Here is a 111118-nt window from a genome sequence, read left to right as displayed (position 1 = left end):
TTACTGCCCATCGAGGCCAGTGTAAGTCCGTCATAAAGGCGGTTGCAGCCTAAGAAGTGGGAAGCCACGCCGTTTACGGCGGGGAGCAGTCACACATACCACTATCCTCTATGTATTCGGTATCTTTTCAGGTGCTGCGCGCAAGGCACGGTCTGACCGACCCGTTCCCCTTACGTGAGCTACTTACTGGTTTACGCCTGCGTGCGGGGATGTGCAATTGTTAGCCACGGTCATTAACTCATAGAATTCAAATAGGTAGCAACGTACATTTACGCAAATAATTCAGAAACGTACTGAAATGGAAAATACCCGGGATAGAAAGATGAGCCATACAGATGTCATTGCTTTTCGCGAGCGCCTGAGCGCGCTTGTTAGCTCGTTACAAATTGCACCACAGGTCGCAGAAAATCAGGTGATTGACCGGATGGCGTTAAACTTTCGGAAACTGCTTAACTTTTTTGCAGAGGATGTTGCACGCACAGAGCAGGCCTTTTTGTTACCACCGCAGGCACAGGAAACGCAGCGATTATTATGTGACCTGATGGCTGAGAATCTGGTAGTCAGTCAGCGAAATAAACTGTTTCGTGAAGATATTTCAGCCGTGCTGATGGCGCAGTGTTTTACCGGCATTCTGGTGCAACTGGCACAGACGCCCGGTGATCCGAAAGTGCATCATGAGAACAGTCTTGCCTGCGCCAAACTGTTCTGTGAAGGCGTCTGGCCCGGAAAGTGTTAGTTCAAAACCTCATAAAGAAAGCATAAATCGTTGGTTCTGTTTGCAGAAAGAAAAGGGTTAACTGAGTTCATTCCAGCAGAAGATACTGTCTGCTACGAGTCTGAAAAGCTTGTTCCAAAAAAGCTTTAAACAGAAAGCCGTGAATAACCGGAGGCCTGTATGTCAACGACTGCACAAAAATCTGAACACCGCTCGTTATGGCAGCGCATTACTCAACGTAATCCGCGCAACCACACTGAAGAAATGGCGCAGGACACATCGCGTCTGCTGGAAAGTTTTCTGGCAACGGGTTGTCTGTACGGTATCGATGTGGGGAACAGTGACCCGGCCTGGTTTCGCCGCTCCTGATCGCTACACACGCTTAATGCGCTTCAGCTACTGGAACGAGCTGTGCGACTAACATTACTTTCTCCTGATAGTGCTTGTTGTACCCTCAATAGCGGGTGTTGTGATTGTGCCTGGCACAGTGTCAGCTTCCGTTATGAAGGTTGTTGTGGAAAGTCTCTCTGACCTCGTCGTAGAAATTTTAGTTCTCTCTCAATTGTTGAGCCCATAACTTTCGCCGGTTATGGGTTTTTTTATGCAAAAAAAAGCCCCGCAGACAGGCGGGGCGAAAAAATTAAAGCCGCTAACAGGGGTCACGGCATGACTCGTGTAAATAAAACCAAGGAAGGGTAAATTGAATTCCGGTGATAATGCCAGGATCCGGAAATTAAATTATCACAATAATTTGTCTCGCGATAAATATAAATTTTATATGTATTTTAATTTGATATTCACGACAGGTATTAAAATACCACACTGAAATAATTAGCAATAAATAATAAACACAAAAAGGATAATTTATCTTCTTAACCACGGAACTATTTAGGTAGTATTAATACGAGTTCGGACCCATTGATAATGTATATATAAAAAATTTAAACATTCAATTAAATGATAAAGGAATGACGTCATGAAATTAAAAGCACTGGCCCTTATTATTCCAGCATTACTGGTAGCAGGCGTTGCTCATTCAGCAGAAGTTTATAACAAAGACGGCAATAAACTGGATCTGTACGGTAAAGTTGATGGCTTACATTATTTTTCTGATGACGCTGGCAAAGATGGCGATCAGACTTATGTCCGTGTTGGCTTCAAAGGTGAAACCCAAATTACTGACCAGCTGACCGGTTACGGTCAATGGGAATACAACGTTCAGGCAAACGGTGCAGAAAACAGCGGTACCAGTGGCAATGCAACTCGTCTGGGCTTTGCAGGTCTGAAATTCGGCGACTACGGTTCATTCGATTACGGTCGTAACTATGGCGTAGTATACGACGTTGAAGCCTGGACCGACATGCTGCCAGAGTTCGGTGGCGACAGCTACACTACTGCTGATAACTTCATGGTTGGCCGAACCAATGGCGTAGCGACTTACCGCAACTCCGACTTCTTCGGTGAAGTGAAAGGTCTGAACTTTGCACTGCAATATCAGGGTGCTAATGACGGTAACGTGAGCGGCGAAGGCACCAATAACAGCGGCACTCACGGTGTTCGTAATCAAAATGGTGACGGTTATGCCTTGTCTACTACTTATGACTTCGGCATGGGCGTTAGCGTAGGGGGTGCCTATGCATCATCCGACCGTACTAATGACCAAATTAATTACACCAACGCAGATGGCGATAAAGCCGACGTCTGGACTCTTGGTGCAAAATATGATGCGAACAATGTCTATTTAGCGACCATGTATTCTGAAACCCGTAATATGACTGCTTACGGTGATGGTTCTAACGTTGCAAATAAAACTCAGAACTTTGAAGTTACCGCACAATACCAGTTCGATTTCGGTCTGCGCCCTGAAGTTTCTTACCTGCAATCTAAAGGTAAGGACCTGAACGAAAACACCAGCCGTGCAGATAATGATCACGATCTGGTTAAATATGTTTCTGTTGGTGCAACCTACAGCTTCAACAAAAATATGTCCACTTACGTTGATTACAAAATCAACCTGCTGGACAACGATGAAGATTTCTACAAAGACAACGGTATTTCTACCGATGACATCGTAGCAGTGGGTCTGGTTTACCAGTTCTAATTACCCGACTTAAAACCGGCAACAACAATATTAAAGCCCATCTCCGGATGGGTTTTTTATATATTTCAAATTAATTGTCGACAGCTTGTTAAGATTATATTGGAAATATTAATCGTTTTTTCCTGCCAGACGAAGTGTCTGACCGAACACGGCAAAGACCACAAGCTTCAAATGGGTACTAACGATCGGTTTTTGCTGATTGATCGTTTTAACCGATCGATGAATGTCATGTTATATTTTGGTTAAGTAATGGATGCTGTTTTCGTTTAAAAACCCTGCAATTCCTTGCCTGATCCTGCTGCGTTTTCTTACAAGCGCTTGAATTTAAAGAGGTGAAAAGGGGATTGGCAGAGGGCTAATATTTAAGCAATTTGTGCTCTACATGATTGAAATCTATTGATAAATCACATGTACAATCTGCAAGGTTTTTGTTATATTATTGACCAGATCACGGACAGGTTAATTCCTCTGTGATACGGTGTTTTACCTAAGACTTGGTTTCTCAGGACAATGACATGTTAGATTATCGCTTTCCGACAGCTATGCAGATGGTGTTTTGTATCGCTCAGTCCCAAAAGGCTGATCAGCGCTGCACCAGTGCGATTTTAGCAACGGGTCTGGAAGCCAACTCCAGTTTTATCCGCAAGCTGATGGTGCCGCTGACGCAACACGGCATTATCGTTTCCACCCTTGGCCGCACCGGCTCGATCACACTTGGTCGTCCCGCAGAAGAAATTTCCCTGCGTGATATTTATTGCGCGGTGATAGAAGACAAGCGCCTGTGGGCCGCTCGTCCTGATGTTCCTGCCCGTTGTGTTGTCAGCGCCAATGCGTGTACGTATTTCAAAAATATCGTCAACGAAGCAGAAGAAGCCTCTTTTCAGGTTCTGGCGCGCCACACGGTCGCAGATGCTTTGGCGGAATTCGAGCGCGGTGGCAAATACAAATGCACCAAGGACTTAGCAGCGGAATACGCAGACAGTTCGCTCTGCTCTAAATAGCGTTCAGCCAGTTTTTATTAGAAATCTCAGAAAAAGCACATAAAAAAGCCGGGATAATCTCCCGGCTTTTTGCATTCTGATTTTCAGATCACACTGTTTGTGTTTCCAGTACCGCTTTCTTACGGGTTACCAGCTTACGCAGCGCCACATAGAATACCGGCGTCAGGAACAGACCGAACAGCGTCACACCCAGCATTCCGGAGAACACGGTGATACCGGTAACGCCTCGCACTTCTGCACCAGCCCCGTGCCCCAGAATAAGCGGAATAGTCCCTGCAATAAACGCAATCGAGGTCATCACGATAGGGCGCAGACGCAGACGACAGGCCTCCAGAGCCGACTCAATAATCCCTTTACCCTGCATTTCCAGCTCACGGGCGAATTCGACAATAAGAATCGCGTTCTTACAGGCCAGTCCCATCAGCACCACCAGTCCGACCTGCACGAAGACGTTGTTATCGCCACCGGTCAGCCACACGCCAAACAGCGCAGACAGCATGGTCATCGGAACAATCAGAATGACCGCCAGCGGCAGTGTCCAGCTTTCATACAAGGCCGCCAGCACCAGGAACGCCAGCAATACCGACATCGGGAATACAATCAGCGCCGCGTTACCCTGCGTGGACTGCTGATAACTCAGATCCGTCCATTCGATGTTCATTCCGTTCGGCAGCAGGTTTTTAGACATCGCGGTCAGCTCCGTCATCGCCTGCGCAGAAGACAACACGCGCGGATCAGCGTCACCAATCAGGTCGGCCGCAGGGTAACCGTTATAGCGGATCACCGGATCAGGCCCGTATGTGGTCGTGATATTCAGCATGCTGCCAATCGGCACCATTTCGCCTTTATCGTTACGCGTACGCAGATTGGCGATATCTTCAACGCTGTCACGGAACTGGCCATCGGCCTGCGCCATCACTTTCCAGGTACGGCCAAAACGGTTGAAGTCATTGATATACGACGAACCGAGATACACCTGCAATGTGCTGAACAGGTCGTCAAGCGACACCCCCTGAGCTTTGGCCTTATCGCGGTCGATATGCGCGTCAAGCTGAGGTACGTTGGCCTGATAAGACGAGATCGGATAACCCATGCCAGGCGTTTGCATAATCGCACCGGACATCGTGTTGATCGCTGTCTGTAATGCACCATAACCCAGACCTGCACGATCCTGCACATACAGGGAATAGCCGGAACCCTGACCCAATCCGAGAATTGGCGGTGGCATAATCGAGAAGGCAAAGCCTTCCTGAATCTGCGAGATCTTGGCGTTGATTTCAGCGTTAATCTCCGCCGCGGTACGGGTACGTTCGCTCAGGGGTTTGAGCGCGAAGAACACCGTGCCGGTATTTGGCGTATTGGTGAACTGCAACGCATTCAGGCCGGGAAACGCAACCGCATCAATCACACCGTCGGTGCTCAGTCCCATCGCGCTGATTTTGCGTATCACCGCATCCGTACGCGACAGCGAAGCCCCTTCAGGCATCTTCACACCGGCGATCAGATACAATTTATCCTGCGTCGGGATAAAACCACCCGGCACCGCTTTGAACATAAACGCCGCCGCACATAACAGCAGAACATAGACACCGAATACGGCACCACGACGCCCCAGCGTTTTCGATACCGCACTCTGATAACGATGTGAGCTGGCATTGAAGAACCGGTTGAACGGACGGAAAACCCAGCCAAACAGACGGTCGATTAAGCGCGATGGCATATCTTTTGGCGCACCATGCGCTTTCAGCAACAGCGCCGCCAGCGCAGGGGAGAGCGTCAGTGAGTTGATGGCAGAAATCACGGTAGAAATCGCGATAGTCACCGCAAACTGCTTGTAGAACTGGCCGGTTACGCCGGAGAGAAACGCCATCGGCACAAACACCGCACACAGCACCAGCGCAATCGCAATGATGGGGCCGGAAACTTCCCGCATCGCCTGATGCGCCGCTTCTCTCGGTGCCAGCCCTTCTTCGATATTTCGCTCGACGTTTTCTACCACCACAATGGCGTCATCGACGACTATCCCTATCGCCAGCACCAATCCGAACAAGCTGAGGGTATTGAGCGAGAATCCGAGCAAATACAGAATACTGAACGTCCCGATAACCGAAATCGGTACCGCCAGCAGCGGGATGATCGACGCACGCCAGGTTTGCAGGAACAAAATAACAACCAGCACCACCAGCACCACGGCTTCAAGCAGCGTATGAACCACGGCACTGATCGAATCACGCACAAACACCGTCGGGTCATACGGCGCACGCCAGGTCATGCCTTCCGGGAAGCGGGTAGCCAGCTCAGTCATCTTGGCGCGCACAGCGTCTGACAAATCAATGGCGTTAGCGCCCGGTGACTGGAAGATACCAATACCCACGGCATCTTTATTGTTCAGCTGTGAACGCAGCGCATAACTGCCGGATCCCATTTCGATACGTGCGACATCCCGCAGACGGACAATTTCGCCATTATCACCGCTTTTCAGGATGATTTTGCCGAACTCGTCTTCGTCTTTCAGACGTCCCTGGGCATTGATGGACAGCAGATAATCGCTGTCTTTTGGCATCGGTTCTGCGCCAAGCTGACCGGCAGAAACCTGCACGTTCTGCTCCTGCATGGCTTTCACCACGTCGGAAGCGGTCAGACCACGAGCCGCAACTTTGTTCGGATCAAGCCAGACGCGCATAGCATATTCGCCAGCACCAAAAATCTGGATCTGCCCGACACCCGGCAAACGCGCCAGCTCGTCTTTCACTTTAAGCGTGGCGTAGTTGCTCAGATACAGCGAATCATACTTGCCGGAAGGGGAAACCAGGTGCACCACCAGCGTTAACGTCGGCGATTGCTTCTGAGTAGTTACCCCCTGACGGCGCACATCTTCCGGAAGACGTGCTTCCGCCTGTGCCACACGGTTTTGCACCTGCACCTGTGCCTGATCCGGATCGGTGCCCGGGCGGAAAGTCACCGTTGTCACCAGCACGCCATCAGAACCGGCGACAGATTTCATGTACACCATATTTTCGACGCCGTTGATGGCTTCTTCCAGCGGCGTCGCCACGGTTTCAGCGATCACTTTCGGGTTGGCACCCGGATATTCGGCGCGTACCTGCACGCTTGGCGGCACGACATTAGGATATTCACTGACCGGCAGCAGCGGGATCGCAATGGCGCCGGTAACCAAAATCAAAATCGACAAAACAGCCGCAAATATAGGCCGGTCGATGAAAAAACGGGAAAAGTCCATGAGTCAGGATTCTCTTTTATTGAACGGCAGCAGGAGAAGGAGCGGCGACATTGGCGGCCATGCTGACGGTTTTGGCATTCACCGGCATTCCCGGCATAAAGACTTTCTGCACGCCATCAATGATCACGCGGTCACCGGCTTCCAGGCCTTTTTGCACAATGCGCAAACCGCCGGACATCCTGCCGACTTCCACATCTCTGCGCTGGGCCTTACCGTCTTTATCGACCACATAAACAAACTTGCGATCCTGATCGGTCAGCACCGCTTTATCATCCACCAGCATGGCACTGAACTGCGCGCTGCCCGGCATCTGAACACGGGCAAATAATCCCGGCGTGAAAGTGCGGTCGCGATTATCGAGCAGGGCGCGCATGCGGATGGTGCCGGTACCGGAATTGAGCTGGTTATCGGTGAAATCCACCACACCCTGATGCGGATAACCGTTTTCGCCGACTAATCCCACGTGAACCGGCAGGCGATTCTGCGGGTTATCATTGAATTTGCCTTCGCGGGCCAGCGCCTGATAACGCAGGAAAGTGCCTTCATCGACGTCGAAATAGACATACACCGTGTCGAGCGAAACCAGCGTCGTCAGCACACTGGCACTGTCACCGGTGGTCACCAGATTTCCTGATGTGATCATCGCACGGCTGGCGCGGCCATCAATCGGCGAAATCACGCGGGTGAAATCAAGATTCAGCTGCGCCATATCCAGCTGTGCCTGAGCGGCCAGTACATCAGACTGCGCCTGAGATGCCGCCGAACGTCGCTGTTCGGCGATTTCTTTCGATACTGCCTGAGTGCCCATCAGTGCTTCGGTACGCCCGGATTCACTTCTCGCCAGGCTGGCCTGATTACGCGCACGAACCAGTTCTGCCTGAGCCTGCTCCTGTGCGGCGCGGTAAGTGCGGTCATCAATGGTGAATAACACCTGACCCTTTTTCACTTCCTGACCTTCCTGATAATTCACCTTATCAATGTAACCGGACACCCGCGGGCGCAGTTGTACACTTTGCACCGCTTCCACACGTCCGTTGAATGCATCCCACTGGCTTATCGATTTAATCAAAACATCTGCGGCACTGACCTGCGGGGCAGGAGGAGCCGAATTTTGTGCAACGCTGTTATCACACCCGGCAAGCAGGGCAACCATCAGCGCGATCCCTGAAAGGCGCAACGTCAAATGCGAGCCACCGGAGCGGCCGCGTGCAACAACCTGTGTTTTTTGCAGGTTCATCATTATTTTTATTTCCAGTGAGTAAGTGCTGTCAGGCAATACACCGGCCTGTCCGCCGGGTAACGTCCTTTGCCTGATCTGACTTTTTTGGGACTTGTGCCGTTCATCAGCACAATTATGTATCAAATACTGATACAATTGATTCGAGGGGATTGTAGGGATGCGCCTACTAAAGTGCAAGAATTACTGTTACACTTTCTGTGCTATTTTACAGAACGTTTACTTCGGGGTGGGAGACTATCCAGTAATGGAAAATTAAATGCAATAGTAAAACTTGCATTTAACCTAAAACTAGGTCAGTTTATAAAAAGACGAGTCGCCCTCGGGGCGCACAAACAAAAAAATAAGCAGGAGATGGCCCATGAGAACCGAGGATTTCATTCACGACCTGATCGACTGGATCGATCACAATCTGGAAGAGCGACTGGATATTAAAACCGTTGCCAAACGTGCAGGCTATTCACGCTGGTATCTTCAGCGGATGTTCAAAGAGCACACCGGTTTACCGATGGGTGAGTACATTCGTGAGAAAAAACTGAAGAAATCTGCGGATATGCTGGCCAGCAGCGGCGAACCGATTGTCAGCGTGGCGATTTCGCTGGGATTTGACTCACAACAGTCTTTCACCCGCAGTTTTAAACGTCAATTTGGTCAGACACCGGGTGACTGGCGCCGCGGCCTGAATATGGCCACAGAATGTCAGGGCTGCCTGCACTAAAAACACTTCCGCTTATCCCGTAAGCGTGTACCGCTGGCCCGGCTTCCTGCCGGGCAGTGAACTCTGTTAAATCCCCGTCCCATATTCTCTCTTTGTCTTTCCCACAACCTTTTCGTTGCGACTTCTTCGGCATTTTCCCCTCATTTTATGACGTGTTTTTCAGGCATCCGCGCAGCGGTATTCCTCAGGACGTGATCAACCCAACAAAAAACAACACCGAAGTTTATATAAATTGAAATGATGTTTCATTTTGTTGAGTTGAACAACGTTTCTCGCTAAACTCCTTCCATGACTCAGGCGCCGGGCAAAGCCCGACAACCAAAAATCCTACGGAAAAGCGCATTCGCCTCCGTTTTATGAAAAGGAAACATCATGATTCTGGATAATTTTTCTCTGAAGGGAAAAGTCGCGGTCGTCACCGGCTGCGATACCGGTTTAGGGCAGGGCATGGCCATTGGTCTGGCTGAAGCAGGCTGTGATATTGTCGGCATCAACATTGTTGAACCCGCTGAAACCATCGAGCGCGTCGGCGCGACAGGACGTCGTTTCCTGAGCCTGACCGCGGATCTCAGCGATACCAAAGTTATCCCCGCGCTGCTCGAACGCGCCGTGGCAGAAATGGGGCATATCGATATTCTGGTCAATAACGCCGGGATCATCCGCCGTGAAGACGCCATTGAGTTCAGCGAAAAGAACTGGGATGACGTCATGAACCTGAACATCAAATCGGTGTTCTTCATGGCTCAGGCGGTGGCAAAACAATTTATCGCGCAGGGCACCGGCGGCAAAATCATTAACATTGCGTCAATGCTTTCTTATCAGGGCGGTATCCGTGTCCCTTCTTACACCGCATCAAAAAGTGCCGTGATGGGCGTCACCCGCCTGCTGGCGAATGAATGGGCGAAACACAATATCAACGTGAACGCCATTGCGCCGGGATACATGGCCACCAACAACACCCAGCAACTTCGTGCCGATGAAGCGCGCAGCGAAGAAATTCTGGGCCGAATCCCTGCCGGTCGCTGGGGCTTGCCATCCGATCTGATGGGGCCGGTTGTGTTCCTGTCTTCTCCGGCATCCGACTATATTAATGGCTACACAATTGCCGTTGACGGCGGCTGGCTGGCGCGTTAATCACGCCAAATTTTGCTGAATAATCACCGACAGCAGCGTGTAAAACCGCTGCCCAAAGAGGAAATCTCATGAAAATTGCATTGATGATGGAAAACAGTCAGGCCGCGAAAAACGCGATTATCCTGAAAGAGTTGAACGCGGTAGCATCTGAGAAAGAATATCCGGTGTACAACGTGGGCATGTCTGATGAGCAGGATCATCACCTGACTTACATCCATCTGGGCATCATGGCCAGCATTCTGCTCAACTCCAAAGCGGTTGATTTTGTTGTCGCAGGCTGCGGCACCGGGCAGGGCGCGCTGATGTCGCTGAATATTCATCCGGGCGTTAACTGCGGTTACTGCATTGATCCGGCGGATGCTTTCCTGTTCGCGCAGATCAACAACGGCAACGCATTATCACTGCCATTCGCCAAAGGTTTCGGCTGGGGCGCAGAACTCAACGTGCGATTCATCTTCGAGAAAGCCTTTACCGGCGAGAAAGGCCAGGGCTATCCGGCAGATCGTAAAGAACCTCAGGTGCGCAATGCCGGTATCCTGAATCAGGTGAAAGCCGCCGTAGTGAAAGAAAACTACCTGGATACGCTGCGTGCTATCGATCCTGAACTGGTGAAAACCGCTGTGACCGGTGAACGTTTCCAGAAATGTTTCTTCGAGAACTGCCAGAACAAAGAAATCGAAAACTTCGTGCGTGAAATCCTCGCGTAAGATTTCGTTTTCAGACGACAAAAAAACCGGTGCTCATGTGGCACCGGTTTTTTTATGGGTTAAAGGAAATCCTGCCGTTGTGGGGTGAAGGTATCCAGCAACACCCCTTTTTCCAGACATACGCAGCCGTGCATGATGTACGGCTTTTTATACAGTGTATCGCCCGCGCTCACTTCGTGAGTTTCCTCACCGATAGTAAATTTAAAGCGACCGGACAGCACATACGTCAGTTGCTCATGCACATGGTTATGCATCGGCCCGACCGCGCCTTCCTCAAAATACACTTCAACAGCCATCATGCTGCCGTCATGCGCCAGAACACGACGGCTTACACCGTCGCCCAAATCCTGTAAGGGGATCTCTTTTTTAAATACAAACATCGGTTAGTCCTTTCTTAACGAGCTGAGCAGCGCATCCGGAATTTCTGCCAGATACAACGCAGGCAGGCCTTCATAATCAGTGGTAAACAACACGTGACGATCGTCGGGTGAGAAAGAAGGGTGCGGATGTGTCACCTGACGGTCGCCATCGAGCACGCGCCATGAGCTGTTATGTGCAGCAAGCGGGGCATGCCGGCGGGTACGGGCATCAAAAATATACAGCCACGGATCGTTTTCAATCGTATGACTGGCGGTATCTTTCACATCTACCGGCGTACCGGAACCGTCGCCGACCAGCAGTGTCCCGTTTTCATTGCTCATCAGATGCGAACACGCGGGCATGGTCATCAGACAAATATCTTCACCGGTTTGCGGATCAAAGCAGCGGATATGTCGGTCATGCTGGCCCTTCAGGTAAGACACATACATCAGCGCGGAGCCGTCCGGCACCCAGAATTCATGCGTGCAGCTTTCACCCGGCGCATGTTCTTTCACCTTGCGCACATCGCTGCCGTCTTCATTCACCAGCCACATGCGCGCATCCACCAGGTCGTGCGGACCTTCATGGCAAAACGCGACGGTATTGTCGTCAAATGGCCGGTAAATCGGGTGTCCGAGCCATTCATTTTTTTCATGTATTACGCGCGATTTGCCGTTGATCAGATCCACGCGCAGCAGGCGGCAGTGCGGATTACTGTGATAAAACTCCTGGAAAATCTTCCAGTCAGATAACGGCGTCCAGTCTTCACGACTGATTTCAATACCCACCAGACTGGTGCATTCGCTGTTCGCCACCCATGTGCCGTATCCGACCCAATCTTCCGGCACCGTATAAACGGTTTTTTCGCTGAAATCAGCCAGTTTTACCCGCTGCAAACTACGCTCATTTTTCACGTAATACAGGAACTGATCGTCCGGAGAAAGGAAGCCGCCGAAGGTGTTGTCACCTTTTCCTTCAGTCAGCTGAACCGCCTTCTGCGTTTTCAGATCCAGCAGATAGTAATTGCGGTTGCCCTCAAATTCACCGGCAAACAACAGCTTAGCGCCGTTGCGGGTAAAACATTTCTGATAGAAATAGTTACGGTGGCAAAGCACATCGGGCGGCGTCAGACGCGTTACGCGTGCGCCGGTTTGTGCGTCCTGAACGGTGTGGAAATTGAATTGAATCTGAGAACCTTTCGCCATGATTCACCTCATAAGTGGCAATAAAATCAGCCGTGTTTAGGCTTTCCTTTCTTAATTGAAATGCAATTTCATTAAATTGAAAACACATTACCACTTACGGATGTTTACTGGCGGCGGCGGCTGCCAAAAATGCAACATTGATCACATTTTTCCCTTCTGTAAAAAACATTCTATAATGTCATAGTTTCGTAAATAACATTTGATACCCAATATTGATTAAGGGTACTGAACAAATACCTCACGCTTTACACAGTGAAGTTATGTAATAAAAGGGATGTACATGATTAGATTGAGAAAGAAACGCGTTAAACCGATGCATATCAACGACATTACTATCATTGACGATTCCAAGCTTAAGAAGGCTATCACCGCCGCTGCGTTAGGTAACGCGATGGAATGGTTCGACTTCGGTGTGTATGGTTTTGTCGCTTTCGCACTGGGTCAGGTGTTCTTCCCAGGCGCTGATCCGGGCATTCAGATGATTGCCGCTCTGGCGACCTTCTCCGTTCCATTCCTCGTCAGGCCTCTGGGCGGCCTGTTCTTTGGCGCGTTGGGCGATAAGTTTGGCCGTCAGAAAGTGTTATCCGTCACCATCATTATTATGTCGGTCAGTACCTTCTGTATCGGTCTGATCCCCGGTTACGCCACCATCGGTATCTGGGCGCCGATTTTGCTGTTACTGGCCAAACTGGCGCAGGGCTTCTCGGTCGGGGGTGAATATACCGGCGCAGCAATTTTCGTCGCGGAATACTCGCCTGACAGAAAACGTGGCTTCCTCGGCAGCTGGCTGGACTTCGGCTCTATCGCCGGTTTTATCCTCGGCGCGGGCGTGGTTGTCCTGATTTCCAGCATTGTCGGTGAGACCAACTTCCTCGAATGGGGCTGGCGTATACCGTTCTTCATCGCCGCACCGCTGGGCCTGATCGGTATCTACCTGCGCCATGCGCTGGAAGAAACCCCGACATTCCAGCAGCACGTCGATAAAATCGACAGCGATTCCCGTAAAGACATTGCCGAGCCGCCGAAAGTCTCTTTCCGTGAAATTCTGACCAAGCAATGGAAACCGCTGATCGTTTGCGTCGGGATGGTCATCGCCACGAACGTCACTTACTACATGTTGCTGACGTACATGCCGAGCTACCTGTCGCACAGCCTGCATTATTCTGAAGACCACGGTGTGCTGATCATCATCGCGATTATGGTCGGTATGCTGTTCGTTCAGCCGTTCATGGGCTTGCTGAGTGACCGCTTTGGTCGTAAACCCTTTGTGATCATCGGCAGTATCGGCCTGTTTATCCTGGCGATCCCGTGCTTCATTCTGATTAACAGCGGAGTGGTCGGGCTTATCTTCGCCGGACTTCTGATCCTCGCGGTACTGCTGAACTGCTTCATCGGCGTCATGGCCTCAACGTTACCGGCAATGTTCCCGACGCATATCCGCTACAGCGCGCTGGCGATTGCGTTTAACATCTCCGTGCTGATCGCCGGTCTGACACCGACTATCGCCGCCTGGCTGGTAGAAGCCACAGGTAACCTGTATATGCCTGCTTACTACCTGATGGTCGTGGCGATCATCGGACTGGTCACCGGTATCTTCATGAAAGAAACCGCCAACCGACCGCTGAAAGGCGCGACACCGGCCGCGTCGGATCGTGCAGAAGCGAAAGAAATTCTTCAGGAACATCACGACAATATCGAACAAAAAATCGAAGATATTGATGCGCAGATTGTTGAACTTGAAGCCAAAAGAAAGAACCTGATTGCGCAGCATCCTGATATCGACTGATCATAATCCCGCGTAATCTCAAGCCGGTCATTTCGCTGACCGGCTTTTTTTTACCTCTTTTTCCACCCGTTACCGCATTTTTCCCGTTCCTGCTCCATACTTCATTTCCCGGTCATCTGAATGGAAATCCTGTATGCAGAATCCTACGTTGTTTCAGTTCTTCCACTGGTATTACCCGGACGGTGGCCAGCTCTGGCCGGAAGTCGCAGAAAAAGCCGAGTGGCTGGCGCAAACCGGTATCACCGCCGCCTGGTTGCCGCCAGCGTATAAAGGGGATTCCGGCGGGTATTCGGTCGGCTATGACACCTATGATTTATTTGATTTAGGTGAGTTTGAACAAAAGGGTAGCCGTGCGACGAAATATGGCGACAAAGAGGGTTTACTCGCCGCCATAGAAGCGCTGAAATCCAACGGACTGGGCGTGATCCTCGACGTAGTGCTCAATCATAAAATGGGCGCGGATGAGAAAGAACGCGTGCAGGTCAATCGCGTCAATATTGATAATCGCGAAGAAATCAGTGACGACATCATTGAGGCCGACGCCTGGACGCGCTTTATCTTCGCCGCCCGCAACGGCCAGTATTCAAAATTCATCTGGGATTATCACTGCTTCAGCGGTGTCGATCACATTGAAAATCCCGATGAACAGGGCATCTTCAAAATCATCAATGATTACACCGGCGGCGGCTGGAACGACCAGGTTGATGACGAATTCGGTAACTACGATTACCTGATGGGCGCCAACGTCGATTTTCGCAACAACGCGGTCAGCGAGGAACTCAAATACTGGGCTCGCTGGCTGCTGGACCAAACCGGCTGCACCGGATTTCGTCTCGATGCCGTCAAACACATTCCTGCATGGTTTTATAAAGACTGGATAGACCATGTCCAGAACGAGGCACAAGACCCGATTTATATCGTGGCGGAATACTGGTCGCACGACGTTCCGACACTGCAAAATTACATCGGGCAGGTCGAAGGTAAAACCATGCTTTTCGATGCGCCATTGCAGCTGAATTTCCATCACGCTTCTAAGCAGGGCGCGGATTACAACCTCAGCCAGATTTTCGACAATACGCTGGTAGCCGCCGATCCGGCCCACGCCGTCACGCTGGTGGCTAACCACGACACCCAGCCGTTACAATCCCTTGAAGCGCCAATTGAACCCTGGTTTAAACCGCTGGCCTATGCGCTGATCTTACTGCGCGAACAGGGCGTGCCGATTGTCTTTTACCCGGACTTGTGCGGTGCGAATTACGAAGATGAGGGCGATGACGGCAACAGTTATACCATCGACATGCCGGTGATCCCCGGACTGGAAACCTTAATTAAAGCGCGGCAAACCCATGCGTGGGGTGCTCAGACTGATTATTTCGATCACCCGAATTGTCTGGCATTCAGCCGCAGCGGAACCGCCGAACATCCGGGTTGCATCGTCGTGATGTCAAACAGCGAAGCCGGAGAAAAAGCTATCGAACTGGGCGATAACTTCGGGCATAAAAAATGGCATGACCTGCTGGGTCACCGCGATGAAATCATTGAAACTGACGAGAAAGGATCGGCAGTATTCTTTTGCGCGCCGGGCAGTGTGAGCGTGTGGGTACTGACGGAGTAACGGGGGGCAGGAAGAAAGCAAAGGCTCGCTGTGACGGGCCTTTGATCCTCTGAACGAACATCCGTTAGATAATAAAAATCTTAAAAGCAAATAGATTTTTTGTGTAAAAGTAGACCCGAAAAAATGTTGAGCACTGACTGTAAGCGAGTAATATTGGTCGCAAGCCTGCAAATGGACAACAGGCGCCATTAATTATCTTAATAAGCTGAAATCCGTCATGTTGAATATTATTTTTGATGACCCGAATATGGCCTATCGGTACGGTATGGAAAATTTTCTTACGCAGATATTTTATCTTGAAAAGAAAATTCCCGTACAGATATCTGATCTGACTGAACAAAACCTACCTGCTGCAAATATTATCGTTAAAAGATTCAGTGCCGGAGAAAGTACGATTTGCCAGCCGTTATTTCAACAGCGTAATAAGCACAGTCTGATTATCGCCGTTTACGACTGCCGGACAGCGCCATTTGTTACTGACCTGCCTCCATGTATTACTAATATTATTTTTATTAACCGCAAAAGTTCGCTGGAGCGCATCAGAAAACGGGTGATCAGCGGCTGGGCAAACCACACCACGGGGGTTCCCGACCAGCTGCCGCGCGATTGCGCTAACTGCAAACAGCCAAAGCTGTCTGCGAAAGAGGCGAGCGTCGCCACGCTGATCCATGCGGGTAATGATGTGCAAGATATCGCCCGGAAATTGCATATGGCAGAAAAATCCGTCAGCGTACATAAAAGAAAAATCATGGCGAAATTCAACCTGATATCGGATTCTGAATTACTCAGCTGCCTGAGATTCATTAAAAATAAAATATTCTGAAACCAAACATTAAAAGCCGGAAGATTTCTTCCGGCCTGTGTTTTCATATTGCCAAAATAAAATCAGGCAATAGTCACTTTTTTATCCAGATAAACATCCTGAACAGCATTTATTAAAGCCACGCCGTCTTTCATGGATTTCTTAAAGGCTTTACGCCCCAGTATCAGTCCCATACCCCCGGCGCGCTTATTAATCACTGCGGTACGCACGGACTCCTGAATATCATTTTCCCCGGCTGCGCCCCCGGAATTAATTAAACCGGCACGCCCCATATAACAGTTTGCCAGCTGATAACGCACCAGATCGACAGGGTGATCGGTTGTCAGTTTGGAGTACACGCGTTCATCGGTATAACCAAACTTCACGGCTTTATAGCCGCCGTTATTCTCCGCCATCTTCTGTTTCACGATATCCGCGCCAATGGTCGCGGCCAGATGGTTGGCTTGTCCGGTGAGATCGGCGCTGGAATGATAATCCTTACCATCTTTAACAAACGCCGGATTGCGCAGATACGCCCACAGAACAGTCACCATTCCCAGTTCATGCGCCCGCTCGAAGGCAGCAGAAATTTCCTCAATCTGGCGGCGTGATTCTTCCGAACCAAAATAAATCGTCGCACCTACGGCCTGCGCGCCAAGATTAAATGCCTGCTCTACGCTGGCATACAACGTCTGGTCATACTGCGTCGGATAACTCAGGGTTTCGTTGTGATTGAGTTTGACCAGGAACGGAATTTTGTGGGCATAACGGCGCGAAACTGACGCCAGAACACCGTAGGTTGATGCCACGCAGTTACAGCCGGCTTCGATCGCCAGTTCGACAATATTTTTAGGATCGAAGTACAGGGGATTCGCAGCAAAAGAAGCGCCAGCAGAGTGCTCAACGCCCTGATCCACCGGCAGAATAGACAGATAACCCGTTTTGCCTAAGCGCCCGGTGTTATACAAATTTTGCATGGCGGCCAGCACGCGGGGAGAACGGTTATTGTCGATCATCACGCGGTCAACGAAATCGCTGCCGGGAAGATAAAGCTGGTCTGCGGTGATAGTGGAACATTGGTGCTGAAGCAGTGAATCGGCTTCTTTGCCTAGTAACTTAGCGATATCAGTCATATGGACTCCTTTTCGGCTCTTTGCGGCGCTTAACGAACGCGCAGAGCAGTGAATGAAATTTCCTGACCCCATACTTATAGTCGCCTTACCGGCATTTTGTGTAACTCAGATTGCTCTTTTGCAGTAACCGGTCACCCATAACGCCCGAAAGAAAAACCGGAACATCAGCGTGATGTTCCGGTTTTTTCATTACTCAGTTTGCCGCTTTCAATGCCTTCAGCAATCGCGCCAGACTGTCGCGTTGTGATGCCGGGATTTCACCGCCCGCGGCGTCCCCCGTATTACGCATGATGCTTTCCTGCAAACCGACCAGCCAGTCGTAGATATAAAACGCGGTGGAATTGGTCGGCGTGGTCGAAAGTTTGGTCAGGCGCTGGGATGACTTCCAGCTCGCGACGCTTTTCTTCGGTTTGGCGAAGATCTTATGGCCTTTATTAATACGACTTTCCGGGCGTTCGGCTTCCGGCTGTTTTTCAAAGCCCAGCCAGGCCACAAAATCACCCAGCACGGTCAGCGCTCGGGAAACCTGCCGGTCAGCATGATGTTCATGTTCCCGCGCACCCGCCGGTAATTCGCTGCCCAGCGACCGCACCAGCGCCTCGCTCATATTGAGACGGAAACTGGCGGTGATCAGTTCTTCCATCAGTAATTCGACCGTCGGTTTCGCCACACCTAACAGCGCGATCAGGGGCTCGTTTTCCGGCAAACTGCGCAGATGGTTTATCCAGTAACGCTGCACCTGACGGGCAAACGTGGTGCCGTCGTCAGGTTTTGACTGCCACACAGGCGCGTCCTGCTGTTCAGCAAAGAGATCAATATCGATGCCGATACCAAAGCTTTCCGCGCCCGTTTCATCCTGAGTGGCGGTTTGCGCAGGCTGTCCGGTATGTTCCAGATAAATACGGTGTAACTCATCGCGGCCCGGCAACAGTTTTTCAAGTAACTCGCCGTGAACGCCGGTACGGGTTTGCAGCGCTTTAATCACCGTTTGTACCGTCCGCTGTTTCTGCTGCGGATCAGCCACTTCGCCTTCCTGATACCAGCGCCCGAGCAGGTTATCCGCCAGTTCGCGATGCAGTTCATCACGCAATTCACTCAGACGGTTCAGCCGCACATCAGGGCGGATTTCTGCCACCAGATAATCCGCCATGCGTTGCAGACCACGCTCGTCCATCGCCAGCAGTGCGCCCCAGGCATCGCCCGGATTGCCCACATGACGCTGAACGGCTTCGTCGAAATGCACTGACTGCGTCATCCGCCGGTCAAACGGCGTCAGCACCCAGACCAGCCCCGGTTTACGGCGGCTGCGCACCTGGGTGTTTTCACCGTGCATTTCTTTGACCCAATGCTCCAGCGTCCGGCCCACGGCAACCACATCGTCACGTTTATCCGCAGCGGTGCAGACCATCAGCATGTTCATCTCATGGCGGTCGGTGTAACGTTCCGGCAGATAAGCAACTTTGGCACGAAACAGCGGGCTGATATCGTCGTCGCTGTCATCATCCTCAGCGGTGCCGCACCCCGGTAAATCCAGTAAATCAAACTGTTCGAATAAGGCTTCACGTGGCGGAGAAAGCAGGGGGATCTGCACTTCAGACGCCAGTAGGGTGAGCTCTTCAAGTGACAACGTCACAGGCGCTATCACCGAACCATCAAATTCCGGGCAGACAGAAATTTCGACATCGAAGGCCGGAGACTGACTGAAAATGCCGTCTGCCGGTTGCATCGCGTCATCGACCAGAACGCTGAGCGGAGCCAGCAGACTCTTTGCCCCGCCCAGATGTTGAAGCGTGTGCGCGTAATGGCGGTACGCCGTGGTCAGCGCGGGCACGTTGCCCCACAGGATGGAGAACAACCGCGCACGATCATCAACGTTCAGATACGGCGCAAGATTTACCGCAACCGGCCAGAAATGCGCATTGAGGTGACGGAACCGGCGAGCATCGAGACGGATCATCGAGTCCCACAAACCCATCATCTGCTCGCTGCTGAAACCTTCAACCGGCTCCGGCTGGCGATGCATCATCAGTTTATTCAGATGCTCAGTGATCTGCTGCGTATCAGGCACGTGATACTGGCTGTCCGGCCCGAAGGCGCGGATAACGATACGGGCCAGATCCGGCTCATTGAGTAACAACACGCGAACGGGGAACGCACGGTCGCGCACATCGGACTGGCGCGTGAAACGGGTTGCCAGTCGCGCAGTGCGGTTGCCAGGATTGATTTGCGTCAGATAATCCAGCGTCACGCCACCCAGACGGGTTTCTAACCGGCCATAATTCCCCGCGGCCAGCGAGCAGATAAGATAGGATTTCCCCGCCTGAGAATGACCGTAAAAGCCCAGCGCAGGAGGCAGTTCGCAGGCCAGCGCCAGACGTTGCGCTTTGTCGCGGCAGCGCTTTAACTGCAAATTCAGCCGGTCGGCTTCGAGATCCAGACGCGGTGCCTGAACGCGGGTTTTCTCCACCCAGTTCAGCGCATCGCCAATAGTATCGGACGCGGCGGCAAACTGACGTTGCAGCACATTCGTGGTCAGTGCCTGCGCCGGAAGGGGTGTTGCTGTTGTGCTGGTTGTCATGAGACGAATACGCTCCCACTGTCGATCCAGTAATGGCTTTCGCCCAGTGTATTTAGCCGCAGACGCAGGTGATGGACCGGCACTTTAGTGCCGTTATCCAGAACCGCGCTGGCAATATCAAAAAATTCCGGCGTCGGGTGATCTTCGCCTTTTTTCACTGCAAGTTTCACCCGCAGCACGCTGTCACCCGCCACTTTCCGCGCAAGTTCGGGCTCTGCAATCGACAAGGTATACAGCGGAGACGCAGGCCAGCGGTCATTTTCCAGCTGACGGAAGCCCAGACAAATAGCACCGCGAATACGGAAACTGGCCCCGCCGTCGAGTTTGTAATCATGGGCATCGAGGTCGATCTCGCTGTAACAGACGTTCTCGCCGGTCAGCGCCTGATTGCCATCGAGCATGCCCAGATAACGCACCGTCGAATACGGCTGGAAATCACCGGCTTTGAAGTAGAAGCCCGGCAGACGCAGATCCAGCGCCAGCAGGCACAGCATCGCGCCGACAGCCGCCGTTGATTTCGGGTTGTCGATGCGTCCGAGTTTGTTAAACGGATACCAGCCGCTGGTGTGATAACCGTCCAGCGATAACATGCGGTTAATCGGCAGCGGTTGCAGATGGCGGAACAGCGCCTGAATGCCAGGGAAGCGCGAAGGGCGGCCGGTCAGCAGCAAAACGTCGCAGTCATGCAGCGACACCACTTCGCACAGTGAACGCAGATTCTGCGTAATGCTCATCCGGTTAGATAAAAACTCGCCGTGCAGTTTGCTGAGTTTGAGTACCAGCGGGGTTTGCAGAATATCAAAGACCGCAGAACCAGCAGGCAGTACGCGCTGAATTTCCGTGTGCAGATAATCGAGCACTTTTTGCGTCGGTGCCTGTTCCAGCAATTCACCAAACGGCGCGTCGATTTCCGCGTGCGTATCAAGGGGATCAAAGCGTTCATACACTTCCAGCACGGCGTGCGCCAGCGGAATGAAAATTTGCAGCGTGCTTTGCTGGCGCAGCGTGGCGTGCCCGTCCATGCGGCCTTCACTGCCGAACAGACGAGTCATCAGTCCGTCGGGATTTGCCAGACCGGCTTTTTTCAGCGCCGCGTGCAGCGCTGGCAGAATGTAGAGCTGAATGACGTCGAGCAGGATATCGTCGCCCGCCACTTTAAAGCCCTCGCGGAACAACAGACGCGGGGTGATTTTGACGTTATTCCCCATCCCGTCGTCAAGCCAGTATTGGGTGATCGCCAGATCGGTGGTTCCGCCGCCGATATCAATCGAGGCGATACGCAACGTTTTACCGACTGGCTCGTCATCCGCCAGTTCGCGGTCAGGACGCGCCATGCTGGCAAAGAATTCACCGGTATGCCCGCCGAAATTCACCTGCGTTTCGTTATACAGATAGACCATTTGTCCGCAGGTCGCTTCGTCCCATTCCATCTGTACATCCGGCACCGGCATCAGGCTTTTCGCCTTGCCAGCCGGATTTTTGAAGCCGTCATCAGACGGATGCCAGCCCATGGATTTCCACACCAGACCAATCGCTTCCTGCATACGGCGACGGAAAATTTCACGCTCCGGTTTCGGCATCGCCGAAGGAAGGGTCAGAATAATATTGCGTAACTGACGCGGGGCGGAAGATCGCAGCATTTTAGTCCGCTGCGCCGGGCTGTTGATTTGCATCAGCGCCTGCGCCAGCAGTTCCGACAACATCAGCGTCATGACGGAACTGCGGCTGTAGTGCGCCGAAAATACCGGCAGACGATCTTCAGCGGGTAAATCAGACAGCGGTTGTCCTTCATCGTTAATCAGAAACGTCAGCGGCATGGCCGCCGCAACCGGCTCAGTCACAGCACCGTGACCGCCCTGACTGAAACGCCAGCCTGGCGCATAACTGTCTTCATCCCACAAATAACGGCGCGGGCTGGAAATACCGGTCGATCCTTCAGTGCCTTCGCGCAGCAATGCCAGACGGCTGGCCTCACGACCGGCACGCAGAATCGACGGCCAGATGAACGCATCATCACGGCCACTTTCTGCGGAGAAGTTAGGTTTACCGAAACGCGCCTGTGCGAATTCCACCCGGCTTTCGAACAGTTCGTTATAGAGAAAATGCGGCTGAGAAAGGTCGCGCAGTTGCAGTTCGCTGGTTTGTTTCAGACCGTCGGTTTCTCCCACGTGATCTTCAACCAGAATGCCACAGGTATGTGAGTTACCGACATCGAGGATCAGATCTACGTTGATCGCCGGTTCCTGCAAGGTGGCACCGCCGATTTTCAGCTCCGGGATGCCCAGCTGGCTGCCGAGCATTTCCAGTAAATTCAGGTAGTGCGCCTGATATTCAAACTCGCGCAGGGCCACTTTGATGTTGCGCGCTTCACGTTGTTCACGAATGGCGGACTGTTCGGTAAAGACTTCACGCAGCCAGCCGTCAACCCAGGTCTGGTCGAGGAAATCCGGCAGTTCGTCGTTATGCCACGCCAGCGCGAAACTGATGCCGTTTTTCACGTCATCGGATGTCGGCGCGAGCTGGGTGTGTTCGTCATCGCCTTCCACCACGCGGGTATCGAAAGCAATCACCACGCGGTGCGTGCTGCCGTCGGCTTCCGGTGTATCGAGCTGACGGATTTGCACCCGTGCCCAGTTATCGGGACCCGCCATGAAAGTGCGCGGTGGATTAAAGCGCAAAAAAGGCAACGGCAGCCAGATTTGATCCAGCAGTTTCAGTGACTGTTCTAGCGGGAAACTGAACTCAGGACGCACCACTTCCGGCGCACCACCGTCGGTTGCCGGTAAAAAATGACGACCATTTTGCGGATTATAATCCAGACGCAACAGCGGGCCGTTGGCACTTTTACGCACAAATTTGGCAGGCAGTTCGAGATCCCAAACCGGCTTCAGCGCGAAGTCGAGAAACTGAATGCCGCTGTCGCGGATCAACGTAATCTTTTGTTTAAAATCAGTAATGGTTGCCAGCATGGTCTTATTTCCCTTCGCGCTTAATCGTCATTGGGTAAACCGTGTCGCCGTTGTAACGGCCCTGACACACGGCAGCGCCAGTTGCGCCCTGGGTACAGCTGATTTCCGGCATCTGATAGCGGGAACCGTCACTGCATTTCGCTTTATAGCGGCTGTTAATGACCAGATTCCCCGACTGCATCAGCCCGGCATTGACCGGCGCGCGACAGGTTACCCCGGCACCATAGGTGATTTTCACCGTGCCCTGACCTTGTTTGAACTGATAACGCAGCACCGGCGGCTTGCCGGTAACCGGATCTTTGATTTCAACGATGCCGCTCCAGTTACCGTTGAGGAATTTTGTTGAGCCGATTTTTACTGCATCCGGCGGCATGACCAGCGCGTTTTTACTGACCGGCGCAGGAGCAGGTTCCGGCACTACCGGCGTTTTCTCGACTTCCGCAACCGGAGCCGGAGAAGGCACCACTACAGCTGCAGGGGCCACCGGTAACGGCGCAGCTTCCGGGGCTTTCACTTCCGGCGCTTTTGGCGGCTCAGCGACCGGCGGCGGGGCGATGGCCACCGGCTCAGCGGCCGGAGCGGGTTTTGGTGTGTCAGTTTTAGCTATTTCCACTTTCGGCGCAGGCGTGCGTGAATACAACCAGCCCGCCGCCGAACCGGCCACTACCAGCGCGGCGACAGGCAGTGCCCAGAGCAGCGGGGATTTTTTGCGGCGCACTGCCGCAACCGGTTCAGGGATTACTGCTTCCTGTTCAGCGGCGCGCGCTTCGATGGTTTTTATCACCCGTACTGGCGGCTCTTGTGCGACTACAGGCTCGGGCGCTTTAACTCTTTCAGCGGCCAGCGAAAGAGTCGGTAAGGGTTCATCTGCTTTGAGCGTATTGCGCAGCGCGGCAAAAGGTTCAGCATTGGCGGTGCTGTCTAAGGTGACAAATCCCCAGAACGTCAGAACAGGCTGACCGCCGACCAGATACACGTGGTTCTGATCCGGAAAACGGAAGGCTTTATCCAGTAACGCACCAAAGAACTGGCTGGCGGATTTTTCGGAGGATTTTGCTGCTTTGCTGATTTGCGACACAACATCGAGGCAGTTTTCCAGCTGGCGCAAGGCCGAAGCGCGGGCCGCGTCAGTCGCTGCCGCCCAGGAAACCACTTTGCCTTCGCGTGGCGAATACCAGTCGAGGCGATCACCGGCCTCATTGAGTTGAGGAATTGCCAGACAATCTGCGATTGCAGGTTGTTTACGCAGGCGTAAGGTTTCCCGTAATTGCAGGGCTGATGCGTAAACCGGCTGCCCGCTTTCGCCCAGCGCAAGGATGTCGTTGAGACTGCCACTGCGTAAAAATGATTTTGCCACGCCTGAATAGCCTTTAGTGGTTTTGCTCCGCGCCAGCGCGCAGGCAGAAAAGGTTCATGATGCTGCCACCTTAAGCGATTTAAGCGAAATCAAACGGGGGAATAAGGGTCAAAAAGGGTGGCTGTTTATGGCGTGGAGGCAGAAGAGAGAAATGACGGCGGGACAGGTGCCCGCCATCGCGTTCAGGCGCGCAAATCCAGTTCATCGAGAACCCGCGCCAGTCGCTGACGTTCATCTCCGGCGACAGACTGAAGCGGCAACGGCAGACAGGGCGCCTGTACCAGGCCGAGAATTTCTGCGGCAGCTGCTACCACGCGCAGGCTGCCGTGCTGGCGGAACAATTCCCAGAGCGGTTCCAGTTGTGCCGATAAATCCTGTGCAGTTTGGATATTTCCGCTTTGCGCCGCACGTGTAATGGCCACCGGAATTTCCGGGAACAATCCGGCAATCACTGAATACCAGACATCCCCGCCTTGCGTCAGAACCGTGGCAGCGGCCAGATCGCCTGCCGCGCCGAGCGTGATATGCGCGGGAACCAGCCGCCGGATTTCAGCCAGACGTTTTTGCGTCGCCGACGGGTCAGCAGACAAACCGGGGATTTTGATGCTCGCAACGTGGGGCAATTGCGCGATACGCCCATAAAGCTCATCGGTGAAATCGAAATGTGTGGTGGCCGGATTATCGTAAACACACAATGGCACGGAAAGATGACGCGTCACCGTTTCATACAGCGTGAAAACTTCGTCACTGGTGAGCTTCTGATAAGACACAGGCGCCAGTAAAACAGCACTCACGCCCGCCCGCTGGGCATCTTCTGCCAGATGCAGCACGTCAGAAGTGCGCACTGACCCGATACTGACCATCACCGGAATGCCATCAGCGTGTTCTACCGCCAGCCGCGCCACGCGGTCGCGCTCACTGTGTTTGAGATAGGCGTAACTGCCCGTCGAACCCAGCGCCCCGATGGAATCCACACCCGCACTGACCAGCCGTTCTATCAGTCTGACAAAGGATTTTTCATCAATGCCTTTTTCAGTCAGCGGTGTAAGAGGAAATGCACTTAATCCTTTGAACATCGGGGGCTCCCAACAGGGTTAATTAACACGACTCATCATAGTGAAGTTATTCATTTTTTGCCCGAAACCGTCGAGCCTGCATCCGGTTTCAGCCGCAACATATCCAGCCAGCCGATCAGCGTCAGAATGGCTATCACGATAAAGGCAATTTTAAAGCTCATGCCCGGCACATCATCCCAGTGGAACAACGTGATCAGCTGTTCTCCGAGCCTTGTTCCCAGGGCGCCTACAGTGATCCCAAGTCCGACTGAAAGCTGTAACACCGTGCTGAACAACGTATTGGCATCGGCCATCTGCTTTTGCGGCACGTCCGAAAACGCCAGCGTGCTGATGCCGGTAAACTGCATTGAACGGCTTAAGCCCCCGAGGAACAGCAGCAACATCACCAGCCAGTCCGGCGTGCCGGGCGTCATAAAGGCGCAAAACAGCAGGGAGAAAACGCTGAGTAATCCGTTAACGACCAGCACCGGACGAAAACCGAAACGGCGGATAAGCGGCGTGGTAGCCGGTTTCATCGCCAGATTACCGGCAAATACCGCCAGCACTAACAAACCGGCATGGAAAGGATCCATCCCAAATCCGACCTGCAACATCAGCGGCAGCAGAAAAGGCACCGCACTGATGGTCACGCGAAACAGCGAACCGCCGCCCATACAGATGCGAAACGTCGGGATCACCATTGAACCCAGATGAACCATCGGCGAAGGGTCGCGGTAAAGATGGCGGACCGCCAGAACCGAAAGTACCACACCGGCCACCAGCAGCAGCGCGGCGGTGGTCCACAGAATATGATCCTGGCTGATCAGCTCAAGCCCCGTCACCAGCGACAGCATCGCCAGTCCGGTGAGCAGAAAGCCCGGTTTATCAAAATGCTTCGGTTCTGTGGGTTTTTCTTGCGGAAACAGCCGCCACGCCAGGATCATGGCAATAATCCCAAGCGGCACGTTGATATAAAATATCCAGTGCCACGATGCGTAATGGGTGATGAATCCGCCGAGCGGTGGCCCGAGGATAGGTGCCACCAGTGCAGGCCAGGTCAGCGTGGCGATGGCTTTGATAAGTTGCGGTTTTGGCGTGGTTTTCAGCACCGTCAGACGCCCGACCGGCACCATCAGCGCACCGCCAATCCCCTGAATAATTCGCAGAATGATAAATTCACTGACGCTGGTCGCCATCGCACAAAACAGCGACGCCAGCGTGAAGACCGCGAGGGCAAAGGTGAACACGTTGCGGGCACCAAAACGTTCTGCCGCCCAGCCGCTGGCCGGGATCAACACTGCCAGCGTCAGCATATAGGCGCTCATCCCCGCATTTAGATCGACCGCCGAAACCCCGAATGAAAGCGCCATTTGCGGCAGTGCGGTGGCAATCACCGTTCCGTCGATAAACTCCATAAAAAATGCAGCAGCAACCAATAAAGCAATAACGGAGATCCCGGAACTGACGGCGGAATCTCCCTGCGGATGTTCTGACGCATCCGATTTACTCTGGCTCATTGTCTTCTGTCCTGGAAAAAACAGCATCGCTGCAAGGCGCAGCAAAAGATAGATGATAAGTATTTAACCTATCACACAACTTTGGCCGGGTTATAGATCCGGCGAGGATCAAAAAGAGCGATTTTCCTTTCAGCGGATCGCAGTAAAAGAGTCGTCCTGCAACTGACAGGCAAAATCACTCACATCTTCCTGCAGACATAACCCGACATCCGATGCAAAACCGCGACGTTTGAGTTCACGCGCCGAGCCGCAATCTGCCAGTTCTGCCAGTGTCAGGTTTTGATAAACGGCGCGGGCCGCGCGGGCTTCTGCCGACAAACGACGGTGCGAAAGACGTGAAACCAGCCCGCCAGCGGCAGCTAAGTCTTCCAGCGCCGGGCGCAGAGCGTTGTCCGGCCACTTTTCACCGGCGGGCACGATCAGAATGTGGCGATATTTTTCACAGACACGGGCGGTCGCCGTCAGATTGCGAAAACAGGCCGTGAAAATCGCCGCCTTGTGCGCTTTGGCCTGGAAGGTCAGAGCCGATCCGTTCGGCGAAGGCAAAACGAGCCGCGTTCCGGCAGTCATGTCCAGCAAAGAGCAGGGGGAAAGGGTAAAACCTGGCCCCTGAAAACGCCGGTCAAACTGCGCGCATACGGCATTATTTTCTGCGGCAAACTGCTGCGCGCTGGCATCTTTCCAGGGATAAGGGAAAATTACGCCGCCGCGTTCATTAGCCACGCTCACGCAGGTGGAAAACGACATCACGTCGATAATCACGATACAGTCCGCTTCTGCGGCCAGATGCTCAATGGCTGGTGCGCCCCATTCCACGCGAACATCAAATTCAGCCTGTGAAAAATCCGTCATGAAAGCGTCCTGTTCAGAATATAAAAGCAAGAAAAAGCAGGTTAATCCGCCAGCGAATTCACTACACTGATTAACACGAATTTAACGTTGATAATAACATTACTAAAACAAGGCAATAGCCAATGTTCAATAGGGGACGTAAATGAAAGCGGGAGATTTTTGCCGTCTGTTACTGCTTGCGGCGATCTGGGGCGGCAGTTTTCTGTTTATGCGGGTGGCGTCTCCGGCTTTCGGAGCCATCAATACGGCGTTTTTACGCGTGTTGTTCGGCTTTATCGGGCTGGTGGTTATTCTGGCCGTAATGCGAACACCGCGTGATTATCAGCAAAAATTCGGCAGCTCATTACTGCTCGGGGTGATCAACTCCGGTTTGCCTTTCCTGATGTATTGCCTGGCGGCTCGCTGGTTACCGGCGGGCTACTCAGCGATCCTCAACGCAACCACGCCGCTGATGGGCGTGGTGATGGGAGGTCTGTTCTTCCACGAAGCCGTGACGCTCAAAAAAGCGCTTGGCGTGCTGGTTGGCCTGTTTGGTATTACCCTGCTGACCACCACAGGCAGTGCGGAATCAGTGCCGCAACTTCTGGCGGGCGTGATTGCGTGTCTGGTGGCGACGGGCTGTTACGCGGTGGCCGGTTTCCTGACCCGCCGCTGGATAACTGAACGCGGCGGATTAGATCCGAAACTGGTCGCCACCGGCAGCCAGCTGGGCGCTACGCTGTTCCTGTTGCCGTTTTTCCTCTACGCCTCAGCAACCGAAGTACCGGTTCACTGGGCGCAGCCGCTGGTCTGGCTTTGCGTGCTGGCGGTCGGCCTTATCTGCACAGCGTGGGCGTATATCCTGTATTTCCGCCTGATTGCCGATATCGGCCCGCTGCGCAGCATGACGGTCACGTTCCTGATCCCGCCTTTCGGTATTCTGTGGGGTTATCTGCTGCTCAATGAAACGCTGTCAGAAGGCTTCTTCGCCGGCGGAATACTGATCTGCGTGGCGGTCTGGCTGGTTCTCAGCCCGGCACAAAAGCGGGCGGGTAAGGCCAAAATGAGCGCACCTGAAAGTAAATAGGTTGAATCAAATGATTTCAGGTGCGGGCAAAACATCAGCCGAGATATTCGATAATCGATAAACCGCCGTTGTAGTCGGTGCTGTAGATAATCCCTTGTGCGTCGACAAACACGTCGCAGGACTGGATCACCTGCGGTCTGCCCGGACGTTTATCCATCATGGTGGCAGGCGCGGCAGGGACCAGCGCTCCGGTTTCTTTCGGCTGATAAGGATTGCTGATGTCGTAGGCGCGCACTCCGGCATTCTGGTACGTGGCGAAAATCAGCGTCGAACTGACAAAGCTTCCGGGCCGGTTTTCGTGCAAATTATGCGGGCCGAAATGCGCGCCTTTGCTGACGTAATCCCGTTCATCCGGCTGCGGGAAAGTCGAAATACTCACCGGATTCGACGGCTCGCGCACATCGAACAGCCAGATCAGTTTCTCGCCATCTTCCTGATTATCCAGCACTGCTTCATCGAGCACGACCAGCAAATCGCGGTCCGGCAGCGGAAGTGCAGTATGCGTACCTCCGCCAAAAGGCGGGCTCCAGTTACGATGCGAAATCAGCTGCGGCGCGCTGCGATCCTTAATATCCAGCAGCGTCAGACCACCATCGCGCCAGCTGGCGTAAGCGGTATCACCGCTGATAATCGCGTGATGCAGTGCATAGCGTTTGCCTTGCGGCCAGTCCGGTGTTTCTCCGCCTGCGGTGTGCATGCCTGGCAACCACCAGCGTCCGGCAACCTGCGGATTGCGCGGGTCAGCCAGATCGATAGTCAGAAAAATGTAATCGCTGTAGCCGTCAATCAGCGCAGAGACGTATGCCCAGCGCCCGCCGACGTACCAGATGCGATGCACGCCGATACCTTCCAGCCCGAGAAAACCGATCTCTTTTGGTTGATCGGGCACCGAAATATCGAAGATACGTACACCGGCGCTCCAGCCGCGCTGCTGCGTGCCTTGGACCGTGTCGCTGACAGAACGGGTGTAATACACTTTTTCATCAGCAAAACGCACGTCGGCGAACAAATCACGCGCGTTGATCACCAGCAGTAAATCGTCGTGCGCCTGTAAATGTACGTTCCATGTGCCCGGCGGCGCAGAGATAAAACCGGCGGCGCGCGGATTTTTCGGGTCACGCACATCCACAATAGAAAAGCCCTGCGACACCATATGGCCGATGTAGGCATAACCACGGTGAACCATCACCTGCACGCCGTCCGGTTTGCCGCCCTGATCGCTGTGGCCGATCAGCCGCATATTGCGGCTGTATTCCGGCGTCGGGAGAGTGTGTGTTGTCATCTTCCGCCCTTATTTTTTGTGTTGTGCTTCAAGGGTGGCGAACCACGGCGCAATAAAATCATCAGATTTGCCCCAGCCTGGAATGACTTTCGCCAGTGATGCGACGTTGACTGCATCCGGATTACTGATCAGCAGCGCCTGTGGAATGGCCGCCGCTTTAAATTCATAGCTGGCAGGCGTTTTCTCACCGGCAATTTTGTTCGCGACAAGACGCAGGTTGATCGCGCCAATCAGTTTCGGATCGACTGCCACGCTGACTTTCCACGGGCTGTTCGCCTCGCGCATCAGGCCGATATCCTGATTTGAAATATCAATGCTGTAGAGTTTGATCTCGGTACGGCCATTCTCCTGCAAGGCTTTGTACGCGCCCTGACTGAACGCGTCCCAGGTTCCCCAGATTGCATCGATTTTGCCTTTCGGGTATTTCGCCAGCAGCGCGCCGACTTTATTGGCGGTATCCCCCTGAACGTCAGAAGAGACCGCCCCGACAGATTCCAGCTCATGAATACCCGGATTGGCGGCTAAGATTTTTTTGTACGCATCCTGACGGCGTTCCATCGGCGGGAAACCGGCGACCCAAAGTTTGACGATATTGGCTTTGCCGTTGAAATCTTTAATCAGCTGCCCGACGGAAAGATCGGTGAGAGACGCGTCGTCCTGCTGGGTCACGGTTACACCGGGAATATCGCCGTTGACCGCGGTATCAAATACCGACACCGCAATGCCGCTGGCGGTGATGCGCTTGAGCAATTCGGTGGAATAAGGGTCACGCCCTTGCGACAAAATGATGCCATCGTATTTCTGGCTGATGGCCTGATTCACGAAGTCCTGGAATTTGGCGTCATCGCCGTTACTGAGAAAGGTATTTACCTGAAAGCCCAGTTTGCGGCCTTCCTGAATGGCACCGGACACAAACTGCGTGGTGTTGTCATCGGAGCCCAGATTGCGGATCACCGCGATACGCACCGGGCCTTTATGTTCACTGATGGCTTTCGGAACCGACGCGGACTCTGCGGCAACGGCGGTGAAAGAGGGAAAAACGGAGAGCAAACTTAACGCCAGTAACGACGAGGAAAACAGTTTCATGGTTATTACCCTGTGTGGTTAATCATCATTTTAACGAGAGGACAATTCATGACAGGCCTTGTTCAGGCTCTTATATTGAGTTAATGAATTGATTGCCCGAGTTTTGATGACCCGCGAATGAATGGCAACGAACGAAAAGGCATAAGTTAATGCCAAAGATTATTAGCCATCCGGATGTCCGGGCGTAGGATGATAACAGCTTCTAAATTAAGGACTTCCCCATGAGTGAGACAGATATCCGCGTGGTAACCGGCCCCGCTAACTATTTTTCGTTCCCCGGCGCCATCGACCGGCTGAGCGACTTCTACACACCGGCGCAGCTGGATAAAGCGCTGTGGATTTATGGCGAGCACGCCTTAGTGGCCGCACAGGATTATCTGCCGGAAGCCTTTACCGCTTCACAGGCAAAGCGGGTTCTGTTTAAAGCGCATTGCAGCGAAACCGAAGTGCAGCGCATTGCCGATATCGGCGGGAACGACCGTCTGGTGGTCATTGGCATCGGCGGTGGTGCTGTGCTGGATACCGCCAAAGTGGTGGCGCGTCGCCTCGGTTTACCGGTTGTGGCGATCCCAACCATTGCCGCGACCTGTGCAGCCTGGACGCCGCTGTCTGTCTGGTACAACGACGAAGGGCAGGCGCTGCGCTATGAAATTTTCAACGACGCCAACCATCTGGTACTGGTCGAGCCGCGCATTATATTGCGTGCGCCGAAAGAATATCTGCTGGCCGGCATCGGCGATACGCTGGCGAAATGGTACGAAGCCGTGGTGCTCAGCCCGCAGCCGGAAAAACTGCCATTAACGGTACAACTCGGCCTGAATACCGCGCTGACTATTCGTGATGTATTGCTTAATGAAAGCGAAGCAGCGTTGCAGGCGCAGGACGATAACCAGCTGACGCAGTCGTTCCTCAACGTGCTGGACGCGATTATTGCGGGTGGCGGTTTAGTCGGTGGGCTGGGCGATCGTTATACGCGTATCGCGGCGGCGCATTCAGTTCACAACGGCCTGACCGCTTTGCCGCAAACCGATGCCTTCCTGCACGGCACAAAAGTGGCGTATGGCATTCTGGTGCAAAGCGCGTTGCTCAATCAGCCTGAAGTCGTACAGCAACTGACCGCATTGTATAAAGTGCTGGACTTGCCGGTCAGTCTGGCGCAATTGCAGGTGGATATTCACGACGGGCAACAGATGTCGCGCCTGATTGAACGCACATTACAAGCCGGAGAATCCATCCATTTGTTGCCGGGAAATCCGAATGCGGAACAGCTGCGTCTGGCATTTGAATTTGTCGAGAATAAATAGTCATCCGCTATTTTATTATATTCATAAACATAACCCGGCATGCGCCGGGTTTTTCTTTATCTTTTGACTTAACGACCGGATTATTTAAAAAGACTGAAGATAATCAATATAGCCTTTAGCACTGCGTTCTAATTCCTCCGGCACAATATCAAACTCTGCACCATAGAAAGCATAGAATGGCAGATAATTGGCCTCAACATATTTAGCGGTCATTTGGAAAGGCAAAAGTATTTCCTGCATGGAATGAAGATAACGTCCTTCAGGGGCACAATCCACTTCCTTAACCCCAGCGCTGACGGCCACTGCAAACTTGCGCCCTCTGAGCTTGTGCCCGCTGGCGGAGCCGTATGCCCAGCCGTAGGTAAATACTTCATCCAGCCATTGTTTCAGCAGCGGTGGACAGTTAAACCAGTACACCGGAAATTGCAGCACAATATTGTCATGCTGCTCAATTAACTGCTGTTCCTTCTGAACATCAATTACGCCGTCAGGATAAGCCTGATAAATCTGATGCACGGTAAATAAGTCAGGGTGTTTTTCTAATTCCTCTACCCACCTTTTATTGGCCACGGAGTTATTGATATTTGGATGCGTAACGATAATGAGCGTTTTCAAGTAAAAGCCTCTCAATTTTTATATGAATCGTAATTTGAATCGTTAAATAAATAAGGTCATGTCCCGTTGATGTTTGCATCATAGGCAGCTTTAATTTAAAGTACAATACTGTCATTTGTGATATGTACTATACAAAAGGATAGTGTCATGAACGAAGAAGTTATAAATGAAACGGTTATAAACGAAACGGTTAATGCCTGCGTACTTCAGGAAGATACGGGATTTGCCTACACGCTTTCGCTGGTCAGCGGAAAATATAAAATGGTCATCCTCTATTCTCTGACCGGCGCCACGCCCGTGGTGCGTTTCAATGAACTCAAACGCCGTCTGGGGAAAATTTCCTTCAGAACACTCAGCCTGACGCTGAAAGAGCTGGAAAGTGACGGCCTGATCATCAGAAATGAATACCCGCAAATTCCGCCCAAGGTGGAGTACAGCCTGTCAGCGCGCGGCCAGTCGCTGATCCCGGTGTTAGATATGATGTGCGAGTGGGGAACTGTTCACAGCAATGATCCTCTGTAACCCCTTACTAAAGATAAGAAAAAAATTTGTGGAGGAATAAAGGAGAAAGCGTAAGCATTGTGTAAACTAAACGGCAGCTAAACGCTCTTCATTTTCCTGCTGAATTGGGTTCTCTTTAAATCCACGTTGTAAAGATGTTTAAAAATCGGGTGATACCGTGATTATTTCAGGCAGCGGAAACCGATCATGGAACACTCACCCCTTAACGAAACCGAATCCCTCAGCGGCACCTTTTCCTCGGGACAAATCGCCGCTGAAGAAACAATCAAAAAAAGCAGCGGATTCAGCTTGTTTATGGATCTGCTGAGCGGCGCACGTGTGCCTGATAACTTGTGGCGCGACCGCATGTTCCGCGTGAAATACGCCGTCCGTACGTTGTTGCATCCGCTCGATACCCTGAAAGTGCTTAACAAAATGGCCAGCGAACCGGTCTGGCATGAAGCATTCAGCGTGCAGACTAAATTGCCGAGCAAAATTCACAAACCTTATCTGTATCTCGGTCTGCCTTCTGCCGGGCGCGCCGACGCGCTGGTCGACCACTACGAGTTTGTGAGGAACCTCGAAAACGTTCAGATGCGTAACACCTTCCTCAGCGAAAAGGGCAACACCGTTACACAGTTCACCGGTAAAGACGGCGAAGCTTTCAGCGTGGTGCTGGGGTCAATCGGTAAATCTGAGCGCGAAGGCGAAGCCAATATGTTCTTGTATATGGAAGATACGTTGCTGGCGGCGCTGACCTTCAGCATTGTGCAACGTCCGGAAGGTCCGACGCTGATCGTTGGAGGATTCCAGGGCGCACACCGCTCAACGCCACATGACGTCATTAAGCAGGCAACAAAATCCTGCTACGGTTTGTTCCCGAAACGCCTGCTGCTGGAAACCCTGCAACGCGTCGCGGCTGAAACCGGCGTTCAGCGCATTCTGGCGGTAAGCGATACCGGCCACGTGTTCCGCAGCCTGCGCTACCGTCACCGTAAGAAAAACGTGTTTGTCGCCAGCTATAACGAATTCTGGGATTCCATCAGCGCCACACCCTATTCCTCTGCACTGTACGACGTGCCGCTGGAGTTGCCGCGCAAACCGATGGAAGAGATTGCCAGTAAGAAACGTTCTGAATATCGAAAGCGTTATACACTGCTCGATGAACTGCATGAAAGCACCGCGACGCTGCTGAAAAGCGGACCGCACGCCACTGCGCAATAAAACGACTCGCTGTAGCAGGCACCAGGGCCAGGGAATGGCCTTATTTGTCTGAATTTGAACGCCATAGCCATAATGGCTCCCGTCAGATGCATGACCTTCACGGAAAATTCCCGTCTAAAACTCTCATCCTGCCTGAACTTAACCCACGGTTTCATAGGCCATAGTTTTCTAATCATTCGGTTTCAAACCAATTCATTCCCAATAGTCGCGCAAATTGTGTATTAATTATGAATGATATTGTTACACGTATCTCAAAACTGACCGTTCATTCGACCACTCCTGTGTCAAATGTGAACTAATTCACATCTATTCATTCGCCCCGCCTATATAAAACGCCATATCCATAAAATCGAAACACCGGTTCAGATTTTTAAAACACTCTCGGGCGGGAATACTATGAACGCAGAAAAACCAATTCTTTTCAGACACCAGTTGGCGTATGGCGGCGGGAACTTACTGGGCAGCGGGGCGCTGGCAATTGCCGGTATTTGGTTGCTCTATTTCTACACCACCTTTTGCGGCCTGACGCTGTTACAGGCATCGGCCATCTTCTCTGTTGCCAGCATCATAGATGCTATCAGTAATCCGCTGATGGGTTATCTTTCTGATAATTTTGGCAAAACGCGCCTCGGCAAACGTTTCGGACGCCGTCGATTCTTTATCCTGCTCGGCGTACCGCTGATGATGTTCTACCCGCTGTTATGGGTCGAAGGCTTCGGATTCTGGTATTACCTTTCCACGTATGTGCTGTTCGAACTGATTTACACCTCGGTGATGGTGCCTTATGAAACACTGGCCACCGAAATGACCACCGATTTTTCGGCCCGTTCCAAACTGACCGGCTACAAAGCGATTTTCGGCAAAGTGGCGAACTTTCTGGCGGCGTTCATTCCTGGTCAGTTCATCCTGATTTACGGCAAAGATTCCGCGCAGCCGTTCTTCTTTACCGCGCTGACCTACGGCGTGATCCTGTGTATCGCCATCGGTCTGTTATATCTTTCTTCCTGGGAACGTCCGGTGGAAGAAACCACGCCGGTGGATGAGAAGAAAATGACGCTGGGTAAAACCATGCTGACGCTGGTGCGCGACATGAAATCTACCTTCCACCTGCGCGTATTCCGTAAACATCTGGGGATGTATCTGTGCGGTTTCGGCGCGGAATGGCTGTTCGCCTCAGTATTCACCTATTTCATTATCTTCGTGCTGCAATATGATCCGACAATGGTCGCCGGGCTGAGCAGTCTGAACTCAATCCTGCAACTGTTCTCTACCGCCATTTTCATCGGAATTTGTGTGAAACACGGCTTCAGCAAGCCTTACATTCTGGCGCTCGGCATCGTCGTATTCTCGGTCGCCTGCTACAGCCTGCTGCACTTGCTGCATCTGCCGCAGCAGTATGCGACCGTCGCCATGCTGACGATCACCGTGGTCTTTGGTATCGGTACCGGCGGCGTCTATTACATTCCGTGGACCGTTTACACCTTCCTGGCGGATATTGATGAAGCCTTTACCGGCCGTCGCCGCGAGGGAATTTACGCGGGTGCAATGACCTTCTCCGGTAAGCTGATGCGCTCGGTGATTGTCTTTGTGATGGGCGCGATTTTAAGCTTCTACGGTTTCCAGTCTAAATCCCATACTCAGCCTGAAAGTGCGGTGACGGCGATTGCGCTGGTGTTCTTCATCGGCGTAATTGCTCTGGCGCTGATGGCGATGGTCTTCAGTCACCAGATGAAACTGAACCGCAAAACGCACTTAGTGGTGCTGGGCGAAGTGGCGCGTATCAAAGCGGGCGGGGCAATCAGCGAGATCCAGCCGGACGTTCGTGCGGTGATGGAAGAACTGATCGGCTATCCGTATGAAGAATGCTGGGGCAACAGCAAAGTCTGCCGCAAAATCTTCGACACTCCCGCTGTGGACGTTGACGCCTCTAAACCGATGGTCAGCGCCACGCAAAAACCGTAACCCCTGATTTAACTCTGCTTTTTATCACTTTACCGACTGGCCGGGACACCGGCCAGCGACCCCTCACGTTTTCAGGATAAGAACGATTATGCGGGCATCAAAATTTGTTATTGCCGCGCTTTCCCTCGGAATGAGCGCACAAAGCATCGCCGCTGCATTGCCCGACGTCAGCAAACTGGTCTGGCACAGCATCACTTTCGGTCAGTCAACCGACGTCAATTTCGCCACCAACGTTTTGCCACAAAAAATCGGTATGAACGAAACCCGGCTCGCAGACGGGAAACCCGTACCTGCAACCGGCACATTGCTCACCACGCCGTTTACGCTGGAAAGCCGTGGCGGCAAGGTCGGTAACAGTCACGATGGCCTGACCTATTTCTATACACGATTACCGGCTGACGTGAATTTCCGCCTTGAGGCTGATTTCACCCTCAACCAGTTCGGGCCGGAAAACGGCGCAAAACCGGCAGGGCAGGAAGGTGCGGGATTACTGGTACGCGACATTCTCGGTACGCCGCGTGAACCGGTAACCAAACCCGGCATTGAAGAGTTACCGGCCGCTTCCAACATGGTGATGAACAGCGTAATAACCACCGGTGATAAGTCGCCAGTGCTGGCGCTGATTGCCCGTCAGGGCGTGCAGCAACCGTGGGGAAATACCGGTATCAGTATCATGCGTGAAAGTTATCAGCCGCTGACCACGCCCGCGCATTTTTCACTGCGCCTGACCCGAACCGACAGCGGTTTTGATGTCGCTTACGCCCCGCAGGGCAGCGACCAGTGGGTCAGCCATTCCGTTCCGGGCGCTGACCGCGTAACGCAGCTGGATAAAACCGGTTACTACATCGGGTTTTTCGCGTCACGCAATGCCAGTATCACCGTGGAAAACGCCAGGCTGACGCTGGATGAGGCGCATACACAGCCTTCAGGGCTTTACGTGACACCGTCACTGAATGCGCGCATTGAAATGATGTCATCGCCGGTGATCACCCGGCGCGACAGCGTGATTCAGTTGCGCACTAACGGCGACGGCCGGTTACAGATTGAGCAGGATGGCAGGCCTTTGCTGCGTCAGATCGCCGTTCGCGGCGGCGAGGTCGTCACCGTGCCATTCCACGCGCAGCATCCGGTCACACCGTTGCAGCTCACCTTTACGCCGGATAACGGAAAACCTGTCATGCAGGAATTCCCGCTGAAAATGGCGCTGGTCAGCAATCCCGATGAATTGCACGTGTCGCCGCAGGGTGAGGCCGGTAACGACGGTTCCGCACAACATCCGCTGGATTTCGCCAGCGCAGTCAATTTGTTAGCGCCGGGCGGTACGTTGTGGCTGGCGGAAGGTGAATATCCGGCAGGCGTGATACCGGCCACCGCCAGCGGCACGGAGAAAAACCCCAAAATGCTGCGCGCGCAGGGCGATAACGTGGTGTTTAACGGGCTGAAACTCGACGCCAGCTTCTGGAATATTCAGGGGATTACCGTCACGCAAAAAAGCTTCCACATTGCCGGCAGCTACAACCATATCGACCGCGTGAAAGCGCATCACGCCGACGATACCGGCATCTGGGTCGCCTCACCGGACGGTATAGGCCGGGCGCTGTGGGCCAGCCATAACCTGATCAGTAATTCAGAATCCTGGGGGAATCAGGATCCGGGGCGCAAAAACGCTGACGGATTCGCGGTAAAAATGCGCGTCGGCGAAGGTAACCGGCTGGTGAATTGCTATTCGCACGACAACATCGACGACGGCTTTGACTTATTCAACAAGATTGAGGACGGTCCGAACGGCAGCGTGACGATTGAAAACAGCCTGTCGGTTCATAACGGCAGCAACGGTTTCAAACTCGGCGGCGAAGGATTACCGGTGGCACACGTCATCCGAGACAGTGTGGCAGTCGAAAACGGCATGGACGGTTTCACCGACAACTTTAACCCTGGCGCGCTCAGCGTTGAAGGTAACCGCGCGGTGGACAACAAACGCTTCAACTTCCTGTTCCGCCCGTCGCCTTACACTACGGCAGACAAGCAAGGCACCTTCAAAGACAATCTTTCCCTGCGCACTTCGCCGGGGAAATATGACGATGCCGTCACCGGCAATGTGGATGACAGTAATTATTTTTATACTAACCACAAAACAGTGAATAAACAGAATATAGAAGTTCAGCCCGGAGATTTTATTTCTTTGCGGCTGCCGGATCCGATAACCCGTCTTTCTGACGGCGGATTTAATTACGCTGACTTTCTGAAGAAAAAATGATTGCAGCGCTGTTAAAAAGAAACACCCATTTAAAATAATATTACTCAATATCTCTGGGATTTATAAAAATGAAAAAGTGCAGACTGATACTCTGCGGCTTACTGCTGGCCAGCGCCAGCAGCCACGCCGTGACGATTGACCTTCGCCATGAATGGCTGGACGACAGTAAACAACATAAAGACCGCGCGATGGTATCGCACCGTTTTGCCAACGGATTTGGTTTCTCGCTGGAAGCCAAATGGAAGTCTGGTGGAGACAATCCTAATAAACCTTTTAATAATCTGGTAGATAATGGTACAGAGAGCACTATAAGCTATCAGTACAAGATTACGCCAAAGGTGTTTGTCCAGCCAGGTTTTACACTGGAATCCAGTTCAGACAGCAGTATCTATAAACCGTTTTTAACCGCGGGATATACATTCGACAGCGGCATCTATTTTAACGCCCGTTACCGTTATGAATATACGCGATATACCAAAGATAATACCGATGACCGTAAGACCAACCGTGGTGAAATATGGTTAGGTTATCGTGTCGCCGACTGGCGGTTTGAATATAACTACATTTATAAGCACAGCGATCAGATTCTTTACGATAATGATAAATGGGATTACGAGCAGGATCTGAAAGTTGCCTACAATATTAATAAACAATGGACTCCTTATGCGCAAATCGGCAATGTGTCGGTCAGAAAAACCACCGATGAAAGACAGACACGCTTCCGCTTAGGGATCCAATATAATTTCTGACAGATAGTTTCTGATCCCTCAGGCTCATAGTATTACTCCACGCCGGTCACATCTTTGGCCGGCGTTTCCCGTTTTGAGAGTTTGCGCCCGTTCAAAATTCTGCTCACTGCGGATGTGGTTTGGACAAGGTTCAGTTAGTCTTTGGCATTCATACAAGTGATGAAATCTTGTACATAATTAACCCCTATGATGAAACGGAATTTATGCCTGCTATCACCTCGCTGAAAAAACACTCTGCGTTACTTTCCTTAGCCTTTCTGCTGCCCGCGATCCTGACGGTCAACACTGTCCGCGCTTCAGATGAAATCGCTTTCTGGAACATGCCACAATTTGGCGGGAATAGCTTTAACCGGCTGCCACCTGACAGCGCTTATTTCACCGCACTCCACGGATATGGCGCAACCTGGGTGCGGCTTTCATATGACAAATGGCAACCCGCCGGGCGGGATTTTCTGCTCGGTGATGCCAGCGATTATCAGGGACTGGTTCCGCAGGATCTGGCCACGCTGAAGGCCGCCCTCGGCCGTGCCCATACCGCAGGTCTGAAAGTGGTGATCACGCCTTTATCGTTACCGGGAATGCGCTGGTCGCAAAATAACAATAATCAGTTCGACGGACGGCTCTGGCAGGACAAAACCTACTGGCAACAGAGCGCGGCATTCTGGCATGATCTGGCTAAAGCACTGAAAGATTCTCCCGGCGTAGCCGCCTATAACCTCATTAATGAGCCTGCGCCGGAGAAGCAGGGCGGGCTGGCGGAACATGCTTCTGCTGCCGACATGCAGCGCTGGTATCAGCAACATCAGGGCACCGCACGTGACCTTCCGGCATTTTATCAGATGCTCATTAAAGCCATCCGCGAAGTGGATCCGCGGACGCCCATAATGCTGGACAGCGGCTGGTATGCCGCCGCAGACAGTTTCGCTTACTGGCCGAAAGCGTCAGAGGATCAACGTGTGCTTTACAGCTTCCACATGTATGAGCCCTACGAAGCCATGGGCGGGCCAAATCTGAAACGCGCGAAACCTTATCAGTATCCGGGAGACGTGCCGTTCGGTGGCAAAAAGGGGATGTGGAACGCTCAGCGGGTAGCAGACTATCTTCAACAGCCTTTTGACTGGGCGAAAAAGCAGGGGATCCCGTCCAACCGGATGGTTGCCGGGGAATTCGGGTGCATCCGTTTACTCAATGGCTGCCGGCAGTATCTCAACGACGTGCTGACTGTGCTGGATAAAAATCAGGCGCATTGGGCGTTTTACAGTTTCCGTGAAGACAGCTGGGATGCCATGGATTACGAACTGGGGAAAAGCAAAGTTCCGTGGTCTTACTGGCAGGCTATTGAACAAAAAAAACCTGACCGGCTCAAACGTCATTCCACACCGGAATTTGAACCTGTCAGTTGCCGCCTTGAGGCAAATAAACCTCACCAGTAAATAACAGGGTATTGAGGTTCGTTTATATTTGGGAATTAACCTCTCTCAAATATAAACGAACGGTTTTAATCTGATTTTGCGGGTTGACAATAATAGGCGCTCTGGGTAAATTGCACGAGCCGGAAGTAGCGGCCTTTATTAACTTTACATAAGAGACTAATGGACACTGTAACCAGTAGCTTGCCGGATGACGCTGAAATAGCGCGCCGGAACAGTAAACATAAAATCGATTGTGATCATTTCATCGTTTGGGTGTGCCTCGCCAGAGCCTGATGCTCTCGTGTAATCCCACCTCAACCTGAATGTCACGGTCCCGAGGTGTGTTATGAAGTTCAAATCTACCCTTTTTTCTGATGTCAAAACAGTGACATCCACTTTGCGTGTCCGCCCGTCCCGCGACCGGACGCTGGCTGCGCGCAAAAAAGACTCTGCATCTGTTTTTTCTTCTAAAATCAACAAACTGAATCACCGCGTCACGACGTGGCGGGTCAGTCCTGTCACCGGTCAGCTGGAACAACGCTGCATCGTTTCTGACAGCGAAGAACCTCAAAGTCGGGTTTCCCTTCACTGATTCAACGCAAGCATTACGCTGCGCTGAACATCGTCTTGACGCATGCCTGATGGCAATTGTCTTTTTATTATTGCCACCCTAAAAAGTGACGTAATAAAAAAACCCGCCGGTTATGCATCATTAAAAGACACACAATCAATTTCACTCTGTTTATTCACTTTTTAATTAAAGGAAAATAAACGGCGGGGAATTCTGCGCAAAAAATAATTAAATACCGATCACTGAAATAACGTAAAGGGATCCTGCTGTCTGAAATTAACAGACTGCGGATTTCACCTGGTCGTTATCCGGTGACAGGAGCATCACCATGACTGCACATAACCAAAACATCGCAGAAAGAAAAAAACAGGCGCTCTCCATGCGCGCCGCTCAGGAAGCCAATAATGGGGTGGAAGTCACCCTCATCAATGTCAGTTCGAGCCGCGAAGGCCTGACGCATCAAAGTGCGGCCCAGCGTCTGGAAAAACAAGGGTACAACGAAGTGGCTCACGACAAGCCGCCTCACATGCTGGTTCAGCTGGTTAAAGCTTTCAATAATCCGTTTATTTATGTGCTCACCGTGCTGGCAATTATCAGCTTCTTTACCGATTACTGGTTGCCGCTGCGTGCGGGGGAAGAAACCGATCTGACGTCGGTTTATATCATCGGCGCGATGGTCGGTCTGAGCGGGCTGGTGCGTTTCTGGCAGGAATATCGCTCTGCCAAATCCGCCGAAGCGCTGAAAGCAATGGTCCGCACGACGGCCACCGTGTTACGTCGTGAACTACCAGGTAAAGAGGGCAAACTGTGTGAGATCCCGATGCGCCAGCTGGTGGTGGGCGACATCGTGCAACTTTATGCCGGGGATATGATCCCGGCGGATGTCCGGCTGCTGGAATCGCGGGATCTGTTTATCAGTCAGGCCGTGCTGACCGGCGAAGCGTTGCCGGTCGAAAAGTACGACACGCTGGGCAACGTCGCCCAAAAATCAGCGGATGAAAGCGGGGCGGAAAACGAGAATCTGCTGGATATCCCGAACATCTGCTTTATGGGCACCAATGTAGTCAGCGGCACGGCATTAGCGGTGGTGGTCGCCACAGGCCCGCGCACCTATTTCGGTTCGCTGGCAAAAGCCATTGTCGGCACCCGCGCGCAGACGGCCTTTGACCGCGGCGTGAACAGCGTCAGCTGGTTGCTGATCCGCTTCATGCTGGTGATGGTGCCGGTCGTGTTCCTGATCAACGGCATCATGAAAGGTGAGTGGTGGGACGCGCTGCTGTTCGCGGTGGCGGTTGCCGTCGGTCTGACGCCTGAAATGCTGCCCATGATCGTCAGCGCCAATCTGGCGAAAGGTGCGATGGCAATGGCGAAGCGCAAGGTGGTGGTGAAACGCCTGAATGCTATCCAGAACCTCGGTGCAATGGACGTGTTATGTACCGATAAAACCGGCACGCTGACGCAGGATAAAATCATCCTTGAGCACCATATCAACACGCACGGCAAGAAAGACGCCTCGGTGCTGGAACTGGCGTGGCTGAACAGCTACCACCAGAGCGGCATCAAAAATCTGATGGATCAGGCGGTTATCTGGTTTTCTGATAACACGCCAGGCTTTGTGAAACCACAGGGTTACAGCAAGGTCGATGAAATGCCGTTCGATTTCGTGCGCCGTCGTTTGTCCGTGGTCGTTAAAGACCGCAACGCAAACCATCTGCTGGTGTGTAAAGGCGCGGTGGAAGAAATGCTGAGCATTTCCACGCATATCAGCGAAAACGACAATGTGGTGGAACTGACCGAAGCGCGGCGCGATGCGTTGCTGGCGATGTCGAATGAGTACAACAAAGACGGTTTCCGCGTGCTGGTGGTCGCGACCCGCGAAATCCGTCGCGCAGAAACCAAAAAGCAGTATGGCACTGCCGATGAGCACGACCTGATTATTCACGGATTCCTGACCTTCCTGGATCCGCCAAAAGAAACTGCCGGTCCGGCGATTGCCGCGATGCGCGATATCGGCGTCACCGTGAAAGTGCTCACCGGCGATAACGCGGTGGTGACCAGCCGCATCTGCCGTCAGGTCGGGCTGGAGCCGGGTGAGCCGCTGCTGGGGCCGCAGATTGAACGTCTGGATGACGTGTCGCTGCGTGAACTGGTCGAGGAGCGCACGGTCTTTGCGAAACTCACGCCGCTGCAAAAATCCCGCGTACTGAAAGCTTTGCAGGCCAACGGGCATACGGTCGGATTTTTGGGGGACGGGATTAACGATGCGCCTGCGCTGCGCGATGCCGACGTCGGGATTTCCGTCGACAGCGGCACCGATATCGCCAAGGAATCCGCCGATATCATCCTGCTCGAAAAAAGCCTGATGGTGCTGGAAGAGGGCGTGCTGAAAGGGCGCGAGACGTTCGGCAATATCATGAAGTATCTGAACATGACCGCCAGCTCGAACTTCGGCAACGTGTTCTCGGTACTGGTCGCCAGCGCGTTTATTCCGTTCCTGCCAATGCTGGCTATCCAACTGCTGCTGCAAAACCTGATGTACGACATCTCCCAGCTGGCGCTGCCGTGGGACAAAATCGACAAAGAGTTCCTGAAAAAACCGCGCAAGTGGGACGCTAAAAACATCGGTCGTTTCATGGTGTGGATTGGCCCGACCTCGTCGATTTTCGATATGACCACTTTTGCGCTGATGTGGTACGTGTTCAGCGCCAACAGTGAACATATGCAGACGCTGTTCCAGTCCGGCTGGTTCGTGGAAGGCTTGCTGTCGCAGACACTGGTGGTTCACATGCTGCGCACCCAGAAAATTCCGTTCATTCAGAGCACCGCCGCCTGGCCGGTGATGCTGATGACCGGTCTGGTGATGGCGATTGGGATTTACGTGCCGTTTTCGCCGCTCGGTCCGGTAGTCGGTTTGCAGGCGCTGCCGTGGGAATACTTCCCGTGGCTGGCCGGTACGCTGCTCGCTTACTGCTGCGTGGCGCAGGGCATGAAGACCTTCTATATCCGCCGCTTCAAACAGTGGTTCTGATCCGCTGATCACAGGTGCCGCAGCTAATCGCGGCACCTGCTTTTATCGTGACTTTGCTGTTGGTAACGGTTTTTACACCACAAAAACAACCCTGAAAAAGGGGACACTCTTATGATTATGACCACTCAATCCGGAACCACACTGCTTATCCATCTGGCAGGCGCCATTGCGCTGCTGCTGTGGGGTTCTCACATGATTTCAACTGCGCTCCAGCGCGGATTTGGTACACCGCTGCGTCACTGGATGGGGCGACATCTCACCAACCGCTGGATGGCGCTGTTCGCCGGTATCGGCATAACCGGCCTGTTGCAAAGCAGCACTGCGGTCAGCCTGATGGCGACCTCATTTACTGCCGCCGGAACACTGAGTCTGGCACCCGCGCTGGCGGTTATGCTCGGCGCGAATATCGGCTCGACGCTGGTGGTTCAGCTAATGAGTTTCAACACCGAAATTGCCGTTCCTTTGCTGATACTGAGCGGGTTCGTGGTGTTCAAACGTCGTGACCATTCCGGTTTTGAAAGTGCGGGCTGCGCGCTGATAGGGCTCGGCCAGATGCTGCTGGGGCTCGGCATGCTCAGCGCCACGCTGGGACATATCGAAACCACGCCGGTATTTCACGCCGTGATGCAGGGGCTGGAGGGCGATACGCTGATTGCGCTAATGGTCGCCATTATTCTCACGCTGATTTGTCATTCCAGCGTGGCGGTTATTTTGCTGATCGCCTCGCTTGCCGCTACCGGCGTGATGACCCCGGTCACTGCGATGGTGCTGGTGCTGGGCGCAAATATCGGCGGGGCGTTGCCGCCGCTGCTGAATGCCGGTTCAGCGGTAGCGCGCCGTCTGCCGCTGGGGAATCTGCTGGTGCGTGGCGCGGGATGCGTGGTGGCACTCGCGCTGATGCCGCTGCTGGGCAAACTGGCTGCCGGTCTTTCGCTGACCACGCCGCAGCTGGTGGTGATGTTCCATACTGCGTTCAGCGCCATTCTTGCGGTGATGTTTATCGGTTTGACCGGCCCGCTGGCGCGCGCACTGGAACGTTTTTTCCCGGAAGAAGAACGGCCGGCAGATCCGGGAATGCCGATGTATCTCGACGAAGCGGGGCTGGGTATTGCCTATATCGGGCTGTCCAATTCCGTGCGCGAATCGCTGCGCGTTGCCGATATGCTCAACGTCATGTTAGAGCGCCTGCGTGCGCTGTTTGTCGCGCCGGATCCGCTGAAGGCTGGCGAAATCCGTCAGGCCGACCACTCCCTCGACGAGCTGAGTGCGGCGATCCGTGCGTATCTGGCGGATATCGGGCAGGAAGGGCTAAGCGATTCCGATGCCGACCGGGCGCAGGAGATCCTGATGTTTGTCATCAACATTGAACACGCAGGCGACATTCTTTCCAGCAGCCTGACGCAGCTGGCGACCCGCCGTGCGCGCCGTGGCGAGCTGTTCAGCGAGTTCGAGCTGCAAAATATCGGCCTGCTGCACACGGAAATCCTGACGAGCCTGCGTCTGGCGATCACCGCATTCCTTGGCGAGGATTTACCGGCTGCACATCAGCTGGTGGCGCGTAAAGAAGTCGTGCGCCAGATAGAAGCCACTGCCAGCCGCGAGCATTTCAGAAAGCTGCGTGACGATAAGAATGCCTGGGCGGAATCCGGGGATATCTTCCAGCGGGTGTTGCGCGATTACCGGCGCGTGCATCATCACATCGCCGCCGTCGCTTATCCGGTGATTGACCGTCTGAGTGAGGAAGACATCATCACCGACGAAACCGGTGCAGAAGCCTGAATGCTCAACAATAAATGGCCATCATAAGAAGAAAAAGAGGGGAAGCTGATGAGGGTTCTGATTTGCGCAGGGCGCTTTTATGCCGATATACATACGGTGACACGGGTGCTGGATTTATATGTTCAATCACAAACCGTCAGCGTGATTATTCACGGCGGCCATCAGTCGCTTGGGGGAATAATTGAACGCTGGGCGCGCGGCGTAAATGTCCACGTCGTGCGCTATCCGGCCAACTGGTCATTGCACGGTAAATACGCGGAAATTCGCCGCATTTTCTTTATGTTTGAAGACAGCAGACCGGATGTGGTGCTGGCTTTTTCAGGCGGAGAAGACACGGCGCAGTGTGTTGCGCTGGCGAACAGGAGGGGGATCAAAGTGATTGATATCGGACAATATCTTAACGAGTGACATTGTCACTTTATCGGGGGGTTTCTGAAGTTTATTTCAATGCAGACCGGCACCGGCGGGCTTGTGGATAAATCTGATAATCCCGCCGGTGCTCTGATAAGGGGCTATATTTGTTTATTCGAAATTTGTTTACTCGAAATTCGAAAATAAAAAACAAGAAAACGCCCGAAGGTTTTCAGCGCAATGATGCGTTGTGTCGTAACTTATCAGCAGGAGAACTACTTTGACCTCAGAAATTCAGGAAAACACCTCCGAAACACCGCTACTTCCGCACCCGGACAGTCAACAATACGCCTTCTTTTTCGATGTCGATGGCACCCTCGCCGAAATCTGCGATGAGCCCGACGCCGTGACCATTCCGTCCGACGTCCGCCAGCATTTGCAGACGTTGTTTGCTGCGTCCTCCGGCGCGCTGGCGCTGATTTCCGGCCGTCCGGTTGAACAACTGGATCAGCTGGTCACGCCGTTAATTCTGCCCGCAGCGGGTGTCCACGGCGCAGAAATGCGCGATGGCGCGGGACAATTTCACCGCGTGACGTTACCGGCGCAGATGGCAAAAGACGTTGAAGAAACGCTCGCCGCCGGGATGCAAAAACTTCCCGGCACGTTGCTGGAAATCAAAGGAATGGCCTTCGCGCTGCATTACCGTCAGGCGATGCTCCATCAGCAGCACGTTCTCGAACTGGCGGAATCGGTGGTGGCGAAACACCCTGAGCTGGTGCTCCAGCCCGGGAAATGCGTCATTGAAATCAAGCCGCGCGGCAAAGACAAAGGCGCGGCGATTTATGATTTTATGCAGCAACCGCCGTTTGCAGGACGTGTGCCGGTGTTTGTCGGTGACGATCTGACCGACGAAAAGGGCTTTGAAGTCGTCAACGCGATGAATGGCATTTCCGTTAAAGTTGGCGAAGGTTCAAGCCTGGCGCAGTACCGTGTTAAAACCGTTCACGACGTTTACCGCTGGATAGATGCGTTACAACGTCACACACTCACTGTTAACAAGGAGTCTGAATTATGAGCCGCCTGGTTGTTGTTTCTAACCGTATTGCTATTCCTGACGGGTCGAAGTCCGCAGGCGGGCTGGCCGTGGGGATCCTTGACGCACTGAAAAATACTTCCGGCCTGTGGTTTGGCTGGAACGGCGAAATCAGCGAGATTTCCGGCGAAGACGACCAGGATGAGCTGAGTGTGGTCGAAGATGACGGCATCACTTATGCCTCGGTGCCGCTGGATCAGAACGATTACGACCTCTATTACTGCCAGTTTTCCAATGCCGTACTCTGGCCAGCGCTGCATTACCGCACCGATCTGGTCGATTTCCAGCGTGAAGCCTGGGACGGCTACTGTCGCGTCAATGACCTGCTGGCGAAAAGATTACAGCCGCTGATTAAAGACGACGATATTCTGTGGATCCACGATTACCACCTGCTGCCATTCGCCGCCGCGTTACGCAAGCTGGGCGTGAAAAACCGCATCGGTTTCTTCCTGCATATTCCGTTCCCGACGCCGGAAATCTTCAACGCCGTACCGACGCACGATGAGCTTATCAAAATGATGAGCGAATACGATCTGCTCGGTTTCCAGACTGAAAGCGACCGTCAGGCGTTTCTGGATAATCTGAGTCAGCTGACGTCGCTGGAACAGACGGATTCCGGCACGCATCAGGCGTTTGGCAATACGTTTACGACCGGCGTGTATCCGATCAGCATTGCGCCAGAAAGTATCAAAGAGATGGCGGAAGGGCCGCTGCCACCGAAAATGGCGGCCATTGAACGCGAACTTCGCGAAGCGCAAAATATTATTTCCTGCGAACGTCTTGATTACACCAAAGGACTGCCGGAGCGTTTTCTGGCCTTTGAAGCGTTGCTGGAAAAATTCCCGCAGCATCGCGGCAAAGTGCGTTATACCCAGATTGCGCCGACCTCGCGCGGCGATGTGCAGGCGTATCAGGAACTGCGTCATCAGCTGGAAACCGAAGTCGGGCGCATCAACGGTAAATACGGCAGCATGAATCAGACGCCGCTGTTTTATCTCAATCAGCATTTCCAGCGCAGTCTGCTGATGAAATTGTTCCGCCTGACCGATGTCGGGCTGGTGACGCCGCTGCGTGACGGCATGAATCTGGTGGCGAAAGAATATGTCGCGGCACAGGATCCGGCAGACCCCGGTGTGCTGGTACTTTCGCAATTCGCAGGGGCGGCGAATGAACTGACGTCAGCATTGATTGTCAATCCTTATGACCGTGATGACGTGGCGGCGGCGCTGGATAAAGCCCTGACCATGCCCCTGGCCGAACGTCAGGCGCGTTACAACGACATGATGGCCGTGCTGACTAAAAATGATATCGCGAACTGGGGTGAAACCTATTTGCGCGATCTGCACAATCTGACGCTGCACGGCCGGCAATAAAACGCCGTCGTTCGCTGTCTCAATGTTTAAAGCCCTCAAACCAAAAGGCTGTAGCTTATGCTAAATGAGAAACACCAGACGAAGGAGATCGCAGCACTGGAAGGCGAAGAGTTTCGTCTGAGCGAACTCGAGCCTATTGAGCTGATCCTTGACCGGATGATGGACGCCGAACCGGAACCGGAGATGATCGAAGGGCTGCCGCCTTCCGATGCTTTAACGCCGGCTGACCGTTATATGGAACTGTTCACCAGCGTTCAGTCTTCGCAATTGTTTGCCGACAGCAAAACCTTTCCCGATTGCCCGCCCAAAATGGATCCGCTGGATATCCTGCTGCGTTACCGGCGGATCAAAAACCATCCGGGCTTTAACCTGAAACGCTTTGTCGAGGCGCATTTCTGGCTGCCGGAACCGCACGGTGATGAATACGTGTCTGATCCCGGTGATTCGCTTAAACAGCACATCGACAAACTCTGGCCGGTGCTGACGCGCCAGCCGGAAGACCACGTGTCCTGGTCGTCACTTTTGCCCCTTCCACAGGCTTACGTGGTACCCGGCGGGCGTTTTGGCGAAACCTACTATTGGGATTCGTACTTCACCATGCTGGGCCTGGCGGAAAGTGGTCGTAACGATTTGCTGCGCACCATGGCCGATAATTTTGCGTGGATGATCGAGATTTACGGGCATATCCCTAACGGTAACCGCACTTATTATCTCAGCCGCTCGCAGCCGCCGGTCTTTGCGCTGATGGTCGAACTGTTTGAAGAGGACGGCGTGCGCGGCGCGCGTCGTTATCTTGATCATCTGAAAATGGAATATGAATTCTGGATGGACGGTGCCGATTCACTGGCGCCCAATCAGGCTTACCGCCATGCGGTGTGTCTGCCTGACGGCACGTTGCTCAACCGTTACTGGGATGACAGGGACACGCCGCGTGATGAGTCCTGGCGCGAAGATGTGGAAACCGCGAAGCACTCGAGTCGTCCCGCCAATGAAGTATATCGAGACCTGCGCGCCGGTGCCGAATCCGGTTGGGATTACTCCTCGCGCTGGCTGCGTGATGGCCACCGGCTGGCCAGTATCCGCACCACGCAGTTTATTCCCATCGACCTGAACGCGTTTTTATTCAAACTGGAAAGCGCCATTGCTAATATTTCCGGGCTGAATAACGACCGGGCAACCGAAGCGGAATTCCGGCAAAAAGCGGAAAACCGACGCGAAGCCATCAACCGCTACTTGTGGGATGAAACCGAAGGGTGCTTCCGTGATTACGACTGGCACCGTCAGCAGCTGGCGCTGTTTTCAGCCGCCAGCGTGGTGCCGCTGTACGTCGGACTGGCCACACACCATCAGGCCGTGCGTATTGCACAAGCAGTACAGTCACGCCTGCTGACACCGGGTGGGCTGATGACCACTGAATACGAAACCGGCGAACAGTGGGATAAACCTAACGGCTGGGCGCCGCTGCAATGGATGGCAATTCAGGGGTTCAAGCTGTATGGCAACGACGCACTGGGCGACCAGATTGCCCGCAGCTGGCTGAAAACTGTGAATCAGTTTTATCAGCAAAATCATAAACTCATCGAGAAATACCACATTTCCGGTGGTGCGCCGCGTGAAGGTGGCGGCGGGGAATACCCGTTACAGGACGGCTTCGGCTGGACCAACGGCGTTGTGCGCCGCCTGATAGGTTTATACGGCGAAAACTACGACTGATACGCTTTTTCATCACCACTCTGACCCTGCTCCACCAGCCAGTCTTCAAAGGCTTGGTGGAGCAGGGTTTTCTGTACACCGACCGGTGTCAGAGCGAAATACTGACAAGGCGCGACGGTGATTTCCGGGAATAGCGGCACCAGATTTCCGCGACTGATTTCCGCCGATAACGTACTGACCGGCCCCAGCCCGACACCCATCCCTTCCAGCATCGCATGCAACGAAACGTGAAAATGGTCATACCGGCGAAAACCGCTGACCGGTGCTTTACCAAGCCCTGCGGCTGCCAGCCACAAATTCCAGTGACCGGGACGCGTCAGCGTTTCAATACGCAGACAATTCAGCACATCTTCTGGTTTTTTAATCGTCAAACGGCTGAGCAGTGCGGGTGAGGCCATCAGGCAATGAGTATCACCAAGAAAGGGGATTGCCGAATACTGCGTGGCGCTGAGTTCACGGCGGATCAGCAGATCGTAATGCCCGACAATGTGCAGCTGTTCGGTATTGGCGGTCGAAATCTGTAAGTTGGCTGCCGGAAAGCGGGCGTAAAAATCATCGAGCCGCGGCAGCAGCCATTTCAGGCTCATGGTAGTTGGCACGCTGACGTTGAAGACATTATTGCGCCCGCCGTTGCCGTAGCGCAGGGCGATATCAGACAGCGTATCAAACGCGCTGCCCAGTTCCCGCGCCAGCGTCAGGGCATAAGGCGTCGGCACCCGCCGTTGTCCTTCCTTTGTGAATAAATTCACGCCAAACCATTTCTCCACCACCTGAATGTGGCGGCTGACCGCGCCGTGCGTGATGCAAAGCTCCTGCGCTGCGGCGGTATAACTGCCCGCGTGGCAGGCCACAAAAAAGGCGCGCAGCGCCGTCAGCGGGGGAAGTGCGTGCATGAATTCTCCTTTTACTCACCATTATGTGACTTTTTATCACGGGTCATGCCCGCAGCCCAGCGCTAACATCGCCGCTATCACTTATCAGCAAAGGAGAGGCAACGTGTTATATGCGGTTATTGCCATTACGGGCATTCTTGCGGGCATTATCAGCGGCATGGTGGGCACCGGCAGTTCGATTATTTTACTGCCCGCACTGGCCTGGACGTTCGGGCCAAAAACCGCCATCCCGGTGATGGCCGTTGCCGCGATTGTCGGCAATATTTCCCGCGTGCTGCTGTGGCGTAAAGACATCAATCTGAAAGCGTTCTTTCTGTATTCCGTGCCCGGTATTCCGGCAGCCGTGCTGGGCGCGAATACCCTGTGGGTGATGCCCGCGCGGCTCTCGGATATCTGCATCGGCCTGTTCTTTTTTTTGCTGATCCCTCTGCGCCACTTTGCAAAAACCAAAGCGCTGCCCCTCACCGGCCTGCAACTGGCGCTGGCGGGCGCACTGACCGGATTTCTGACCGGCGTGGTGTTCTCAACCGGCCCGCTGACCATTCCCATTTTCGCCGGTTACGGACTGGTGAAAGGCGCATTGCTCTCGACCGAAGCGGCGGCCTCCTTTGCGATTTACTTCGCCAAAGCCTCGACCTTTAGTGCCATTGGTGCAATGCCGTGGCATGTGCTGGTCAGCGGTTTACTGGTTGGCGGGACGTTGGTGGCCGGCATGCTAATCGGTAAAAAGTGGGTCGTCCGTATTTCAGATAACGCATTCAACCGGCTGATCGATGTGATGCTTCTGGTGGCGGGCGCGTCGCTGCTGCGGGATGCGTTTTTCTGAGAGGTTTTTGGCGTCAGAGAAAACATCCGCACAGCAATTTTGTTCAAGATTTTCCAAAACAGAGTCGGTATACAGAAACCTCTTTTCCAGAAATACGTCATTCCGGTACAGTAATCCCCATGCAAGAACAGGCAAATTATTATCATCTGGCCGAATTTAACGGGCTGGAGATGCTTAACGCGCGATACCGTGAACAATGTTTTTCGCGTCACGTCCATGAAACGTTTTGCATCTTACTGATCGAAAACGGCGCGCAACGGTTTTACCGCAGCGGCGGTGAACACTGCGCGCCACAGGGTCATATCGTGTTGGTCAATCCCGATGAAGTGCATACCGGACAGGCCGGCACCGACACAGGCTGGGCGTACCGCGCCATTTATCCGCATCCTTCGCTGATGCAGGCGTTGTCCCGCGATGTGCTGAGTATCAACGGCGAAATCCCGTGGTTTGCGCAGCCGGTGGTGTATGACCCCGGTCTGGCGCGGCAGCTACAGTTCACCTTTGACGTGCTGATGCAGCCGGGCGATAAGCTGTTCAAGGAAAGCATGCTGATGTCGACGATGACCTGGCTGGTGATGCGCCACTGTTCATCGCCTGTCACGCCGCGCCCGCTGAGCGGTGCCGAAGCACAGGTTCTGCGTATCAGAGACTTACTTAACGATTGTCCTGAAGCCGATTTCGGCCTGACAGAACTGGCTGAAGCCGCGGGGCTGAGCACCTGGCATTTTCTGCGTCAGTTTAAGAAAGTGGTCGGATTATCGCCGCATTCCTGGCTGATTCAGGCGCGGTTACGTAAGGCCAAAGCCTGTCTGCTCGGCGGCGTGCCTATCGGAGAAACAGCGTTGCTGGCCGGATTTGCCGATCAAAGCCATCTCAACCGCCATTTCAAACGGGCGATTGGCGTCACGCCCGGTCAGTTCGTGAAAGCGCATAAAATTTTCTGACCGGCAGCAATCTCATTCAAGACCTGAATTTCCCGCCCGCCTACAGTAGCCGTTCAATCCATTACGGCTTACTTTAAACATGACTCTTTCCAAAAATCTGACCGGCCGCAGCGGTTTTTTGTACGGCATGGTCGCCATGCTGCCGCTGTGTCTGTCGGTTATCCCGTGGGGAATTCTGGCCGGTTCGATGGCGGTGCAGTCCGGCCTGACGTTTTCGCAAAGCCTCGGGATGTCGGCAATTATATACGCCGGAGCCGCGCAGCTGGTGACGCTGGCGATGCTGATGTCCGGTGCCAGTCTGCCGGTGATCGTGGTGTCGGTTTTCTTTCTCACCGCGCAACACTTTTTGTACGGCCTGACGCTGAGAAAACCTGTTTCCGCCTTCGCGGCGCGCCTGCGCATTCCGGTGGGATTTCTGCTGACAGACGAACTGTTCGCACTCAGCGCATCGCATAAAGAGCGCCATCCTCTGACGCCCGGATTTATGATTGGCGCGGGGCTGACTTTTTATCTGTGCTGGGTGTTGTGCAGTCTGGCAGGCATTGTGATGGCGTCGTCAGTGCCTGATCTGGCGCGTTTTCACCTCGATTTTTCCATCATCGCGACATTTGCCTCGCTGGTAGTGCCGATGATTAACCGGCCTGCGGTCCTGGCGGGTGTATGCAGTTCACTGGGCTTATCGATGCTGTTCACCGCGCTGCATTTCTCCGGCGCGATCATCATTGCCGGACTGTCAGGCATGGCGGTTTCACTGATTATTGCGCGGATGTGCGGGGAAAACGAATGAGCTGGACACTGCTTTTGACGTTGGCGGGCGTGGTGTTTTTCAACCGTTATGTATTTCTTGAGCCACGTCTGCCGGTGCGCTTACCGGCATTCGTCAATCAGGCGCTGAAATACGCCGCCCCGTGTTTACTGACCGCAATTTGCGGCCCGATTATCGTGGCTGAAAACGGCGCACTGCGCGCCTTTCCCGATAATCCGTATTTTTGGGGAACCGTCTTCAGCGTGATGTTCGCGCTGTTTATCAGAAATACGGTGGTAGTGGTAATTCTGAGCATGGTGATGTTTTATCTGGTGGGTTCAGTGCTCGCCTGAAACATCCCTTAAGGTCTGGGGTATTTAGCGCGTTTTAATTCCCGGTAATTCTTCGGAAAAACGCGCCGTAATCGCATCACGTTCGTAGCCCTGCCGCTCAGTCAGAGTGTGGTAGAGCTCCGGACGCCTGCCTGCCATCCAACGTCTTCCGGTACTCATCGGAATGAGCGAAAGATCCAGTTCAGCACTCACCATCGCGTCTGCCGCCGCCCAGGTTTCTTTAACGATGCGGCCATAGGGGTCGATGATCATCGCGTTACCGGTGCGGACTTCATCGTCATCTGCGCCCACGCCATTGCTGAACAAGATAAACATACCATTATCGTGCGCCCGTGAAGGCAGCCAGCGCAACAGCCATTCACGACCACTGGCGCCTTTAAAGGCTGCGGTGATTTCCTCCTGGCGCGTGGCGCGTTGTTCCCATAATTCCAGCGGAATGGGTTTCATGCCATAAGGGCTGCGGGAATTTGTGCCGCCGGTCTGATGCGGTGCCAGTAAAATGTCTGCACCCAGCAGCGCCGTCGCCCGCGCGTTTTCCACCAGATTGTTATCCCAGCAAATCAGGATCCCCACTTTCACGCCCCACGGCGTATCAAACACGGTATACGCATCACCGCAACTGATAGAAGGATGTTCAAACGCGTGCATTTTGCGGTGTGTATAAACAGATCCGTCAGGCATACAGGCAGCGTAGGCGTTGTAAAGACGCCCGTCATCGCCGCGTTCGATAAAACCGGCACCAATCAGCATCTGATGTTTCACAGCCAGTTTGCGGATAAGGCGCACGGAGGAACCAGTTTCCACAGATTCGGCCAGCGCCGCCACACCGTCGTTATCCAGTTTCGGCACATGCCAGTAGCCGCTGATACACATTTCCGGAAACGCCAGGATCTGCACGCCGTTAATTGCCGCCTGCTGAATAAAACCTTCCATCATCATCAGGTTATATTTTTTGTTTCCGGCCTGATGCTGAAACTGCACTACCGCCGTTTTAATCGTTGCCGTCATGGTTATTCTCCGTAGCGTTAAGGGGGGAAACTGATCTGGTATCAGAGCTGGTATTAGAGCAATGCGGCTGATAACTTTATAATGAATAGTTTTCTTATTGTGATAACCAAACGGAATGTAAAAATGAATACGCGTTTGCTCAAAGCGTTTGTCACGCTGGCACAGGAAGGGAATTACGCCGCGGCGGCAAATCAGCTTTCCATCTCGCAGCCGGCGTTGACCAAGCAGATCAGTTTGCTGGAATTCACCCTTAACGTGACGCTGTTTGACCGCGGTCGCCACGGCACGGTGCTCACGCCGGGAGGACGACGCCTTTTACCGGAAGCGGAGAAAGTGCTGCGGCAAATGACAGCTTTTATGCAGCACGCCGGTCAGGTGGAAAAGGGCGGAGAAGGGTTGCTTGCGGCGGGGTTCGGTTTGTCGGCGTTTACCTTTGCGCCGCAGTGCATCGCCAGATTCAGGGCAGTGTACCCCGGCGTGGATATCACGCTGGAGGATCTGCCTTCCGCTGTGCAATACGACATGCTGCAAAGCGGGGAATTACAGATTGGATTTGTCCGCGTGCCACCCGCTGCGCCGCTGAGTTATCACGCCTTGTTCGAAGATGAACTGGTGTTTGTGGTACCGGCTGACAACGGCACGACGGTGGCTGGCTGGTTGAAACAGAAACCGCTGCTGCGTTTATACCCCGATCGCGGACGCGGGCTGAATACGCAAACTGACCGCTTTCTGGATGAAAACCAGCTGTACACGTCCTCTGTGCAACAGTCCGAAGATATCCAGACGATTGTCGCGCTGGTTGTGGCCGGAGTCGGCGTGGCGCTGCTGCCCAAAAGCGTCATGCACATTGCGTCGCCCGGCCTGAAAACGCTGCAGCTGAGCGGCAAAGCCACCCGCTGGCTGGTCGGGATCGCCTGGGATCCGCGCAGTGCAGATTTAATCCGCGATAACTTTGTACGGATAGTGACGGAGATGGCAGACGTTGGCTGAAAACAATCAAATCTTTCACCAGCCGTGATCAGTCTTTCTTCTGGTAAATCCCCGGACGGGTGATCACCCAGGTGTAATTGGGTTCGTTGACCGGCGTATAGCCAAACTTTTCGTACAGCCACGGTGCCGTTGAAGTAAAGAGCGCCATCCTGCGCAGTCTGGCGGTGACCGGATGCGACTGGACACATTCAATCAGCCAGGCTCCCAGATTTTTCCCCTGATATTCTTCCAGCACGTACACATCGCACAGGTACGCAAAGGTGGCGTAATCGGTGATGAACCGGGCATAACCGATCTGTTTTTCACCGTCGAACAAACTGAAATTCAGGCTGTTTTCGGCGCCATCGCTCACCGTTTGTTCGTCAATGCCCGGTGCCCAGCTTGAGCGGGTCAGATAGGCGTGGACGGCAGGAATATCCACCTGATTTATATCGGTGGTGATCAGATAGGGGTCTTTAGTCCAGCGGCATACGTCTTTCAGATTGGTCACAGGTTTCTCTCAGTTTCATTGTTCAGATTAATAGTAAAACGGGCTGTTTTACCTTAGCCGCTAAACCTACGAAATTCACGTCATGTCATGCATTTACCTGCACATACGCAGTAAACATATCGGCCAGCGCATCTGCGTAGATTTTTATTTCATCACCCGTGCGGGGACTGGCAGAAAAATCCCTGCCGACAGCGCTGAGCGTGGTGGAAATCAGATCCCGCGCCAGCGCGCGCTTGTCTTCGGCGAGTTCCGGCAAAACTTCACGCATAAAATCGTTAAACACGCTTTCTCCCGCCGCCCGTGCCTCGCGGGCCTGAGGCGCATCGCGATAGAGCGGGGCGGCATCATCGAGCGCACCGCGCATCTGCGCTTCCTCGCATTCTGAACGGATAAATTCATGCACCAGCGTGTGCAGTCGCACCAGCGGCGGCTGCGTGGTGTCAGCAAGAATGGTGCGCAGCATATCGGTGGTCTGCCGCCATTCATCATTTTGCAGCCGAAACAGGATCGCCGCTTTATTAGGGAAATACTGATACAGGGAACCGATGCTGATCCCGGCTCTTTCGGCCACGCGCCCGGTGGTAAACCGGGTCGCGCCTTCCTTAGCTAAAACCTGAGTGGCAGCTTCCAGAATGGTGGCGACCAGCTCCGCAGAACGGGACTGCTTGGGCTCTTTTCGCGAGGAAACCTGCGGGGTCTGGCGGTTTGTCATGGGCGCGTTTTTCCTGTCAGAGAATGCGAATAGTGAATGCGAGGAAATCATCGCATAATTTTTAACGCGATGAATCCCTCGCATTTTAGTCAAGCACGCCGATGTGCTCAATCTGATACAGGAAACTTTTAAGATGACTATCAGCACACTGATGACGACAAAAAATACCCTGTCCAGCGCCCCGATGGCGCCTTTACTTGACCGCCTGTTCAGCGAAGCCAGCACGGCGACCGGTTTTAATTTCTCGCAGATCCCAGAAAGCGATACCACGCGCATGATGCACAGCAAAACGGAATATCTGGATTTGTACGGTTTGCTGAAGGACATGTGGCTGCCGGTTTCCCGCGATACCGGCAAACTGCTTTACATGCTGACCCGCAGTTCTAAGGCAACGTCGGTGGTGGAATTCGGCACCTCATTTGGCCTGTCGACACTCCATCTGGCCGCCGCTCTGCGTGATAATGGCGGTGGCCGGTTGATCACCAGCGAGTTCGAACCGGCGAAAGTCGCGAAAGCCCGTGAGCATTTGCAGGAAGGCGGCGTGGCAGATTTAGTGGAAGTCCGCGCCGGGGATGCGCTGCAAACGCTGGCGGTTAATCTGCCAGAGACAATCGACCTGCTGGTGCTCGACGGTGCCAAAGCGCTGTATGACGACATTCTACAACTGCTCGAAAGCCGTTTCCGGCCGGGCACGCTGATTGTCGCGGACGACGCCAGTTATAATCAGGTGTATCTGGACCACGTGCGGTCACCTGCAAACGGCTATCTTTCCGTGGCTTTTGGCGATGATGTGGAAGTGTCAGTCCGTCTGGGTTAAATGAGTAGTAAAACTTTGACACTGCGCGTTGTAAAATGGCGGCTGAATGCGGTATCCTGCATTCATCATTTTACATACTGTATGTAAATACAGTATCAGGAGCGAATCATGGCTGTTGAAACAAAGTTTGTTGTCGTCAGAAAAGGTGAAGAAAAAATGACTTTTGCCAATAAGAAAGAAGCGGACGCTTACGACAAAATGCTCGATATGGCAGATGCTTTTACCGACTGGCTGTTGCAGAGCGAACTGGAAATTGATGAATCGCTGGCAGAAAACATTGCCCTTCGCCTGGCTGAGCAAAAAGATACCGTTCAGCACATCTTGCGCACCAGCAAGCTGCCGGAAGAAGAAACAGCGAAAGCCCCTGTCGTGCAGACTGAAGAACCGGTTGTGACTGAAGCCGTGATTGAAGAAGAATCAGCGGAAGAAATTACTGAAGAAATCGCAGCTGCGCCAGCCCCTAAAAAGGCGCGTGCTGTTAAAGCGGCCTGATCCGCTTTCTGCTCTTTATAAAAAAACCGGCTTATCAGGCCGGTTTTTTGTTGTCCTGCAGGAAGCAAAAAACGCTTATTTGTGTTGTTTAGCGAACTCTTCTTTGGCTTTCTTCAGTTGCTGCTGGAAAGCGTCGTTGGTATGCAGCGTAGCTACAACGGCAGAACCGACGATACGCGCCGCATCCACATCACTCTGCCAGTGGTATCCGCAAATCACGCGGCTCTGGCCTAAATCATAACCGCGCTGAAGGATCTGATCCTGACGTTGCGGGTTGATTTCAGTCAGCACTAATGCCGTCGCCCAGCCGATAGAAGTATGACCGGAAGGATAAGAGCCGTTTTTAGAAAGCTTATCCTGCTCCGTGGTGTTACACGTTGGGACGCCGTAGAACGCAAACGGGCGGATACGCATGTACTTCTCTTTTGCACCACGCGTCGCAAGATCCCCTGCATCTTCAATCATATTGGTCAGCAGTTTGTGTAGCTCCGGCGTGTCTTTGGCGGTGATTGGCGAACCAAACGCGCCGGAGAAGGCATTCGCCACACCGCCACCGCTCAGGTTCGCATCTTCAGCTGCCTGCTTGCCGCGTTCGGTTGAACGCAACAGACGACCCTGTTCATACATCGCCTGATCATTAAGGAATGCAATGCTGCCCACCGCCGGTGGTGGTGGCAACAGGGTCAGGCTGTTGATGGCCTGATCGTTCTTTAAATAGTAGAGGTCCGGTTTGGTGGTGGCATCGTTGCCGGTCAGGGCAAACGCATTAAATGAAACAAGTCCCGCGAGGCAAAAAGTAGTCAGTCTTTTCATGTCAGCTTCCTTACATGCAGCTATTTTATTTTCATTACGAAATCACTTTCGTAACATTTCCCAACGTTGGGTAGTAAAACAAAATATGTGACAGAAAGTTGGTATGAGATCTCAAAACGGGAAATTGATAGAAAGCATGAATGCTTTACGGCTAAAAAGTGGGCTTTTTGATGGAATGCTGTAATGCGCGACGAAATTTGGTACAACATTTTCTTCGCCCATCCGTCCCGTCCTCCGACATAAGGAGATTGCCATGTCAGATAAATTATCCGCTCAATGCCATTGTGGTGCCGTCGCGTTTAAGGTCGCACTGACCGACGGGTTTAATGGCGTGCTGCGCTGCAACTGCTCATTTTGCCGTATGCGCGGCGCGGTAGTGGTTACAGCGGGTGAAATTGAAATCACCCAAGGCAAGGATAAGCTGACGGAATACCGCTTTAATACCGGCGAAGCAGTACACTTTTTCTGCTCAGTGTGTGGCATTTATACCTTCCACCAACGGCGCTCCAATCCTGAGTGTTATGGCGTCAATGTCGCCTGTATCGAAAGCTTCTCGCCCTTCGATTTTTCACCCGTGCCGGTCAGCGATGGCATCAACCATCCTAAAGATGGCGGGAAGGGCGGCGTGGCCGGTTATATCATCTACGAATCCACATCCTCCCAACCCAAAAACTAAAAACGATTTCTGACGCATAAGGAAACGCAATGAACTCCGAAACGGCTTACGCACTGACCTCTGTTCCGGCACCGGCCATTTACCGGCAAGTGCCCACATCGGTATTGTCCGACGACACCATGAAATCCCGCCTGAACAGTATCCTGAGCGCCATGCAGAGCGAGGGTTTATCGTCGCTGGTGATTTATGCCGATAAAGAACACGGCGGTAATTTCGAATATCTTTCAGGTTTTATCCCGCGTTTTGAAGAAGCGTTGCTGGTAGTCAACGCCGACGGCAAACTGACTTACATTATGGGCAACGAAAACCTGAAACTGGTGCCGCACGCCCGTAACAGTGGAACCTGTCTGCATGCCCCGGTGTTTTCCCTGCCAAATCAGCCAATGAAACACCCTCAGCCGCTGGAAAATCTGCTGGCGACGGCGGGAGTGCAAGTATCACAGACCACCGGCGTCGCGGGCTGGAAGTTGTTCCGTTTAGATCCCGAATCCGATAAATACAGCTTTGATGTTCCGGCGTTTATTCTGGATGCCGTGCGTATTGCAGCCGGAGGCAAAGAAAACGTGGTGAACGCCACCGGCCTGTTTATCGCGCCAGAAAATGGCTCGAGGTGCATTAATAACGCCAATGAAGTCGCGTTTTATGAGTACGGCGCAAATCTGGCGTCGTCCTGTCTGCTGGGCGCACTCGACGCGATTGCACCCGGTAAAACTGAGAAGGAAATCGGTCAGTTGCTGGCGGGTGACGGTCAGCAGAATAATGTGATTATGATTGCCGCGACCGGTGACCGGTTTGCTCACGCGAATCTTTATCCCTCGGACAAAATCATCCGTCACGGTGACAAATTCTCACTGACCGTCGGCTACAAAGGGGGATTATCGAGCCGGGCCGCCTACGTCGTTGCCAGTGAGGATGAATTACCGGCAGACGTCGCGGACTGGCTGCCACGTCTGGCGATCCCTTATTATCATACGGTCGTGACCTGGCTGGAAAATCTGCATATCGGCATGCGTGGCGGCGATTTATACCGCTTAGTGCAAGAAACGCTTGAGCAGAAAACCTGGAACTGGCATCTCAATCCGGGGCATCTGGTCGCCGATGAGGAATGGCTGTGTTCACCGGTTTATCCGGATTCCGACGTGCCGCTGTCGAGCGGGATGCTGTTGCAGATAGATATTATCCCGTCGCTGCCCGGTTACGGCGGCAGCAGCATAGAGGATACCGTGGCGCTGGCAGATGAGAGGTTGCGCCGTGAGCTGGAAAGAGAGTATCCGCAGGTGTGGCAAAGGATGGTGGCGCGCAAAAAATACCTGGCTGAAGTCCTAAAAATCCGCCTTTCTGACGATGTGATTGTGCTTTCAAATACCGTGGGTTATCTGCGCCCGTTTTTACTCGATAAAACACGTGCGCTGGTGAAGGCCTGAAAGAAAGGGGGGGCAATGGCCTCCCCTGAACATGACGTCATCCGGCAGAGACCGGACTCAACCTCAAACTGTCAGACCGCTAACCATTTTTTCGCGTCCGCTTTCATTTTCGCTTCCAGTTCACTGCCACGGGTCGCAAATACGCGGCTAAGCGGGAAACCACTTTGTTCCAGCAGGTAAGCCAGCGCGGCATATTCACGGGGATATTTGGCGGCAATGCTGCTGTCAATTTCAACCGGCCCCAGCGGGAAGGTGAACGTGCCCATATCGTAGACGCTCTGACGGTGGAACAGTTTCCACTGGCCGTCTCTTTTTTCGGCCAGATCGTAGAAACGGTTGTGGCATTCACAGCCAACATTGAGTTTTACATTTTCAGCGATGATCATCGCATTGGTTTCAAGGATTGCTTTGTCGCCACGCTCGTTAAAGGTGACGACGGGTGCGCCAATCATGTGTTTCGTGCGCAAATCTGAAGCGCCCATGCGCATGGAACCATCGACAAAACCGCTCGCCAGCCCCTCATACCAGGTAATTTCAATGGTGCCGTCCGGATGGAACAGATTACGTAACTGTTCCCATTCAGCCAGGTCACGATGCATCCAGCCATTCATAAGGTCGTTCAGCGCCTGACGGTCTTGCAGTTGTTGGGTTTGCATTGGTTATTTCCTTTTACGTTGATGTGTTCAGTTTGGTCAAGAACCACGTTAAACTCAAATATATAGATTTGACTGAACAATCATTTTTAATGATGAATGAGGCAGTAATGGAACTCCGACACTTACGTTATTTCGTGGCTGTGGCAGAAGAAGGGCATTTTGGGCGCGCCGCCGAGCGACTCAATATCGTTCAGCCTGCGCTGAGCATGCAGATTAAAGCGCTGGAAACGGAGCTGGGCGGCCCGCTGTTTATCCGCACCAGCCGCCGTGTCGAGCTCACCGAAGCCGGAATACTGTTACTGGCCGAAGCCCGGCTGACGCTGGAACAGGTGGAACATACCCGTCTGGCCGTTGAACGCGCGATGCGCGGTGAGACAGGGCGCGTGCGGGTCGGATTTGCCGGAAACGCCATTTTCAGCGGTAAAATGATTGCCGATATACGTCGTTTTCGTAAAACCCATCCGGATGCAGAAATTATAATTCAGGAAATTGCGCCGCAGCAGCAGGTGGAAGCGATCCTCGCCGGACGCATTGATATCGGCTATACGCCCGATAACAGCACGACTGCGGATCCGCAAATCAGGGTACAGAAGGCCGGAAACTGGGAAATCATGATTGCCCTGTGTGACGATCATCTTCTTGCCGCGCATCCGCAACTCACGGTTGACATGCTCGCCGGTCAGCCGCTGGTGTTGTATGACGCGCACGATACCCATGAAAATCTGACGGTGGTTCTGGCGCAACAGCTGGGGGACAGCTTTCGCGTGGCACACCGGTCAAACAGCACGCTGAGCGTTCTGGCCATTGCCGCCGCCGGACTGGGGTTGGCGCTGATCCCCGCGCCCGTGCAACAGGTGAATATTCCCGGACTGGTTTACCGCAGCCTGAATGCACTAGAACTGACGGCGAATCTGGTGATGATCAGCCGCATGCAGGAACCGGGTAATGCGGTGACCGCATATTTGGCGATGGCAAACGTTAAAAGCTGAACCCTTGCCGTGAACGGTTATTTAATCTTTTTACCGTCCTGATTTACCACTTGCTCACCGTCTTCTTTGGTAAATGCTCCTTTCTGGGGATCTGGCAAAATGTCCAGCACCACTTCAGACGGGCGACACAGGCGTGTTCCCAATGGCGTCACCACAATCGGGCGGTTAATCAGAATGGGTTGCTGCAACATGAAACTCATCAGTTGCTCGTCGGTGAAGATATCCTCAGCCAGTCCCAGTTGTTCATAAGGCTCAACGTTCTTACGCAGCAACTCCCGTGCGGTAATCCCCATATCTGCAATCAGCTTAGCCAGTTCCTCGCGGGCTGGCGGCGTTTCCAGATACAAAATAACGGCCGGCTCAGTGCCGCTGTTGCGGATCATTTCCAGCGTATTACGGGACGTGCCGCAGGCCGGGTTGTGATAGATAGTCATCTTGCTCATATGGTATCTCATTAGAAAGTGACAGAGAGCCGCAACGCCAGCGCGGCCAGAGTGACGAATAGAACAGGAATAGTCATGACCATGCCCACCCGAAAGTAATATCCCCAAGTGATTTTGATATTTTTCTGCGACAAAACATGCAGCCACAGCAAAGTTGCCAGACTGCCAATCGGTGTAATTTTGGGCCCAAGATCGCTGCCTATCACATTGGCGTAAATCAGTGCCTGCCTGATGACGCCGGTCGCGGTGCTGCCATCAACAGACAGTGCGCCGATAAGAACCGTGGGCATATTGTTCATCACCGATGACAGAAAAGCCGAGAGGAAACCCGTTCCCAGAGTGGCTACCCATAATCCCTGATCTGAGAGATGATTTAACAGGGAGGAAAGATAGTGGGTCAGTCCGGCGTTGCGCAACCCGTAGACCACCAGATACATGCCCAGCGAGAAAATCACGATTTGCCACGGCGCGCCACGTATCACTTTACCGGTGTTAATGGCATGCCCTTTCTTTGCAACAGCCAGCAGAAGCAGGGCGCCAGCAGCGGCAACCAGACTGACCGGCACGCCCAGCGGCTCCAGAGCAAAAAATCCCACCAGCAGTAAAACCAGAACCACCCAGCCGGTTTTAAAGGTTCCGGTATCACGGATAGCGGCTTTCGGCTCTTTCAACAGCGCCACATCGTAAAAAGCAGGAATATCTTTGCGGAAAAACAGGTGCAACATCAACAATGTTGCCGCGATAGCCGCCAGATTGACCGGCACCATTACGGCGGCATATTCAGAGAATCCGAGTTTAAAGAAATCCGCGGACACGATATTGACCAGATTCGAGACAATCAGCGGCAGACTGGCAGCATCGGCAATAAACCCTGCGGCCATAACAAAAGCTAACGTTGCCCGCTGACTGAATCCGAGCGCCAGCAACATCGCAATAACGATGGGCGTCAGAATAAGCGCGGCACCATCATTAGCGAATAACGCAGCGACCATCGCGCCAAGCAGAACAATCCAGGTAAAGAGTAGTCGCCCCCGGCCATTGCCGAGGCGGGCAACATGCAGTGCCGCCCACTCAAAAAAACCTGATTCATCGAGCAACAGACTGATGATGATCACGGCGATAAAGGTCGCGGTCGCATTCCAGACAATCTGCCAGACAATCGGAATATCAGCCAGATGAACGACACCTGTCAGCAATGCCAGGCCTGCGCCCAGAGAAGCACTCCAGCCAATCCCCAGTCCCCGTGGTTGCCAGATAACCAGTATCAGAGTGAATACAAAAATGGTCCCTGCAAGTAACATCACAAACCCTCTTACACATTCATTTAAATGCATGTGTTTCTACAAGCTCAACAAGTAGCGGACGATGCGTTATCAAGTTTTTTGCGCACATTTTCTCTTTCACAATTCCACGCTGAATCAATAATGGCCGCAGCCCATGCAGGCATATGAGGTGACAACCGGTAATGCACCCATTTCCCTTCACGCCGGTCGATTACCAGTTCAGCCTCACGCAACATCGCCATGTGGCGTGATATTTTGGGCTGAGATTCTTCCGTTGCTGCACAGATATCGCAGACACACAACTCGCCGAATTCACGCAGCAGCATCACGATGGCCGAACGGGTTTCATCGGAAAGCAGTTTGAAAAGCTGAACTGGCTGTAGCATACATAACCTCGACATGAATTATTTATACATATGCTATTCCATATATGTTAGGTTTTAAAGCATAACTTACGAATCGGAGAATATTTATGACGCAGTTACCTGCAATCGAACCGGAATGCTTTGATGAGGCTATTGCCAGCAAACTTCAGCAGGGTGATGCAACCCAGCCGCGCATTCTGATCCTCTACGGATCAGTACGGGAACGCTCCTACAGCCGTTTTGCAGCTGAAGAAGCTGGGCGATTACTGACAGAAATGGGCGCAGAAGTGAAAATCTTTAATCCTTCCGGTTTGCCGCTGCCAGATGATGCGCCGGAAAGCCATCCCAAAGTGCTCGAGCTTCGTGATCTGGTCCGGTGGTGTGACGGAATGGTGTGGAGTTCTCCGGAAAGACATGGTGCCATGAGTTCAGTCATGAAGGCCCAGATCGACTGGATACCGTTGAGCGAAGGCGCAGTGCGTCCGTCACAGGGAAAAACGCTGGCCGTAATGCAGGTGAGTGGCGGGTCGCAATCATTCAATACGGTAAACCAGATGCGGATACTGGGTCGCTGGATGCGGATGTTCACTATTCCCAATCAATCATCAGTGCCAAAGGCATGGCAGGAATTTGACGATGAAGGGCACATGAAACCTTCGGCCTGGTACGACAGGATTGTGGATGTCACCGAGGAGTTGTTCAAAATTACATTGCTTCTGAAAGGCCACACCGCGTTTTTGGCCGACCGTTACAGCGAAAGGAAGGAAAGCCATCAGGCACTTTCTGAACGGGTTAATCAGGAAAAGATCTGAGTGGCTTGCATGCCTTAGGTCCCCGGTTTTCAAACCTGTGATGGTCACAACCGTCAATCTGGATCAGCTCGCCGGTACAGGGACGGCGGTAACGGGGCTGATGAATTTTTGGGCGGGGGTCGTCTGCAGGGGATCCAGAGTCCGGCTTTTATCATGAGGCGTCTGATGGTTTCCTTGCCAAGGATCAGACCATGAACGTCCTCGAGCTTTTCCCGTGCTAAAAGCCCTTGAAGCCTCGCTGGGCGGTCCGTTGCTGATTCGCACCAGTCGTCGGGTCGAACTGGTCGACGCCGGTAAGCATTTGCAGGCCGAAGCCATGCGTACATTGGAGCATATGGAGCATTATGAGTACCGGGAGGGTTATAATAGGGGGATGAATATAAATGGGATAGGAGCGAACAGGAAATAACAGAATAATTTCCTGCTATAAAATAATTAGTTCAAGCTGGATTTAGTGTTTTTATTAATCCAGTCAATTGCACCTGGAGTGCGAATCCAAGGTTTTATATTATTATTCACGTAAAAAATGGCTTCATCCATTCCACCTAACGTAATATATCCACTGTTAGACTTGGGCTGTAATCTGCACTTCGATAACAAGCCGGGGATGTGTCTATTAGAATTAATCGCAGCTTTAGCGATATCATCGGCATCTGGGGATAACTGCCGGTAGGCGAGGAGGGCGCGTGTATACTGAAGAAACGGGCGCATATCACCTGAATAATCATCCAGTAGCAAGGTCAGGTCATCCACCATTTCGAGTTCAAGGTAATAGTTCGCTAATAAATGACGAATCCCTTGGTTATCGCTAGGGTTGAGCTTAAGCATTTCGCGGTAATGAGCCATGGCCGGGTAGAAATTACCTGACTTCCATAAAGCATCAGCAAAAGCTGCTTTTGCTCTCATATATGGACGTGTTTCGACAAAACCCCAGAAATTGCCCGCGAATTCCTGAAAATCTTCGCCAAGTGCGATACTGGCAGCGTACAAAGCCGTTTCCAGATTACCAATTTTTGACTCAGGAGGCTCTTCAGATACCTCGCAGTAGAATGAATATGCGTCAGCACAAAGTGGGGATTTCTTGATAGCTTTTCTGATGAGTTTCAGCACAACTTCCAGGTCATCAGTTTCCCAGGCATCGAACATAAACTCCTGAGCCACAGCCAGATCCTGCTGTAATTGCTCGGAACTGACCGCATTTTTATATAAATCAACGCGCTTTTTAGTCGGGAATTTAATCATCTCAAGTATCCTTTTGGGTGCTACCCGGTACTTTGCAGCACTGATGGTCGATTCTACCGCTTTGAACTTGCCACAAACAAGCTCGGGTCTACCAGAACGAGGTTGATAGCCCGGATCTGTTCCTGGGCGTGCACCTGAGCCTTACGGCTGGGCGATTTTTTGCTTCCGGCTGTCGAGTCCTTCAGCTCCAGAAACTCGGGGTGCGGACGATTACTTGGACTCTCGGGAGAGAGTTAATGCATTCATATGAGGACAGGGTTCGGGCTGTTGAACTCTATTATCGATATGGCAAAAAAGCCTCTATGGTCATCAGAGAATTGGGATATCCATCCATGAAACAGCTCGGTCGCTGGGTGCGAATTTATGAAGAAACTGGCGACTTACCAAAAGGATTAAAATCGAGACAGCGATACTCACAGGCGCAAAAAATTGCTGCTGTGGAACATTACCTGACGCATGGTGGTTGTCTGGCGTTTACTCGGCGAGCCATCGGCTATCCCAGCGACGTATTACTTTAACGTTGGATTGAAGAAATATATCCAAACCGGCGCCCTCTGATTGTCCGCTCAAATACAAATAAATGCTTCAGTCAGGAAGAAAGAGCTCAAGCCGTCCGTGAGCTCTGCAACCGAAGCGGAATCGCCCTTAAAGTTGCTCAAAACATAGGCGTGAGCGTCCCGGTCCTGTACAAATGGAAGAAAGACCTGCTCGACGATGAGGCTTATCGATCCATGCGAAGACGTAAAACATCAACTCAGAATAAAAACCAGGATGCATTGCTTGATGAAATCACGCGGCTTAAACAGCAGGTTCATCAGTTGCAGCTTGAACGCGATATCCTGACAAAAGCGAATGAACTGATAAAAAAAGACATGGGCATCAGCGTCCTGACCCTGAAGAACAGGGAGAAAACCCAGATCGCTGATGCCCTTAAGGAAATCTATTCCGTCGCTGAACTGCTCTGTGTTCTGAAGCTTGCCCGGAGTTGCTATTTTTATCACAAAGCGAGCCAGCGTCTGAATGATAAGTACGCGGAAATACGCATAGCCATGGCAAAGATCTTTGAAGGAAATTATCGCTGCTATGGATACCGGCGTCTGCACGCGACGCTCCGAGAGAACAAGCTCTGCATCTCTGAAAAGGTTGTCCGCAGGCTAATGACTGAGGAGCAACTCGTCGTTAAGCGAGCCAGGCAACGACGATACAGCTCTTACTGCGGAGAAATAGGGCCGGCACCTGAAAATCTCCTTGCCAGAAATTTTCGATCCTGCAGCCCAAATGAGAAGTGGCTGACTGATATTGCTGAGTTCCACCTGCCAGCGGGCAAGGTCTATCTGTCGCCCGTAATCGACTGTTTTGATGGCAAAGTGGTGAGCTGGTCGATAGGAACACGTCCGGACGCAAAACTGGTGAATTGCATGCTCGACGACGCGCTCGATACGCTCAGAGAAAATGAAAAACCGGTGATACACAGCGACAGAGGCGGCCATTATCGATGGCCGGGTTGGTTGGATCGTATTAATGCATCGGGTCTTAAAAGGTCCATGTCGCGCAAAGGTTGCTCGTCGGATAACGCGGCGTGTGAAGGCTTCTTCGGGCGGGTCAAAAATGAAATGTATTATGGCAGAAACTGGGCGAGCACGACGCAGGAAGAATTTATCTGCTTTCTGGACAGGTACATACGCTGGTATAACGAGAAGCGAATTAAATTATCATTGGGTGCAATGAGTCCGGTGAAGTACCGGCAGCATCTGGGGATCACAACATAACCAGTCCAACAAAACATCCGCATCTCCTAAGCGGACATCTCAATTTAGCTACTACACATTCGGTGCGCATAATCATGATTATGTTAAATTGAATGCATCAATCAATGAGTTCATCATTCATACCCCATCCCACCAATCGCATATTGACTCATTCAGTATTGATTCAGTCGTATTGGCTGGCACAATGACCAACTCATAACTACCCTGAATAATCCGTACAGGATTGTATAAATCCAGAATAAATCACTGACAATCAAAGGCCCCCTATGAGCGAAGTAAAAATTGTTGCCACACTGACCCCGTTGCCCGAATTTATCGACACTATTAGAGATGCCGCATTGGCAATGGTTACTCCAACGCATCGTGAAGCAGGATGCTTGCAATATGATCTGCATGAAAGTCATGCTGTACCCGATGTACGTAACCTCGAAAATAAAGGTAAGGTGTCATTCGTATTTATCGAACGCTGGAAGTCTGAAGAAGATTTGAAAAAACACGTGGCAATGCCTTACCACGATGATTTTCTCGATATCCTGAACGGTAAACTGGAAACCCTAAACGTTCAGCGTCTAACACAGCTGTAATAATTCGCGCATCATTCACATCCCCTGTACAAAAATTCGACGCATTACCTGAACCAGGCATAAAAAAGGCAGCGACGGAAATCCCGATGCTGCCCTGATAGTCTTTATCGCATCACATCAGAACGCATAATTCGCGCTGACCGACACACTGCGCGGTTCGCCGTAAACGGCGTAGTCACTGAGCCACGAGTAATAGGTGCGGTCAAACAGGTTGTTGATGTTGGCCTGAACCGACAACTGTTTTGTCACCTGATAACGGGTGAACAGATCGACAATCGCCGTGCTGCCCTCTGATACCCGTTGAGTCTCGCCGTCTGGCCCGGTTGCATCCTGGAAGGTGCGGTTTTGCCAGTTCACGCCGCCGCCGACTGTCAGATCCGGCATCATCGGCAACTGGTATCGACTGAACAGTTTCAGCTGGGTCTGTGGCATATTGCTGTTCAGGCGGCTGCCGGTGTCGTCTTTCGCCACATAACGCGTCGCACCGAAGGTCATTTGCAGATTGTCAGTGACTGCGCCACTCAACTCAAACTCAGCCCCTTTGCTCACTGTACCATTTGCCGCAACGTATGCCTGCTCGCTGGAACCGTTGACGTGATCGCTGCCATCGGCCTGGGGGACATTATCCTGCTCAATGCGGAACACCGCGAGTGAGGCGTTTAGACGACCGTCCATCCATGCCGATTTCAGGCCAGTTTCGTAGTTTTTACCCGTAGTCGGTGACAGATAATGGCCGTTGATATCGCGGTCTGTCTGCGGCTGGAAGATGGAGGTGTAACTGGCGTAAGCCGACCAGGTATCGTTGATGTCATACACCAGCCCGCCGTAGGGCGTCATGTTGTTCTTCTGCATGTTGCCGCTGCTGCCGTTGCTGGTCCACTCTGTGTAACGCGCACCGACGATCAGCGAAAGTGGGTCAGCCAGCGAGAAGCGTGTAGCAAAATAGCCCGCTTTCTGACGAACCACATCGTCGGCGTTCAGGTACCAGTCGCCCCACTCCGGCTCGCTGACGCTGCCGTCCCAGCTGTTGCCAAAGCTGCCAATGGCGTCGCTGTCAATGGCCCCATCGGAACTGTAAGTCTGGTTATGCTGGCGGCTGTAGCTAAGCCCGGCGACCATCTGATGCTGACGACCAAAGAGTTCAAACGGCCCGGTGGCATAGGTATCCACCGAATCCACTTTGCGCGTGCCACGGTCTTTACTGCCAAAACCGCTCAGCCCTTCGCCGGTGGTGTGATCCGGGAAATCCATCAGATACAGCAGCTTATCGTTGAATGTTTGCTCGCCATGCGTGCCGTTGACCCGCCATGTCCAGCCGTTATCAAAGTCGTGTTTTACGTTGGCAAACACTTTACGTGACTGAATGGCGTAATTCGTCCAGTCGGCGGAGGTATTGGTGGTGCGGTCGTAATGGGTCCGCGAGCCGTCGGTGTACCAGGTAGGCAGGCCGCCCCAAGTCGGATTTCCGGTGTTGGTTTCCTGATAATCATAACCGAGGGACACCGTGGTGTTGTCAGTCACATCGGCGTCGACTACGCCGTAGAAGAATTTTTTACGCTTGTGATAACGATCCAACCAGCTGTCCTGATCCTGATAGCCCGCCACGATCCGTCCGCGCACTGAACCTTCCTGATTCAGAGGGCCGGAAGCATCCAGCACATAACGTTGTTTGTTCCAGCTGCCATAGCTGGCACTGATATCGCCGGTAAATTCTTTGCTGTCAGCATGCTTACGCACCATATTTACCGACGCCGCCGGATTACCTGCGCCGGTCATCAGACCGGTTGCACCACGCACCACTTCGATACGGTCATAAATCGCCGTGTCTTCCGCTGCATCGCCAAAGTTCCAGGTGTCGCTGACGGACGAAGGAATATCGTCATAGGTGTAATTGTTGATGTAAAAGCCACGGGAAAAATAGGATACGCGTTCGCTGTCGATCACTTCCGTGGAGATGCCCGTGGTGTTGTCGAGCACATCGCCGACCGATTGCAGAGCCTGATCCTGCATACGCTGTCGCGTGATCACACTGACCGACTGCGGAATATCGCGCGGGGTCAGGTTAATTTTGGTGCCTGCGGTCGTCGTTTTAACCGCATAATCCTGCTTGTCACTGCTGGCGTCGGTAGGCGAGCCTTCGATCACCATATCCTTCGAGTCACCGGACGTTGCGGTATTTGCCGCGCTGTTGGTTTCCGCCGCCCAAACGGGATTGATCGCTACAATAATAACCAAAGCCAGTGATGAAACGGTAAAGACTTTTCTTACATCCGTTGCGCAAAACTCCGCGACTTTTCCCCTGCCAGTAAAGGACATAACGCATTCTCGTAAAATTTTTTGAGGACGCGACACTGTTTCTATTTTTATTTTTTACAAGAACAGTTCGCAATGAGAACGAGAATAGTAATTATTAACATTGTTATTGTCGTGAGGAGGTTAATTTTTATTGCGTAACAAATTATTAATGTGAGTCGTAATCAGGAATGGGAGGGACTCGTCAGCACCCGAAGGCATGTTTCAGACTATTCTGTGACCGCATCGATGCCCATCCGCCTGATGTCTTCTACCCTTAAGTGTTCCACATAAGGAGACGCTATGAGACGAATCATGCTGGCCCTCACCCTGCTTATCGCGGGTACCGCCACCGCCGAAGACACCACGGCGCAACACACTCCCGCCACCTATATCAATATCCTCTGCAGTTCCGCGCTTAATAAACCTGACGGTTCGGCGGATTATTTCCGTAATCGGATCAAGGATGTGTCAACGCAGTCGCAGTCACCTTCAGCGATAAACAGAACGGAATTTGATGAGGATGAAGCCGATAAGGTGATTGAAACCTGGACGTCGCTCAGCAAGGCTGAACGCGAAAAAGTGACGACACAGCAGCAATGTCAGGACACGCTGAGCAAACGCTATCAGGCCGGATAAAGGTGGGTTATTGATAAAGGAATGCGGCTCCCTGTCCGCATTCCATGAGAAAGATTTTACTGCGCCTTACTGACGCGCCAGACCACGTTGCCCGCATCGTCCGCAATCAGAACGCCACCCTGCTTATCCATTGCCAGCCCGACCGGAAGACCGCGAACCTGTTTCTGATCGTCAGTCAGGAAACCCGTCACGACCGGCTGCGGGAGTCCCACCGGTTTACCGTTTTCGAATTTCACCCACATCACCTGATAACCGTTCAGTGGTTTACGGTTCCAGCTGCCGTGTTCACTGACGAACGCGCCGTCGCGATATTGCGGCATATTATCGCCGGTATAGAACAGCAGTCCGAGCGGAGCAACGTGGGAACTGATGGCGTAGTCCGGCTTGATGGCTTTCTCCACCAGATCCGGACGCGGCGGTTTCACCCGTTCGTCCACATGCTGCCCGTAATAGCTGTAGGGCCAGCCGTAGAAACCGTGTTCCTGTACCGACGTCATGTAATCCGGCACCAGATCAGAACCAATTTCATCGCGCTCATTCACTACCGCCCAGAGTTTTCCACTCTGCGGTTCCCATTGTAAGCCGGTCGGATTACGTAAACCGCTGGCATAAATCCGGCTGGATCCGGTTGCGGCATCCACTTCAAGCACTGCCGCGCGCCGGTCTTCAGCCCCGATACCATTTTCAGTGATGTTACTGTTGGAACCGACGCCGACATACAGTTTGCTGCCATCCGGGCTCGCCAGCAGGGATTTTGTCCAGTGATGGTTAATCGGACCGCCCGGCAATTGCGTGACCACTTCGCCCGGCGCGGTGATCTGCGTTTCGCCGGTCCGATACGGATACTTTATCAGGCTGTCCGCGCTCGCGACCCACAGTGTGTTCCCCGTCAGCTGAATGCCAAAGGGTGAATTGATATTGGGGATAAACGTATGTTTTTCCCACTTGCCATCAGTATTACGCAGCAACGTGATACGGTTCCCGCCCTCGCCGCCTTTGCCTGATGACTTTTGAACCAGGCCCATAATCAGCTCTTTCGGGCGGAAAATGAGTTTTTTCGCCGGACCGTTTGATTCTGCAACCAGCACATCGTTATTGGGCAGAACGTACACCTGACGCGGATGTTTCAGCCCTTCTGCAATTTTCTCGATTTTCAGCCCGTCGGCGACTTTAGGCATTTCACCGTTTTTCCAGGGAATACCTTCCGGCACTTTCATCGGTGGCATCAGAAAGTTTTGCGCTTTTGGCAGTTCAGGATCTGCCCCGGTCTGTTTTTTCGGATCAATCTGCGAACTGTCGTCGCAACTGCTGAGCAGCGCCGCCAGTACGCAGGCGGATAACAGCCGTTGATAATTTTTCATCGCATTGTCCCTCCTGCAACCGGCAGGCGAAATGCCAGCTGAACATTGCCCAGTAAAAGAAGCACCACCACCAGTGTGGAAAGAATAACGCCAGCAGGAACCACCGCATAAGCATCACGGCTGTGAATAAAAGCATTGAAAATCGCCAGTACCACCGCCACGAGATTCAGCCAAAAATGCAGTTTCAGCGCGCTGTCAGAAACGGATTTCGGCCCCGTCCATACCTGAAAAAGATTAATCAGTCGTGGAATAACAGCGATGATCAGCCCAAGTACAATCAGCCAGTTCGCCGCATCGGTCCACATGGTGATAAAGGTTTTCATATAGAGGATGTCGAAAATCCAGGCAGCGACAAAGAACCCCAGAGGAATGGGATTTAACAGTTCGTACAGCGCCGTTGCAACTCCACGGCGTGCCGAATTCGGATGCGTTTGCATGTCTTTCTCCTTTGACTAATCCGGAGCTGTCAGCGCCAGAAAATGGCACCACAGCCAACAGGTGTACCTGTAATAGATTAGTAAAGTTGAAGAATACTGCCGAAGTGATTGTCACAAAGGAGGATTGCGCGCCCTGTCAGGTAAACGTCATGGCCCAGGTAATAACGCCCGCCACGACGGTGGTAAAAGTCAGGGCAACAAGAAAAAGAATGTCAGTTATCTTCTCCAAAACGGGGTTACGCCGCTGTTTGCGCGTTCTTAACGTCCAGTAAGACATGATGGTGGTGGCCAGATAGAGGATTGCGTTGACCGCCAGCAGATCATCACCCAGCGTGCCTTCGCGCCGCAGCGTGGTGATCACCTGAAAAATCCCGATAACGGTGATACATACGCCGACCATTCCGGCTGACGCGGTAAAGATATGCACGCAAATATCTTCATCTAACCGGGCATTGTTTTTCGTTCTGAGCATGGCCGTTTCGCCCCGCTGAAAAATGGTGTCTTTCAGCTATCAGCGTAGCCTGTCTTCGGGGCGTTGCACGGCTCGGACAACGGTTCACATCACGAGAAGTTTTCCAGCACAGAAAGAAACGTATGCCGGTCGCCGTGGCCTTCGGTTAAACGTACCCGCCCTTCGATGTCGGCAAGATGACTGTCCATCAGTTGCTGCGCTTTGGTCAGGTCTTTTTCTTTGATAGCCGCCACAATCATACGGTGATGATCTGCACCGCAATCATCTTTATGATCTTCTTCATACAAAGACATCACCAGTGAAAGGCGCGCAACAATCTTCGCCAGCATTTCGGTCAGCACCGGATTTCCGGCGATTTCCGCCAGAACGATATGAAATTTGCCGGAAAGCACGGTTTTCGATTTTTCATCGCCATGATGATGTATGTGCTCTTCCTCGTCCGCCAGTTTTTCCAGCGCTTCAAGCTGTTCTGTCGTAGCACGCTCCACGACCAGTTCGAGCAACAGAGCCTCAATTTTACGGCGTGCCTCAAACAGGTTTCGGGCCTGTTCAATGCCAGGTTCCGCGACAAACGTGCCACGATTTCGTTTACGTTCCAGCAGATGATCGCTTTCCAGCACGCCCAGTGCGCCGCGCACCACAGTGCGGCTGACGCCAAAGTGTTCGGCAATCGCCTCTTCAAGAATTTTTGTGCCTGGCTTTAACGCACCTTCCCCGATGGCGGCCGCCAGCGTGGCGCGGATCCGCTCGGAAACATCGTCGTTATTATCAGCCGAACTGGCCGCGACCGGCGCTGTCCTGGCGCTTTGCGTGCGCGTTTTCTTCATCATTTTCTCCAGGTTAACTCTCAGTCATACACCTTTATTCAAACTATTTGCCTCATGACAAATTGTCCGGATACGCTCAGGTTAATTATCCCGATAAGAATCTTTCTGCGCAAACACTGAATAAGGGTTCAGGTTATTTGCACAGAAGTTCTTCAGCTCATTATTATGCCTTTCCGCTCGCAGATAGCGCGGATATAGCGTGCCGAGTCCTGAATAAACCGGGTAGCTTCCTGCAAGCCATAAGACTGGTTTTCATAGGTCGGATAACCGTATTGCGCACTTTCAAATTCTTCCCAGTCCGGGATTTCACCTGCAGCCACACGTTTTTCACCTTCATCAATCATAGTGAAATAGGCTTCCAGCTCCGCCGCATTCAGATCCGGATGACCAGCACGCCAGCGCGGATCGTCAATCTGAATACACTGGCGCGGATTGGGCTGGCGGCGTTTATCATCCGTGGACTGGTTGATTTCCAGCGACAAATTCAGGTCAGGATTCGCCTTAGCGAGAATCGGCAAAATAGCACTGAAATCAACCACACCTTGTCCGCAGGCGCGCGGCTGAAAATCCAGACCGCCGGGTGCACGTCCGACCCAGGCATCTTTTATGTGAGTCTGGCGGATATAAGGCGCCAGCCGTTGCGCCGCCATCACCGGATGTTCCCCGCGCTGCAACATATTGGCGGTATCCAGCACCGCGCCGACACAATCTTCCCCCACTCTTTCAATCAGGCGCAAGATCTCAAAAGAGGTGATTTCATCATGCGTTTCAATATTCATATGGACGCCATGAGCCCGCGCTACAGGCGCCAGCTTGAGCAGCACGTTGCCGATGCCCTGCAATTGTTCATCCCAGCTGACATCGGTTCGAAAACGATCTACCGCCAGACGTCCCCGGTACTCTCCTTTAAAATTTCCGGGCGAAACCCACATCTCGCGACACCCAATCGCCGCGCTGGCTTCTATCATTCGGGTGAAACCCGCAATAATGTCGCCCTCTCCAATCGCCCGTAATTCCGGGGCTTCTGCGCTGCAATAAGGGTTTATTTTGCCCAGACCACTTTCCAGATACAGACCTAAATCGTCCGCTTTGGCGCGAATCTCCCGCAGCATTCCTGCATCCAGCGTCGGGCTCATATCTAATACTGTGCTGAAAAATATGCCTTCCAGCCCCAGTTCCTTTACATAGTCGAGGCTGCCCAATGGCCCGCGCTTTTTTACTTCAGGCAGTTTCTGCCCGTCGATGCCTAATTTCATACAGTGCTCCGGAGTCGTGTGCTGCCAAAAAGTGGGTGCAAATTCTGGCTGAGTCGTTGAAATATGAATGTTGCAAATCATATGCCAGTGCAAACACATAACCAAAAAAACTCTTTAATTACGTTAAATATCATTAATTTAATTACAACCACTAACATTCGAAAGGATATTCGAATATTATTTCGCATTAAAATATCAACATTCGCACCAAAATGGTTAATACAATGCACCATAATGGCGTATCTGCAATGCTACAAGATATGCGAATATCACGGTTTATTTTTTTAACCATCTGCGTGCGAATACATAAATAAGGATTTAAACATTATCTTTCAATGAGTTAAAATATGATCTGTCTGGCTTACTCCATTCTGGCACGCTGCTTGCTTTTTCATCTTCAAGCACACGACTCAGATCCGGGAAGCCTTATGTCAGACATGCAAAACACCACTGAAAGCAAACGCCTGAACGTTCAGGGCCTGACTCACAGTTACGGTGGAAAGAACGCCATCAGTGATGTGTCATTTTCAATTGAAGCGGGCGAAATTGTTGCGTTGCTGGGGCCGAGCGGCTGTGGAAAATCAACCGTACTGCGGGCTATCGCAGGGCTTATTCAGCCGAAGAACGGAAAGATCGTGCTGGGTAATCAAGATCTGGCAGATGTTTCAGCAAGAGGACGTGGGATCGGCATGGTGTTCCAGAACTATGCGTTATTCCCGCATCTGACCGTGGCCGAGAACATCGCCTATCCGCTGGCCTGCCAGCAGATTTCCCGTGCAGCACGTAAACAGCGTGTGGAGGAAATGCTGTCACTGGTCAGGCTCAATGATTTTGGCAACCGCCTGCCGCGTGAATTATCCGGGGGACAGCAGCAACGTGTTGCCGTCGCCCGCGCTATCGCCGGTCGTCCTTCTCTCCTGCTGCTTGATGAACCCTTCGGCGCACTGGATCGCGCGTTGCGTTTCGATCTTCAGGTCGAACTGCTGCATCTGCAAAAAACGCTCGGTATCACCACGCTTATCGTCACCCACGATCAGGAGGAAGCACAAAGTCTGGCGAACCGTCTGGTGCTGATGAATAAAGGCAACGTCGAACAAATCGATACGCCGATGACGGTATATGACCGTCCCAAAACGCTGTTCGTGAATACCTTTATCGGGCAGGCCAATCTTCTGCACGGCACGGTACTGCGTTTTGAACTCGATACCACTGTGATCGGCCTGCCGGATAACCGGCTGCTTCGCCTGCCGCGCCGTCTGAATTTCACTCCGGGTTCCCGGGTCACTATTACCTTCCGTCCGGAAGAAGTCCGTTTAACCGCACTGCCGGGAGAAAACACCCAACCGGCGCGGATGACGGTTTCAGTGCCGCTCGGACCTTCGCTGGTCCATGAGCTGGTTCTCGAGGACGGAACCAGTTTGCGCGCATCTGAGGTCAGAGGCCCGTCGACCTTTATCCCGGAACCCGGAGCACAACTTTTTGCAGAAATTGATACCGCAAGGTGTCATGCCTTTCCGGCTGAACCGGAATTCATCAGTGAATAAACAGAGGTGAACTTTATGAAAGACTTTGAAATCAGTCGTCGCCGGTTCGGTTATCTCATGGCGGGCGTCGCGGCCTCCACAATGCTGCCCTTCCCGTTACGCGCTGCCAGTCCGGCGGCCAGCGGCAGCGCGGTCGCGGCCACTTTCCCCGGAAACTGGGAAGACGCTTATCGCAACGTGCTTACGCCGGTACTGAAAAAGGAAGGCTTTGATCTGACCATCGCGCCTGCTATGGCACAGGATCAGCTGGCTAAAATCATGGCCAGCCCCGGCAATCCGCCTTACGACACGTTGCTGATGTCGCCAGGACAAATGACGATTGCGATTCAGAACGATCTTATTCAGAAAATTGACCCGTCCAGACTTAAAAACTGGCACCTGCTTGACCCGTCATTCCAGGGCGAATACGGCCCGACCGTGACCGTAGAAGTGAACGGTATTGCCTATAATCCGGATCTGGTGCCGCGTCCAAAAGGGTACCGCGATTTGTTTGAAAATCCGGCCTACAAAGGGCTGGTGTCATGGACCGGTTTTGCCTCGAATACCGCCGTGATGGCCTACACCGAAATCGCCAAAATTTACGGCAAAGGTCCTGCGGATATGGCGGCGGTATTTAAACTTTTCAGAGAACATCCCGAGCAACTCAAAGGCGTGGTGGACAGCACTAACCATCAGATGACGCTGTTCCAGCAAGGAGAAATCGCGGTGTTCATGTGCAGCACCAGCAACGTGGCGCGCCTGAAAAGCCTTGGTCTGAATGCAGAGTTTGTGCATCCGGAAAGCGGATCACCGGCCGCACCGGTCAATATTCATCTGACCAAAGGCAGCAAGAATCTGGACGCCGCTTACGCCTATATGGATGCCGCCATTTCTCAATCCGCGCAGCAGCAGCTTGAACTGCCGCCGACCGAGATGTTCCCGACCAACAAAAACGTGGCACTGACTCCGGCGATTTCCGCGTATGTCACCCGCGAACAGCTTAAAACGCTGGTTTATCCGGACTGGGCTGAAATAAACAAAAACCGTGATGACTGGATCCGCCAGTTCGACACTCTGGTTGCAGGCTGAGGTGAAATGATGAAGCAGAGCGGCTTCCCTTACGTCGTACCGATGTTATTGCTTTCCGTGGCATTTTTTGCGACGCCACTTGCCGTCCTGGTCGGTTTCAGCTTCACCGGACACGGCGGAGCAACGCTGGATCATTACGCCCGTTTCTTCGGGGATGCGTTCAATTTTCGCGTATTGATCAACACCGCGCGTCTCGGTATCGAAACCGTTATCGGCACCACTCTGCTGGGCATTCCGATTGCCCTGCTTTACTGGCATGGCGGACGCAATCTTCGGCAGATCCTGATTTTCCTGACCCTGATCCCAATGCTGACCAGCAACGTAGTCCGCACGTTTGCCTGGATAGTGATCCTCGGGCGTCAGGGGCCGATCAGCGAGGCGCTGATGTCTATGGGCATTACCGGGATGCCGACCAGCCTGATGTTTACCGAACTCGGGCTGGTGATGGCAATGTGTCAGATTGACCTGCCGCTAATCATTTTGCCGCTGATTGCCATTCTTTCCCGGACGCCGTATCAGCTCACCGAAGCGGCACAGGTGTCGGGCGCCGGCCCGTGGCGCATTCTGGTCACCGTACTGCTGCCGCTGATGTTGCCGGGTTTACTGGCGGGGTGGATCCTGGTGTTTGCCAGTACCAGCAGCTCTTTCGTCACTCAGGCGGTGATCGGCGGCGCGCGAAATGTGTATGTTCCGCAACTGATTTATCGCGAAGTCGGCACGCTGTTCGACTGGCCGCTGGCCTCGGCAATCGCCGTGGTTCTGTTGCTTTCCACGGGCTGCCTGCTGGTGGCGCTCACCATGATTTCACGCCACAGGAGACTGGTCGGCCATGCGTAAACAATACGAAAATCCGCTTCCGGCGCTGCTCTATAAACTGTTTGTGTATGGCTTCGGCACGTTGTGTGTCATCTATCTGGTGGCACCGATTGTTATCGCCCTGATGATGTCATTTACCTCCGGTCAGACACTGAAATATCCGCCGCAGGGCTTTTCCCTGCGCTGGTACGAAGCGTTGCTGGACCCGGTTCGTTCAGCCACAGAACAGACCGCGGCGTGGAACTCGCTGAAAATCGCCGGTCTGGCAGTGCTCGGCGCCCTGCTGTTTGCGGTGCCCGCGACCATCGGTATGACCCGTATGAAACGCAGCAGCGTCAGCACCATCGAACCGCTGCTGCTTGCTCCGCTGGTTTTGCCCAGTCTGGTTTATGGACTGGCGGCGCTGATTGTGGCGAATTTTATCGGCTTTCAGCCGTCGCTGTGGCTCACGGTGATCGGGCATGTGGTGGTGTTCGGCCCGCTGATGTACCGCGCGGCGTCGGTGGTCGCACAGGGGATCAACCCTTCACTGGCGGAAGCTTCCACAACTATGGGCGCCAGCTGGTTTATGACCCTGCGCCGCGTCACGTTACCGCTGTTATTACCGGGGATCCTGGCCGGTGCGTTCCTGGTATTTATCCAGTCACTCGACAACGTTTCGGTTTCACTGTTCCTTGCGGACGCGAAAACCACGGTACTTCCTCTGCGCATGTTCGCGCTGATTGAAGAATCGCTCGATGTGCGTGTGGCCGCTATTTCCGGGATCCTCATTGCCGTGACGTTGCTCGGCCTGCTGGTTGCCCGGCGGGTTCTTGCGCCACGCCCCGTACCTGAAAACTCATAACTCACTGACTCATTTTTGACGTAAGGAACACCCTATGAACACTCATCCGACGATGGCCAAAGGCTCCCGTATCGGACATTTACTGGCAGATTTCCAGCCAGATTTCGATTTCATCGCCCCGCTTCCTTTACCGGTTGAAGAGTTCGAAGAACGTCTGCGTAAAATACGCCGTCAGGCTGTCGAAGCCGGACACGACGCGATTGTGGTTCACGCCGGCAGCGTCGGCTGGTTCCATGCATCCAATGCGTACCTGCGTTATATCTGCGACTGGATGCGCGAAGGCGTGCTGATTATCCCCACCGATTCGGACCAGCCGCTGGTACTGCTCTCATTCTTTACCCAATCGGTGTTGTTGCCACCCGGCGGTGAACCGGTGCTGGTGGATGAAATCTGGCAAATCGGGCCGATCGGGCGCGAATACTCCGACCGTCCGGGGGATTCCGTGATTAAAACAGCGGAGAAATGCGCGCAGATACTGGCCCGCTTCGGGCTGACTGCGGCACAGATTGGCAAGATTGGCGACCGGACATCCCTGACATTTTGGGCTGCGCTTGAAACACTGACGCCAAAATGCAAATTCGTGGCTGATAACGCCATTGTGGATCGCCTGCAAAAGGTGCGTTCACCACGCGAAATTGCATTATTCCGTGGCGCGGCGCAGATGATCAGTCTCGGGACGCAGGCCGCCTATCATGTCACCAGACCGGGTGTGACAGACCATGAAATCTACGCAGCGTTTTCTTTTGCTCAGCTGGCTGCCGGCGGCGAAACCGGCGACGGTTATCAGATTGGTATCAATGAGTTTGGTACCCATTGCGGCAAACCCTACGGGCATGTGGTGCGTCCCGGTGATCTGATTAACCTGTATATTTCCAACGTAACCTGCCGGGGCTATACCGCGCAAACGGCCAGAATGATTGCCGTCGGTGATATCACGCCACATCAGGAAGACGTGCTCGCCGCCTGTACCGAAGGGGTAAAACGCGCTGAGAAGCTGATCCGACCGGGCGCGCTGATGCGCGATATTAACAATGCCGCCTTCGGCCCGATGATTGAACGCGGCATGCTGACTTCACCTGAGGCGAGGACGATGCCGTATAACTGGGCACCGATGCCGGACGGGGACGCGCGGCTGATCCCGCATCAGTATGTGCAGGATATCGACTGGGAAGCGCAGGGGCGCAAGCTGATGCATGTGTATCCGGCGACGCATGGCCCGCACAATCCTAACCTCGGGCATTCCGTTGGTATGGCTGGCGCACAGAACAGTTTTAATATTTCATCACATAACTATGACCGGCTGGAAGAAGGCATGGTGTTTGTCCTGCATACCCAATGGCTTGAGCCACTGTCGGCGGGCTGTAATATCGGTGATTGTTACGTTGTCACTAAAGACGGTTTTGAAAATCTGAGCCACCATACGCCGCTTGAAACCCACCGTATCGCCGCAGGGAACTGATATGACCCGACCTTCTTCACATACTCATTTTGATTTTGCACAGCTGACGGAACGTGAACGTTATAAAATTCTCATCGGCACCGTGATCCCGCGCCCTGTCGCGCTGGTCACGACTGTCAGTAAAGACGGCGTACCGAATGCCGGACCGTTCAGCTTTTTCAATGTGCTGACGCATGACCCGGCGATTGTGGCGATCGGCGTCGAGAATTATGCTGATATGCGCTTTAAGGACACTGCGCGTAACATCCGTGAAACCGGCGAGTTTACGGTTCACATCGTAGACGATGCGCTGGTCAGGCAGATGGAAATCTGTGCCATAAAATTCGGGCCAGAGGTCGATGAACTTAAAGAAGCCGGGCTGGATACTACACCGGGGCTGATGGTCAGAAGCCCGCGTATTCTTGCGGCCCCTGCGGCGCTGGAATGCCGTCGTCACACCACGCTTGAGGTGGGACCGGCGCGGGAGATTATTCTCGGTGAAGTGCTGGGGGTTTATGTGCGAAGCGATGCGGTTGACTCATCGAATCTGCATATCGACCAGCAGATGATGGACGCTGTCGGAAGAATGGGTGGCCATACTTACACCCGAACGCGCGACCAGTTCGATATTAAGACGCTGACACCGGAGGAATGGGCAGCCAGGGGATGATAAAATCAGATATCAAAATCATTCATTCGGGACGGACTGCCGGGGAAATTATCGTAGGACCCGCTGATGTAGGTGCCTTCTTTAAAGATGATGACTTCATCGACTCTGACTGGATGAGAGCAAACGGCACAGACAATAGAATTTACCTGTTCAGCGAAAGGGGTATTCGCGCTGGCGACAAAGCGGTCTGAGCCGCATTGCTCGCAGACAATCCTGATATCTGGCATGTGATGAGTCCGGCATTAAGAAGTAATCATTAACTTAAATATAGCATAATTAGATTATTCTCATTGTTGATAGTTATTTCCAGTAATTTCAAGCAGAAAGTCGCCTTTTTTAACCGCATCCTGCAAAAAAATCCCAAAAAAAAGCCCGCTCGAAGGCGGGCAATCACAGACGGACACAAGGATTAAATGCAGTGGTTATCTGTAGCGTGGTACAGATGAATCAATCATAGCTTCCTTTACGTTGTCCGCGAGGTGACTTTGGTGGAGTGATGAAAAATAGGAATATTCCGCAGAGTTATCCCCTCAAACCACGACGCCACCGGCAGACTCTACCGGTGCTTTCTGAGTGTTAAAGCGTGCCGGTACCGCCGTCGGAGCACCAGACCTGACCGGAGGCATAGCTGCTTTCCTGCGAGGCCAGCGTGACATACATCGCGGCAATTTCCGCCGGTTGCCCCGGACGTTTCAGCGGTGCCTGCTCACCGAACTTCTCGACTTTTTCCTGCGGCTGACCACCACTAATCTGTAACGCCGTCCAGTAAGGCCCCGGTGCCACCGAATTTACTCTGATGCCATCCGGCGCCAGCTGTTTGGCAAGCCCTTTGGTGAACGCCACAATAGACGCCTTGGTCTGGGAGTAATCGAGCAGATTGTCGCTCGGTAAAAATGCCTGAACCGAGGATGTATTAATGATCGACCCACCGCGCGGGATGAATGCCAGCGCCGCTTTGGTTATCCAGAACATTGCATAGACGTTAGTTTTAAACGTGGCGTCAAAGGCTTCTGTCGTCAGATCCTTAATCGAATCGCAAAACTGCTGACGACCGGCATTATTGACCAGCAGATCCAGTCCCCCGAGCTTCTCTTCGGCTTCTTTCACCAGTTGCTGACAGAATTTCTCATCGCGGATATCGCCGGGGATGGCGACGACCTTCAGCCCTTCACTCCAGAGTAAATCCACCACTTCTTTCGCGTCCGGCTCTTCATCAGGCAGATAGTTGATCGCCACCTGCGCGCCCTCTCTGGCGAATGCTATCGCCACCGCACGACCTATACCGGAGTCACCACCGGTGATCAGAGCCTTACGCCCTTTCAGCCGGCCGCTGCCTTTATACGTTTTCTCACCGTGATCGGGCACCGGTTTCATTTTGCCAGCCAGTCCCGGAAACGGCTGTTTCTGGTGTTCAAACGGCGGCGTCGGGTATGCGTCCACATGAGGGGCATTGAGTGATTCGGGAATCGTTTTGTGATTGCTCATAAACATTCCTTATTTGAAAAATGAGTGAACTTTAAGGCTAGAAGAAATCGTGGCCTCCACATGCACTAACGGACAGTTCTGAAATCATTTGCATTTCGACACAAAAAAACGCCCCGCCATCAGGACACTTTCTCGTTATTATCCTGTCCTACAGAAAAAGCACAGGCTTTGGCTTTATGACTCATACAACGGACTGGCAGCATATCACCGAAGCACGCATTAAGTTGATGGTTTTAAACGGGATAATCTATGCGTCATTCTAAAATTGTTTTGTTATCTGCCCTGGTTGTTTCTTCATTGTTACCTCTGGCTAATACTGCGTTTGCTGCGTCAAACTCGCATGAAATCAAATCGTTCTACGATGATTCCAAACTCTACGCGATTGGTGACCAGGTTCCGGCGCTGTACCGCACCAAGCCTTACGAAATCGTCGGCTGGCAGGAACGTCATTTACCTGCACCGGATGCAGGCAGCCACTGGACTTACATCGGCGGCAGCTACGCGCTGATCACCGATACCGACGGCAAAATCCTCAAAGCTGAAAACGGCGACATCTACTTCCAGTAATCCGGAAACGAATTACACAGATAAGGCCTGAAGAGATTCAGGCCTTTTTTATTGGCGCGTCCGTAGCGCCTGACTCACTTTTGAAAGTATTAAATAGCGGAAGTATCAGACAAATAGACATATCATTATGCGTGAACAGGGTTGGTTCACGCAGTGTTCAGCACAATGACGCCGGACGAACAACGCGAACTGTCAGAAATCACCAATGAGCATTTGGCTCTTTTCCGGGGCTCCCATGAGCGACACGCAGCAACGCCATCCCGTGCGCAAGCACCCCATGAAACTCAGCACCTCAGTCATTCTGATGGTCAGCGCGGTGATTGCCTCCGTGTTGCTGGTCGTGCATATGCTTTATTTTGTGCAGGTCAGCGACACCACCCGTGACGGCGTAAAAGATAAGGCGCTGGCTGTCGCCCGCACGATGGCGGACTTGCCGGAAACCAAACGCGCCCTGCTTCTGCCGCCTGACAGCAATATCATTCAGCCGATCGCCAGTTCGGTACAAAAGCGCAACGACCTGCTGTTTATCGTGGTCACCAATATGGACGGCATCCGTTATTCGCATCCGAATGCCGATGTGATCAGTCATCATTTTATCGGTGATGACATTAATCCGGCGCTGCTCGGCAAAGAGAACGTCTCGATTAATAAGGGCACGCTCGACGAAGCGCTGCGCGTTTTCACGCCAGTCTACGACAACAATCATAAGCAAATCGGCGTGGTCGCCATCGGGATTTCGCTGGTCAAAGTCACCGAACAAATTAACAAAAGCCGCTGGAGCATTCTGTGGACGGTGCTGTTCGGCATGATTGTCGGCGCGCTGGGCACGTACTGTCTGGTGCGCATGCTCAAACGCATTCTGTTCGGGCTGGAACCTTATGAAATTTCGACGCTGTTCGAACAGCGTCAGGCGATGTTGCAGTCGATCAAAGAAGGTGTGATCGCCGTAGACGATCTGGCGCATGTCACATTGATCAACCAGACTGCCCGCCAGATATTTCAGGAAACCGCCAGAGACGTGACGCCGGATGAAAACACCTTGCCGCTGATCGCTAATCTGCGGGATGTGGTGAATACCGGTATTCCGCGCCGCGACGAAGAGATCAATTTCAAAGGCCGTTTACTGCTCAGCAACACGGTGCCGGTGCGCAATAACGGCGTTATTATCGGCGCCATCTGTACCTTCAGGGATAAAACCGAGGTCAGCCAGTTAATGCAGCGCCTGAGCGGCATGGTAAACTATGCGGATTCGTTGCGGGAACGGTCGCACGAATTCATGAATAAGCTGCATGTGATCCTCGGATTGCTGCACATGAAAAGTTATGCTCAGCTTGAGGATTACATCCTCAAAACCGCCAATAACTATCAGGCGGAAATCGGTTCCCTGCTGCTGAAAATTAAGTCTCCGGTCATTGCCGGTTTCCTGCTGAGCAAGATTAACCGAGCCTCTGATACGCGCCATCTGCTGACGCTCAGCGATGACAGCCTGCTGCCGGACAACAATAATGAAGATCAGGTCGCGGCGCTGATCACCGTGTTGGGTAATCTGATTGAAAATGCGCTGGATGCGCTCGGTGAGCAACCTGATGGCGAAGTCAGCGTGCTGCTGCACTATCAGAACGGGCAGCTGGCGTGCATCGTAAGCGACGATGGTCCGGGTATTCAGCCGGAAAATATTGAAACCATTTTTGAAAAAGGGGTGTCGTCGAAAGGCGACCAGCGTGGCATGGGCCTGTTCCTGGCTAAACAGCAGGTCGAAAGCCTGGGCGGTTCGGTTAATGTCGAATCCGAGCCCGACGTTTACACCCAATTTTTTGTACAACTTCCCTGGGATGCGGAGAGGACAAGTTCTTGATCAATGTGCTGATAGTTGATGACGACGCCATGGTAGCAGAGCTGAACCGCTGTTATGTTGGCCAGATAGAAGGCTTCACGTGCTGCGGCACGGCGTCGACGCTGCAACAGGCGAAAGATCTGGTTCTGAATTCAGAGCTGTCTATCGACCTGATTTTGCTCGACGTGTATATGCAGCAGGATAACGGGCTGGATTTACTGCCTGAACTGCGCAACGCGCGGCGCCCCATCGACGTGATTGTGATTTCGTCTGCCGCTGATGCCCAAACCATCAAAAAGTCGCTGAATTACGGCGTGGTGGATTATCTGATTAAGCCGTTCCAGTTTTCCCGTTTTGAGGAAGCGCTGACCGGCTGGCAGCAGAAAAAAACGCTGATGGATAATCAGCAATATTACGAGCAGTCAGATGTGGACCGGCTGATCCACGGCAGTAATCCTGCCGCAGTGGATACCAAAAAGCTACCGAAAGGCTTAACGCAGCAGACATTACGCACGCTGTGTCAGTGGATTGATGCCCATCCGACCATGGAATTTTCCACGGATGAACTGGCCAGTTCGGTGAATATCTCGCGGGTATCATGCCGTAAATACCTGATCTGGCTGGCGCAGATGAACATTCTTTTCACCAGCATTCATTACGGCGTGACCGGTCGTCCGGTTTACCGCTACCGTTTGCAGGCCGATCACTATTCGCTGTTAAAGCAGTACTGTCAGTAAATCGGGTCAGTAAGTCGTGATCCGGTAACTGTCATCCAGCGGCGTGAAAGCAAACTGCCGCTGTGATGACAAAATAATCTGCCCGTCGCGGGTGACAAATACCGCTTCGATGTGCGGAATTTGCTTCAGATATTCCAGACTTTTCTCCACGCCCATTCCGTACAGCAGCGTCGTCCAGATATCCCCGTCTATCGAATCTTCAGAAATAATGGTCACGCTGAGCAGTTCGTTATCCAGCGGGTAGCCGGTTTTCGGATCGAGAATGTGATGATAACGGTGGCCGTCCAGCTCGAAATAACGTTCGTAAATACCGGAAGTGACCACTGATTTACCGGTGACGTTGATCACGCCAATCAGTTCATCCGGCGAAGCAAATGGTTTTTTCAGGCCAATCGCCCACGCCCCTTCAGCACCCGCACCGAGCGTTTGCACGTTACCGCCCAGATTGATCAACGCGTTTTCAACCTGCTGATCCCGCAGATAATCACGCACCACGTCCGCGATATACCCTTTGGCAATCGCGCCGAGATCGATTTCCATTCCTGCCTGTTGCAGAAACACCGAACGGGTGTGTTCATCGAGGATCACGTCTTCGGGATTTGTCAGCGACAACAGCGTCTGTAAATCCTGCGCGGCAGGAATGCTGTGCCCGCTGAAACCGATTTTCCAGCGCTTAACCAGCGGGCCGATAGTGAAATTGAAACTGCTGTCTGGCAGGCAACTGATGGCTTTTGCGCGACGGATTAATTCAAATACCGGCTCGCTGACGGTGACAGGGTCACGTCCGGCGGCATGGTTAATCGCCATAATATCGGAATGCGGGCGATTCACCGTGAAGGTGCTTTCCTGCAATTTGATCAGCCTGAAAACGCCAGACGCCAGACTCTCGTTATGTTCAAACAGCTTGAGAAGAATGGGCGAGCCCATCAAAACAGCGGAATAAGCATAAATACGGGAGTCTGGCGTCATTGTATTACCTTGCGTGATAACGGTTACCGCATCGCGAATTTCGCGGCGTTCTGTCCTGCAAGGATACCGAAGATAATGATATCTGCAACGGCGTTACCGCCGATACGGTTACCACCGTGGATACCCCCGACCACTTCGCCCGCCGCAAATGCGCCGCCGAGCACCTGTTGCTGCGCATCCAGCACGCAGGTTTCAGTGTTGATTGTCACGCCGCCCATCGTATGGTGTACGCCCGGCGCGATACGGATGGCGTAAAACGGCCCCTGATTGATCGGGTGGCGCAGCGCGGTACGGCGGCCAAACTCGGCGTCATCTTGTTTATCCACAGCCACGTTGTAGCTTTCGAGCGTGGCGAGGAAGGCGTCTGAGTTCATTTCCAGTTTAGCCGCCAGTTCGCGTGGCGAGTTGCCGCTGATAACAAACCCTTTGGCAATGTATTCGTCAGCCGCTTTGTTGTTCAGGCGAACCTGTTCATCAAACACCACGTAAGCAAATTTCTCCGGCAGCGCGATGATGTTCGCTGACACTTTGTCGCGGGTTTCCATTTCATTGAAGAAGCGTTTGCCCGCCTGACTGACCAGAATCGCACCACCGCCACGAATAGCTTCGGAGATCAGATAAGATGTGGTCTGTTCCACGGTCGGGTGGATCTGAATTTCGCCCATATCGACGGTTCCTGCGCCGATGTTTTGCAAAATGGCGATACCGCTGCCAGTCGCGCCTTTATGGTTAGTGGTGACAAAGCCATCCAGCTCAGGGCGGTATTTCACGACCATATCGCGGTTGGCGCTGAAACCGCCGGTGGCGACAATCACGCTTTTCGCGTTAACCACCTGCACTTCGTTTTCATCATTGAGCAGATTCACGCCCTGAACCGCGCCTTCTGCATAACGGATTTCAGTCACAGAGGTGTCGAGCATCACGTCGATATTGCGTTTGTTGAGATTTTTCACCAGACCGCTTATCAGGAAGCCGCCCACTGCACTGCGGTCCGCCGGACGGTGAGTACGGTCGATGCTCATCCCGCCGGTAATGGTGATATCGCTCAGTTCAATGTTGTGTGCTGCCAGCCATTCCACCGCCTGTGGCGCACGCTCAATGAACTCTTTCAGCAACACGGTATTGTTTTTGAACTGGCCGCCTTTCAGGGTTTCCTGATAGAACAGTTCTTTACTGTCTTCAATACCTTTCAGCTTTTGGAAACGGGTTTCTGCGGCGTTCATACCAACCGACGCTTTAATGGTGTTACCGCCGATGGTCGACATTTTCTCGACGATCAGGACTTTCGCCCCTTCGTCACACGCCTGAATCGCTGCCGCCAGACCTGCACCGCCGCTGCCGACAACCACAACATCATAGTTCTGTGGCTCATTCAGGCTGCCGCCCTCTTCCAGCAACTGCGCTTTGCAGGATTTTGCGATGGCTTTGGACACCGCTTTTTTAACCGCTTCACTCTGTTCTGTCGCGCCGGTCACCGCATCCACGTGCGGGCTGTTGGCGTCCAGAATACGGGTACGGATAATTTCAAAACTGGTGGTGAATTCCACATCCAGATCCGCCCCCGCTTCCAGCGCGATATCGGCAATACGGTCGGTTTCCAGACTGACGCTTACCGCCAGCTCACGCGCAGGATCCTGCACTTTTTCCTGGAACACACCGGCTTTGAATTTCTTCGAGGTCATGCTCATATCGCGGATCATCGCGTCCACCAGCGAGAAGCGCCACAGCGGTTCAGGGATGGTCAGCGCTTCGCGTTGCGTGCTGTCGATAAACAGGTCGAGTTTCTGATCGGCAGCGATACGGTCAGTCCAGTCCGGATAAGCGATACACGCTTTACCGATGGCGACCATGTCATAGCCGTGTTCCAGCGCCAGATCCGCATCAGATTTGTTGACGATACCGCCCACGCCCATCACCGGGATTTTTGCCAGTGTGTCCGAACGCATCGCAACATATTTGTCGATCAGCGGCGTCGGATCCGTGGTATCGACAATGGAAGGTCGCAGCGAGTAACCGAGGGAGAAATGCAGGTAATCCAGACCGCGCGCCGCCAGCTGTTCCAGCAGATACATAGTGTCGGCAAAACGGATGCCCGGTTCTTCCAGCTCTTCCGGCGAGAAGCGGTAACCGATAATGAAAGAATCATCGGCGTATTTCTTCGCCATCTTATGTGTAATTTCGAGCACTTCCAGCGGGAAGCGGGCACGGTTTTCGCGGCTGCCGCCCCATTTATCGTCACGCTGGTTGGAATTCGGGGAGAAGAATTGCTGGATGAGATAGGTATTGGCACCGTGGATTTCTACACCGTCAAAACCGGCTTCAATCGCGCGACGCACGCCTTCGCCGAATTTGGCGATCATGCCGTCAACGTCTTCAGCGGTCAGTGCCACCGGTGTGGCGGCACCTTCACGCGGAGCCGCCAGCGCACTTGGTGCGACAGGCTGCTGGCCGCCAATCAGTTTCGGCTCGCTCATGCGCCCGCCGTGATAAATCTGTAATACGGCTTTAGAACCCTGAGATTTCACAGCGGAGGCGATTTTCGCCAGTCCGTCTACTTTGGCGTCATTGTCGATACCGATAGCGCCAGGGAAAGCCAGGCCACGGTCATCCACAAAACAGCATTCAACAATAACAGTCCCGATGCTGCCGGCGCGGGCGCGGTAATATTCGACCAGTTCGCCGGTCACGGTGCCGTCATAAAAGCCGGTGCAGGTGGTCATTGGCGCCATCAGAATGCGATTTTTCAGCACAGTACCATTGGGTAAAGTAAACGGGCTTAATAGCAGATCGTTGTTGCTCATAATAGTGACTCCAAACTTTAAGGTTTTAAATCTGAATTCGTCACCGGCGCGCTATTTTGTGAAGCGTGATGAAATGTTTATTTATTATTCGTTGTATTATTTCAGAGCCGGAATCATGCTTATTAATATAGTTTTATTTTTACTTTCTAAACCTCTTACATTAGTTAATTAACTATTTATCTATTAACTTAATGCCTGTTATATTAAAATTATGTTAACGGGTAAATTAAATAATCACATTACTGTAAACTCCCGGCGTAATTGTATTTAACTGATGAGAATATTATTACATCCTCCGGGCCTTATCCTTTTGCAGTTCACGAACTTCAGCCGCTGGCAAGTGGCGGAGGACGGCCAGAGGATCACTCGCTGTTGCAGCATCTTACTGTGAATGACTCTCATTTGGCCTACTCCTTTTTTGCTTATCTACTCCTCACAGACTCTGTGCAGGAGATAGCCGCCCCAAATTACGTCTTAATTAATCTGACAAAGCCTGCCCTTTTGTTTTATTCCATTTAAAAACTATTCAGCCCCGTATTTTGTTGATCAAGATCAACAGTTAAAAATAGGGAAATCGCATTATATAAACATTGCCTCCCTCTTACTGGGAATAAGAGTTACCTGACAAAAATAACAATAACGAGGCAATTAACATGCCACTATTGAATAACTAAAAAAATGATTAAGTAACTAAAAAAACCAAACAACATTTTACCTATGCATCATCACAATATTCCTAACTACCTAAGATAAATATTATGAGCGAAATAACAAAAACTGCGGTGAAAGAGCCAGCGAAAAAAGCCGAACCCGGCAAAAAAAATCGCTGGATCTTCTTGGCACTTCCGGTGCTGGTGTCCGTGCTATTGCTGCTGGTTCCGGTTCCTGCTGGGCTTGAACCTTATGCATGGCATTTCTTCGCCATCTTCGTGGGCGTCATTGTTGGTCTGATCTTCGAGCCATTACCGGGTGCCGTTATCGGCCTCACCGGTGTGGTGATTATCGCCCTGTTCAGCCAGTGGTTGTTGTTCAGCCCGGCTGAGCTGGCGGATCCTAAATTCAAAACCGCAGCACAGGCCTTTAAATGGGCGGTCAGTGGTTTTGGTAACTCAACCGTCTGGTTAATCTTCGGTGCGTTCATGTTTGCCGCCGGCTACGATAAAACCCAGTTTGGCCGCCGTCTGGCGCTGATCCTGGTGAAATATCTGGGTCGCCGCAGCCTGACGCTCGGTTACGCCATCACCTTTGCGGACCTGTTGCTGGCACCGTTCACGCCTTCCAACACTGCGCGCAGCGGCGGCACAATATACCCGATCATTGCTAACCTGCCCCCGTTGTACGGCTCAAAACCTAACGACCCGAGTGCCCGTAAAATCGGTTCTTATCTGATGTGGGTGGCGATCACCGCAGCCTGTATCACCAGTTCCATGTTCCTTTCCGCACTGGCACCTAACCTGCTGGCGCTGGGCATCGTGAACAGCGTAACCGGTATCAACATTTCGTGGGGCACGTGGTTCATCGCCTTCCTGCCGGTCGGTCTGTTACTTCTGCTGACCATGCCGCTGCTGGCGTACTGGTTCTATCCGCCGGAAGTGAAAATCAATGACGAAGTGCCGCGCTGGGCGACCGCTGAGCTGGCGAAACTGGGCAAAATGTCCCGTCATGAAATTCTGCTGCTGGTCTTCGTGTGCTGTGCGCTGGCGATGTGGATTTTCGCTGCAAGCTTCATTGAACCGGCGATGGCCGCTCTGCTGGTTGTGGTGCTGATGCTGTGGACCGGTGTTCTGAACTGGAACGATATCACCAGCAACAAACCAGCCTGGAACACCTTTGCCTGGTTCGCCACGCTGGTGGCACTGGCTGACGGCTTGTCCCGCACCGGTTTCATCGCATGGCTGGGTAAAGAAGGCGCTGCGCTGATGGGCGGAATCTCCCCGGGTGCGGCGACCATTGCCCTGCTGCTGGCGTTCTACCTGCTGCATTACCTGTTTGCCAGCACCACGGCGCACACCACCGCGCTTTTACCGGCTATGCTGACTATTGGTGCCGCCATTCCGGGTATTAATATGCAGGTATTCTGCCTGCTGATGGTGACCTCTCTGGGTGTTATGGGGATCATCACGCCATACGGTACCGGCCCAAGCCCGATTTATTACGGCAGCGGTTATCTGCCAACCAAAGATTACTGGCGTCTCGGAACTATCTTTGGTGCCATCTTCCTGATTGCTTTACTGGTGATCGGTTATCCGTGGATGATGATGATGTTCTGATTGTGGCGATAAAATCACCCACAAAGCATTAACAGAGCATTTACTGAAATAAAACATAGAAACCCCGTTGCCAGCCTGTGTACTTGGCTGGCAACATACAGAACGAATATAAACGTCGCCCCGAATACCTCTGCAATACCGAGTCAACAGTCCCGTCCGTGGCGGCAAAAACGGAAAAAGTGAGAAAACAATGTCGAACAAACCGTTCTATTATCAAAATCCCTTCCCCGTTTCTAAAGATGACACCGAATATTACCTGCTGACCAAAGATCACGTTTCTGTCAGCAATTTTGACGGCGAAGAAGTATTAAAAGTGGAACCCCAGGCGCTGACCCTTCTGGCACAGCAGGCGTTCCACGATGCCTCTTTCATGCTGCGCCCTGCGCATCAGCAACAAGTGGCGTCCATTCTTCACGACCCTGAATCGAGCGAAAACGACAAATATGTTGCGCTGCAATTCCTGCGCAACTCTGAAATCGCGGCCAAAGGCATTCTGCCAACCTGTCAGGACACCGGCACCGCGATCATCATGGGCAAAAAAGGCCAGCGCGTGTGGACCGGCGGCGGCGACGAAGCCAGCCTGTCTCAGGGCGTGTACAACACCTTCATTGAAGATAACCTGCGCTATTCTCAGAATGCCGCGCTGGATATGTATAAAGAAGTGAATACCGGCACCAACCTGCCTGCACAAATCGACCTCTACAGCGTGGACGGCGACGAGTATAAATTCCTGTGCATCGCCAAAGGCGGCGGTTCTGCCAACAAAACCTACCTGTATCAGGAAACCAAAGCGCTGATCACACCGGCTAAGCTGAAAGATTATCTGGTTGAGAAAATGCGCACGCTGGGCACCGCTGCCTGTCCGCCGTACCACATCGCGTTCGTCATTGGCGGGACTTCCGCTGAGGCGACGCTGAAAACCGTGAAACTGGCTTCCACCCATTACTACGACGGTCTGCCTACAGAAGGTAACGAACACGGTCAGGCGTTCCGCGATGTAAATCTGGAACAGGAATTGCTGGTCGAGGCCAACAACCTCGGTCTGGGCGCACAGTTCGGTGGCAAATACTTTGCCCACGATATCCGCGTCGTGCGTCTGCCACGTCACGGCGCGTCATGTCCGGTCGGTATGGGCGTTTCGTGCTCCGCAGACCGTAACATCAAAGCCAAAATCAACCGCGACGGTATCTGGATCGAAAAACTGGAAGAAAATCCGGGCAAGTACATTCCTGAAGCATTGCGTCAGCAGGGCGAAGCCGGTGTGGTGAAGGTTGACCTGAACCGTCCGATGAAAGAAATCCTCGCACAGCTTTCTGAATATCCGGTGTCTACCCGCCTGTCCCTGAGCGGTACGATCATCGTGGGCCGTGACATCGCGCACGCCAAACTGAAAGAGCGTCTGGATAACGGCGAAGGTTTGCCGCAGTACATCAAAGATCACCCGATCTACTACGCAGGTCCGGCGAAAACGCCTGAAGGTTATGCTTCCGGATCTCTGGGACCGACCACCGCAGGACGCATGGATTCCTATGTGGATCTTCTGCAATCCAACGGCGGCAGCATGATCATGCTGGCCAAAGGCAACCGCAGCCAGCAAGTCACCGACGCGTGCCACAAACACGGTGGTTTCTATCTGGGCAGTATCGGCGGCCCGGCAGCGGTTCTGGCTCAGCAAAGCATCAAGAGCCTGGAATGCGTGGAATATCCTGAACTGGGTATGGAAGCCATCTGGAAAATCGAAGTCGAAGACTTCCCGGCGTTCATCCTGGTGGATGACAAAGGCAACGATTTCTTCCAGCAAATCCATGCCAGCACCTGCGCAAAATGCGTGAAGTAATCATTCCCTGAAAGACAAAAGGCCTGCCAGAAATGGCGGGCCTTTTTTTCGGGCAATAAATCCGTGCTGCGGTAGTAACGCTTTAACGAATGGTCACTCGCTCAAAGCATCCTGCGCTGCTTTAAGTTCCTGCTTCGCGCTTTCATGCTTAGCCTGCTGCCTGGCAATTTTCTTAGCGCTGCCGCTCGCCTGGGCTTCGCGCAGATCGGCTTCGCGCTCTGTCACCTTGCTCTGCTTCTCTCGCACCTTTTCCTGACGCTCTGCGGTCAGGTTGGCATTCGTGCAATGCTCTTCAATTTCACTCAGGGCTTTTTTGAGCCCGCTTGTTTGCGCGCTGTTGCCGTGAGCTTCAGCATATTCAATTTGCTGCGTCACTTCGGCGTGTTTAGCATTTGCCCTGTAAATCCTCGCCCAGTCGGACGGGGATATAAGGGGTGCTAATCAGGGGTTTTCTGCGATTCAACATACGCTTTCAGTGTTTCAATTATTGCTCCGCCAGCGCTACAGGCAAAGTAGGAACTATGGCGGCGGGACTCGTCGTTACTGCCCATCGAGGCCAGTGTAAGTCCGTCATAAAGGCGGTTGCAGCCTAAGAAGTGGGAAGCCTCGCCGTTTACGGCGGGGAGCAGTCACCGGCACAACCGGTTAATGCCTCAGATGCATAAGCTGAACTTTGCGCCATCAGGAGTGCGGTGAAGAGAATACGAAATTTCATTCCGGAACCTTTTTTAAACATTAATGTTTGAACACGTTATCGATAGCGACCTGAGCGCATTGTTCATCCAGATTACCTCCGGGTGCGCCACCGACTCCGACGGCACCGATCACCTGATCACCGTCGCGCAGTGGCAGTCCACCGGCCAGCAACAGGAAGCCAGGAATATCGCGCATGTTGGCAGCACCGGCATTCGACTGCGCCGCTTCCATCACTTTTCCTGACGCATTTTTGGTACTGAGTGCGGTAAACGCCTTCATCCGGCTCGCTTCAATCGTATGCGGGCCTGCATTATCCATACGCTGCAACGCTTTTATGTTGCCGCCGCGATCAAGCACCGTGACACTGACGTTATAATGTTGGGTGGCACAGGACTGAATCACAGCGGATGCCAGCTGATTAGCTTGTTCTAAAGAAAGGTTTTTTTCGGTCAATGTCGCCGCCTGTAAAGGTAATGCGCATACGCTGGCCAGTAGGGTGAAAACGGAGAGTGTCTTTTTCATTTTAGGGATCCTGCTATCAGTAAGAGCCTTTATTTTGCAGAATCCCGTGGGGGCGCACTATTGGGTTAATTACCCCTTTTGCCTGGTAGTTTTACGAGGTTGTGACAATATTTGTAGCCTGGCATACTCCCAGACGACTGGCGCAAGGCTGTTTACCTCCAGCCTGGCAAAGATGGAGGCGCGGTGCGCTTCTGCGGTGCGGGGTGATAATGAGAGGGCGCGGGCGATTTCCTTAGCACTATGCCCTTCTACCAGCAATGACAGGACTTCGCGTTCACGCGGGGTAAGCTGTGCAAACTTGCTTTCCAGCCCCTGCAATTCCTTTTGCTGTGCAGCCCGCAGGTCACTTTCCGTCAGTGCTTCGCTGATACAGTCAATGAGTGCGTTGTTATCCAGCGGCTTGGTGAAGAACTCCCAGGCACCATGCTGAAATGCACGTCTGCAAAGATCAATAGTACCGTGTCCGGTCATCAGTATGACGGGCAACAACGGATATTGCCGGGAGGTTTCCTCAAGCCAACTCAGCCCGCTTTTACCGGGCATACGGATATCCAGCAGCAGACAGCCTGCGGATGTCGGGCTGACATCAGTGTCCTCTTCGAACGCCGTAATGCCACTAAAGCTCCTGACCTTCCAGCCCAGCGTTTGTAATACAAAACTCAGAGATTCCCTGATCGAGGCATCATCATCAATCAACCATATTTGTGGCGTTGTCATTTCGGCTCTCCTGTCTGAAATTGCAACTGTATACATGCCCCGCCGTCCGCATGATTCGACAGCGTGATCTTCCCATTCATTCTTAACACGAGCGTTTCTGCCAACGTCCCCCCCAGCCCAATGCCGTCGTTACGTGTGGTGAAAAATGGCATCAGGGCGTGCTCAAGCGCCTCTTTAGAAAATCCCGTACCGCCATCGGTCAGGGTCACTAAAACATGGTTGCCCTCTGTGCGACATCGGATCTGAACCCATCCTTTCTTCTGTTGATTCTGAGCCTGTATCGCGTTGCTTAACAGATTATGCAGCACCTGCTCGAGCCATAGTGGGTCAGCATTCACTACGATCGGATGCGGGCCGAAATGACGTTGAATCATGATATTCCCTTCACGGATCTCCCTGGCCAGCAAGTCCTCAACACGCAACCATGTCTGCTTCACGTCGACGGCATCTAACACGACTTCGCGTTGCTCAAGATGTTCTCGAAAACGCTGTAAAAGCAATGCAATACGCTGGGTTTGTTCCAAAGCTTTGTCAAGAGCGTCAGGTAACAGAGCCAGATCCCCCTTAGCAAGGAGAAGCCGGGCACCCTGAAGCCAGTTCATTATAGCCGTCAGCGGTTGGTTAATTTCGTGGACCATACCGGTGGTAATTTCGCCCAACGCATTCAGACGGGAATCCTGATAGAACTGTGCGCGACGATCCGCCTGTCGCTGGCGTTGAAACTGATGAAGCAAAAGTGACAATGCGGTGGCCAGAATTGCCAGTAATAATGCTGGCCAGACTTTGATTGCCTGCCATTGAGGCGACGCGCTGGCGGTCAGCGTGAACGGTTGGATCTCTTGTGTAAAGGTCGCCGACCAGTGCCAGAGCCCACGCACCTTGGACGAACCGACAGAAAACAGCACAGTATTTTGCCAGTTAAGCGTGAGGCGATGAAAAGGTTGATGCTGCAACGCCGCCGCGACGACGGGTTGTAAATCCACCAGTTCACGCACCTTCTGCCAGCGATTATTGAGCCAATAGCGTCCCTTGCCATCCGGGGTGATTCGATGGTCCATCCCAGTGCTATCAGGGAGTGATTCTATGGCCACGATTTGGGGAAACTTGTGATTGAGTTCTGCCGCATTGCTGCCGGGTGAAATCAGTGGCAATACCGCAGCGTTCTGGGTGAGACGATAGGCAACCTGTTGTTCCACGTATTCAAAAGCACGGTTAAATTTTTGCCATTGTTGGCACAGCTGCACACTCGTGGGAATAATCAGAGCCATCAGCATCAGGATGGTCCACATCAACAAGCTGCGTCTTATCACTGGAACGGTCACGCAAAGATCCTCTGGTTTATCGGATGAAAAGCCTGACCATACTGGCAGGAGGGTTGCCTCCTTTCTAGCCTGTGTTTTGGTTCTGATGGCCCCAAACGTCGTTATAGCTCCGCTTTGCCCGGATTATCAAATCCGACGCGCCCGACAAACGGCAGGCGCAGCGCCGGGTTTTTCACATCAATACCCAGATTAAGCCCCAGCACGTTGACTTCCAGGCCTTCTTCCACGCCAAGCGTGACGCCGAGAACGCCGAGGAATGACACCTGAACGCCACGTCCTGAAGGCGGCAAACCAATCGGATTGGTGATCCCCCGGTAATCTTTACCAATCGCATTCGACGGCATATCCAGTTCAAGTTCCGGCACTTCGCGGCCAATATGCGCCATAAACGTATTACTGTTTGGCCCCGGCCAGGCGTGATAAGTATGCGGATAAGGATAGCTTTTAATGGCGGCTTCTATTTTTGGGATCATCAATTGCGCCTGTGCGCCACGGTGATCAACCAACACTCTTGGCTGCGAACCAAACCAGTAGCCATCGGGAATGGCGTAATTGCGGCGAACCACGTTGGTACTGCCCCAGCTAATAACGTCATAACGGGTAAACTCAGTTTCCCCTTCCCGCTTAAAAATAATCCACGGATGCACGGCGACCAGCCCGCGCCAGCCATAAGTCGGTGCGGCATAAATCTGCACAATGGCGGTACTTTTGAGTTTTGCCGGATCCGGTGCGATCCCGGCGGAATCCCGTCGCGCCGTAGACCAGCTTTGCCCTGCGGGTTCTTCACGGGTCTGCGAGGCTTTGGCGTAGCTGTATCCGAAAGACAGCAGTAAAACGAGGACAAACCCGAGGCTAAACCATTTAAAGGCGATCATGCTTTTTATCCCTTTACACTCTGTATGAGCGAACAACAATACTTCACGTGTGACAGGGATGACAATAAAAATGCGGGAAGGCGATTGCGCAGTGAATTAGAAAAAAGCACGACGATATTCTTAATTACCCTTCTCCATGCCAATATACTGACAGAAATATTCTGCCAGTATATTTTGATGGGCAAATTCACAAATAAAACTAAAGGATCACAGAGCTGACATTTACCCGTTCATGCGGATTACCACGAACACTGGCGTCGTAAGTGATCTCAACAAATTGTGCCCCCCGGAGAGTGCCCAGGACATTAGTACAGGAATATTGAATATTCCCACCCTGCAGGCCTGTGATAACGACATTCATAGGTTGTGCTGTCATCTGATGTATTTGATTTGCCCCATGTGCTGAAGCCTGAACCAGTGTGATTGTTGTCATGAGAAACCTACCTTATTGAGTAACCAGATAAAATCACCCTGCCTGCTGGCAGGAAATATTTAAACCGGGCATTACGAAAAGCCATTTAACGTATATCTTCGCATAACAAATAAATCAAACGGCCAGATGGCCTATACCAGATAACTTTCCAAGTGAATTCATAAAAATAGGGTTAATTTAATTATTTCCGGTTTGAAAATAGCGAAAATAAAATAACCAATTAAATAACGACACTATAATTTTCATGTCACTCATCCGGTGGCCTGATTTATTTATTCATCCCTGTTATCACAGCATGAGGTGTTATATGACTGACCCAGCAAAAACCGTGCAAGTCATCAAAGATTCTATTGATGCCGCAGATAAAGCGTTAGATCTATATAATAAAGTCCTGGACCAGGTTATCCCCTGGAATACTTTCCAAAAGACTGTCGAAGAATTAAGTCGCTTTAAAGATGATTATTCTCAAAAAAGTTCTGTTCTGGTCGGTGAAGTCAAAACGTTACTGATGACGAGTCAGGACAAATACTTCACCGCCACTCAGTCTGTTTATGAGTGGTGCGGAATGAGCACTCAGTTGCTGCAGGCTTATCTGGCCCTGTTTAAGGAGTACAACGAGCAGAAAGCCGAAGCGCAAAAAGCCATACTGATCAAGGTACTGGACGATGGCATCACTAAAATGGATGCCGCGCAAAAATCTCTGGGAGAAAGTTCGCTGAGTTTCAATGAGGCCTCAGGAAAGCTGCTGCAACTTGATAGCCAGCTCTCGAACGACTTTAACGAGAAGAGCGAATATTTCGAAAATCAGGTAAGTAAACTACGCAAAGAAGCCTACGCTGGTGCGGCAGCCGGGCTGGTTCTCGGGCCTTTCGGATTGCTGATTTCTTATTCGATTGCCAGCGGTGTGGTGGAAGGGAAAATGATCCCCGAGCTCAGGAAAAAACTGGAATCAGTGAAAAAATTCTTCACCGATCTTTCCGCGCAGGTGAAAAAAGCCAATACCAGTATTGATGAAACAAAAGTCAAACTGACCAATGAAATCTCTGTTATCGGAGAAATGAAGTCGAATACCAAAGCCACCCGTTTCTTTGTCGAATATAACGACCTGATGCTGGATGCGCTGAAAACTTCAGCAGAGAAACTGATCACTCAGTGCGAAGAATATCAGAAGCGTCATGGCAAGAAATAAGTGCTGATAGGGGGAGATACAGGCCGTTCCGGTTTCCGGCGCGGCCTGATTTCTCGTATTACTCAGGCACTGGCACGTGCAATAAAGCGCCAGCCCATCATCAGTCGCTCTGCAGGCGTTTCGGGATTATCTATTTTTCGAAGCAACAACGACACGGCCTGACGACCGATATCACGCGAAGGCTGTTCAATGGTGGACAGCTGCGGCGATACCATTTCCGCCAGTTCCGTACCGTCAAAACCTATCACCGCGATATCCTGCGGGACTTTCATTCCCGCGTCATCAATGGCACGCATTGCGCCTGCCGCCAGCGTATCGGAAACCGCAAACACCGCATCGGGTTTTAGGGTGGCTCGCAGTAAATTCTCCATCGCCGCCTTGCCCGCGTGAAAACTCAGTTCGCTGGCATATTCAATGGCTTCAAAGTCGTTTCCCTGCTGGCTGAGCACGCTTTTATAGCCGCGCTCACGCAACTGAGCATATTTGTAACTCAGATCGTGATTAATGAGAGCTACGCGTTTGCATCCGCGTTCAAGCAGGTGCCGGATGGCGAATTCCGAGGCGTCAGTGTCGTTGATCCCGACACAGGAAACGTCACCGGCGTCGGCGTATTCGGCGCACTGCACCCACGGAGTCTGGCCAATCATGGTGCTCAGATCCGGCAATCTGGAGAACGCATCCATCGTAATGATGCCGTCCACCATTTTACCCGAGAGCAACCCGAGGCTCGATTTAGAGCGTTCGATATCAGAACCCGAGTTGCACAGAAGAATGCGATAACCGTTCATCTCCGCTTCTTCTTCAATACCTTTCACCACGTCGGCGCAGAACGGGTTCGCAATGTTGGAAACCATCACCAGAATCATTGAGCTTCGGGAGGTTCTCAGCTGGCGGGCTAACAGATTAGGCTGATAGTTGCTTTCCTTGATGGCTTCCAGCACGCGTTCGCGGTTTTTGCTTTTTACGGAGTCACTGTTGTTCAGCACACGGGAAACCGTCGCTACCGAGACACCAGCCAGTTTGGCAATTTTCTGAATGGACATAACGACAACACATCCTGCGGTCAGCTATTTTTTTCAGAGGCTATCACAGTTTACCGGCGGCATGAATTAAAGCCCGAGCATCCGCCGGGCGCTGGCCCGGTCGTTTTCACCGGCAGCAAAATCATCGAACGCGCGGTCAGCAACGGGAATGATATTACGGCGGATAAATTCAGCCCCTTCACGTGCGCCGGTTTCCCCGTCTTTCAGGCAGCATTCCCACTCCAGCACCGCCCATCCGTCGTAATCGTATTGCGCAAGCTTGCTGAAAATCCCTTTAAAATTGATATCGCCATCCCCCGGCGAACGGAAACGTCCGGCACGGTCGGCCCAGTTCTGGTAACCGCCGTAAACACCGCTGCGGCCGCTGGCGGCGAATTCGGCATCCTTCACGTGGAAAGCTTTAATGCGCGCATGGTAACGGTCGATAAACGCCAGATAGTCCATATGTTGCAGGCGCAGATGGCTTGGGTCGAAAAGAATATTGCAGCGCGGATGGTGATTCACCTGCGCCAGAAAATGTTCAAACGTCGCACCGTCATGCAAGTCTTCACCCGGATGTATTTCAAAACAAACGTCCACGCCATGCGCATCGAAACAGTCGAGAACCGGCAGCCAGCGTTGCGCCAGTTCCTGAAAAGCTTCCTCTAACAAAACCTGATTATGCGGCGGCCACGGATAAAAGTACGGCCATGCCAGTGAACCGGAAAACGTCGCGTGCGCTTTCAGCCCCAGTTTTTGCGAGGCAGATGCCGCCTGTTTTAAGGCATTGATTGCCCATGCCTGCCGTGCCGTCGGATCACCGCGCACCGCCTCCGGTGCAAAGCCGTCAAACGCCAGATCATAAGCCGGATGAACAGCAATAAGCTGCCCTTCCAGATGCGTGGAAAGTTCGCTTATCACCAGTCCGTGACCCGCCAGCATCCCGGTGATTTCGTCACAATAGGCCTGGCTGGTGGCAGCCTTTTGCAGATCAAAAATGTGCGGATGATTACAAGGTACCTGCAACGCTTTATAACCGAGCGAGGCGGCCCATCCGGCCAGCCCCTCTAAGGTATTAAACGGCGGTTCCGATCCGATGAATTGGGACAAAAAAATGCCCGGTCCTTTAATCGTTTTCATTGCAACTCCAAAAGAAATCAGACTTTCTCACTTTCCTGATAACGGAATGAGAAGAGGAAAATTAACGCAATCACCGCCGCTGACATCGCCGGGATCCACCAGAACGTTATCCACGCCTGCGGCAGCGTTTGCCCTGCAACCAGATAGTTGTAAAGCGCGCCGGAAATCTGCGAGCCCAGCAACATACCGATACCGTAAGTGAACATCACGATCATGCTCTGCGCCTGGCCTTTAACCTTTGCCCCGGCAACGCGGTCGGTATAAATAAAACCGACGACAAAGAAGAAGTCATAACACACGCCGTGCAGCAGGATACCGAGATACAGCAGGAACCGGCCTTCTTCGCTGACGCCCAGCGCAAAGAAGGCATAGCGCACAAACCAGGCCAGCATGCCGATCAGCAGCATGTACTTTACGCCCAGGCGCCGGAACAGCAGCGGAATGACCAGCATAAAGAAGATTTCTGACATCTGGCCGAACGACATCGCGGTACTGACATCACCTATCCCGACGTCCGCCAGATACGATGCGGTGTAAGCATAGTAAGTACCGAGAGGCACTGAAATCAGCATGGCGCACAGGGAGAACACGAAAAAGTGACGTGTTTTAAGTAACGCAAAGGCATCGGCACACAGCAAATCGCGTAACGCAACCGGCTGTCCTTTGGCGGGCGCTGGCGTATGCGGCAGGGTCAGGCTGTAAACCGCCAGCACCACGGAACACATCGCTGCCACCCAGAATATATTTACGCTGGCCGACACGCCGGTAACACCGATGAAGATCCCCGCCACAATCCACCCAATGGTGCCGAACACGCGCACGACCGGAAAACTTTTATCGATATTTTTCAGGCTGTGAAAAGCAATATTGTTGGTCAGCGCCAGCGTCGGCATATAACAAAGGGTGTAACCGAACAGCAGGGTTATCAGCAGCGTGCCGTTTTCGCTGATTAATGCCTGCGGAACAAACCAGAGGATCGCTGCCCCCGCCAGATGCATCACCGCCATCACTTTTTGCGACGGGAAAAATCGGTCCACCAGCATCCCCAGCACAAACGGCGACAAAATTGAGGCAATCGGCCCTGCCGAAAAAGCATCCCCGATCAGCAACGACATATTGTGATTAGCCATCACCAGCCCCAGCGTCACCGACCAGCTGCCCCAGATGAAGAATTGCAGAAACATCATCAGCGATAACCGCGGAACCAGAAGCCGGTATTGCACATGACTTTTTTCACTACTTTCTGATGATGACATCATTTTAGCCTCGCATAAAGTAATCGATTACAAATATCACCTTCAAAAAGTAATCGATTACAAAATAATTATCCTGTGACTTGTCTTAGTTTTGGGAGTTCAGTCACGATAACTTCCGCTATAAGCGTTTGGGTTAAAAATTCGGCAGGGAAAATCAGACTCCAGCCCATTGTTGTCGGCATGTTGCACCGTCATACTGCCATTAACACGAAACAGATTTACGGAATTAAAGAAAACAATAAACTGATGTTAACGCATTGATTACAAAAGGATGAATATGACTGACTCTAAGAAAGCATTGATCATCGGCGCATCGCGCGGTATCGGTTTGGGTGTGGTGGACGTACTGACAAAACGCGGCTGGCAGGTGACAGCGACGACGCGTGATGCCGTTCCGGCAAAAGCCCCCGCCTCTGTTGAATGGGTAAAACTGGACATCAATAAATCCGAAGCGCGGGAAGCGGTAAAAGACGCGCTCTCCGCCAGCCATTTTGATCTGATTTTTGTGAATGCAGGCGTGTTTGGTCCGGATCACCAGGATATTCATCAGGCCAGCGATGAAGAAATCATTCAGCTGTTTTTGACTAACGCCATCTCCCCTGTCCGTTGCGCCGCACAATTGTTGCCGCTGTTAAACCACCGCACCGGCGTGCTGGCATTGATGACGTCTGAACTTTCCAGCCTCAATGAGAACGAAGTGGCGACATATCCGCTTTATTCTGCCAGCAAAGCCGCGCTGAATATGCTGACGCGTGGTTTGCAGGAACAGACAGAAAAACAGGAAGTGACGCTGCTTTCCGTGCATCCGGGCTGGGTGCAAACCGACATGGGTGGTGAAAATGCCACCCTGACCATTGAAGAAAGTTCGACCGGCATTGTCGATCAGTTCGAAGCGTTATCGGGTAAAGGCGGCCATCACTTCGTGGAATATTCCGGTCGTAAACTGCGCTGGTAAGTCTTTGCAGATAATTTTTTTGCGGACAATTCTTTTCAGTTTGAACAATAACGACCTCACCGGAGGTCGTTTTTTTTTGCTCAAACCTGACTCATACCGCCGTCGATGCACAGTTCGGCTCCGGTGATGTAGCTGCTTTCATCTGATGCAAGGAAAAGCGCAGCTGCCGCCACTTCTTCCGGTTTTCCCAAACGTCCCAGCGGGATAAGTGCAGTCAGCGTTTTCCTGACTTCATCAGAAACATCATCAAACATTGGCGTATCAATCGGGCCGGGGCTGAGCGTATTAACCCGTATCCCTTTGCCCGAAAGTTCACGTGTCCAGGTGCGAGAATAGGAACGCACTGCAGCCTTGGACGCGCCATAAACGCCATAACCGGCTGTGCCGATAAAACCGGCAATTGAGCCAATCATTACAATGGACCCGCCTTCGGACATCAGTTCAACTGCCGCCTGCACGGTAAACAATGTGGCGCGGACATTGATCCCGAAAATGTGATCGAAGTGTTCTGCCGAAATCGCTTCCAACGGCGCATATTCCGAAATTCCTGAATTCGGCACCAGGATATCCAGCCTGCCTTTGCGGGTTTTTACCGTCTCAAAAAGGCGTGCTAAATCGTCTGGCTTTGTGACATCTCCCTGTACTGCTTCTGCGTTTTCCCCCAGCACTGACAGCGCCTCGTCCAGTTGCGCCTGACGTCGTCCCATAATGAAAACATACGCACCTTCACTGACAAAACGCTGTGCTATCGCAAAACCGATACCGCTGTTACCGCCGGTGATCACGGCGACCTTACCCTGAAGTTTCTGCATTTTTGTACCCTTTCGTGTTGGTCGGTGTTTGACCAAAGAAGATACATTGCGTATATCTACTGTCAATTACGCACCTTGTGTAGCGCAGATATACCAGAGGAAACCTCATGCCTGATTCTCCCGAAAAAATATTGTCAGATATCAATGCCACGCGGCCCATTCTTGAACAAATTGCCAACAAATGGTCAGTGCTGATCCTCTGTGTTTTATGCACTGAACCGTCGCGTTTTAACGCCATAAAACGCCGGCTTGACCCCATCACCCATAAAGCCCTGACCGAGGCTTTGCGAAGGCTGGAAAGGAACGGGCTGATCCACCGGCGGGTGATCACCTCCTCTCCGGTAGCGGTGGAATATTCAATTACGCCGCTTGGCCGCACACTTCAACATCCGTTTACTGCGCTGGTGGCCTGGTCAACAGCACACGGCAGCCGTCTGGCAGAAGCCCAGAAGGAATATGACGAGCGGGTTATCCCGGTGTGAAGGATTTGCTTCGCTTGCCAGTATGACATTCGTATGCCACCATTAGGAAATTAACGTTTCCTAATGGTGGCGGCTTTTATGCACACTTCAGCACCTAAAGAGCGCGGACGTCCGCGTGAGTTCGACACCGGTCTGGCGCTCGATAATGCCATGACGGTATTTCGTGAAAAAGGCTTCCATGCCGCTTCAGTGAGCGAACTCGGTCAGGCGATGAACCTGACGGCGGGCAGCATCTACAAAGCTTTTACCGATAAACGCACCCTGTTTCTCAACGTGTTTGAACGCTACACCTCGCTGCGCAATGCTCAGCTGCGCCAGCAGATTGAGAGAGTCACGACCGGGCGCGAACGCATTGCCGAAGTGCTGCGCTTTTACCTTCAGTCCGCGCATGAAATTGAAGGCCGCCGGGGTTGTCTGGTTGTCGCGGGAACGGTTGAATTACTGACCTTCGATGACGAAGTCGCCGCGCTGGTTCGTCAGGCAATTACCCGCAATAAAGCATTTCTGATCTCACTTATCGAACAGGGGCAACTTGACGGTTCGGTCTCAGCCGTAATTGATGCAGAAGCCGCGTCAACGCTGATGCTCTACATCGTGCTGGGAATGCGTGTCGCGGGGAAAGTAGAGAATAATCATTCCGCCAGCGCCACGCTTGAACTGGCATTAAAAATCCTCGACTAAAAATTTTTTTCCATTTAGGAAATACTCATTTCCTAATAAATATTAAAGGAGAAACACCATGACTCATAGTCTGCCTTCCGTTCCGGTAACCACCGCGCCCTTCAGTACGCCTGATGCCACACTTGCCGGATTTCATCATCATTACGCCACCGTTGACGGCGTACGAATGCATTACGTGTGTGGCGGAAATCAGGACGGCGAAGCTCTGCTGCTGTTGGCCGGTTTTCCGCAGAGCTGGTTTGCATGGCGTCATGTCATGCAGGAATTGAAGGAGCATTTCTGGCTGGTGGCACCTGATTTACCGGGTCAGGGGGATTCCGACCGGCCAGAAACCGGTTACGACACGCAGAGTCTGGCGCAGAAAACTCACGGGCTGATGCAAACTCTCGGTCACACAAGCTATTTTCTGGTCGCCCACGATGTCGGTGCCTGGGTGGCTTATCCGTATGCGGCGCTGTACCGGACTGAGGTAAAACGCCTGGCGCTGCTTGATGCCGGTATCCCAGGAATTACCCTGCCGGATGCGCTGCCGGTCACGCCGGATAAATCATGGAAGACCTGGCACTTTGCGTTCCACACTCTTCCCGATCTGCCCGAAGCGCTGATTTCTGGCAATGAACGCATTTATCTGGACTGGTTTCTGCGCAGCAAAACCGCAGCGCCGGATGCTTTTACCGATGAGGACATCAGCGAGTATTTACGCGTATTCCTCAAAAGCGGCGGGCTGCGTGCCGGGCTGGCGTATTACCGTTCCGTCATGGTTTCCGCTGAGCAAAACCGTGAGCTGAACAGTCAGGGAAAATTACAGGTGCCGTTGCTGGCAGTGAGTGCCGATCAGGGGTCTATCCCGGATATGGCCGTGCCACTGCGTGCTTTCGCCGAAAACGTGACCGGAATTATTATCGCCAACAGCGGTCATTTTATTCCCGAGGAGCAACCGCAGGCGCTTGCCCGCGAACTGCACAATTTCTTCACAATGTGATATGCAGATTTGTTGAATTTTTTATGGTAAAACGGCCCGTCAGATTGTTTGTTAATTATTTGCATCCACAATAATTGCCGGGCTAACTTGTCGCATGCGACCAGCAGACACGGCAGCTTTCATTTTTCAGGGATTTGTCATGTCTTCTTCTTCCGTTAATCCGGATTCGCTGTTAGCACACCGCTCGTTTGTGGCGTTCTGGATAGCCCGCGCGGCGTCCAGCTTTGGTTTCCAGATGCTTTCCATTGTGGTGAGCTGGCAAATCTACTCGATTACCGGAAGGGCGTTTGATCTGGGGCTGATCGGTCTGGTGCAGTTTTTCCCTTCTGTCGCACTGGCGCTGGTCGCCGGTCACGTGGCAGATCAGTTTGACCGCCGTCGTGTGGTACTGATCGGACAAATCGCCGAATGGGTGGCGATTGCCGCGCTGGCTTATTTGTCGCTGACGCATCACGTTAACGAAGTCATTATCCTCGGCCTGATCTTTATCATTTCGACCGCCAAGGCCATGGAAGCGCCGTCGCTGCAATCGATGCTTCCGGCGCTGGTGCCGCCGCATTTACTGGCACGGGCGATGGCCGCCAACAGCGTTTCAGGCCAGGCGGCGTCTATGGTTGGCCCTGCGCTCGGCGGTTTTTTGTATGTCGCGGGAGCGGGCGTCGCTTACTCGGTCTGCGCCTGCCTCTATCTGCTGTCGATTGTGATGGTCAGCCGTTTACGTTATGAACAGGCACCGCCACGCCGGGTGCCCGCGACGTTTAAAACTCTGTTCGCCGGGATCAGCTTTATCCGCGCCCGTCCGGATGTGCTGGGCGTAATTTCTCTCGACTTGTTTGCGGTTCTGCTCGGCGGTGCAACCGCCCTGCTGCCCATTTTTGCCCACGACATTCTGCATACCGGCCCTTGGGGATTGGGTTTATTACGCGGTGCACCGGCGGTCGGCGGATTAATTGTCGGTTTCTGGCTGAGTCACCGTGCGCTGACACGTAACGTCGGGATGACCATGTTTGCCGCTGTGGCCGGTTTCGGCGCAGCCACGCTGGTGTTCGCATTTTCCACCTCGCTGTGGCTATCAATGCTGGTCCTGTTTGCACT

General features: G+C 52.7%; 98 protein-coding genes and 3 pseudogenes (1 of these 101 cut by a window edge). 56 read left to right on the top strand and 45 right to left on the bottom strand.

Annotated elements, in window-relative coordinates:
- Positions 1 to 322: 322 nt before the first annotated feature.
- The 4 genes from D5398_RS18030 to D5398_RS18015 all read left to right on the top strand — a co-directional run bounded on the left by D5398_RS18030 (position 323) and on the right by D5398_RS18015 (position 3817).
- Positions 323 to 736: a hypothetical protein gene (locus tag D5398_RS18030; RefSeq protein WP_120508863.1), complete on the top strand. Its 414-nt coding sequence runs from the start codon at positions 323 to 325 to the stop codon at positions 734 to 736.
- 159 nt (positions 737 to 895) lie between these two features.
- Positions 896 to 1084: a hypothetical protein gene (locus D5398_RS18025; protein ID WP_120508862.1), complete on the top strand. Its 189-nt coding sequence runs from the start codon at positions 896 to 898 to the stop codon at positions 1082 to 1084.
- 607 nt (positions 1085 to 1691) lie between these two features.
- Positions 1692 to 2816 (top strand): porin OmpC, encoded by a 1125-nt coding sequence (ompC, locus tag D5398_RS18020; protein ID WP_120508861.1) that lies wholly within the window; start codon positions 1692 to 1694, stop codon positions 2814 to 2816.
- A gap of 515 nt (positions 2817 to 3331) precedes the next feature.
- The gene (locus D5398_RS18015; RefSeq protein WP_120508860.1) at positions 3332 to 3817 is read left to right on the top strand and encodes an RrF2 family transcriptional regulator; all 486 of its coding nucleotides are present in this window, start codon (positions 3332 to 3334) and stop codon (positions 3815 to 3817) included.
- 88 nt (positions 3818 to 3905) lie between these two features.
- Here D5398_RS18015 and oqxB read toward each other — a convergent pair whose 3' ends face one another.
- Both oqxB and D5398_RS18005 read right to left on the bottom strand, forming a co-directional pair.
- Positions 3906 to 7058 (bottom strand): multidrug efflux RND transporter permease subunit OqxB, encoded by a 3153-nt coding sequence (gene oqxB, locus D5398_RS18010; protein ID WP_120508859.1) that lies wholly within the window; start codon positions 7056 to 7058, stop codon positions 3906 to 3908.
- Positions 7059 to 7074: 16 nt separating this feature from the next.
- Entirely contained in the window at positions 7075 to 8295 is a 1221-nt protein-coding gene (locus D5398_RS18005) for an efflux RND transporter periplasmic adaptor subunit (protein WP_120508873.1), read from the bottom strand.
- 361 nt (positions 8296 to 8656) lie between these two features.
- On the opposite strand from D5398_RS18005, the gene D5398_RS18000 reads away from it, so the two are divergent.
- The 3 genes from D5398_RS18000 (at position 8657) to D5398_RS17990 (ending at position 10854) form a co-directional block, all read left to right on the top strand.
- Positions 8657 to 9013 carry a helix-turn-helix domain-containing protein gene (locus D5398_RS18000; RefSeq protein WP_120508858.1) on the top strand — a complete coding sequence of 119 codons (357 nt, stop codon included), beginning with the start codon at positions 8657 to 8659 and terminating at the stop codon, positions 9011 to 9013.
- Between the two features lie 372 nt (positions 9014 to 9385).
- Complete coding sequence (gene kduD, locus D5398_RS17995) at positions 9386 to 10147, top strand: 2-dehydro-3-deoxy-D-gluconate 5-dehydrogenase KduD (RefSeq protein ID WP_120508857.1); 762 nt, start codon at positions 9386 to 9388, stop codon at positions 10145 to 10147.
- A 68-nt stretch (positions 10148 to 10215) separates the two neighbouring features.
- Complete coding sequence (locus D5398_RS17990; RefSeq protein WP_120508856.1) at positions 10216 to 10854, top strand: RpiB/LacA/LacB family sugar-phosphate isomerase; 639 nt, start codon at positions 10216 to 10218, stop codon at positions 10852 to 10854.
- Between the two features lie 59 nt (positions 10855 to 10913).
- Here the strand turns inward: D5398_RS17990 and D5398_RS17985 are convergent, their stop codons facing one another.
- The gene (locus D5398_RS17985) at positions 10914 to 11234 is read right to left on the bottom strand and encodes a cupin domain-containing protein (RefSeq protein ID WP_120508855.1); all 321 of its coding nucleotides are present in this window, start codon (positions 11232 to 11234) and stop codon (positions 10914 to 10916) included.
- Positions 11235 to 11237: 3 nt separating this feature from the next.
- A complete protein-coding gene (locus tag D5398_RS17980) occupies positions 11238 to 12419 on the bottom strand; it encodes an oligogalacturonate lyase family protein (RefSeq protein WP_120508854.1) in 1182 nt (393 codons plus the stop codon).
- Positions 12420 to 12702: 283 nt separating this feature from the next.
- Here D5398_RS17980 and proP point away from each other — a divergent pair, with 283 nt between their 5' ends.
- The 3 genes from proP (at position 12703) to D5398_RS17965 (ending at position 16643) form a co-directional block, all read left to right on the top strand.
- On the top strand, positions 12703 to 14205 hold the full coding sequence (gene proP / locus D5398_RS17975) for a glycine betaine/L-proline transporter ProP (protein WP_120508872.1): 1503 nt from the start codon (positions 12703 to 12705) through the stop codon (positions 14203 to 14205).
- A gap of 133 nt (positions 14206 to 14338) precedes the next feature.
- Positions 14339 to 15820, top strand: a complete 1482-nt coding sequence (gene amyA / locus D5398_RS17970) for an alpha-amylase (protein ID WP_120508853.1) — start codon at positions 14339 to 14341, stop codon at positions 15818 to 15820.
- 217 nt (positions 15821 to 16037) lie between these two features.
- Positions 16038 to 16643, top strand: a complete 606-nt coding sequence (locus tag D5398_RS17965; protein ID WP_120508852.1) for a LuxR C-terminal-related transcriptional regulator — start codon at positions 16038 to 16040, stop codon at positions 16641 to 16643.
- Positions 16644 to 16705: 62 nt separating this feature from the next.
- On the opposite strand, the gene fbaB is transcribed toward D5398_RS17965, so the two are convergent.
- The 7 genes from fbaB to D5398_RS17930 all read right to left on the bottom strand — a co-directional run bounded on the left by fbaB (position 16706) and on the right by D5398_RS17930 (position 28083).
- Entirely contained in the window at positions 16706 to 17755 is a 1050-nt protein-coding gene (fbaB, locus tag D5398_RS17960; protein ID WP_120508851.1) for a class I fructose-bisphosphate aldolase, read from the bottom strand.
- 193 nt (positions 17756 to 17948) lie between these two features.
- On the bottom strand, positions 17949 to 20333 hold the full coding sequence (locus D5398_RS17955; RefSeq protein WP_120508850.1) for a virulence factor SrfC family protein: 2385 nt from the start codon (positions 20331 to 20333) through the stop codon (positions 17949 to 17951).
- Positions 20330 to 23302: a virulence factor SrfB gene (locus tag D5398_RS17950; protein ID WP_120508849.1), complete on the bottom strand. Its 2973-nt coding sequence runs from the start codon at positions 23300 to 23302 to the stop codon at positions 20330 to 20332. Before D5398_RS17950 ends, D5398_RS17955 begins: the two co-directional genes overlap by 4 nt.
- 4 nt (positions 23303 to 23306) lie before the next feature.
- Positions 23307 to 24659: an SrfA family protein gene (locus D5398_RS17945; RefSeq protein ID WP_120508848.1), complete on the bottom strand. Its 1353-nt coding sequence runs from the start codon at positions 24657 to 24659 to the stop codon at positions 23307 to 23309.
- Positions 24660 to 24841: 182 nt separating this feature from the next.
- Positions 24842 to 25735: a dihydrodipicolinate synthase family protein gene (locus tag D5398_RS17940; RefSeq protein ID WP_120508847.1), complete on the bottom strand. Its 894-nt coding sequence runs from the start codon at positions 25733 to 25735 to the stop codon at positions 24842 to 24844.
- A 50-nt stretch (positions 25736 to 25785) separates the two neighbouring features.
- Positions 25786 to 27231, bottom strand: coding sequence for a DHA2 family efflux MFS transporter permease subunit (locus D5398_RS17935; protein ID WP_120508846.1), 1446 nt, complete (start codon positions 27229 to 27231; stop codon positions 25786 to 25788).
- A 129-nt stretch (positions 27232 to 27360) separates the two neighbouring features.
- Positions 27361 to 28083, bottom strand: a complete 723-nt coding sequence (locus D5398_RS17930) for a 2-phosphosulfolactate phosphatase (RefSeq protein ID WP_120508845.1) — start codon at positions 28081 to 28083, stop codon at positions 27361 to 27363.
- A gap of 142 nt (positions 28084 to 28225) precedes the next feature.
- Here D5398_RS17930 and D5398_RS17925 point away from each other — a divergent pair, with 142 nt between their 5' ends.
- Entirely contained in the window at positions 28226 to 29149 is a 924-nt protein-coding gene (locus D5398_RS17925) for a DMT family transporter (protein ID WP_120508844.1), read from the top strand.
- Positions 29150 to 29183: 34 nt separating this feature from the next.
- On the opposite strand, the gene D5398_RS17920 is transcribed toward D5398_RS17925, so the two are convergent.
- Together D5398_RS17920 and D5398_RS17915 are read right to left on the bottom strand one after the other, a co-directional pair.
- The gene (locus D5398_RS17920; RefSeq protein WP_120508843.1) at positions 29184 to 30431 is read right to left on the bottom strand and encodes an LVIVD repeat-containing protein; all 1248 of its coding nucleotides are present in this window, start codon (positions 30429 to 30431) and stop codon (positions 29184 to 29186) included.
- A gap of 9 nt (positions 30432 to 30440) precedes the next feature.
- Positions 30441 to 31517 (bottom strand): sugar ABC transporter substrate-binding protein, encoded by a 1077-nt coding sequence (locus D5398_RS17915; RefSeq protein ID WP_120508842.1) that lies wholly within the window; start codon positions 31515 to 31517, stop codon positions 30441 to 30443.
- A gap of 221 nt (positions 31518 to 31738) precedes the next feature.
- Between D5398_RS17915 and D5398_RS17910 the strand changes: the two genes are divergently transcribed.
- On the top strand, positions 31739 to 32821 hold the full coding sequence (locus D5398_RS17910) for an oxidoreductase (protein ID WP_120508841.1): 1083 nt from the start codon (positions 31739 to 31741) through the stop codon (positions 32819 to 32821).
- An 84-nt stretch (positions 32822 to 32905) separates the two neighbouring features.
- Here the strand turns inward: D5398_RS17910 and D5398_RS17905 are convergent, their stop codons facing one another.
- Positions 32906 to 33436 (bottom strand): NAD(P)H-dependent oxidoreductase, encoded by a 531-nt coding sequence (locus D5398_RS17905; protein ID WP_120508840.1) that lies wholly within the window; start codon positions 33434 to 33436, stop codon positions 32906 to 32908.
- A 147-nt stretch (positions 33437 to 33583) separates the two neighbouring features.
- Here D5398_RS17905 and D5398_RS17900 point away from each other — a divergent pair, with 147 nt between their 5' ends.
- The 13 genes from D5398_RS17900 to treF all read left to right on the top strand — a co-directional run bounded on the left by D5398_RS17900 (position 33584) and on the right by treF (position 51449).
- Positions 33584 to 33958 (top strand): winged helix-turn-helix transcriptional regulator, encoded by a 375-nt coding sequence (locus D5398_RS17900; protein ID WP_120508839.1) that lies wholly within the window; start codon positions 33584 to 33586, stop codon positions 33956 to 33958.
- Between the two features lie 186 nt (positions 33959 to 34144).
- Positions 34145 to 35161, top strand: a complete 1017-nt coding sequence (locus tag D5398_RS17895) for a VirK/YbjX family protein (protein ID WP_120508838.1) — start codon at positions 34145 to 34147, stop codon at positions 35159 to 35161.
- Positions 35162 to 35557: 396 nt separating this feature from the next.
- The gene (locus D5398_RS17890) at positions 35558 to 37123 is read left to right on the top strand and encodes an MFS transporter (protein ID WP_120508837.1); all 1566 of its coding nucleotides are present in this window, start codon (positions 35558 to 35560) and stop codon (positions 37121 to 37123) included.
- Between the two features lie 88 nt (positions 37124 to 37211).
- Positions 37212 to 39380, top strand: a complete 2169-nt coding sequence (locus D5398_RS17885; RefSeq protein WP_120508836.1) for a right-handed parallel beta-helix repeat-containing protein — start codon at positions 37212 to 37214, stop codon at positions 39378 to 39380.
- 68 nt (positions 39381 to 39448) lie between these two features.
- Positions 39449 to 40129, top strand: a complete 681-nt coding sequence (locus tag D5398_RS17880; protein WP_120508835.1) for an oligogalacturonate-specific porin KdgM family protein — start codon at positions 39449 to 39451, stop codon at positions 40127 to 40129.
- A gap of 203 nt (positions 40130 to 40332) precedes the next feature.
- The gene (locus D5398_RS17875) at positions 40333 to 41562 is read left to right on the top strand and encodes a glycoside hydrolase family 5 protein (RefSeq protein WP_120508834.1); all 1230 of its coding nucleotides are present in this window, start codon (positions 40333 to 40335) and stop codon (positions 41560 to 41562) included.
- Positions 41563 to 41887: 325 nt separating this feature from the next.
- Entirely contained in the window at positions 41888 to 42133 is a 246-nt protein-coding gene (locus tag D5398_RS17870; RefSeq protein WP_120508833.1) for a hypothetical protein, read from the top strand.
- Between the two features lie 307 nt (positions 42134 to 42440).
- A complete protein-coding gene (gene mgtA, locus D5398_RS17865; protein ID WP_120508832.1) occupies positions 42441 to 45140 on the top strand; it encodes a magnesium-translocating P-type ATPase in 2700 nt (899 codons plus the stop codon).
- 111 nt (positions 45141 to 45251) lie between these two features.
- Positions 45252 to 46919, top strand: a complete 1668-nt coding sequence (locus D5398_RS17860; protein ID WP_244216789.1) for a Na/Pi cotransporter family protein — start codon at positions 45252 to 45254, stop codon at positions 46917 to 46919.
- A 48-nt stretch (positions 46920 to 46967) separates the two neighbouring features.
- Positions 46968 to 47327 (top strand): DUF2493 domain-containing protein, encoded by a 360-nt coding sequence (locus D5398_RS17855; RefSeq protein WP_120508831.1) that lies wholly within the window; start codon positions 46968 to 46970, stop codon positions 47325 to 47327.
- A 223-nt stretch (positions 47328 to 47550) separates the two neighbouring features.
- Positions 47551 to 48345: a trehalose-phosphatase gene (otsB, locus tag D5398_RS17850; protein ID WP_120508830.1), complete on the top strand. Its 795-nt coding sequence runs from the start codon at positions 47551 to 47553 to the stop codon at positions 48343 to 48345.
- On the top strand, positions 48342 to 49736 hold the full coding sequence (gene otsA / locus D5398_RS17845) for an alpha,alpha-trehalose-phosphate synthase (RefSeq protein WP_120508829.1): 1395 nt from the start codon (positions 48342 to 48344) through the stop codon (positions 49734 to 49736). The genes otsB and otsA overlap by 4 nt, the downstream gene beginning before the upstream one ends.
- Positions 49737 to 49793: 57 nt before the next feature.
- A complete protein-coding gene (treF, locus tag D5398_RS17840; RefSeq protein ID WP_120508828.1) occupies positions 49794 to 51449 on the top strand; it encodes an alpha,alpha-trehalase TreF in 1656 nt (551 codons plus the stop codon).
- On the opposite strand, the gene D5398_RS17835 is transcribed toward treF, so the two are convergent.
- A complete protein-coding gene (locus D5398_RS17835; RefSeq protein WP_120508827.1) occupies positions 51440 to 52342 on the bottom strand; it encodes a LysR substrate-binding domain-containing protein in 903 nt (300 codons plus the stop codon). The genes treF and D5398_RS17835 overlap by 10 nt on opposite strands.
- On the opposite strand from D5398_RS17835, the gene D5398_RS17830 reads away from it, so the two are divergent.
- The 4 genes from D5398_RS17830 (at position 52341) to D5398_RS17815 (ending at position 55210) form a co-directional block, all read left to right on the top strand.
- Positions 52341 to 53168 (top strand): sulfite exporter TauE/SafE family protein, encoded by an 828-nt coding sequence (locus D5398_RS17830; RefSeq protein WP_120508826.1) that lies wholly within the window; start codon positions 52341 to 52343, stop codon positions 53166 to 53168. The genes D5398_RS17835 and D5398_RS17830 overlap by 2 nt on opposite strands.
- A gap of 119 nt (positions 53169 to 53287) precedes the next feature.
- Positions 53288 to 54112, top strand: coding sequence for an AraC family transcriptional regulator (locus tag D5398_RS17825; protein WP_120508825.1), 825 nt, complete (start codon positions 53288 to 53290; stop codon positions 54110 to 54112).
- A gap of 79 nt (positions 54113 to 54191) precedes the next feature.
- Positions 54192 to 54899 carry an AzlC family ABC transporter permease gene (locus tag D5398_RS17820; RefSeq protein WP_208645999.1) on the top strand — a complete coding sequence of 236 codons (708 nt, stop codon included), beginning with the start codon at positions 54192 to 54194 and terminating at the stop codon, positions 54897 to 54899.
- Positions 54896 to 55210: an AzlD domain-containing protein gene (locus tag D5398_RS17815; protein WP_120508824.1), complete on the top strand. Its 315-nt coding sequence runs from the start codon at positions 54896 to 54898 to the stop codon at positions 55208 to 55210. The genes D5398_RS17820 and D5398_RS17815 overlap by 4 nt, the downstream gene beginning before the upstream one ends.
- Positions 55211 to 55234: 24 nt before the next feature.
- Here D5398_RS17815 and D5398_RS17810 read toward each other — a convergent pair whose 3' ends face one another.
- The gene (locus D5398_RS17810) at positions 55235 to 56218 is read right to left on the bottom strand and encodes a nitrilase family protein (protein WP_120508823.1); all 984 of its coding nucleotides are present in this window, start codon (positions 56216 to 56218) and stop codon (positions 55235 to 55237) included.
- 123 nt (positions 56219 to 56341) lie between these two features.
- Between D5398_RS17810 and D5398_RS17805 the strand changes: the two genes are divergently transcribed.
- Complete coding sequence (locus tag D5398_RS17805) at positions 56342 to 57208, top strand: LysR family transcriptional regulator (RefSeq protein WP_120508822.1); 867 nt, start codon at positions 56342 to 56344, stop codon at positions 57206 to 57208.
- A gap of 28 nt (positions 57209 to 57236) precedes the next feature.
- Here the strand turns inward: D5398_RS17805 and D5398_RS17800 are convergent, their stop codons facing one another.
- Both D5398_RS17800 and D5398_RS17795 read right to left on the bottom strand, forming a co-directional pair.
- Positions 57237 to 57698 carry a GNAT family N-acetyltransferase gene (locus D5398_RS17800; RefSeq protein ID WP_120508821.1) on the bottom strand — a complete coding sequence of 154 codons (462 nt, stop codon included), beginning with the start codon at positions 57696 to 57698 and terminating at the stop codon, positions 57237 to 57239.
- 85 nt (positions 57699 to 57783) lie between these two features.
- Entirely contained in the window at positions 57784 to 58410 is a 627-nt protein-coding gene (locus D5398_RS17795; protein WP_120508820.1) for a TetR/AcrR family transcriptional regulator, read from the bottom strand.
- 133 nt (positions 58411 to 58543) lie between these two features.
- Between D5398_RS17795 and D5398_RS17790 the strand changes: the two genes are divergently transcribed.
- Both D5398_RS17790 and D5398_RS17785 read left to right on the top strand, forming a co-directional pair.
- Entirely contained in the window at positions 58544 to 59227 is a 684-nt protein-coding gene (locus D5398_RS17790; RefSeq protein ID WP_120508819.1) for an O-methyltransferase, read from the top strand.
- Between the two features lie 108 nt (positions 59228 to 59335).
- Positions 59336 to 59719 (top strand): YebG family protein, encoded by a 384-nt coding sequence (locus D5398_RS17785; RefSeq protein ID WP_120508818.1) that lies wholly within the window; start codon positions 59336 to 59338, stop codon positions 59717 to 59719.
- Positions 59720 to 59794: 75 nt separating this feature from the next.
- Here the strand turns inward: D5398_RS17785 and phoC are convergent, their stop codons facing one another.
- Entirely contained in the window at positions 59795 to 60532 is a 738-nt protein-coding gene (phoC, locus tag D5398_RS17780) for an acid phosphatase PhoC (RefSeq protein WP_112286645.1), read from the bottom strand.
- Positions 60533 to 60785: 253 nt separating this feature from the next.
- On the opposite strand from phoC, the gene D5398_RS17775 reads away from it, so the two are divergent.
- Entirely contained in the window at positions 60786 to 61208 is a 423-nt protein-coding gene (locus tag D5398_RS17775; RefSeq protein ID WP_120508817.1) for a GFA family protein, read from the top strand.
- 29 nt (positions 61209 to 61237) lie between these two features.
- On the top strand, positions 61238 to 62632 hold the full coding sequence (locus D5398_RS17770; RefSeq protein ID WP_120508816.1) for a M24 family metallopeptidase: 1395 nt from the start codon (positions 61238 to 61240) through the stop codon (positions 62630 to 62632).
- A gap of 71 nt (positions 62633 to 62703) precedes the next feature.
- On the opposite strand, the gene D5398_RS17765 is transcribed toward D5398_RS17770, so the two are convergent.
- Positions 62704 to 63288: a nuclear transport factor 2 family protein gene (locus D5398_RS17765; protein ID WP_120508815.1), complete on the bottom strand. Its 585-nt coding sequence runs from the start codon at positions 63286 to 63288 to the stop codon at positions 62704 to 62706.
- 107 nt (positions 63289 to 63395) lie between these two features.
- On the opposite strand from D5398_RS17765, the gene D5398_RS17760 reads away from it, so the two are divergent.
- Positions 63396 to 64277, top strand: a complete 882-nt coding sequence (locus D5398_RS17760; RefSeq protein ID WP_120508814.1) for a LysR substrate-binding domain-containing protein — start codon at positions 63396 to 63398, stop codon at positions 64275 to 64277.
- Between the two features lie 17 nt (positions 64278 to 64294).
- Here D5398_RS17760 and arsC read toward each other — a convergent pair whose 3' ends face one another.
- The 3 genes from arsC to D5398_RS17745 are packed head-to-tail and all read right to left on the bottom strand — an operon-like array spanning position 64295 to position 66389.
- Positions 64295 to 64720, bottom strand: coding sequence for a glutaredoxin-dependent arsenate reductase (gene arsC / locus D5398_RS17755; protein WP_120508813.1), 426 nt, complete (start codon positions 64718 to 64720; stop codon positions 64295 to 64297).
- Positions 64721 to 64731: 11 nt separating this feature from the next.
- Positions 64732 to 66021 (bottom strand): arsenic transporter, encoded by a 1290-nt coding sequence (locus D5398_RS17750; protein ID WP_120508812.1) that lies wholly within the window; start codon positions 66019 to 66021, stop codon positions 64732 to 64734.
- Positions 66022 to 66068: 47 nt separating this feature from the next.
- On the bottom strand, positions 66069 to 66389 hold the full coding sequence (locus D5398_RS17745) for a metalloregulator ArsR/SmtB family transcription factor (protein WP_120508811.1): 321 nt from the start codon (positions 66387 to 66389) through the stop codon (positions 66069 to 66071).
- An 86-nt stretch (positions 66390 to 66475) separates the two neighbouring features.
- Between D5398_RS17745 and arsH the strand changes: the two genes are divergently transcribed.
- Positions 66476 to 67180, top strand: coding sequence for an arsenical resistance protein ArsH (arsH, locus tag D5398_RS17740; protein WP_120508810.1), 705 nt, complete (start codon positions 66476 to 66478; stop codon positions 67178 to 67180).
- On the opposite strand, the pseudogene D5398_RS17735 reads toward arsH, so the two are convergent.
- Both D5398_RS17735 and D5398_RS17725 read right to left on the bottom strand, forming a co-directional pair.
- Positions 67179 to 67464 (bottom strand): annotated as a pseudogene (locus D5398_RS17735) (ISNCY family transposase); the annotation flags it as partial. The gene arsH and the pseudogene D5398_RS17735 sit on opposite strands and share 2 nt — an antisense overlap.
- Positions 67465 to 67615: 151 nt before the next feature.
- Positions 67616 to 68422: a tetratricopeptide repeat protein gene (locus D5398_RS17725; RefSeq protein WP_120508809.1), complete on the bottom strand. Its 807-nt coding sequence runs from the start codon at positions 68420 to 68422 to the stop codon at positions 67616 to 67618.
- Positions 68423 to 68658: 236 nt separating this feature from the next.
- Here D5398_RS17725 and D5398_RS17720 point away from each other — a divergent pair.
- A pseudogene (locus D5398_RS17720) lies at positions 68659 to 70191 on the top strand (IS3 family transposase).
- A gap of 266 nt (positions 70192 to 70457) precedes the next feature.
- Positions 70458 to 70775 (top strand): putative quinol monooxygenase, encoded by a 318-nt coding sequence (locus D5398_RS17715; RefSeq protein WP_120508808.1) that lies wholly within the window; start codon positions 70458 to 70460, stop codon positions 70773 to 70775.
- 117 nt (positions 70776 to 70892) lie between these two features.
- Here the strand turns inward: D5398_RS17715 and fhuE are convergent, their stop codons facing one another.
- The gene (fhuE, locus tag D5398_RS17710) at positions 70893 to 73091 is read right to left on the bottom strand and encodes a ferric-rhodotorulic acid/ferric-coprogen receptor FhuE (protein ID WP_120508807.1); all 2199 of its coding nucleotides are present in this window, start codon (positions 73089 to 73091) and stop codon (positions 70893 to 70895) included.
- A gap of 279 nt (positions 73092 to 73370) precedes the next feature.
- Between fhuE and D5398_RS17705 the strand changes: the two genes are divergently transcribed.
- Entirely contained in the window at positions 73371 to 73706 is a 336-nt protein-coding gene (locus D5398_RS17705; RefSeq protein ID WP_120508806.1) for a hypothetical protein, read from the top strand.
- A 56-nt stretch (positions 73707 to 73762) separates the two neighbouring features.
- Here D5398_RS17705 and D5398_RS17700 read toward each other — a convergent pair whose 3' ends face one another.
- From D5398_RS17700 to D5398_RS17680, 5 genes are all read right to left on the bottom strand, one after another.
- Positions 73763 to 75067 carry a PQQ-dependent sugar dehydrogenase gene (locus D5398_RS17700; protein WP_120508805.1) on the bottom strand — a complete coding sequence of 435 codons (1305 nt, stop codon included), beginning with the start codon at positions 75065 to 75067 and terminating at the stop codon, positions 73763 to 73765.
- Complete coding sequence (locus D5398_RS17695) at positions 75064 to 75504, bottom strand: DUF2231 domain-containing protein (protein WP_120508804.1); 441 nt, start codon at positions 75502 to 75504, stop codon at positions 75064 to 75066. The genes D5398_RS17700 and D5398_RS17695 overlap by 4 nt, the downstream gene beginning before the upstream one ends.
- A gap of 136 nt (positions 75505 to 75640) precedes the next feature.
- On the bottom strand, positions 75641 to 75976 hold the full coding sequence (locus tag D5398_RS17690; RefSeq protein WP_120133403.1) for a hypothetical protein: 336 nt from the start codon (positions 75974 to 75976) through the stop codon (positions 75641 to 75643).
- 89 nt (positions 75977 to 76065) lie between these two features.
- Positions 76066 to 76806, bottom strand: coding sequence for a GntR family transcriptional regulator (locus tag D5398_RS17685; protein ID WP_244216788.1), 741 nt, complete (start codon positions 76804 to 76806; stop codon positions 76066 to 76068).
- Positions 76807 to 76955: 149 nt separating this feature from the next.
- Positions 76956 to 78059, bottom strand: a complete 1104-nt coding sequence (locus D5398_RS17680) for a sugar phosphate isomerase/epimerase family protein (RefSeq protein WP_120508802.1) — start codon at positions 78057 to 78059, stop codon at positions 76956 to 76958.
- A gap of 428 nt (positions 78060 to 78487) precedes the next feature.
- Between D5398_RS17680 and D5398_RS17675 the strand changes: the two genes are divergently transcribed.
- The 6 genes from D5398_RS17675 to D5398_RS17650 are packed head-to-tail and all read left to right on the top strand — an operon-like array spanning position 78488 to position 84439.
- Positions 78488 to 79603, top strand: coding sequence for an ABC transporter ATP-binding protein (locus D5398_RS17675; RefSeq protein WP_208645996.1), 1116 nt, complete (start codon positions 78488 to 78490; stop codon positions 79601 to 79603).
- Positions 79604 to 79618: 15 nt separating this feature from the next.
- Entirely contained in the window at positions 79619 to 80671 is a 1053-nt protein-coding gene (locus tag D5398_RS17670) for an extracellular solute-binding protein (protein ID WP_120508800.1), read from the top strand.
- Between the two features lie 6 nt (positions 80672 to 80677).
- Positions 80678 to 81508, top strand: a complete 831-nt coding sequence (locus D5398_RS17665; RefSeq protein ID WP_238485586.1) for an ABC transporter permease — start codon at positions 80678 to 80680, stop codon at positions 81506 to 81508.
- Complete coding sequence (locus D5398_RS17660; protein WP_120508799.1) at positions 81501 to 82331, top strand: ABC transporter permease; 831 nt, start codon at positions 81501 to 81503, stop codon at positions 82329 to 82331. The genes D5398_RS17665 and D5398_RS17660 overlap by 8 nt, the downstream gene beginning before the upstream one ends.
- A 34-nt stretch (positions 82332 to 82365) precedes the next feature.
- Positions 82366 to 83790 (top strand): M24 family metallopeptidase, encoded by a 1425-nt coding sequence (locus D5398_RS17655; RefSeq protein WP_120508798.1) that lies wholly within the window; start codon positions 82366 to 82368, stop codon positions 83788 to 83790.
- A gap of 1 nt (position 83791) precedes the next feature.
- Positions 83792 to 84439, top strand: coding sequence for a flavin reductase family protein (locus D5398_RS17650; protein WP_120508797.1), 648 nt, complete (start codon positions 83792 to 83794; stop codon positions 84437 to 84439).
- A 5-nt stretch (positions 84440 to 84444) separates the two neighbouring features.
- On the opposite strand, the gene D5398_RS17645 is transcribed toward D5398_RS17650, so the two are convergent.
- Positions 84445 to 84666 carry a hypothetical protein gene (locus D5398_RS17645; protein ID WP_120508796.1) on the bottom strand — a complete coding sequence of 74 codons (222 nt, stop codon included), beginning with the start codon at positions 84664 to 84666 and terminating at the stop codon, positions 84445 to 84447.
- 349 nt (positions 84667 to 85015) lie between these two features.
- Complete coding sequence (locus tag D5398_RS17640) at positions 85016 to 85924, bottom strand: SDR family oxidoreductase (RefSeq protein WP_120508795.1); 909 nt, start codon at positions 85922 to 85924, stop codon at positions 85016 to 85018.
- Between the two features lie 249 nt (positions 85925 to 86173).
- On the opposite strand from D5398_RS17640, the gene D5398_RS17635 reads away from it, so the two are divergent.
- The 3 genes from D5398_RS17635 (at position 86174) to dcuR (ending at position 89062) form a co-directional block, all read left to right on the top strand.
- On the top strand, positions 86174 to 86491 hold the full coding sequence (locus tag D5398_RS17635; protein ID WP_120133393.1) for an RcnB family protein: 318 nt from the start codon (positions 86174 to 86176) through the stop codon (positions 86489 to 86491).
- Between the two features lie 235 nt (positions 86492 to 86726).
- Positions 86727 to 88346 (top strand): sensor histidine kinase, encoded by a 1620-nt coding sequence (locus D5398_RS17630; protein ID WP_120508794.1) that lies wholly within the window; start codon positions 86727 to 86729, stop codon positions 88344 to 88346.
- Positions 88343 to 89062 (top strand): two-component system response regulator DcuR, encoded by a 720-nt coding sequence (gene dcuR, locus D5398_RS17625; protein ID WP_120508793.1) that lies wholly within the window; start codon positions 88343 to 88345, stop codon positions 89060 to 89062. The genes D5398_RS17630 and dcuR overlap by 4 nt, the downstream gene beginning before the upstream one ends.
- A gap of 6 nt (positions 89063 to 89068) precedes the next feature.
- Here the strand turns inward: dcuR and D5398_RS17620 are convergent, their stop codons facing one another.
- The gene (locus D5398_RS17620; RefSeq protein WP_120508792.1) at positions 89069 to 90031 is read right to left on the bottom strand and encodes an FAD:protein FMN transferase; all 963 of its coding nucleotides are present in this window, start codon (positions 90029 to 90031) and stop codon (positions 89069 to 89071) included.
- Between the two features lie 23 nt (positions 90032 to 90054).
- On the bottom strand, positions 90055 to 92832 hold the full coding sequence (locus tag D5398_RS17615) for a flavocytochrome c (RefSeq protein ID WP_120508791.1): 2778 nt from the start codon (positions 92830 to 92832) through the stop codon (positions 90055 to 90057).
- Positions 92833 to 93590: 758 nt separating this feature from the next.
- Between D5398_RS17615 and D5398_RS17610 the strand changes: the two genes are divergently transcribed.
- Positions 93591 to 95102, top strand: a complete 1512-nt coding sequence (locus tag D5398_RS17610) for an anion permease (RefSeq protein ID WP_120508790.1) — start codon at positions 93591 to 93593, stop codon at positions 95100 to 95102.
- Between the two features lie 190 nt (positions 95103 to 95292).
- Entirely contained in the window at positions 95293 to 96939 is a 1647-nt protein-coding gene (fumA, locus tag D5398_RS17605) for a class I fumarate hydratase FumA (RefSeq protein ID WP_120508789.1), read from the top strand.
- Positions 96940 to 97032: 93 nt separating this feature from the next.
- On the opposite strand, the gene D5398_RS17600 is transcribed toward fumA, so the two are convergent.
- The 6 genes and pseudogenes from D5398_RS17600 to D5398_RS17575 all read right to left on the bottom strand — a co-directional run bounded on the left by D5398_RS17600 (position 97033) and on the right by D5398_RS17575 (position 101071).
- Entirely contained in the window at positions 97033 to 97344 is a 312-nt protein-coding gene (locus tag D5398_RS17600; RefSeq protein WP_279635012.1) for a DUF1090 domain-containing protein, read from the bottom strand.
- A 32-nt stretch (positions 97345 to 97376) separates the two neighbouring features.
- Positions 97377 to 97457: pseudogene (locus D5398_RS17595) on the bottom strand (IS200/IS605 family transposase); the annotation flags it as partial.
- A 217-nt stretch (positions 97458 to 97674) separates the two neighbouring features.
- Positions 97675 to 98157 carry a GlcG/HbpS family heme-binding protein gene (locus D5398_RS17590; RefSeq protein ID WP_120508787.1) on the bottom strand — a complete coding sequence of 161 codons (483 nt, stop codon included), beginning with the start codon at positions 98155 to 98157 and terminating at the stop codon, positions 97675 to 97677.
- 69 nt (positions 98158 to 98226) lie between these two features.
- Entirely contained in the window at positions 98227 to 98874 is a 648-nt protein-coding gene (locus tag D5398_RS17585; protein WP_120508786.1) for a response regulator transcription factor, read from the bottom strand.
- Positions 98871 to 100196, bottom strand: a complete 1326-nt coding sequence (locus D5398_RS17580) for a sensor histidine kinase (RefSeq protein ID WP_162940785.1) — start codon at positions 100194 to 100196, stop codon at positions 98871 to 98873. The genes D5398_RS17585 and D5398_RS17580 overlap by 4 nt, the downstream gene beginning before the upstream one ends.
- A 101-nt stretch (positions 100197 to 100297) precedes the next feature.
- A complete protein-coding gene (locus D5398_RS17575) occupies positions 100298 to 101071 on the bottom strand; it encodes a DUF3750 domain-containing protein (protein WP_120508784.1) in 774 nt (257 codons plus the stop codon).
- Positions 101072 to 101811: 740 nt separating this feature from the next.
- Here D5398_RS17575 and D5398_RS17565 point away from each other — a divergent pair.
- Entirely contained in the window at positions 101812 to 102693 is an 882-nt protein-coding gene (locus tag D5398_RS17565; protein WP_120508782.1) for a hemolysin E, read from the top strand.
- Positions 102694 to 102755: 62 nt separating this feature from the next.
- Here the strand turns inward: D5398_RS17565 and D5398_RS17560 are convergent, their stop codons facing one another.
- From D5398_RS17560 to D5398_RS17550, 3 genes are all read right to left on the bottom strand, one after another.
- Positions 102756 to 103736: a LacI family DNA-binding transcriptional regulator gene (locus tag D5398_RS17560; protein ID WP_120508781.1), complete on the bottom strand. Its 981-nt coding sequence runs from the start codon at positions 103734 to 103736 to the stop codon at positions 102756 to 102758.
- Positions 103737 to 103802: 66 nt separating this feature from the next.
- Positions 103803 to 104855: a sugar phosphate isomerase/epimerase family protein gene (locus D5398_RS17555; RefSeq protein ID WP_120508780.1), complete on the bottom strand. Its 1053-nt coding sequence runs from the start codon at positions 104853 to 104855 to the stop codon at positions 103803 to 103805.
- Between the two features lie 17 nt (positions 104856 to 104872).
- Complete coding sequence (locus tag D5398_RS17550; protein ID WP_120508779.1) at positions 104873 to 106114, bottom strand: MFS transporter; 1242 nt, start codon at positions 106112 to 106114, stop codon at positions 104873 to 104875.
- 274 nt (positions 106115 to 106388) lie between these two features.
- On the opposite strand from D5398_RS17550, the gene D5398_RS17545 reads away from it, so the two are divergent.
- A complete protein-coding gene (locus D5398_RS17545) occupies positions 106389 to 107066 on the top strand; it encodes an SDR family oxidoreductase (RefSeq protein ID WP_120508778.1) in 678 nt (225 codons plus the stop codon).
- 80 nt (positions 107067 to 107146) lie between these two features.
- Here the strand turns inward: D5398_RS17545 and D5398_RS17540 are convergent, their stop codons facing one another.
- Entirely contained in the window at positions 107147 to 107878 is a 732-nt protein-coding gene (locus D5398_RS17540) for an SDR family NAD(P)-dependent oxidoreductase (RefSeq protein WP_120508777.1), read from the bottom strand.
- Positions 107879 to 107985: 107 nt separating this feature from the next.
- Here D5398_RS17540 and D5398_RS17535 point away from each other — a divergent pair, with 107 nt between their 5' ends.
- The 4 genes from D5398_RS17535 to D5398_RS17520 form a co-directional block, all read left to right on the top strand.
- Complete coding sequence (locus D5398_RS17535; RefSeq protein ID WP_120508776.1) at positions 107986 to 108360, top strand: winged helix-turn-helix transcriptional regulator; 375 nt, start codon at positions 107986 to 107988, stop codon at positions 108358 to 108360.
- 78 nt (positions 108361 to 108438) lie between these two features.
- A complete protein-coding gene (locus D5398_RS17530; RefSeq protein WP_244216786.1) occupies positions 108439 to 109041 on the top strand; it encodes a TetR/AcrR family transcriptional regulator in 603 nt (200 codons plus the stop codon).
- Between the two features lie 58 nt (positions 109042 to 109099).
- Positions 109100 to 110023 (top strand): alpha/beta fold hydrolase, encoded by a 924-nt coding sequence (locus D5398_RS17525; protein ID WP_120508774.1) that lies wholly within the window; start codon positions 109100 to 109102, stop codon positions 110021 to 110023.
- A 139-nt stretch (positions 110024 to 110162) separates the two neighbouring features.
- On the top strand, positions 110163 to 111118 hold the 5' portion of the coding sequence (locus D5398_RS17520) for an MFS transporter (protein ID WP_120508773.1). Its footprint extends 283 nt past the window's final position; only the first 956 of its 1239 coding nucleotides appear in the window; the start codon lies at positions 110163 to 110165; its stop codon lies beyond the right edge, outside the window.

It is taken from the genome of Rahnella bruchi, assembly GCF_003614975.1.
In the GTDB taxonomy this organism is placed as follows: Bacteria; Pseudomonadota; Gammaproteobacteria; order Enterobacterales; family Enterobacteriaceae; genus Rahnella; species Rahnella bruchi.
This window is presented reverse-complemented; position numbering and strand designations above follow the sequence as displayed.

Coding starts and splice junctions, on each gene's coding strand:
- D5398_RS17935 (WP_120508846.1), bottom strand. CDS start 27,231: ATGAGCCAGAGTAAATCGGATGCGTCAGAACATCCGCAGGGAGATTCC.
- D5398_RS17585 (WP_120508786.1), bottom strand. CDS start 98,874: ATGACAACGCCACAAATATGGTTGATTGATGATGATGCCTCGATCAGG.
- D5398_RS17810 (WP_120508823.1), bottom strand. CDS start 56,218: ATGACGGCAACGATTAAAACGGCGGTAGTGCAGTTTCAGCATCAGGCC.
- D5398_RS17915 (WP_120508842.1), bottom strand. CDS start 31,517: ATGAAACTGTTTTCCTCGTCGTTACTGGCGTTAAGTTTGCTCTCCGTT.
- D5398_RS17860 (WP_244216789.1), top strand. CDS start 45,252: ATGATTATGACCACTCAATCCGGAACCACACTGCTTATCCATCTGGCA.
- D5398_RS17820 (WP_208645999.1), top strand. CDS start 54,192: ATGACTCTTTCCAAAAATCTGACCGGCCGCAGCGGTTTTTTGTACGGC.
- treF (WP_120508828.1), top strand. CDS start 49,794: ATGCTAAATGAGAAACACCAGACGAAGGAGATCGCAGCACTGGAAGGC.
- D5398_RS17765 (WP_120508815.1), bottom strand. CDS start 63,288: ATGCAAACCCAACAACTGCAAGACCGTCAGGCGCTGAACGACCTTATG.
- D5398_RS18025 (WP_120508862.1), top strand. CDS start 896: ATGTCAACGACTGCACAAAAATCTGAACACCGCTCGTTATGGCAGCGC.
- D5398_RS17900 (WP_120508839.1), top strand. CDS start 33,584: ATGAACGAAGAAGTTATAAATGAAACGGTTATAAACGAAACGGTTAAT.
- D5398_RS17635 (WP_120133393.1), top strand. CDS start 86,174: ATGCGTCATTCTAAAATTGTTTTGTTATCTGCCCTGGTTGTTTCTTCA.
- D5398_RS17670 (WP_120508800.1), top strand. CDS start 79,619: ATGAAAGACTTTGAAATCAGTCGTCGCCGGTTCGGTTATCTCATGGCG.
- D5398_RS17795 (WP_120508820.1), bottom strand. CDS start 58,410: ATGACAAACCGCCAGACCCCGCAGGTTTCCTCGCGAAAAGAGCCCAAG.
- arsC (WP_120508813.1), bottom strand. CDS start 64,720: ATGAGCAAGATGACTATCTATCACAACCCGGCCTGCGGCACGTCCCGT.
- D5398_RS17545 (WP_120508778.1), top strand. CDS start 106,389: ATGACTGACTCTAAGAAAGCATTGATCATCGGCGCATCGCGCGGTATC.
- D5398_RS17675 (WP_208645996.1), top strand. CDS start 78,488: ATGTCAGACATGCAAAACACCACTGAAAGCAAACGCCTGAACGTTCAG.
- mgtA (WP_120508832.1), top strand. CDS start 42,441: ATGACTGCACATAACCAAAACATCGCAGAAAGAAAAAAACAGGCGCTC.
- D5398_RS17750 (WP_120508812.1), bottom strand. CDS start 66,021: ATGTTACTTGCAGGGACCATTTTTGTATTCACTCTGATACTGGTTATC.
- D5398_RS17875 (WP_120508834.1), top strand. CDS start 40,333: ATGCCTGCTATCACCTCGCTGAAAAAACACTCTGCGTTACTTTCCTTA.
- D5398_RS17910 (WP_120508841.1), top strand. CDS start 31,739: ATGAGTGAGACAGATATCCGCGTGGTAACCGGCCCCGCTAACTATTTT.
- D5398_RS17555 (WP_120508780.1), bottom strand. CDS start 104,855: ATGAAAACGATTAAAGGACCGGGCATTTTTTTGTCCCAATTCATCGGA.
- D5398_RS17525 (WP_120508774.1), top strand. CDS start 109,100: ATGACTCATAGTCTGCCTTCCGTTCCGGTAACCACCGCGCCCTTCAGT.
- D5398_RS17925 (WP_120508844.1), top strand. CDS start 28,226: ATGAAAGCGGGAGATTTTTGCCGTCTGTTACTGCTTGCGGCGATCTGG.
- D5398_RS17610 (WP_120508790.1), top strand. CDS start 93,591: ATGAGCGAAATAACAAAAACTGCGGTGAAAGAGCCAGCGAAAAAAGCC.
- amyA (WP_120508853.1), top strand. CDS start 14,339: ATGCAGAATCCTACGTTGTTTCAGTTCTTCCACTGGTATTACCCGGAC.
- D5398_RS17680 (WP_120508802.1), bottom strand. CDS start 78,059: ATGAAATTAGGCATCGACGGGCAGAAACTGCCTGAAGTAAAAAAGCGC.
- fumA (WP_120508789.1), top strand. CDS start 95,293: ATGTCGAACAAACCGTTCTATTATCAAAATCCCTTCCCCGTTTCTAAA.
- D5398_RS18030 (WP_120508863.1), top strand. CDS start 323: ATGAGCCATACAGATGTCATTGCTTTTCGCGAGCGCCTGAGCGCGCTT.
- D5398_RS17640 (WP_120508795.1), bottom strand. CDS start 85,924: ATGAGCAATCACAAAACGATTCCCGAATCACTCAATGCCCCTCATGTG.
- D5398_RS17980 (WP_120508854.1), bottom strand. CDS start 12,419: ATGGCGAAAGGTTCTCAGATTCAATTCAATTTCCACACCGTTCAGGAC.
- D5398_RS17540 (WP_120508777.1), bottom strand. CDS start 107,878: ATGCAGAAACTTCAGGGTAAGGTCGCCGTGATCACCGGCGGTAACAGC.
- D5398_RS17655 (WP_120508798.1), top strand. CDS start 82,366: ATGAACACTCATCCGACGATGGCCAAAGGCTCCCGTATCGGACATTTA.
- D5398_RS17825 (WP_120508825.1), top strand. CDS start 53,288: ATGCAAGAACAGGCAAATTATTATCATCTGGCCGAATTTAACGGGCTG.
- D5398_RS17990 (WP_120508856.1), top strand. CDS start 10,216: ATGAAAATTGCATTGATGATGGAAAACAGTCAGGCCGCGAAAAACGCG.
- D5398_RS17575 (WP_120508784.1), bottom strand. CDS start 101,071: ATGATCGCCTTTAAATGGTTTAGCCTCGGGTTTGTCCTCGTTTTACTG.
- D5398_RS17770 (WP_120508816.1), top strand. CDS start 61,238: ATGAACTCCGAAACGGCTTACGCACTGACCTCTGTTCCGGCACCGGCC.
- D5398_RS17530 (WP_244216786.1), top strand. CDS start 108,439: ATGCACACTTCAGCACCTAAAGAGCGCGGACGTCCGCGTGAGTTCGAC.
- kduD (WP_120508857.1), top strand. CDS start 9,386: ATGATTCTGGATAATTTTTCTCTGAAGGGAAAAGTCGCGGTCGTCACC.
- D5398_RS17880 (WP_120508835.1), top strand. CDS start 39,449: ATGAAAAAGTGCAGACTGATACTCTGCGGCTTACTGCTGGCCAGCGCC.
- D5398_RS18005 (WP_120508873.1), bottom strand. CDS start 8,295: ATGAACCTGCAAAAAACACAGGTTGTTGCACGCGGCCGCTCCGGTGGC.
- D5398_RS17645 (WP_120508796.1), bottom strand. CDS start 84,666: ATGCCAGATATCAGGATTGTCTGCGAGCAATGCGGCTCAGACCGCTTT.
- D5398_RS17660 (WP_120508799.1), top strand. CDS start 81,501: ATGCGTAAACAATACGAAAATCCGCTTCCGGCGCTGCTCTATAAACTG.
- D5398_RS17890 (WP_120508837.1), top strand. CDS start 35,558: ATGAACGCAGAAAAACCAATTCTTTTCAGACACCAGTTGGCGTATGGC.
- ompC (WP_120508861.1), top strand. CDS start 1,692: ATGAAATTAAAAGCACTGGCCCTTATTATTCCAGCATTACTGGTAGCA.
- D5398_RS17760 (WP_120508814.1), top strand. CDS start 63,396: ATGGAACTCCGACACTTACGTTATTTCGTGGCTGTGGCAGAAGAAGGG.
- D5398_RS17685 (WP_244216788.1), bottom strand. CDS start 76,806: ATGATGAAGAAAACGCGCACGCAAAGCGCCAGGACAGCGCCGGTCGCG.
- D5398_RS17775 (WP_120508817.1), top strand. CDS start 60,786: ATGTCAGATAAATTATCCGCTCAATGCCATTGTGGTGCCGTCGCGTTT.
- D5398_RS17835 (WP_120508827.1), bottom strand. CDS start 52,342: ATGCACGCACTTCCCCCGCTGACGGCGCTGCGCGCCTTTTTTGTGGCC.
- D5398_RS17815 (WP_120508824.1), top strand. CDS start 54,896: ATGAGCTGGACACTGCTTTTGACGTTGGCGGGCGTGGTGTTTTTCAAC.
- D5398_RS17695 (WP_120508804.1), bottom strand. CDS start 75,504: ATGCAAACGCATCCGAATTCGGCACGCCGTGGAGTTGCAACGGCGCTG.
- D5398_RS17650 (WP_120508797.1), top strand. CDS start 83,792: ATGACCCGACCTTCTTCACATACTCATTTTGATTTTGCACAGCTGACG.
- D5398_RS17715 (WP_120508808.1), top strand. CDS start 70,458: ATGAGCGAAGTAAAAATTGTTGCCACACTGACCCCGTTGCCCGAATTT.
- arsH (WP_120508810.1), top strand. CDS start 66,476: ATGACGCAGTTACCTGCAATCGAACCGGAATGCTTTGATGAGGCTATT.
- D5398_RS17630 (WP_120508794.1), top strand. CDS start 86,727: ATGAGCGACACGCAGCAACGCCATCCCGTGCGCAAGCACCCCATGAAA.
- D5398_RS17725 (WP_120508809.1), bottom strand. CDS start 68,422: ATGATTAAATTCCCGACTAAAAAGCGCGTTGATTTATATAAAAATGCG.
- fbaB (WP_120508851.1), bottom strand. CDS start 17,755: ATGACTGATATCGCTAAGTTACTAGGCAAAGAAGCCGATTCACTGCTT.
- D5398_RS17615 (WP_120508791.1), bottom strand. CDS start 92,832: ATGAGCAACAACGATCTGCTATTAAGCCCGTTTACTTTACCCAATGGT.
- D5398_RS17855 (WP_120508831.1), top strand. CDS start 46,968: ATGAGGGTTCTGATTTGCGCAGGGCGCTTTTATGCCGATATACATACG.
- D5398_RS17690 (WP_120133403.1), bottom strand. CDS start 75,976: ATGCTCAGAACGAAAAACAATGCCCGGTTAGATGAAGATATTTGCGTG.
- D5398_RS17785 (WP_120508818.1), top strand. CDS start 59,336: ATGGCTGTTGAAACAAAGTTTGTTGTCGTCAGAAAAGGTGAAGAAAAA.
- fhuE (WP_120508807.1), bottom strand. CDS start 73,091: ATGTCCTTTACTGGCAGGGGAAAAGTCGCGGAGTTTTGCGCAACGGAT.
- D5398_RS17705 (WP_120508806.1), top strand. CDS start 73,371: ATGAGACGAATCATGCTGGCCCTCACCCTGCTTATCGCGGGTACCGCC.
- D5398_RS17745 (WP_120508811.1), bottom strand. CDS start 66,389: ATGCTACAGCCAGTTCAGCTTTTCAAACTGCTTTCCGATGAAACCCGT.
- D5398_RS17965 (WP_120508852.1), top strand. CDS start 16,038: ATGTTGAATATTATTTTTGATGACCCGAATATGGCCTATCGGTACGGT.
- D5398_RS17535 (WP_120508776.1), top strand. CDS start 107,986: ATGCCTGATTCTCCCGAAAAAATATTGTCAGATATCAATGCCACGCGG.
- D5398_RS18000 (WP_120508858.1), top strand. CDS start 8,657: ATGAGAACCGAGGATTTCATTCACGACCTGATCGACTGGATCGATCAC.
- D5398_RS17665 (WP_238485586.1), top strand. CDS start 80,678: ATGATGAAGCAGAGCGGCTTCCCTTACGTCGTACCGATGTTATTGCTT.
- D5398_RS17985 (WP_120508855.1), bottom strand. CDS start 11,234: ATGTTTGTATTTAAAAAAGAGATCCCCTTACAGGATTTGGGCGACGGT.
- D5398_RS17895 (WP_120508838.1), top strand. CDS start 34,145: ATGGAACACTCACCCCTTAACGAAACCGAATCCCTCAGCGGCACCTTT.
- D5398_RS17805 (WP_120508822.1), top strand. CDS start 56,342: ATGAATACGCGTTTGCTCAAAGCGTTTGTCACGCTGGCACAGGAAGGG.
- D5398_RS17870 (WP_120508833.1), top strand. CDS start 41,888: ATGAAGTTCAAATCTACCCTTTTTTCTGATGTCAAAACAGTGACATCC.
- D5398_RS17930 (WP_120508845.1), bottom strand. CDS start 28,083: ATGACGGATTTTTCACAGGCTGAATTTGATGTTCGCGTGGAATGGGGC.
- otsA (WP_120508829.1), top strand. CDS start 48,342: ATGAGCCGCCTGGTTGTTGTTTCTAACCGTATTGCTATTCCTGACGGG.
- D5398_RS17790 (WP_120508819.1), top strand. CDS start 58,544: ATGACTATCAGCACACTGATGACGACAAAAAATACCCTGTCCAGCGCC.
- D5398_RS17955 (WP_120508850.1), bottom strand. CDS start 20,333: ATGACAACCAGCACAACAGCAACACCCCTTCCGGCGCAGGCACTGACC.
- oqxB (WP_120508859.1), bottom strand. CDS start 7,058: ATGGACTTTTCCCGTTTTTTCATCGACCGGCCTATATTTGCGGCTGTT.
- D5398_RS17920 (WP_120508843.1), bottom strand. CDS start 30,431: ATGACAACACACACTCTCCCGACGCCGGAATACAGCCGCAATATGCGG.
- D5398_RS17700 (WP_120508805.1), bottom strand. CDS start 75,067: ATGAAAAATTATCAACGGCTGTTATCCGCCTGCGTACTGGCGGCGCTG.
- D5398_RS18015 (WP_120508860.1), top strand. CDS start 3,332: ATGTTAGATTATCGCTTTCCGACAGCTATGCAGATGGTGTTTTGTATC.
- D5398_RS17940 (WP_120508847.1), bottom strand. CDS start 25,735: ATGTTCAAAGGATTAAGTGCATTTCCTCTTACACCGCTGACTGAAAAA.
- D5398_RS17560 (WP_120508781.1), bottom strand. CDS start 103,736: ATGTCCATTCAGAAAATTGCCAAACTGGCTGGTGTCTCGGTAGCGACG.
- D5398_RS17620 (WP_120508792.1), bottom strand. CDS start 90,031: ATGACGCCAGACTCCCGTATTTATGCTTATTCCGCTGTTTTGATGGGC.
- D5398_RS17950 (WP_120508849.1), bottom strand. CDS start 23,302: ATGCTGGCAACCATTACTGATTTTAAACAAAAGATTACGTTGATCCGC.
- D5398_RS17550 (WP_120508779.1), bottom strand. CDS start 106,114: ATGATGTCATCATCAGAAAGTAGTGAAAAAAGTCATGTGCAATACCGG.
- D5398_RS17885 (WP_120508836.1), top strand. CDS start 37,212: ATGCGGGCATCAAAATTTGTTATTGCCGCGCTTTCCCTCGGAATGAGC.
- D5398_RS17590 (WP_120508787.1), bottom strand. CDS start 98,157: ATGAAAAAGACACTCTCCGTTTTCACCCTACTGGCCAGCGTATGCGCA.
- phoC (WP_112286645.1), bottom strand. CDS start 60,532: ATGAAAAGACTGACTACTTTTTGCCTCGCGGGACTTGTTTCATTTAAT.
- D5398_RS17565 (WP_120508782.1), top strand. CDS start 101,812: ATGACTGACCCAGCAAAAACCGTGCAAGTCATCAAAGATTCTATTGAT.
- D5398_RS17830 (WP_120508826.1), top strand. CDS start 52,341: ATGAATTCTCCTTTTACTCACCATTATGTGACTTTTTATCACGGGTCA.